Source organism: Haematospirillum sp. H4485 (assembly GCF_012102745.1).
Lineage (GTDB): Bacteria > Pseudomonadota > Alphaproteobacteria > Rhodospirillales > Rhodospirillaceae > Haematospirillum.
The window spans coordinates 287683-402518 of record NZ_JAAVSY010000001.1 but is presented as its reverse complement, the minus strand read 5'-3'; the positions used below and the strand labels follow the sequence as shown (position 1 = coordinate 402518).

Annotated in this window: 107 protein-coding genes and 6 tRNA genes (2 of these 113 only partly in view); 67 read left to right on the top strand and 46 right to left on the bottom strand. The window is 53.2% G+C overall.

What is annotated here, in order from left to right; translation table 11 throughout:
* The 5 genes from kdsA to HEQ61_RS01920 all read left to right on the top strand — a co-directional run.
* Positions 1-453, top strand: the 3' portion of a protein-coding gene (gene kdsA, locus HEQ61_RS01940; protein WP_168018968.1) for a 3-deoxy-8-phosphooctulonate synthase. Its footprint begins 408 nt before the window's first position; the window shows 453 of its 861 coding nt (coding positions 409-861); its start codon lies off the left edge, out of view; it ends in the stop codon at positions 451-453.
* Between the two features lie 15 nt (positions 454-468).
* Complete coding sequence (gene eno / locus HEQ61_RS01935) at positions 469-1746, top strand: phosphopyruvate hydratase (RefSeq protein WP_168018963.1); 1278 nt, start codon at positions 469-471, stop codon at positions 1744-1746.
* Between the two features lie 100 nt (positions 1747-1846).
* Entirely contained in the window at positions 1847-2212 is a 366-nt protein-coding gene (locus HEQ61_RS01930; RefSeq protein ID WP_168018961.1) for an FtsB family cell division protein, read from the top strand.
* Positions 2213-2502: 290 nt separating this feature from the next.
* On the top strand, positions 2503-4845 hold the full coding sequence (gene lon / locus HEQ61_RS01925; RefSeq protein ID WP_245183077.1) for an endopeptidase La: 2343 nt from the start codon (positions 2503-2505) through the stop codon (positions 4843-4845).
* Positions 4846-5110: 265 nt separating this feature from the next.
* Positions 5111-5383, top strand: coding sequence for an HU family DNA-binding protein (locus HEQ61_RS01920; RefSeq protein ID WP_066136840.1), 273 nt, complete (start codon positions 5111-5113; stop codon positions 5381-5383).
* A gap of 54 nt (positions 5384-5437) precedes the next feature.
* On the opposite strand, the gene HEQ61_RS01915 is transcribed toward HEQ61_RS01920, so the two are convergent.
* Together HEQ61_RS01915 and HEQ61_RS01910 are read right to left on the bottom strand one after the other, a co-directional pair.
* Positions 5438-6070, bottom strand: coding sequence for a uracil-DNA glycosylase (locus tag HEQ61_RS01915; RefSeq protein WP_209315581.1), 633 nt, complete (start codon positions 6068-6070; stop codon positions 5438-5440).
* The gene (locus tag HEQ61_RS01910; RefSeq protein ID WP_168018957.1) at positions 6057-6731 is read right to left on the bottom strand and encodes an NYN domain-containing protein; all 675 of its coding nucleotides are present in this window, start codon (positions 6729-6731) and stop codon (positions 6057-6059) included. Before HEQ61_RS01910 ends, HEQ61_RS01915 begins: the two co-directional genes overlap by 14 nt.
* A gap of 183 nt (positions 6732-6914) precedes the next feature.
* On the opposite strand from HEQ61_RS01910, the gene folK reads away from it, so the two are divergent.
* The 5 genes from folK to HEQ61_RS01885 all read left to right on the top strand — a co-directional run bounded on the left by folK (position 6915) and on the right by HEQ61_RS01885 (position 11749).
* Positions 6915-7421: a 2-amino-4-hydroxy-6-hydroxymethyldihydropteridine diphosphokinase gene (gene folK, locus HEQ61_RS01905; RefSeq protein ID WP_168018955.1), complete on the top strand. Its 507-nt coding sequence runs from the start codon at positions 6915-6917 to the stop codon at positions 7419-7421.
* Positions 7422-7513: 92 nt separating this feature from the next.
* Positions 7514-7918, top strand: a complete 405-nt coding sequence (rpoZ, locus tag HEQ61_RS11460; protein ID WP_168018953.1) for a DNA-directed RNA polymerase subunit omega — start codon at positions 7514-7516, stop codon at positions 7916-7918.
* A gap of 173 nt (positions 7919-8091) precedes the next feature.
* Positions 8092-10263: a RelA/SpoT family protein gene (locus tag HEQ61_RS01895; RefSeq protein WP_168018951.1), complete on the top strand. Its 2172-nt coding sequence runs from the start codon at positions 8092-8094 to the stop codon at positions 10261-10263.
* A 66-nt stretch (positions 10264-10329) separates the two neighbouring features.
* Positions 10330-10830, top strand: coding sequence for a hypothetical protein (locus tag HEQ61_RS01890; RefSeq protein ID WP_168018950.1), 501 nt, complete (start codon positions 10330-10332; stop codon positions 10828-10830).
* Between the two features lie 64 nt (positions 10831-10894).
* The gene (locus HEQ61_RS01885) at positions 10895-11749 is read left to right on the top strand and encodes an alpha/beta fold hydrolase (RefSeq protein WP_168018949.1); all 855 of its coding nucleotides are present in this window, start codon (positions 10895-10897) and stop codon (positions 11747-11749) included.
* A 13-nt stretch (positions 11750-11762) separates the two neighbouring features.
* Here HEQ61_RS01885 and HEQ61_RS01880 read toward each other — a convergent pair whose 3' ends face one another.
* Positions 11763-13766, bottom strand: coding sequence for a lytic transglycosylase domain-containing protein (locus tag HEQ61_RS01880; RefSeq protein WP_168018948.1), 2004 nt, complete (start codon positions 13764-13766; stop codon positions 11763-11765).
* A 232-nt stretch (positions 13767-13998) separates the two neighbouring features.
* Here HEQ61_RS01880 and dapA point away from each other — a divergent pair, with 232 nt between their 5' ends.
* Both dapA and smpB read left to right on the top strand, forming a co-directional pair.
* Positions 13999-14886, top strand: coding sequence for a 4-hydroxy-tetrahydrodipicolinate synthase (gene dapA, locus HEQ61_RS01875; RefSeq protein ID WP_168018947.1), 888 nt, complete (start codon positions 13999-14001; stop codon positions 14884-14886).
* Position 14887: 1 nt separating this feature from the next.
* The gene (smpB, locus tag HEQ61_RS01870) at positions 14888-15376 is read left to right on the top strand and encodes an SsrA-binding protein SmpB (protein WP_168018946.1); all 489 of its coding nucleotides are present in this window, start codon (positions 14888-14890) and stop codon (positions 15374-15376) included.
* Positions 15377-15419: 43 nt separating this feature from the next.
* On the opposite strand, the gene HEQ61_RS01865 is transcribed toward smpB, so the two are convergent.
* Positions 15420-16610 (bottom strand): trans-sulfuration enzyme family protein, encoded by a 1191-nt coding sequence (locus tag HEQ61_RS01865; RefSeq protein WP_168018945.1) that lies wholly within the window; start codon positions 16608-16610, stop codon positions 15420-15422.
* 22 nt (positions 16611-16632) lie between these two features.
* Positions 16633-17997, bottom strand: coding sequence for a cystathionine beta-synthase (locus HEQ61_RS01860; RefSeq protein WP_322099165.1), 1365 nt, complete (start codon positions 17995-17997; stop codon positions 16633-16635).
* Between the two features lie 171 nt (positions 17998-18168).
* On the opposite strand from HEQ61_RS01860, the gene HEQ61_RS01855 reads away from it, so the two are divergent.
* Positions 18169-18244: transfer RNA gene (locus HEQ61_RS01855), tRNA-Val, on the top strand.
* Between the two features lie 64 nt (positions 18245-18308).
* Here HEQ61_RS01855 and HEQ61_RS01850 read toward each other — a convergent pair.
* Genes HEQ61_RS01850 through HEQ61_RS01840 form a run of 3 tightly spaced genes read right to left on the bottom strand, consistent with a single transcriptional unit; the run spans position 18309 to position 19753 of the window.
* Positions 18309-18524 (bottom strand): SlyX family protein, encoded by a 216-nt coding sequence (locus tag HEQ61_RS01850; protein ID WP_168018944.1) that lies wholly within the window; start codon positions 18522-18524, stop codon positions 18309-18311.
* 7 nt (positions 18525-18531) lie between these two features.
* Positions 18532-19305: a rhodoquinone biosynthesis methyltransferase RquA gene (gene rquA / locus HEQ61_RS01845; RefSeq protein WP_168018943.1), complete on the bottom strand. Its 774-nt coding sequence runs from the start codon at positions 19303-19305 to the stop codon at positions 18532-18534.
* Positions 19298-19753 (bottom strand): type II toxin-antitoxin system RatA family toxin, encoded by a 456-nt coding sequence (locus HEQ61_RS01840; protein WP_168018941.1) that lies wholly within the window; start codon positions 19751-19753, stop codon positions 19298-19300. The genes rquA and HEQ61_RS01840 overlap by 8 nt, the downstream gene beginning before the upstream one ends.
* A gap of 557 nt (positions 19754-20310) precedes the next feature.
* On the opposite strand from HEQ61_RS01840, the gene HEQ61_RS01835 reads away from it, so the two are divergent.
* The 19 genes from HEQ61_RS01835 (at position 20311) to HEQ61_RS01745 (ending at position 38817) form a co-directional block, all read left to right on the top strand.
* A complete protein-coding gene (locus tag HEQ61_RS01835; protein WP_168018940.1) occupies positions 20311-20676 on the top strand; it encodes an NADH-quinone oxidoreductase subunit A in 366 nt (121 codons plus the stop codon).
* Positions 20667-21215, top strand: coding sequence for a NuoB/complex I 20 kDa subunit family protein (locus HEQ61_RS01830; RefSeq protein ID WP_245183049.1), 549 nt, complete (start codon positions 20667-20669; stop codon positions 21213-21215). The genes HEQ61_RS01835 and HEQ61_RS01830 overlap by 10 nt, the downstream gene beginning before the upstream one ends.
* Before the next feature lie 27 nt (positions 21216-21242).
* Positions 21243-21890, top strand: coding sequence for an NADH-quinone oxidoreductase subunit C (locus HEQ61_RS01825; protein WP_168018938.1), 648 nt, complete (start codon positions 21243-21245; stop codon positions 21888-21890).
* Position 21891: 1 nt separating this feature from the next.
* Positions 21892-23076, top strand: coding sequence for an NADH-quinone oxidoreductase subunit D (locus HEQ61_RS01820; RefSeq protein ID WP_066135696.1), 1185 nt, complete (start codon positions 21892-21894; stop codon positions 23074-23076).
* Positions 23073-23672 carry an NADH-quinone oxidoreductase subunit NuoE gene (nuoE, locus tag HEQ61_RS01815; RefSeq protein ID WP_168018937.1) on the top strand — a complete coding sequence of 200 codons (600 nt, stop codon included), beginning with the start codon at positions 23073-23075 and terminating at the stop codon, positions 23670-23672. Before HEQ61_RS01820 ends, nuoE begins: the two co-directional genes overlap by 4 nt.
* Position 23673: 1 nt before the next feature.
* The gene (gene nuoF, locus HEQ61_RS01810; RefSeq protein WP_168018936.1) at positions 23674-24951 is read left to right on the top strand and encodes an NADH-quinone oxidoreductase subunit NuoF; all 1278 of its coding nucleotides are present in this window, start codon (positions 23674-23676) and stop codon (positions 24949-24951) included.
* 15 nt (positions 24952-24966) lie between these two features.
* Positions 24967-27036, top strand: a complete 2070-nt coding sequence (gene nuoG / locus HEQ61_RS01805; protein ID WP_168018935.1) for an NADH-quinone oxidoreductase subunit NuoG — start codon at positions 24967-24969, stop codon at positions 27034-27036.
* Positions 27029-28045 carry an NADH-quinone oxidoreductase subunit NuoH gene (gene nuoH / locus HEQ61_RS01800; RefSeq protein WP_168018934.1) on the top strand — a complete coding sequence of 339 codons (1017 nt, stop codon included), beginning with the start codon at positions 27029-27031 and terminating at the stop codon, positions 28043-28045. The genes nuoG and nuoH overlap by 8 nt, the downstream gene beginning before the upstream one ends.
* A gap of 14 nt (positions 28046-28059) precedes the next feature.
* Positions 28060-28548 (top strand): NADH-quinone oxidoreductase subunit NuoI, encoded by a 489-nt coding sequence (gene nuoI / locus HEQ61_RS01795; protein WP_066135681.1) that lies wholly within the window; start codon positions 28060-28062, stop codon positions 28546-28548.
* A gap of 93 nt (positions 28549-28641) precedes the next feature.
* Complete coding sequence (locus HEQ61_RS01790) at positions 28642-29250, top strand: NADH-quinone oxidoreductase subunit J (RefSeq protein WP_168018933.1); 609 nt, start codon at positions 28642-28644, stop codon at positions 29248-29250.
* Complete coding sequence (gene nuoK, locus HEQ61_RS01785; RefSeq protein WP_066135676.1) at positions 29250-29561, top strand: NADH-quinone oxidoreductase subunit NuoK; 312 nt, start codon at positions 29250-29252, stop codon at positions 29559-29561. Before HEQ61_RS01790 ends, nuoK begins: the two co-directional genes overlap by 1 nt.
* An 8-nt stretch (positions 29562-29569) precedes the next feature.
* Positions 29570-31501 carry an NADH-quinone oxidoreductase subunit L gene (gene nuoL, locus HEQ61_RS01780; RefSeq protein ID WP_168018932.1) on the top strand — a complete coding sequence of 644 codons (1932 nt, stop codon included), beginning with the start codon at positions 29570-29572 and terminating at the stop codon, positions 31499-31501.
* 6 nt (positions 31502-31507) lie between these two features.
* A complete protein-coding gene (locus HEQ61_RS01775; RefSeq protein WP_168018931.1) occupies positions 31508-33025 on the top strand; it encodes an NADH-quinone oxidoreductase subunit M in 1518 nt (505 codons plus the stop codon).
* 29 nt (positions 33026-33054) lie between these two features.
* Complete coding sequence (gene nuoN, locus HEQ61_RS01770) at positions 33055-34491, top strand: NADH-quinone oxidoreductase subunit NuoN (protein WP_168018930.1); 1437 nt, start codon at positions 33055-33057, stop codon at positions 34489-34491.
* 16 nt (positions 34492-34507) lie between these two features.
* A complete protein-coding gene (locus HEQ61_RS01765; protein ID WP_245183076.1) occupies positions 34508-35266 on the top strand; it encodes a biotin--[acetyl-CoA-carboxylase] ligase in 759 nt (252 codons plus the stop codon).
* 40 nt (positions 35267-35306) lie between these two features.
* Positions 35307-36098: a type III pantothenate kinase gene (locus tag HEQ61_RS01760; protein ID WP_168018928.1), complete on the top strand. Its 792-nt coding sequence runs from the start codon at positions 35307-35309 to the stop codon at positions 36096-36098.
* Positions 36095-37792, top strand: coding sequence for a ribonuclease J (locus HEQ61_RS01755; RefSeq protein ID WP_168018927.1), 1698 nt, complete (start codon positions 36095-36097; stop codon positions 37790-37792). The genes HEQ61_RS01760 and HEQ61_RS01755 overlap by 4 nt, the downstream gene beginning before the upstream one ends.
* A gap of 37 nt (positions 37793-37829) precedes the next feature.
* The gene (gene mce, locus HEQ61_RS01750; protein ID WP_168018926.1) at positions 37830-38234 is read left to right on the top strand and encodes a methylmalonyl-CoA epimerase; all 405 of its coding nucleotides are present in this window, start codon (positions 37830-37832) and stop codon (positions 38232-38234) included.
* A 22-nt stretch (positions 38235-38256) separates the two neighbouring features.
* Entirely contained in the window at positions 38257-38817 is a 561-nt protein-coding gene (locus tag HEQ61_RS01745) for a DNA-3-methyladenine glycosylase I (RefSeq protein WP_168018925.1), read from the top strand.
* Here the strand turns inward: HEQ61_RS01745 and HEQ61_RS01740 are convergent.
* Entirely contained in the window at positions 38808-39110 is a 303-nt protein-coding gene (locus tag HEQ61_RS01740; RefSeq protein WP_168018924.1) for a (2Fe-2S) ferredoxin domain-containing protein, read from the bottom strand. The genes HEQ61_RS01745 and HEQ61_RS01740 overlap by 10 nt on opposite strands.
* A 27-nt stretch (positions 39111-39137) precedes the next feature.
* Positions 39138-41228: an ATP-dependent DNA helicase RecG gene (gene recG, locus HEQ61_RS01735; protein WP_168018923.1), complete on the bottom strand. Its 2091-nt coding sequence runs from the start codon at positions 41226-41228 to the stop codon at positions 39138-39140.
* Between the two features lie 133 nt (positions 41229-41361).
* Between recG and HEQ61_RS01730 the strand changes: the two genes are divergently transcribed.
* From HEQ61_RS01730 to HEQ61_RS01675, 12 genes are all read left to right on the top strand, one after another.
* Entirely contained in the window at positions 41362-41622 is a 261-nt protein-coding gene (locus HEQ61_RS01730) for a succinate dehydrogenase assembly factor 2 (RefSeq protein ID WP_168018922.1), read from the top strand.
* Between the two features lie 3 nt (positions 41623-41625).
* Entirely contained in the window at positions 41626-45156 is a 3531-nt protein-coding gene (mfd, locus tag HEQ61_RS01725; RefSeq protein WP_322099164.1) for a transcription-repair coupling factor, read from the top strand.
* Between the two features lie 341 nt (positions 45157-45497).
* Complete coding sequence (locus HEQ61_RS01720; RefSeq protein WP_168018921.1) at positions 45498-45926, top strand: hypothetical protein; 429 nt, start codon at positions 45498-45500, stop codon at positions 45924-45926.
* Between the two features lie 116 nt (positions 45927-46042).
* A tRNA-Pro gene (locus HEQ61_RS01715) sits at positions 46043-46119 on the top strand.
* Between the two features lie 448 nt (positions 46120-46567).
* Positions 46568-47689, top strand: coding sequence for an ABC transporter ATP-binding protein (locus HEQ61_RS01710; RefSeq protein WP_245183048.1), 1122 nt, complete (start codon positions 46568-46570; stop codon positions 47687-47689).
* Between the two features lie 108 nt (positions 47690-47797).
* Positions 47798-48070 (top strand): twin-arginine translocase TatA/TatE family subunit, encoded by a 273-nt coding sequence (locus HEQ61_RS01705; protein ID WP_168018920.1) that lies wholly within the window; start codon positions 47798-47800, stop codon positions 48068-48070.
* 13 nt (positions 48071-48083) lie between these two features.
* A complete protein-coding gene (gene tatB, locus HEQ61_RS01700) occupies positions 48084-48374 on the top strand; it encodes a Sec-independent protein translocase protein TatB (protein WP_168018919.1) in 291 nt (96 codons plus the stop codon).
* Between the two features lie 48 nt (positions 48375-48422).
* Entirely contained in the window at positions 48423-49235 is an 813-nt protein-coding gene (gene tatC, locus HEQ61_RS01695; RefSeq protein ID WP_168018918.1) for a twin-arginine translocase subunit TatC, read from the top strand.
* Positions 49236-49301: 66 nt separating this feature from the next.
* On the top strand, positions 49302-50579 hold the full coding sequence (serS, locus tag HEQ61_RS01690; protein ID WP_168018917.1) for a serine--tRNA ligase: 1278 nt from the start codon (positions 49302-49304) through the stop codon (positions 50577-50579).
* Positions 50572-51357: a 5'/3'-nucleotidase SurE gene (gene surE / locus HEQ61_RS01685; protein WP_168018916.1), complete on the top strand. Its 786-nt coding sequence runs from the start codon at positions 50572-50574 to the stop codon at positions 51355-51357. Before serS ends, surE begins: the two co-directional genes overlap by 8 nt.
* Positions 51354-52010 carry a protein-L-isoaspartate(D-aspartate) O-methyltransferase gene (locus tag HEQ61_RS01680; RefSeq protein WP_168018915.1) on the top strand — a complete coding sequence of 219 codons (657 nt, stop codon included), beginning with the start codon at positions 51354-51356 and terminating at the stop codon, positions 52008-52010. Before surE ends, HEQ61_RS01680 begins: the two co-directional genes overlap by 4 nt.
* A 38-nt stretch (positions 52011-52048) precedes the next feature.
* On the top strand, positions 52049-53059 hold the full coding sequence (locus HEQ61_RS01675; RefSeq protein ID WP_168018914.1) for a M23 family metallopeptidase: 1011 nt from the start codon (positions 52049-52051) through the stop codon (positions 53057-53059).
* 14 nt (positions 53060-53073) lie between these two features.
* Here HEQ61_RS01675 and uvrA read toward each other — a convergent pair whose 3' ends face one another.
* The gene (uvrA, locus tag HEQ61_RS01670; RefSeq protein ID WP_168018913.1) at positions 53074-55914 is read right to left on the bottom strand and encodes an excinuclease ABC subunit UvrA; all 2841 of its coding nucleotides are present in this window, start codon (positions 55912-55914) and stop codon (positions 53074-53076) included.
* A gap of 188 nt (positions 55915-56102) precedes the next feature.
* On the opposite strand from uvrA, the gene ssb reads away from it, so the two are divergent.
* The 5 genes from ssb (at position 56103) to HEQ61_RS01645 (ending at position 60889) form a co-directional block, all read left to right on the top strand.
* Complete coding sequence (gene ssb, locus HEQ61_RS01665) at positions 56103-56639, top strand: single-stranded DNA-binding protein (RefSeq protein WP_168018912.1); 537 nt, start codon at positions 56103-56105, stop codon at positions 56637-56639.
* A gap of 265 nt (positions 56640-56904) precedes the next feature.
* A complete protein-coding gene (gene gyrA / locus HEQ61_RS01660) occupies positions 56905-59592 on the top strand; it encodes a DNA gyrase subunit A (RefSeq protein ID WP_245183075.1) in 2688 nt (895 codons plus the stop codon).
* Between the two features lie 6 nt (positions 59593-59598).
* Positions 59599-60114: a pantetheine-phosphate adenylyltransferase gene (gene coaD / locus HEQ61_RS01655; protein ID WP_168018910.1), complete on the top strand. Its 516-nt coding sequence runs from the start codon at positions 59599-59601 to the stop codon at positions 60112-60114.
* Between the two features lie 71 nt (positions 60115-60185).
* The gene (locus tag HEQ61_RS01650; protein WP_245183047.1) at positions 60186-60698 is read left to right on the top strand and encodes a peptidylprolyl isomerase; all 513 of its coding nucleotides are present in this window, start codon (positions 60186-60188) and stop codon (positions 60696-60698) included.
* A 115-nt stretch (positions 60699-60813) separates the two neighbouring features.
* A tRNA-Lys gene (locus tag HEQ61_RS01645) sits at positions 60814-60889 on the top strand.
* Between the two features lie 70 nt (positions 60890-60959).
* On the opposite strand, the gene HEQ61_RS01640 is transcribed toward HEQ61_RS01645, so the two are convergent.
* The gene (locus HEQ61_RS01640) at positions 60960-61355 is read right to left on the bottom strand and encodes a DUF4170 domain-containing protein (RefSeq protein WP_168018908.1); all 396 of its coding nucleotides are present in this window, start codon (positions 61353-61355) and stop codon (positions 60960-60962) included.
* A gap of 90 nt (positions 61356-61445) precedes the next feature.
* On the opposite strand from HEQ61_RS01640, the gene mazG reads away from it, so the two are divergent.
* The 5 genes from mazG to HEQ61_RS01615 all read left to right on the top strand — a co-directional run bounded on the left by mazG (position 61446) and on the right by HEQ61_RS01615 (position 66636).
* A complete protein-coding gene (mazG, locus tag HEQ61_RS01635) occupies positions 61446-62336 on the top strand; it encodes a nucleoside triphosphate pyrophosphohydrolase (RefSeq protein WP_322099163.1) in 891 nt (296 codons plus the stop codon).
* A gap of 121 nt (positions 62337-62457) precedes the next feature.
* Positions 62458-63015: a hypothetical protein gene (locus HEQ61_RS01630; RefSeq protein ID WP_168018907.1), complete on the top strand. Its 558-nt coding sequence runs from the start codon at positions 62458-62460 to the stop codon at positions 63013-63015.
* A gap of 129 nt (positions 63016-63144) precedes the next feature.
* Entirely contained in the window at positions 63145-64425 is a 1281-nt protein-coding gene (locus tag HEQ61_RS01625) for a class I SAM-dependent RNA methyltransferase (protein WP_168018906.1), read from the top strand.
* 109 nt (positions 64426-64534) lie between these two features.
* Entirely contained in the window at positions 64535-65905 is a 1371-nt protein-coding gene (locus HEQ61_RS01620) for a diguanylate cyclase domain-containing protein (RefSeq protein ID WP_168018905.1), read from the top strand.
* Positions 65906-65928: 23 nt separating this feature from the next.
* Entirely contained in the window at positions 65929-66636 is a 708-nt protein-coding gene (locus HEQ61_RS01615; RefSeq protein ID WP_168018904.1) for a DsbA family oxidoreductase, read from the top strand.
* Here the strand turns inward: HEQ61_RS01615 and HEQ61_RS01610 are convergent.
* From HEQ61_RS01610 to HEQ61_RS01590, 5 genes are read right to left on the bottom strand one after another with little or no spacing between them, the layout of a single operon-like run.
* Positions 66620-67291: a site-2 protease family protein gene (locus tag HEQ61_RS01610; RefSeq protein WP_209315579.1), complete on the bottom strand. Its 672-nt coding sequence runs from the start codon at positions 67289-67291 to the stop codon at positions 66620-66622. The genes HEQ61_RS01615 and HEQ61_RS01610 overlap by 17 nt on opposite strands.
* Positions 67292-67299: 8 nt before the next feature.
* Positions 67300-68292: a beta-N-acetylhexosaminidase gene (nagZ, locus tag HEQ61_RS01605; RefSeq protein WP_168018903.1), complete on the bottom strand. Its 993-nt coding sequence runs from the start codon at positions 68290-68292 to the stop codon at positions 67300-67302.
* A 6-nt stretch (positions 68293-68298) separates the two neighbouring features.
* Positions 68299-69510, bottom strand: coding sequence for an SPOR domain-containing protein (locus tag HEQ61_RS01600; RefSeq protein ID WP_168018901.1), 1212 nt, complete (start codon positions 69508-69510; stop codon positions 68299-68301).
* A gap of 2 nt (positions 69511-69512) precedes the next feature.
* Positions 69513-71285 (bottom strand): arginine--tRNA ligase, encoded by a 1773-nt coding sequence (argS, locus tag HEQ61_RS01595; RefSeq protein ID WP_168018900.1) that lies wholly within the window; start codon positions 71283-71285, stop codon positions 69513-69515.
* The gene (locus HEQ61_RS01590; protein ID WP_168018899.1) at positions 71282-72484 is read right to left on the bottom strand and encodes a deoxyguanosinetriphosphate triphosphohydrolase; all 1203 of its coding nucleotides are present in this window, start codon (positions 72482-72484) and stop codon (positions 71282-71284) included. The genes argS and HEQ61_RS01590 overlap by 4 nt, the downstream gene beginning before the upstream one ends.
* 119 nt (positions 72485-72603) lie before the next feature.
* Between HEQ61_RS01590 and erpA the strand changes: the two genes are divergently transcribed.
* The 3 genes from erpA (at position 72604) to HEQ61_RS01575 (ending at position 75021) form a co-directional block, all read left to right on the top strand.
* Positions 72604-72954 carry an iron-sulfur cluster insertion protein ErpA gene (gene erpA, locus HEQ61_RS01585; RefSeq protein ID WP_168018898.1) on the top strand — a complete coding sequence of 117 codons (351 nt, stop codon included), beginning with the start codon at positions 72604-72606 and terminating at the stop codon, positions 72952-72954.
* 76 nt (positions 72955-73030) lie between these two features.
* Positions 73031-73819 (top strand): exodeoxyribonuclease III, encoded by a 789-nt coding sequence (locus HEQ61_RS01580; RefSeq protein ID WP_168018897.1) that lies wholly within the window; start codon positions 73031-73033, stop codon positions 73817-73819.
* A gap of 86 nt (positions 73820-73905) precedes the next feature.
* Positions 73906-75021, top strand: coding sequence for a DUF2336 domain-containing protein (locus tag HEQ61_RS01575; protein WP_168018896.1), 1116 nt, complete (start codon positions 73906-73908; stop codon positions 75019-75021).
* On the opposite strand, the gene HEQ61_RS01570 is transcribed toward HEQ61_RS01575, so the two are convergent.
* Positions 75004-75849, bottom strand: a complete 846-nt coding sequence (locus HEQ61_RS01570) for a phytoene/squalene synthase family protein (RefSeq protein ID WP_168018895.1) — start codon at positions 75847-75849, stop codon at positions 75004-75006. The genes HEQ61_RS01575 and HEQ61_RS01570 overlap by 18 nt on opposite strands.
* A 96-nt stretch (positions 75850-75945) precedes the next feature.
* Here HEQ61_RS01570 and HEQ61_RS01565 point away from each other — a divergent pair, with 96 nt between their 5' ends.
* The 3 genes from HEQ61_RS01565 (at position 75946) to HEQ61_RS01555 (ending at position 79484) form a co-directional block, all read left to right on the top strand.
* Positions 75946-77517 carry a squalene/phytoene synthase family protein gene (locus HEQ61_RS01565; protein ID WP_245183073.1) on the top strand — a complete coding sequence of 524 codons (1572 nt, stop codon included), beginning with the start codon at positions 75946-75948 and terminating at the stop codon, positions 77515-77517.
* On the top strand, positions 77514-78752 hold the full coding sequence (gene hpnE / locus HEQ61_RS01560; RefSeq protein ID WP_168018893.1) for a hydroxysqualene dehydroxylase HpnE: 1239 nt from the start codon (positions 77514-77516) through the stop codon (positions 78750-78752). The genes HEQ61_RS01565 and hpnE overlap by 4 nt, the downstream gene beginning before the upstream one ends.
* A 132-nt stretch (positions 78753-78884) precedes the next feature.
* Complete coding sequence (locus HEQ61_RS01555) at positions 78885-79484, top strand: superoxide dismutase (protein ID WP_168018892.1); 600 nt, start codon at positions 78885-78887, stop codon at positions 79482-79484.
* Positions 79485-79530: 46 nt separating this feature from the next.
* Here the strand turns inward: HEQ61_RS01555 and HEQ61_RS01550 are convergent, their stop codons facing one another.
* The 8 genes from HEQ61_RS01550 to HEQ61_RS01515 all read right to left on the bottom strand — a co-directional run bounded on the left by HEQ61_RS01550 (position 79531) and on the right by HEQ61_RS01515 (position 88153).
* A complete protein-coding gene (locus tag HEQ61_RS01550; protein ID WP_168018891.1) occupies positions 79531-80325 on the bottom strand; it encodes an MBL fold metallo-hydrolase in 795 nt (264 codons plus the stop codon).
* Positions 80326-80341: 16 nt separating this feature from the next.
* Complete coding sequence (locus tag HEQ61_RS01545; protein ID WP_168019247.1) at positions 80342-81130, bottom strand: TatD family hydrolase; 789 nt, start codon at positions 81128-81130, stop codon at positions 80342-80344.
* The gene (gene metG, locus HEQ61_RS01540; protein WP_168018889.1) at positions 81130-82689 is read right to left on the bottom strand and encodes a methionine--tRNA ligase; all 1560 of its coding nucleotides are present in this window, start codon (positions 82687-82689) and stop codon (positions 81130-81132) included. Before metG ends, HEQ61_RS01545 begins: the two co-directional genes overlap by 1 nt.
* Positions 82690-82715: 26 nt before the next feature.
* Positions 82716-83813, bottom strand: coding sequence for a DNA polymerase III subunit delta' (locus HEQ61_RS01535; protein WP_168018887.1), 1098 nt, complete (start codon positions 83811-83813; stop codon positions 82716-82718).
* Positions 83810-84439 carry a dTMP kinase gene (tmk, locus tag HEQ61_RS01530; protein ID WP_168018885.1) on the bottom strand — a complete coding sequence of 210 codons (630 nt, stop codon included), beginning with the start codon at positions 84437-84439 and terminating at the stop codon, positions 83810-83812. The genes HEQ61_RS01535 and tmk overlap by 4 nt, the downstream gene beginning before the upstream one ends.
* 7 nt (positions 84440-84446) lie before the next feature.
* Positions 84447-85655: a D-alanyl-D-alanine carboxypeptidase family protein gene (locus HEQ61_RS01525; protein ID WP_245183046.1), complete on the bottom strand. Its 1209-nt coding sequence runs from the start codon at positions 85653-85655 to the stop codon at positions 84447-84449.
* 135 nt (positions 85656-85790) lie between these two features.
* Positions 85791-86723, bottom strand: a complete 933-nt coding sequence (locus HEQ61_RS01520; RefSeq protein WP_168018884.1) for a septal ring lytic transglycosylase RlpA family protein — start codon at positions 86721-86723, stop codon at positions 85791-85793.
* Between the two features lie 137 nt (positions 86724-86860).
* Positions 86861-88153: a lytic murein transglycosylase gene (locus tag HEQ61_RS01515; RefSeq protein WP_168018883.1), complete on the bottom strand. Its 1293-nt coding sequence runs from the start codon at positions 88151-88153 to the stop codon at positions 86861-86863.
* A 233-nt stretch (positions 88154-88386) separates the two neighbouring features.
* Between HEQ61_RS01515 and HEQ61_RS01510 the strand changes: the two genes are divergently transcribed.
* A tRNA-Ser gene (locus tag HEQ61_RS01510) sits at positions 88387-88474 on the top strand.
* 202 nt (positions 88475-88676) lie between these two features.
* On the opposite strand, the gene HEQ61_RS01505 is transcribed toward HEQ61_RS01510, so the two are convergent.
* The 4 genes from HEQ61_RS01505 to HEQ61_RS01490 all read right to left on the bottom strand — a co-directional run bounded on the left by HEQ61_RS01505 (position 88677) and on the right by HEQ61_RS01490 (position 94550).
* The gene (locus HEQ61_RS01505) at positions 88677-91397 is read right to left on the bottom strand and encodes a valine--tRNA ligase (RefSeq protein ID WP_168018882.1); all 2721 of its coding nucleotides are present in this window, start codon (positions 91395-91397) and stop codon (positions 88677-88679) included.
* 108 nt (positions 91398-91505) lie between these two features.
* On the bottom strand, positions 91506-92087 hold the full coding sequence (locus HEQ61_RS01500) for a DUF2497 domain-containing protein (protein ID WP_245183045.1): 582 nt from the start codon (positions 92085-92087) through the stop codon (positions 91506-91508).
* A gap of 288 nt (positions 92088-92375) precedes the next feature.
* Entirely contained in the window at positions 92376-93731 is a 1356-nt protein-coding gene (locus HEQ61_RS01495; protein ID WP_168018881.1) for a TolC family outer membrane protein, read from the bottom strand.
* Between the two features lie 168 nt (positions 93732-93899).
* A complete protein-coding gene (locus HEQ61_RS01490; protein WP_168018880.1) occupies positions 93900-94550 on the bottom strand; it encodes a protein-L-isoaspartate O-methyltransferase family protein in 651 nt (216 codons plus the stop codon).
* A 238-nt stretch (positions 94551-94788) separates the two neighbouring features.
* Between HEQ61_RS01490 and HEQ61_RS01485 the strand changes: the two genes are divergently transcribed.
* The 4 genes from HEQ61_RS01485 (at position 94789) to HEQ61_RS01470 (ending at position 99018) form a co-directional block, all read left to right on the top strand.
* Positions 94789-94862, top strand: a tRNA-Cys gene (locus HEQ61_RS01485).
* A gap of 12 nt (positions 94863-94874) precedes the next feature.
* A tRNA-Asn gene (locus HEQ61_RS01480) sits at positions 94875-94949 on the top strand.
* A 148-nt stretch (positions 94950-95097) separates the two neighbouring features.
* The gene (locus tag HEQ61_RS01475) at positions 95098-97785 is read left to right on the top strand and encodes a bifunctional acetate--CoA ligase family protein/GNAT family N-acetyltransferase (protein WP_168018879.1); all 2688 of its coding nucleotides are present in this window, start codon (positions 95098-95100) and stop codon (positions 97783-97785) included.
* A gap of 48 nt (positions 97786-97833) precedes the next feature.
* Positions 97834-99018 (top strand): bifunctional 2-C-methyl-D-erythritol 4-phosphate cytidylyltransferase/2-C-methyl-D-erythritol 2,4-cyclodiphosphate synthase, encoded by a 1185-nt coding sequence (locus HEQ61_RS01470; protein ID WP_168018878.1) that lies wholly within the window; start codon positions 97834-97836, stop codon positions 99016-99018.
* Positions 99019-99027: 9 nt separating this feature from the next.
* On the opposite strand, the gene HEQ61_RS01465 is transcribed toward HEQ61_RS01470, so the two are convergent.
* From HEQ61_RS01465 to HEQ61_RS01450, 4 genes are all read right to left on the bottom strand, one after another.
* The gene (locus HEQ61_RS01465; RefSeq protein WP_245183044.1) at positions 99028-99402 is read right to left on the bottom strand and encodes an Mth938-like domain-containing protein; all 375 of its coding nucleotides are present in this window, start codon (positions 99400-99402) and stop codon (positions 99028-99030) included.
* A 27-nt stretch (positions 99403-99429) separates the two neighbouring features.
* Positions 99430-99795 (bottom strand): preprotein translocase subunit YajC, encoded by a 366-nt coding sequence (yajC, locus tag HEQ61_RS01460; RefSeq protein ID WP_168018876.1) that lies wholly within the window; start codon positions 99793-99795, stop codon positions 99430-99432.
* On the bottom strand, positions 99795-100283 hold the full coding sequence (locus HEQ61_RS01455) for a hypothetical protein (protein ID WP_168018875.1): 489 nt from the start codon (positions 100281-100283) through the stop codon (positions 99795-99797). Before HEQ61_RS01455 ends, yajC begins: the two co-directional genes overlap by 1 nt.
* Before the next feature lie 132 nt (positions 100284-100415).
* Entirely contained in the window at positions 100416-100589 is a 174-nt protein-coding gene (locus HEQ61_RS01450; protein ID WP_168018874.1) for a hypothetical protein, read from the bottom strand.
* On the opposite strand from HEQ61_RS01450, the gene HEQ61_RS11575 reads away from it, so the two are divergent.
* On the top strand, positions 100534-101157 hold the full coding sequence (locus HEQ61_RS11575; RefSeq protein WP_415877245.1) for a hypothetical protein: 624 nt from the start codon (positions 100534-100536) through the stop codon (positions 101155-101157). The genes HEQ61_RS01450 and HEQ61_RS11575 overlap by 56 nt on opposite strands.
* On the opposite strand, the gene HEQ61_RS01445 is transcribed toward HEQ61_RS11575, so the two are convergent.
* On the bottom strand, positions 101103-101315 hold the full coding sequence (locus HEQ61_RS01445; RefSeq protein WP_168018873.1) for a hypothetical protein: 213 nt from the start codon (positions 101313-101315) through the stop codon (positions 101103-101105). The genes HEQ61_RS11575 and HEQ61_RS01445 overlap by 55 nt on opposite strands.
* A 382-nt stretch (positions 101316-101697) precedes the next feature.
* On the opposite strand from HEQ61_RS01445, the gene trmFO reads away from it, so the two are divergent.
* Positions 101698-103071, top strand: coding sequence for a methylenetetrahydrofolate--tRNA-(uracil(54)-C(5))-methyltransferase (FADH(2)-oxidizing) TrmFO (trmFO, locus tag HEQ61_RS01440; protein WP_168018872.1), 1374 nt, complete (start codon positions 101698-101700; stop codon positions 103069-103071).
* Positions 103072-103076: 5 nt separating this feature from the next.
* On the opposite strand, the gene HEQ61_RS01435 is transcribed toward trmFO, so the two are convergent.
* The 11 genes from HEQ61_RS01435 to HEQ61_RS01385 all read right to left on the bottom strand — a co-directional run.
* On the bottom strand, positions 103077-103868 hold the full coding sequence (locus HEQ61_RS01435; RefSeq protein WP_168018871.1) for an inositol monophosphatase family protein: 792 nt from the start codon (positions 103866-103868) through the stop codon (positions 103077-103079).
* 64 nt (positions 103869-103932) lie between these two features.
* Positions 103933-105141, bottom strand: coding sequence for a GTPase HflX (hflX, locus tag HEQ61_RS01430; RefSeq protein ID WP_322099162.1), 1209 nt, complete (start codon positions 105139-105141; stop codon positions 103933-103935).
* A 104-nt stretch (positions 105142-105245) separates the two neighbouring features.
* Entirely contained in the window at positions 105246-105497 is a 252-nt protein-coding gene (gene hfq / locus HEQ61_RS01425; RefSeq protein ID WP_168019239.1) for an RNA chaperone Hfq, read from the bottom strand.
* A gap of 75 nt (positions 105498-105572) precedes the next feature.
* Positions 105573-106265 carry an HAD family hydrolase gene (locus tag HEQ61_RS01420; RefSeq protein WP_245183043.1) on the bottom strand — a complete coding sequence of 231 codons (693 nt, stop codon included), beginning with the start codon at positions 106263-106265 and terminating at the stop codon, positions 105573-105575.
* A gap of 33 nt (positions 106266-106298) precedes the next feature.
* Entirely contained in the window at positions 106299-107678 is a 1380-nt protein-coding gene (trkA, locus tag HEQ61_RS01415; protein WP_168018869.1) for a Trk system potassium transporter TrkA, read from the bottom strand.
* A 43-nt stretch (positions 107679-107721) separates the two neighbouring features.
* Entirely contained in the window at positions 107722-109125 is a 1404-nt protein-coding gene (locus tag HEQ61_RS01410) for a sigma-54-dependent transcriptional regulator (protein ID WP_168018868.1), read from the bottom strand.
* Positions 109126-109173: 48 nt separating this feature from the next.
* Entirely contained in the window at positions 109174-111396 is a 2223-nt protein-coding gene (locus HEQ61_RS01405) for a sensor histidine kinase NtrY-like (protein WP_168018867.1), read from the bottom strand.
* Positions 111393-111779, bottom strand: coding sequence for a helix-turn-helix domain-containing protein (locus HEQ61_RS01400; RefSeq protein WP_415877243.1), 387 nt, complete (start codon positions 111777-111779; stop codon positions 111393-111395). The genes HEQ61_RS01405 and HEQ61_RS01400 overlap by 4 nt, the downstream gene beginning before the upstream one ends.
* Before the next feature lie 78 nt (positions 111780-111857).
* On the bottom strand, positions 111858-112865 hold the full coding sequence (gene dusB, locus HEQ61_RS01395; RefSeq protein ID WP_168018866.1) for a tRNA dihydrouridine synthase DusB: 1008 nt from the start codon (positions 112863-112865) through the stop codon (positions 111858-111860).
* A gap of 56 nt (positions 112866-112921) precedes the next feature.
* Positions 112922-113740, bottom strand: a complete 819-nt coding sequence (gene ccsA, locus HEQ61_RS01390) for a cytochrome c biogenesis protein CcsA (RefSeq protein ID WP_168018865.1) — start codon at positions 113738-113740, stop codon at positions 112922-112924.
* Between the two features lie 57 nt (positions 113741-113797).
* Positions 113798-114836: the end of a response regulator gene (locus tag HEQ61_RS01385; RefSeq protein WP_168018864.1), read on the bottom strand. The gene runs 1472 nt beyond the window's last position; the window shows 1039 of its 2511 coding nt (coding positions 1473-2511); its start codon lies off the right edge, out of view; its stop codon occupies positions 113798-113800.

The following is a 114836-nucleotide window of genomic DNA, read 5'->3' as shown; positions in this document are numbered from 1 at the left end:
GGGCGTGTGGTCAATGTTAAGAAGGGACAGTTTCTGGCGCCCTGGGATATGAAAAATGTTGTCTCCAAACTGGATGAGGCCGGGAATTCCTCTGTGCTTTTGACGGAGCGTGGCGCGTCCTTTGGTTACAACACGTTGGTTGTAGACATGCGGGGCTTGCCCATTATGGCGCGTGATACGGGGTGCCCGGTTATTATTGATGCAACGCATGCCGTGCAGCAGCCAGGCGGACGTGGTTCTTCTTCTGGTGGACAGCGTGAGTTTGCTCCTGTTATTGCCCGTGCTGCCCTGTCTTTGGGGCTGGCCGGTGTGTTTATAGAGACGCATGAAGATCCGGACAGGGCACCTTCTGACGGCCCGAATATGATTCCCCTTCACCAGATGCCGGCTCTTTTGCGCGAACTTTCCGCATTTGATCGCTTGGCCAAACAGCATCCGGTACACCTTGCCTGAGGAGTTTGTTCTGCCATGACCGTTATTGTCGACGTGCACGCACGTGAGATCCTTGATTCACGTGGGAATCCGACCGTTGAGGTTGATGTTATCTTGGAAAGTGGTGCTTTTGGCCGTGCTGCGGTTCCTTCTGGGGCGTCAACAGGTGCCCACGAGGCTGTTGAACTGCGTGACGGAGACAAGGCCCGTTATTTGGGCAAGGGTGTTCTGAAAGCTGTTGACGCGGTCAATGAGGAAATTTTTCCAGTTTTGGCCGGTATGGATGCTGAAGAGCAGATTGACATTGACCAAGCCATGGTTGACCTCGATGGCACGCCAAACAAGGCTCGTCTGGGGGCCAATGCGGTTCTTGGTGTTTCCTTGGCTGTTGCCAAGGCTGCGGCTGATGAGGTCAGTCTGCCTTTTTATCGGTATGTTGGTGGCGTTTTCGCCCGGACCCTTCCGGTTCCGATGATGAATATCATTAATGGTGGTCAACATGCTGATAATCCAATTGATATTCAGGAATTCATGATTATGCCGGTTTCCGCCGACAGTATGGCGGATGCAGTACGTATGGGTGCAGAAGTTTTTCATGCGCTGAAAAAGCAGTTGAGCGACGCAGGTCACAACACCAATGTAGGTGACGAGGGTGGCTTTGCCCCCGGTCTGAAATCAGCGGATGAAGCGCTTGGTTTCATCGTAAAGGCTGTCGAGAAGGCCGGTTACAGACCGGGGGACGACATCGTTCTGGCGCTTGATGCAGCCTCGACAGAGTTTTTCCGTGATGGGCGTTATCATATGGAAGGTGAAGGCAAGGTGCTCGATGCGGGTCAGATGGTCCGCTATTATGAGGATCTTTGTGGTCGCTACCCGATCTTTTCCATTGAGGATGGATTGGCTGAGGATGACTGGGGGGGCTGGAAACTTCTTACGGATGCGCTGGGTAAGAAAGTTCAACTTGTTGGTGATGATCTTTTTGTGACCAACGCTGAGCGCCTTTCCCGTGGTTTGAGCGAAGGTGTTGCCAACTCTATTCTGGTTAAGGTCAACCAGATCGGCACGCTATCTGAAACTTTACAGGCCGTAGAGGTTGCGCATAGGGCAGGGTATACTTCTATTCTTTCCCACCGCTCTGGTGAAACAGAAGATAGCACCATTGCTGATATTGCTGTGGCGACCAATTGCGGGCAGATCAAGACGGGTTCGTTGAGCCGGTCGGATCGTATTGCCAAGTACAATCAGCTTATTCGGATTGAGGAGCTGTTGGGCGGTTCTGCTGCTTATGCCGGGCGCAGCATTCTGCGGGGTTAGTCTTTAGTGCATAGCAGGCGGTGCAGAGATGTTACTGCCTGCTGCGCTGTATGGCGTGGCACTATTGACCCACATGAGATTGCCGTGTTTGTTGTAAGACATGTCCATAGTTGAAGAAATACGTCGAAGGCTGAACAAGGCCATTGCTCCACTGTTGGGTATGGCTGCTGTCTTCTATTTCGCATTTCATGCCATCCAAGGTGACCGTGGCCTGTTCTCGTGGTGGCAAATTCGTCAAGAAATAGTGCGAGCAGAATCCGCCCTTCAGGCATTGCAGGCAAAGCGGGCCGATCTTGAAAATCGGGTCTCCTTACTCCGGCCAGAAGGGATAGATCCGGATCTTCTAGAGGAGCGGGCGCGTGTTATGTTCAATATGGGTCGTCCGGGTGAGCAGGTTATTCTCCTTCCGAAATTTTCTACCGAAGATAAGTCCTTGTTGCCTTCCGAGCCGCACCTTTTACAGTGAGAGTGCTGCTCTTCTTCTGCCTTACCTGCGTTCCTGGAAGCATATTTTTGCTGTCAGAGTCGATTTTTAACGCAATAACAGTGGCTGGCAGCTTGGTTTCTGCTTATATCCCATCTACACTTGGTGCTCAGGGCTGTTTTTCACGGCTCTTGCCTTGATTTTGAAGTCACAAAAGCGACTTGGTGCCTCTGAGAGGGCCGGTTGCTGGAAAGAAGAGGTTCATTGTGGAGACGGGCTCATTGCAAACTTTCCCTGTCCTGCCCTTGCGGGATATTGTCGTCTTCCCACACATGATTGTCCCACTGTTTGTGGGTCGTGAGAAGAGTGTCCGTGCACTTGAGGATGTTATGACGGATGACAAGCAGATCCTGCTTGTTGCCCAGAAAAACGCATCACAGGACGACCCGTCTCCGCAGGATATCTATGATGTTGGGACGCTTTCGACGGTTTTGCAGCTGCTGAAACTGCCTGACGGGACGGTCAAAGTTCTGGTGGAAGGTGGGCAACGTGCCCGTATTTCTGCTTATGGTCCGCGTGAAGAGTTTTATGAAGCAGGGGTCGTTCTGCTGGAAGAAGAAGAGGGTGACAGTCAGGAGCTTGAGGCTCTTGCCCGTTCTGTAACCAGCCGTTTCGAGCAATACATAAAGCTCAACAAGAAAATACCGCCTGAAGTTCTTGTCTCGATCAATCAAATTGAGGATTCTGCCAAGCTGGCAGATACCGTAGCCTCTCACCTTTCCCTGAAAATTTCCGAGAAGCAGGAACTTCTTGAACTCCAGACCATTACAGAGCGCCTGGAGCGGATCTTGGGGCATATGGAGTCCGAGATTGGTGTTTTGCAGGTTGAAAAGCGTATCAGTAACCGTGTCAAGCGGCAGATGGAGAAGACCCAGCGCGAGTATTATCTGAATGAGCGCATGAAGGCGATCCAGAAAGAGCTTGGTGAAGGTGAGGATGGCAAAGACGAAGTTGCCGAGCTTGAGGAGCGCATAAACAAGACCAAGCTTTCCAAGGAAGCCAAGGAAAAAGCTCTGGGCGAGCTGCGTAAGCTGAAGTCAATGAGCCCCATGTCGGCAGAAGCAACAGTTGTTCGCAATTATCTCGACTGGATGCTTTCTATTCCTTGGAAAAAACCCTCTAAAGTGCGCAATGACGTCAAGGCAGCGGGTAAAGTCCTTGATACGGATCACTATGGCCTTGAGAAGGTCAAGGAACGCATTCTGGAGTATCTTGCTGTTCAGCAGCGTACGCGCAAGCTGAAGGGGCCTATCCTGTGCTTGGTGGGGCCGCCCGGTGTCGGGAAGACGTCTCTCGGTCAATCCATCGCAAAATCGACAAATCGTAGCTTTGTTCGTGTCTCGCTTGGTGGGGTGCGTGATGAATCCGAAATACGGGGACATCGTCGCACCTACATAGGGTCGATGCCGGGCAAGGTTATTCAGGGCATGAAGAAGGCCAAGACATCCAACCCTCTGTTCCTTCTGGATGAGGTTGACAAGTTGGGGCAGGATTGGCGCGGTGATCCGTCCTCTGCCTTGCTGGAAGTGTTGGATCCCGAGCAGAATACCACGTTCCAGGATCATTATCTGGAGGTGGATTACGATCTTTCCGACGTGATGTTTGTGTGCACAGCTAATACGCTCAGGCTGCCGCAGCCTTTGCTTGACCGGATGGAAATTATACGGCTGTCCGGGTATACCGAGGATGAGAAAGTGGAGATCTGTCGGCGCCATTTGATACCCAAGCAAATGGAAGCCCATGGCCTGAAGAAAGATGAATGGTCTATTACGGATCAGGCTCTTCGTGACTTGGTTCGCTATTACACGCGGGAAGCCGGCGTTCGTAATCTGGAAAGAGAACTGGCAACCTTGACCCGCAAAGCAACCAAGGAAATTTTGTTGCGTGGTCTGAAAAAGGTCGCGGTTAGCCCAAAAAACCTGGAGAAATACGCTGGGGTCCGCAAGTACCGCTATGGAGAGGCGGAGCTGGAGGACTTGGTCGGCGTTGTAACAGGCTTGGCTTGGACAGAAGTTGGTGGCGATCTTTTATCGATTGAGGCGGTTACTGTTCCCGGGAAAGGCAAGTTTACCGTTACGGGTCAGCTGGGCGACGTCATGAAGGAGTCTATAGAAGCGGCTCGATCCTATGTCCGCTCACGGGCAACGACGTTTGGTCTGAAGCCCACCATTTTTGATCGAAAAGATATCCACGTTCATGTTCCCGAAGGGGCGACACCTAAAGACGGGCCTTCTGCCGGGGTTGCAATGTCGACAGCCATCGTGTCGACGCTAACGGGCATCAAAATCCGGGCTGACGTCGCGATGACCGGCGAAATAACTCTGCGGGGGCGGGTTCTGGCAATCGGCGGGCTGAAGGAAAAATTATTGGCGGCTTTGAGGGGCGGTATCAAAACTGTTCTGATTCCGCAGGAGAATGAGAAGGATCTGGCTGAAATCCCTGATAATGTCAGGAAAGGACTGCGGATCATTCCTGTTGCGACAGTTGATGAAGTCTTGGATCATGCCTTGGTTGAGCGTCCTGTGCCGATCGAATGGTCAGAGGATGAAGAAAACAAGGCTGCTGACATCGCACGTTCCCGTGACGATGATGTGACGGATATTCGACCTCATTGAGTGTTCCTACCTGTCTGAAACACGCGCCTGACGGGGTCCTTTCTGGACCCCGTTTTGTTATTGCATGCTGTTGATGTATGGATTTCTATTGGAAATATATCAATCCACAATTTAGGTAAGAGATGAAAAGAGAGAAATATACTCTTCCTCTATCAGTATGACGTTGACGGAATGCAGCGCTGATGATCTGATTTCTATTGTGCAGGTCCGGTTCTTCCGCAGATTCTGCCAGTTCTGTTTTTGTCATGACAGAAGGGAGCTTCACGTGAACAAAAGTGAATTGATTGCTGCCGTTGCCGAGACAAGCGGGTTGAGCAAGAATGATGCGGGGCGTGCTATTGACGGTATATTCTCCACAATCACCTCATCCCTCAAGAAAGGTGACGAGGTGCGGCTTGTGGGGTTTGGTACGTTCTCCATATCCCGGCGCGCAGCGACAGAAGGGCGCAACCCGCGTACAGGGGATGTCATAAAGATTCCGGCATCCAAGCAGCCAAAATTCCGGGCCGGCAAGGGCCTGAAAGAAGCCGTTCAATAAGAGGGAATTTCGTAAAGAATGCCGGGGCTTTTATCTCAAGGCCCCGGCACTTCTTTATGCGTCAAGTATTGGCAAAAGCGAGGCAATAACGCGCTCAAACATATCAAGCGTTAGACGCCCCGTATTCACGTTGTAGCGTGAGGTATGATAGGTGTTCACGACAATAGCCTTGCCTGGAATATGGTGTATGCGCCCATGGGAAAACGGCCACAGTGACTTTCTCTCATTCAGGACAGTCAACACAGAATCGTGTGCGATACGGCCCAATGCAAGAATGGCCCGCAAATCAGGCATGGCCGCAATATCGGCAGCAAGAAATTGACGGCATTGCCTCTGTTCTTCGGGTGTTGGTTTATTCTCGGGCGGAACGCACTTGACGGCATTGGTAACACGGGCTCCGGATAGCTCCAGCCCATCAGATGGGTCGGCCCGGAAGATACCTTGAGCCAAGCCATATTTTACCAATGTCGGATACAGGACCTCACCGGCGAAGTCACCAGTAAAAGGCCGTCCTGTGCGGTTGGCACCACGAAGACCGGGAGCGAGGCCAACGATAAGCAGCCGCGCATTCTTGTCGCCAAAAGGGTGCACAGGCCCATTGAACCAGCCCGGATTTGTCGTCCGGGCTTCTGCAATATAATGGTTCAGACGTGGGCACAAAGAGCAGTTGTGATCAGGAAGCAGCATTTTCGTCTTGCGTAACAGATACATCTTGTTGTGGTGCATTATGAGCTTGGTAATGCTGGCGTTCATCCTGACGAACAATACCGCTGCGGGAAATCAGGGGTTCGAGGTCCAGAAGTTCGAGGAAGTTGTCTGCTTGTCTGCGGAGGTCATCAGAGGCAATTGGCGATGAGGACTTGACCGTTGAAACAACTGTCACACGCAGCCCACGTTTCTGGACAGCTTCGACAAGTCGGCGCAGGTCGCCATCCCCGGAGAAAAGAACAATGTGATCCAGATGCTCGGACATTTCCATGACATCAACAGCCATTTCAATATCCATGCTTCCCCGTGCCTTGCGTCGGCCAGATGCGTCTACATATTCCTTTGTTGCAGGCTTTGTAACCATTGTGTAGCCGTTGTAGTCGAGCCAGTCGACAAGGGGCTTTATAGATGAATAGGGAGATTTGGTCTGTGGAACCGGTGAAGCCGGTGATTTAGCCGCGTAGTAATCTTGGTCTTCAATCAGTACGGTGTAGTAGAAGGCCCGGATAAGGCGTCCCTTGGTCGCAAACAAGTCCAGAAGCTTGCGGTAATCTATATCAAAGCCCAGTGCCCGGGCTGCCGCATACAGACTGGATCCATCAATAAACAGGGCAATGCGTTCAGCAGGGTAAAAAATCATGTCTTTTATTCCTTCAGTATGTTCGGTCAGGCATTGTGGTGCCGGAACGGTGGCAATACGTGCTGTCGTTAACTTCTGTGAAGGTTATAGTCCAGTGTTAAGAGAGGTCAACGGGGCTGCAAACAATTTTGCAGTATTCATCGCCAGTCTCGTTATGGGTATAGAGGGCAGGGAGCGTTTCTAGTGTCTGTTTTTGTTGCTTTTGGGGCAAATCTGGCAGGGCCTTGTGGTTCCCCTGCCCAAGCATTTGATGCAGCTGTTACATTGCTTGAGCGGCATAGTGTGCCTGTTACACAGCGTTCTTCACTGTGGGAGAGTGCTCCTGTGCCACGATCCGAACAGCCATGGTACGTTAATGCCGTTGTACAGGTTGATACAGATCTGGCGCCCCATGATCTTTTGGGTCTCCTGCATCGTATAGAGAGTGCAATGGGCAGGGTTCGTTCTGAGGCCAATGCTTCCAGGGCCATAGATCTTGATCTTTTAGCCTATCATGCTCAAGTCATTGGCCAGAAAGGTGGAGAGGGATTGATGTTGCCGCACCCACGACTGCATGAGAGGGCCTTTGTCCTGTTTCCCTTGCAGGAAATTGCTCCGAACTGGATTCACCCGGTTTCAGGAGCATGTATCCCCGATATGACGGCCGCCTTAGATCCTTCACAGGAAATCCGTTGCCTTGCCGCGCAGTAAGGATGGTTCTTGTCAGGGGGTGGACACTCGTTTATACAGGCAGACTTATCTGTCCTCCATTTTGTCCCTTGTTCTGTTTGCGGGAGAGCCCGATGGCCCGAGTTACCGTTGAGGATTGTGTTGTCAAGGTACCCAATCGTTTCGATCTGATTCTTGTATCTGCCCAAAGATCACGACAGATATCGTCCGGGGCTCCTGTGCTTGTCGAGCGTGATAACGACAAAAACCCCGTTGTTTCTCTTCGGGAAATCGCAGAAGACAAGGTTGATGTGAATAGCTTGCAGAGCGCTCTTGTCCAGGGGCTGCAGCGTCACGTCGAGGTCGATGAGCCTGAAGATGAAGACTTTGGCAGCCTCTCTGTTGAAGCGGTCGGAGAAATTGGTTCCATGATCATCTTGGATGATACGGATGACAGCTTGACCGTCCAGGATAGTGCGGAGACAAAGGGAGAAGGTGCCTTCGTCATGCAGGACAATGACTTTGATGAAGAAGGTTGATGGTCATATTTTGATATAAATCTCGGGTTAGTATTTGTGTTGCTGAAAGGGCTGTAATACCATGGTTATGGGTATGCAGCCCTTTCTTGTTCTGCCCTTGGCGTGTGTGTACCGGCCCCTTGTGTCAGACATGCTATTGGACTGATCTAGAAGAAAAAACAGGTGCTTGGCAAATGATGCGGCAGTATGAGCTTGTTGAGCGCGTCAAGGCCTATGATCCGACGGCGGACGAGGATGCCCTCAATCGTGCCTATGTTTTCGCTGTCCAAAGGCACGGATCGCAGTTGCGGGCGAGCGGGGACCCGTATTTCTCTCATCCTGTTGAGGTTGCTGGTATTCTTACCCGCTATCGCCTTGATACAGCGACTATTATTACGGCTCTTCTCCACGATACGATCGAGGATACGGATGTAACCCTTGATGAAGTTACACGCCTTTTTGGCGGTGATGTGGCGCGTCTTGTTGATGGTGTGACCAAACTGGCGCGCATAGAGCTTCAGTCAGACCAGACAAAGCAGGCAGAGAACTTCCGCAAGCTTCTTCTTGCTATGAGCGAAGATATCCGTGTTTTGCTCGTAAAGCTTGCGGATCGTGTGCACAACATGCGTACGCTGCACTACATCAAGAAGCCGGAAAAGCGTCGTCGTATTGCTCTGGAAACCATGGAAATATACGCTCCCTTGGCCGAGCGTATAGGCATGCAGGAGTTCAAGGTTGAACTTGAAGAAAGCGCTTTTGCAGAGCTGCATCCCGATGCGCATGCCTCGATTGTGGCACGCCTGCGCTATCTTGAAGAGCAGGGCGGAGATCTGGTTTCCCGCGTAATTGGTGAGCTTCGTGATACTTTGGCTCACGGGGGTGTGCAGGCAACATTATCAGGCAGGGAAAAAACGCCCTGCTCCATCTGGCGCAAGATGCAGCGCAAGGATGTCGCATTCGAGCAGCTATCAGACATTATGGCCTTCCGGGTTCTTGTTCCTTCGGTAGAAGACTGTTACCGGACGCTTGGGTTGCTTCATGCGGCCTATCCCATGGTTCCCGGGCGTTTCAAGGACTATATTTCAACGCCCAAGCCTAACGGTTATCAGTCTCTCCACACCGGTATTATCGGGCCACAGCGCCATCGGATTGAGATCCAGATCCGAACGCATGCCATGCATGATATCGCAGAGATGGGTGTTGCGGCGCACTGGAGCTACAAGCAGGTGGCGGTTCCTGCTGCTGGGACACTGACGGACGGGCGACAGTATCGCTGGGTGCGTGAGTTGTTGGAAATCTTGGATCACGCAACCAATCCAGAGGAATTTCTGGAACATACCAAGCTGGAGATGTTTCAGGACCAGGTTTTCTGCTTCACGCCCAAGGGAGATCTTATTGCCTTGCCGGGAGGCGCAACGCCGGTTGATTTTGCTTATGCGGTGCATACGCACGTTGGTGATACCTGTGTCGGGGCGAAGGTGAATGGCCGGATTGTTCCCTTGCGTTCCATTTTGTCCAATGGTGATCAAGTCGAGGTTATCACCAGCCCAAAGCAAACTCCCAATCCTGAATGGGAGCGTTTTGTTGCCTCCGGCAAGGCGCGCGCCCGGATTCGGCGCTATATCCGCAACCAGCAGAAAGACCAGCATACGGAGCTTGGGCGCAAAATCCTGTCCCAAGCCTTTCGTGATGAAGGGTACGAGATGACAGACAAGGCGCTGTCTGTCGTTCTGAAAAAATTCAAGGTTGATACAATCGATGATCTCTGTGCCCATGTGGGGGAGGGGATTCATACCGGGCGGGAAGTGGTTCTGGCCGTCTATCCGGGTCTCCGCATGGCCAAGCCTGTGGAAGAGACTCTGCCTCGGCCCCGGCATCTGGATGGTCGCCATCGAGAGAAGAATGGTAGCAGGAGGCATGCTGTTGCCATCAAGGGATTAATTCCGGGGATGGCGCTCCATTATGCAAAATGCTGCCACCCTCTTCCCGGGGATCGTATTGTTGGCATTGTAACAACTGGAAAGGGTGTTACAATCCATACTATTGATTGCGAACAATTGGGACCCTTTTCAGACCAGCCTGAGCGGTGGCTTGACTTGGCTTGGGATCAAGAAGGAACAGGGCAGAACTATATTGGTAGGGTTAATCTTGTTGTCTCTAATGAAACGGGCAGTCTTGGCGTTCTATCAACCATAATAGCCAAGAATATGGGCAATATAACAAACCTCAAGATAACTGGTCGAACTGCTGAGTTCTTTGATATGATTGTCGATATTGATGTTCGTGATGTGAAGCATCTTATTAATATAATAGCAGCCCTCAGAGCGACTCCTTCTGTCAGCTCGGTCGAGAGGGCAAGAAAGTAATTGTGCTTGTGATGGATAAGGCAATATGATGCCCTTTAATTGTAGAATCTTCTTCATGGTGGACGCGTGAGAGTTTCTTTTTTCTCGTTTGGCTTCTTTATTCTTTCTCTGTTGTCAGAGGGCGTTCTTGCTTCGTCTTGTCTCCACAAGGCCGATGATGAGGCGATTCGTGTTCGTCAACTTCATGTTGAGCTTATGGTTGCGGCTCTGAAATGCGGAAACGGTGGCTCTGGCCTTCGTGATAGCTATGGCCGTTATGTCCAAGCTCACAGCAGCGCGTTATCAAGTAATGCCAATGAGTTACGTGGCTACTTCAAGCGCTCTTATGGGAAGAACTCTGCCTATCATTTTGACCGCTTTATGACCCGCCTTGCCAATGACGCATCTATCCGCAGTCAGGGCATTACTTCATATTGTCAGGATGCGGCCAAGGTTCTTGATGCCGTCAATGCCTTGGAAACAGCCGAAGGCCTGAAGCGTTTTGCTGTATCTTCTATGCCCGCCCACGATGATAGCCTCCCACAGTGCAAGGTTTCAGGGCAGGAAGCCCGTACGGCAAGCCGCTAGCTCGCTGCTGCGTCCTGCTTCCCCGTAGTATATCAGCGCCACTCTCTGTTCAGGAGATGCCCAAATGCCTGAACCGCAGTCAGGAAGTACTTTGTGCCTGCGACCGGAGGGTTTTCGGCGTATGGCTTGGGTCGAGTGGGGACCGTCAGAGCATCCACTTGTTGTCTGCGCACATGGATTGACGCGCTCCGGGAGAGATTTCGATTTTCTGGCTCGCGCGTTGACACCCCGTTATCACGTTGTGTGTCCAGATATTCTGGGCCGAGGTCAATCCGACTGGCTGGCAGATTCTGCTGGTTATGCTTATCCGGGTTATCTGTCTGATATGACAACGTTGATATCCCGCTTTGGTTCTCCTCCTACCCTATGGATTGGAACATCCATGGGTGGGCTTATCGGTATGTTGTTGGCTGCCCTTTCCGGATCACCTGTTCAATACCTTGTCATGAATGATGTGGGGCCATTTATTTCCGATGCGTCATTAGAGAGTATCCGCAATTATGTAGGAGACACTCCCCTCTTTCCTGATTATTCTGACGCAAAAGCACAGATCCTTGATCGGTATGCAGATTTTGGTCCGATCCCGGAATCCCGCCAAGATCACTTTGTGCGATCTTCTCTCAAGTCGGATTCAGAGGGTGGGGGATTTCGTTTTCATTATGATCCGGCTATTGGGCTTCCATTGCGGGCTGCAGCCGGTCAGGATGTTGATTTATGGCCCGTATGGGAAAGCCTTACAATACCCGTGTTGGTTCTGCGAGGGGAACGATCCAGTCTTTTATCCCGTGAAACAGCGAACCGCATGGGCATGCGGCCCGGTACCAGCGTGATTGAAGTCAAAGAATGCGGCCATGCGCCATCTCTTATGGAGGAAGATCAGATCAGGCTTGTAACAAAATGGATTTTCTCAATACTGTGAATTACCACGGTCATCAGCTTCCTAAGTCACGGCCGATCCGGAAGGCGTCCTGAGTGTATCCCAGACGATAGCGATAAACAGCGACAGCTTCCATAACCCTTTGCACATAGTTACGCGTTTCAGGGAACGGAATGCGTTCGATCCAGTCAAGCATGTCAATTTCTCGGGTGCGGGGGTCTCCGTACTCACGGGCCCAGCGGGCAGGGCGTCCTGGACCTGCGTTATAGGCTGCAATGGCCATGGCATAGGACCCATCGAAGCGCCGTAAAAGCGTCGAGAGGTAATGTGACCCCAATGAGACGTTCAGATCCGGGTTCCGGTTCAGCACCTCGCTGCCTTTCATGGACACGCCGCGCTGCTTGGCCACAGCTTTGGCTGTGGCGGGCATTAACTGCATCAAACCGCGGGCACCGGCCGCACTGATTGCGCCGGTACCAAAGTTACTTTCTTGGCGAATAACAGCAAGAATCAAAGCCTTTTCCGGCCCATCAGGTAACGTAAAATCCGGCAGAGGATATGCCGTATTCAGGTCGTGATGCCCTTTTTGGGCTGCACGGCGCGCGATCGCAACGCCGGCCTCTGTCCCGGCTTCGCGTGCGATGTTCAGGGCAATGGCCCGCTCTCCTGGTGTTTTGGCATCTTCGATCAGGCGAATAAGGAACGGCATCATCTCTTGCTGCCGTCCTAGGGAGGCCAGGGCCAAGGCTGTAAGGGTCAGCGACCGTGCGCTGGCGGTTTCCTTCTCGTCGCCAGAAGCCCGTGGCGCGGGAGGCAGTGACGGTATGGTGCCCGTACGCTCGGCAGCTAGTTGACCGTAGAACGTTGTCGGTTCGTCGGCAGCCCGAAGATAGGCTTTCTTTGCTTCTGCGCTGTCACCAAGCGTTTCCAAGGTTCTCCCGATCCAGTAGTGAGCCCGGGCAACGCTGATAGGAAAGCTGACGGCAGACGCAACATTGCGAAAATGGGGCAGGGCCATTTTGGGGCGATCGAGAAAGCGCAGGGCAATCCACCCGGCCAGCCACTCTAGATCTGCGTAGACGGCTCCACCTTGAATGGCATGCCTACGAGCCATGTCATAGGCCCTGCGATAATTTCCCTTGTCGAGCATCGCTCTGGCCAGAACCAGTCTCTCTTTTGCCCATAGATCCGGTTTTCCCTTGTCCGCAGAGGGGTGACCAAGAAGTTCGGCAGCAGACTCTTCCAAGTTTTTCTGGCGTCGGAACACCATGCGGTCAAAGACAAAGCCCGGGTCGTCAGCGCGGTTGCGGGGAACGTTACGGACAAGCTTGTCTGCGGCACCAGAGCGTTCCTGCAGTGCGATGCGGGCCAAGGCAACCGTGCGGGTATCGGCATCGACCCGTTGCTCCTTCAAAAGGAAACGGGCATCGCCAAGATCCCCGGCCCACAGGCGCTCATCAAGACGTTTTCTGTGGTCCTGATTTCGAAGCCACTTCCCGAACCGGGCGAGCAGGCGGTTTTCATCGCTCCGTGCCAGTCCGTAACTGATCCATGTGTCACGGATTAACTCCTCGGCTTCGCCTTTCCTGCCTGTGGCCAGAAGGGCTTCGGCCATAAACATACGACCACGCCCTGTCCGTGGTGGCCAAGCTCGAAACCATTCGAGGAGATCTTCTGGGTCCTCATCGCCTGTCATTCGCTCCTCAGCCTTGCGCTGCAGGACCGACATCATGGGCCAGTCTGGATATTTTGCGATGAAGTCGCGGACATCGGAAAAGTTTGGGGCGCTGTCGTTATCAGTGAGCCAGCGCCACCTGAGATAGTTCACAAGCACCGGGTTGTCGGCAAGCTGTCCATTGCGCAGGGCATCATCCCATCGGTCAGAATCCGCATCCGACAAGGCCCGTGTATACAGAACCTGATCCTCAGCGTTCAACCCACTGAAATGAACGGATGCCAAGGCTGACGAGGTTGATACCTGCAACCCGGCAACAAAAGCCAGAACCGCGACGGAGTTCCGTATATCCCGCAAGATCAGCAACGCTCGGCTTGCCCCCAAGTTTGCAGGGTATGCCCTGCTTTCCGGAACAACTCTATACTTTTGGCTGTATAGCAGATAGGGCGTACTGTGGCATATGGAATTTGAATGACAGCAACATACTATATGTTTCTTGTTTTCGCAGAATTCATGGTCCAGGAATGCTTGCCCCTGGATTGATGGATCGTTATTGTCTTGCCTTGGCTTGGGGCCTTTGATGTGCCCGAACAAACCATGCCTGACGGAGCCAACCATGTACAGCGGGTCTTTTACAGCCCTGATTACGCCATTTTCTGCGGATGGGTCTGTTGACGAGCGGGCCTTCCAGGACTTTGTCGTGTGGCAAATCAACGAAGGTACCAATGGCCTTGTTCCTGCGGGAACAACGGGGGAGACGCCAGTACTCAGCCCAGATGAATACAAAAGACTTCTGAGATTGTGTGTCGAGGCGGCTTCTGGCCGTGCTGTCATCATGGCTGGATCGGGCACCAATTGTACCGCCGAATCCATAGAGCGCACACAGTACGCAGAACAGGTTGGTGCCAACGCAGTTATGGTTGTAACGCCCTACTATAACAAGCCCACACAGGAAGGACTGTACCAACACTACAAGGCCATACACGATTCCTGTAATCTGCCTGTGTTTATTTATAATATCCCCGGGCGGAGCGTTGTGGACATATCACTGGACACGATGAAGCGTCTTGCCGAGTTGCCGAGAATAGCTGGTATCAAGGATGCCACGGCTGACTTGTCGCGTCCGTCGCAGCTGCGTCTTGCCCTTGGTGACAGTTTTTGCCAGTTCTCCGGGGATGACCATACATCGGTTGCCTTTCTGGCCCAGGGTGGGCATGGCTGTATATCCGTAACTTCAAATATTGCTCCCCGCCTGTGTGCTGACTTGCACCGCGCTTGGGAAGAGGGAAGCATGGAAAAGGTGAGTACCTTGCGCGATCGTCTCGTCCCGTTACACAATGCTCTGTTTTGTGAAACCAATCCGGCCCCGGTCAAGTATGCTGCCAGCCTGATGGGGCATTGTTTGGACCGTGTTCGTCTTCCCTTGGTTCCAGCCAGTCAGAATGCCCGGGAACGTGTACGCGCCGCGATGACGGATGCCGGCCTTCTGGAGGCTGTTTCCTGATATGTCAAAGCCTTCCGGGAATGGCCTCATCAGCAAGGGGCCTGTTGCTCAGAACCGTCGTGCACGTTTTGATTATGCGATCAGTGATACCTTTGAAGCCGGCATTGTCTTGACCGGTACCGAGGTAAAATCCTTGCGACACGGGCATTGTAATATTACCGAGGCCTATGCAGGGCGTATGGGCGATGGGATCGATGTCTGGCTTTACAACGCCTATATCCCCGAATATCAGTCCAAGTCCCCCTTCTCGCATGAAACAAGGCGTCCCCGTAAGCTTCTTTTGCATCGCAAGGAGGCGCGGCGTCTTCTTGCAGCCTTGGCACGGCAAGGCATGTCTTTGGTCCCGATGTCCTTGTACTTCAATGATCGTGGCATTGCCAAACTTCAGCTTGGCTTGGGTAGCGGCAAGAAGAAGGGAGACAAGCGCGAAACGGTCAAGGAAAGAGACTGGAACCGCCAGAAGCAAAGGCTGATGCGCGACAAGGGGTAAGAGAAAAGGCTGCATCCGGAAGTCAGATGCAGCCTTCTTTGTTTCAGGCCGGATTGATGGTGGTCAATGCCTGTTCCAAGTCTGCGATCAGATCATCCGGATCTTCTACCCCGACCGACAGCCTGACAACGCTGTCTGTAATCCCCAATGTCTGCCTGCGCTCTTCCCCCAAGCTGGCATGAGTCATCAAGGCCGGATGATTGACCAAGCTTTCAACACCACCGAGGGATTCAGCCAAGGTAAAGACTTCCAGCGCTTCCAGGAAACGCTTGGTTCCAGCCAGATCTGTGTTCAGGCGGATGGAAATCATGCCCCCGAACCCGCCTGTCATTTGCCGTTGTGCAACGCTGTGTCCGGCATGTCCGGGAAGGCCGGGGTACCAGACGTGGTCAACAAGCTTGTGTCCTGACAGGAAGGTAGCCAAGGTCATAGCGCTGCGGCAGTGACGCTCCATCCGCAAGGGAAGCGTCTTCAAGCCCCTCAGGGCCAGGAAGCTGTCAAAGGGGGACAAAATAGCACCCGATGCATTTTGCAGAAATTCAAGCCGTTCTGAAAGTTCTGGTGCGTCCGACGAGGTTACAACGGCTCCCCCAACCATGTCAGAATGTCCGTTCAGGTACTTGGTGACAGAGTGCACAACTAGATCAAAGCCCAGTTCCAGCGGGCGCTGCAGGGCTGGTGAAGCAAACGTGTTGTCGGCAACAGTCAGGATACCATGCTTGCGCCCAAGGGTTCCAATGGCAGCCAGATCAGCGATTTTCATCAGGGGGTTGGTCGGTGTTTCAACCCAGATCATTCTGGTATCAGTCTGGATCGCATCCCGCAGGGCATCGATGTTATCAGCAGGAACATACGAAACCCCGATATGCTGCGTACGTTTGCGAACGCGCTCGAACAGGCGGTATGTTCCTCCATACAAATCATCAACAGCAATAATGTGTGCGCCGGGGTCAAGAAGGTCAAGAATGGCTGCTTCTGCCGCCAAGCCGGATGCAAAGGCAAAGCCGCGGGCACCGGATTCCAGACTGGCAAGGCAATCTTCAAAGGCACGCCGTGTCGGGTTGCCGGATCTTGAATATTCCCAACCGGTGTGTTGCCCCGGGCTGCTCTGGGCATAGGTGGAGGTAGCATAAATCGGGGTCATAACGGCCCCGGTCGAGGGGTCAGGGGCCTGTCCAGCGTGCACGGCACGTGTGGAAAAGCCCCTGGAATGTTTTGAAGAGTGGGAGGACATTGGGAAAGGCTCCGTCAGCGGATCAGGTGTCAAGCCGATTGCGCAGGTGTGTGATCAGGTCTATGCGGGTAATCAGGCCATGGAAGGTCCCATCAGACCCGACGATCAACGCAGCACGGTTATGGTTGAACAGGCGCACCAGATCCCTGAGGGTGGCAGAGGGCAGAACGGTTTCCGGATTTTTTGTCATCGCCGAGGATACAGTGTCGGCCAAAGTATCCGGATCATCCAAGGCTGCGAGAAGGATATCGGACTCATCCAGTACGCCAACAAGCCGGTCGCCTGACAAGACGGGCAATTGGGACACGTCGGCTTGCTTCATCCGGTTACAGCCTGTTTTCAACGTGTCATCCGGGCCAACGGTGATGGTTTCTCCACGTTGGTGACTGCGACTGATCAAGTCACGCAGGTCACCGTGCTTCAAGCGGTCCAGGAAGCCGTGTTCATCCATCCATTGGTCATTGAACATTTTTGACAGGTACTTGTTGCCGCTGTCACACACAAAGGTGACAACACGCTGCGGCGTGTCCTGCTCCTGAATGTAACGTAATGCGGCAGCCAGAAGGACGCCGCAGGAGGATCCCCCCAGTATTCCTTCATGCCGAAGCAGGGAGCGTGCGGTTTCAAAGGCCTCCCGGTCACCGATCGTATAGGCATGTGAAACGTTTGAGAGGTCGGCAATGGGGGGGAGGAAATCTTCGCCTATTCCTTCGACCAGCCAGCTTCCGGCCTGTCCGATCTTGCCGCTCCGGATGTACTCTGCCAGAATACTGCCGCGTGGGTCAGCCAGTACAATACGCGTCTTGGGACTAACTCGTTTGAAAAAACGTGACAGTCCGGTCAGGGTGCCGCCCGAGCCAACACCACACACAACAGCATCAACATTGTGCTCCATCTGTTCCCAGATTTCAGGACCGGTTGTTTCCTCGTGAACCGCTGGGTTGGCCGGATTGGCAAACTGGTTCACATAGACAGCGCCCGGGATGCTGGCAGCAAGGCGTTCGGCCTTTTCTTGGTAATAATCCGGGTGTCCCTTTTCCACATCAGAGCGTGTCATAACAATTTCTGCACCCATGGCTTTCAGGTGCTGTACTTTTTCTTTGCTCATTTTGTCGGGAATGACCAAGATCAACCGGTATCCACGGGTTGCCGCCACCAGGGCTAATCCAAGCCCGGTATTTCCGGCTGTAGCCTCCACCAAAGTGCCGCCAGGTTTAAGAGCCCCTGTTTTTTCAAAGGATCGAACCATGCTCAGGCCGATACGATCCTTGATGGATCCTCCGGGATTATGGTTCTCCAGCTTGGCAAAAAGACGTGATCCTTTTGTATCAAAAGACATCAGTTCAATCAGGGGGGTGTTGCCAATCAGGTCCAGACAGGTCTTCACAAAGTCGCTCCTGAAATATATAGCCAAAAGGGCAGGGCGATAGATAGCACAGGTCAATCGAGAGAAAACGATAATAACGGCAGAATACCTTTGTTTTTCGCCCGGAAGGCCGAAATCTTTTCTTGCAAACAAGAAGCGGGTGGGCTATTTACTCCCCCGCATCCACAGGTGGGGCGGTTAGCTCAGTTGGTAGAGCGTCGTCTTTACACGGCGAATGTCGGGAGTTCGAAACTCTCACCGCCCACCATGTACCGGGTTGAAAGTCAGCCGGACAGATGCCTGCCGAAATCGCGATTCATAGTCTTTGCTCCTCAGTAATGAGGAGGCTTGCGTGATTCATGGGATGGCTCCAGTGTTTCCAGAGCGTGGCGCAGGGCGTTTACCGTTTTGGCAAGATGCGTGACAGCGTCCCATTGACGGGTCATAACGTCACTCAATTCCTGCTGCGTCTTTTCAAGATGCGCCACGTGGATTTCCAGCTCATCAATACGGTGAAGCAGCTCATGTTCTGTTGTCATGGATGGCATCAGCTTTTCATTTGGATATTTCGTTTTCGGTATCAAGGGGTGCGCTTTCTTTCATTATGTCTTGCGGGGTGAGTTGGCGTCGCTGTGCTATTGTTTTCTGATACAGCCCGCCAAAGCATGTTTCCTTCTTCCATAACCAGCCTTCCATCCCTGCGCATATGTGGGAAATTTCATGTGCGACCATGCTGCTGGCATAGGGTTCCAGGTAATGAAAAACAGCCGACAGAACGGGGCGCAATGGATGCCATCGGGCAGGGCGATGGTAATCTATAAAAATGCAACGCCCTGACGGCGTGAGGCTCTCGAGAAGGTTTCTGACAATGGAAGGCCTGTCCTGCTCCGGAACTTCATGCAGAAGAAAAAAGCATACTACCGAATCATAGCGCTTTTTGGAAGGCTGGCGGGCATCGTGCTGATAAACATGCGCATGCGTGATGTCCTGCATTTTATGCGTTGTAAGTCGTACCTGGACAGGTGCGATATCACGTATATCAAGCAGACCGGTCGGGCCAACAGCGTCTGCCAGCTTACGCGAGAAATTACCGTAGACAGCCGCTGGCTGCATGATGCGGCTACCGGGCTGTATTTCCTTGCAGGCCCACGCGCACAGGCGCGACGCATTGCCCCATAAGATCGTGTTGACGATAGCCTGGCGATCAAAGAAGCGTGTGCCAAACGGTGAAAGATAGGCCCATGCATAGGTTTCCCTGAGATAGGTCGGCACAAGTGCTTCATTAGCTTCTGGCGCGACGCGTACGGGGCCCCCATTTCCATCAGGCATGTGTATTCGCCTCGGTCTTTGCATAGAGCGCATCAGCTCTTTTCTCGAAGGCATCAACAATACGCTGGATTGATGACTCGGAAAAAAGGCCGGAGAGCGTGTTCAAGGTTCCGGAGCGGAAGTCAAAATCCACGTGAAGCGTTACCAGGCATTTTTCGTGTGGCTCAGGCACAAAGGTCCAGTCGAGAAACATGAAGCGAAACGGTGTATCCTGACTTCGCACGGAGATTGACGATGGATAGTCCAGAAAAGTGTCTGTGTGGAAACTATAGCGCAAAGGACCGGCCCTTAGTATCTGTTCGGCCTTGTAGTGTTTATCTGTTGAGCTTTTTACACGAACCGCCTGCCAGAAAGGAACAAATTCAGGGTAACGGGCAACATCTGCAACCAGGGTAAACATCTGGGCTGTTTTATAGGGAACCTTCTTGCCAACAGTCAGGGATGTCATTGTCGTGCCCTCTTGGTTTTTACGGGGCATGTCAGCCCAGCGAGGTTTGCAGGCGTATGGTATGTTTCCGACAGACATATATGATCCAGAACTTGGTGTGTAATACTCCTGCCTACCCTCCTTGTGACGAGATGAAAACACCCCTGTCAATACGCATGTTTTCTTGACTTGGGACAATCACCCAGATTACATCACGCCGTTTCCGTATGGGCCCGTTTTTGCCGGGTTTTTCATCAAGCTTTGTCTCAGGGCATGCTTTATGTGTCTGGGGGGAAGTTTGTAACAGATCAATGACCTGTCCGTTGGATCAGGTCGGGTGTCTGGGTTAATATGGCGACGTTCCAGCGCAAGCTGGGCCCGTGCGGCATTTTGGAGAGAAGCACGCGGGTGGTTGTGTGTTGTACAGGAGAGGTGTGGATACTTCGGGCAGGAATCTATGGTTCTGCCTCCGGTTTCGTTTGATGCAGGCTGTTTGGTCTGTGTGGAATCCGTTGTATCCTCCAGTGTCTTTATCCTGATGCCACACTATCCGCTGTAGCAGGAGGTTGGAGCCACTCATGGAGGATCTGCTCCGCGAATACCTGCCGATTCTGATTTTCCTCGGAATCGCAGTCGCTATTTCAGGGATTGCCATCTTGGCATCCCGTATTGTTGCTTCCCAGCGACCTGATCCTGAGAAGGATTCGGCCTACGAGTGTGGCTTTGAGGCATTTGACGATGCGCGGGCCCGTTTTGACGTTCGCTACTACTTGGTCGCTATCCTTTTCATCATTTTTGACTTGGAAGTTGCCTTCCTGTTCCCGTGGGCTGTCAGCTTCGGAGACATTGGTTTGCTGGGATTTTGGTCGATGATGATCTTCCTTGGCGTGCTGACCATCGGCTTTATTTATGAATGGAAGAAAGGGGCTCTCGAATGGGAGTGAGCGGACAATCCGGCGCCGGTGTTCCGGTTGCGCCTTCCGGTCAGGGCGATTCCTTTGTCCAGACAGTCAATGATGCTTTGCAGGAACGTGGTTTCCTGCTGTCCTCCGTGGACAGTCTTGTCAACTGGGCACGTACTGGCTCCCTGTGGCCAATGACGTTCGGACTTGCATGCTGTGCCGTGGAGATGATTCACGCCTACATGCCCCGTTATGACCTGGACCGTCTGGGCGTGGTACCCCGGCCCAGTCCGCGCCAGTCGGATGTCATGATTGTTGCCGGTACATTGACCAACAAAATGGCGCCTGCCTTGCGCAAGGTGTATGACCAGATGGCTGAGCCACGCTGGGTTATTTCCATGGGCTCCTGTGCCAACGGTGGCGGGTATTACCATTACTCTTACTCTGTTGTGCGTGGATGTGACCGGATTGTGCCTGTTGATATCTATGTTCCCGGTTGTCCACCAACGGCTGAGGCCCTGGTATACGGGATTATGCAGTTGCAGAAGAAAATCCGCCGTACGGGCGGCCTTCACCGCTGATACGTGAAAGACAGTCGGAACAAGACGATGAAGCTGACCGAAGAGCAGGTACAAGCCCTGAAAGATCTGGGAGCGCATATCGCGGCCATGTTGCCCGATGATGTCGTCTCTGTTGCTGTGGTAAGGCAGGAGCTGGTGGTAACCATCAATCCTACCAGTGTCATCAGGGTGATGATGGCCTTGCGTGACGATGCGACCTGCAAATTCACGCAAATGGTCGAGCTTACCGCTGTCGACTATCCCGAAAGGGAAAACAGGTTCGAGATCGTATACTGCTTGCTGTCCATGACGCATAACCAGCGGGTTCGGGTCAAGTGTATGGTTGACGGAGAGATGCCCGTGCCGTCCATTACGTCAGTGTTCTCGGCTGCAAACTGGTTTGAGCGCGAAGTCTGGGACATGTACGGAATCTTTTTTGCTGAACATCCGGACCTGCGGCGTATTCTGACTGACTATGGTTTTCAGGGGCACCCCCTGCGCAAGGACTTCCCTCTGACAGGGTACGTCGAGATGCGCTATGACGAAGACCAGAAACGCGTGATTTACGAACCTGTCAAGTTGGCGCAGGATTTCCGCACTTTTGACTTCCTGAGCCCGTGGGAAAACATGACCACTCGCTGGCTGCCCGGTGATGAAAAAGCCGGCGTTGAACCGCCAAAAGCCGGGGAAAAGTAATATGGCAGAACAGCAGATCAAAAACCTGAACATTAACTTTGGTCCGCAGCACCCGGCAGCCCACGGTGTGCTTCGCCTGGTTCTGGAGCTTGATGGTGAGATTGTAGACCGTGCAGACCCTCACATCGGCCTTCTGCACCGGGGTACCGAAAAGCTGATCGAACACAAGACCTACGTACAGGCCTTGCCCTATTTTGACCGTCTGGATTATTGCTCCCCGATCAATATGGAGCATTCCTACGTCTTGGCCGTCGAGAAGCTTCTGGGCATCGAGGTGCCGGAGCGTGCGAAGCTTATCCGCACGCTTTTTGCCGAATTGGTGCGTATTGCCAACCATCTGCTCAACGTGCCTTCCTATGCCATGGACGTTGGCGCAATGACACCAATGCTTTGGGCCTTTGAGGAACGGGAAAAGCTTTTTGAGTATTGTGAAGCTGTTTGTGGCGCACGCATGCACATGGCCTATTTCCGGCCGGGCGGCGTTTCACAGGATATGCCGGCGGATCTTCCCGGTCGTATCCGGCAGTGGGCACATGAGTTTCCTGCGTACGTTCGTGATATGGAAACGATGATTACCAACAACCGCATCTTCAAACAAAGAACGGTTGATATTGCGGTGGTCACGCCTGAGCAAGCCTTGGACTGGGCCTTTACCGGCCCTAACTTGCGTGCATCGGGGATTGCCTGGGATCTGCGTAAGGCGCAGCCCTATGACTCCTACGAAGACATGGACTTCGATATTCCGATTGGCCAGACAGGCGATTGCTATGATCGTTATCTGGTTCGCGTTGAAGAAATGCACCAGTCCCTGCGCATTGTACACCAGTGCCTGGACCGGCTGGAAAAAGTGCGGGGTCCGGTCAAAACGGATGACAGGAAAGCGACACCCCCACGTCGTGGTGAGATGAAAGCATCGATGGAAGCCTTGATCCATCACTTCAAGCTGTTCACCGAGGGCTTTCGTGTTCCGGAGGGTGAGACCTATGCTGCAACCGAAGCCCCGAAGGGTGAGTTTGGGGTCTACCTTGTGTCCGATGGCACAAACCGCCCTTATAAATGCAAGATCCGTTCCCCCGGATATGTGCATCTTCAGGCGATGGACATGATGTCAAAAGGCCACATGCTGGCTGACATTCCTGCCATTATTGGTTCCATTGACGTTGTTTTCGGCGAGATTGACCGATGAGTTCGCACTATCCAGATCCCAACGTACCCCAGCCGGATACGTTTGCCTTCACGCCGGACATGCTGGCCAAGGCCAAGGTGTTTATTTCCAAATATCCAGCTGGACGTCAGCGTAGTGCTGTTATGCCTCTTCTGGATCTGGCACAACGGCAAAATGGGTGGCTTTCACGTGCAGCCATGGACTACATCGCCGGTATGTTGGAGCTACCGCCCATCAAAGTGTATGAGGTTGCGACCTTTTACACCATGTATCGGTTACGCCCGGTCGGTAAACACCATGTTCAGCTTTGCACAAACATTTCGTGTTGGCTGCGCGGTTCCGATGATGTGAAGCGCGCCGCAGAAGAGGTATTTGGTATTGCGTTTGGTCAGTCCTGTGCCGAAGCAACCCTGGAAGAGGTTGAGTGCGCCGGTGCATGTGTCAATGCGCCGGTTGCCCAGATTGGTGATGACTACTTCGAGGATCTGACCTACGAAAATGCCAAATCCCTGTTTCAGTCACTGAAAGATGGAAAGCCGGTCAAGGTTGGTTCACAGACTGGTCGTCGAACCTCCTGCCCCGAAGGTGGGCCGACCACACTGAAGGGAGGTGCCTGACATGTTGAAAGACAGTGATCGTATCTTCACCAACCTTTACGGGTTCAAGGATCCGTTCCTTGCCGGTGCCCGTGCCCGTGGTGATTGGGACAATACCAAGGCTATTCTTGAGAAAGGTCGCGACTGGATCATCGAGCAGATGAAGCAATCCGGTCTGCGTGGTCGTGGTGGTGCCGGTTTCCCCACTGGAGTCAAGTGGTCGTTCATGCCAAAAGAAGTTGGTGAACGGCCGCACTACTTGGTTGTCAATGCCGACGAAGGTGAACCGGGAACTTGCAAGGATCGTGACATTATGCGTCATGATCCTCACAAGCTTGTTGAAGGATGTTTGATCGCGTCTTTTGCAATGCGGGCCCACGCTGCCTATATCTACATCCGTGGGGAGTTTTATCGCGAGGCCGAGGCTCTCCAGAAGGCTATAGACGAAGCCTATGCCGCCGGGCTTATCGGCAAGAATGCCTGTGGCTCCGGGTGGGATTTTGACCTGTATATCCACCGTGGAATGGGTGCGTACGTCTGTGGTGAAGAAACGGCCCTTATAAACTCCCTTGAGGGGAAAAAGGGTCAGCCACGCCTGAAGCCTCCGTTTCCGGCTGGCGTTGGCGTGTTCGGATGTCCGACGACGGTCAACAATGTGGAATCTATTGCGGTTGCGCCGACTATCCTGCGCCGTGGCGGGGAATGGTTCGCGGGGTTGGGTCGTCCAAACAATACGGGGACCAAGCTGTTCTGTATTTCCGGCCACGTCAACAAGCCGTGTAACGTCGAAGAGGAAATGGGCATCCCGCTCAAGGAGCTGATAGAGAAGCACTGTGGCGGTGTTCGCGGCGGTTGGGATAACCTGCTGGCTGTGATTCCCGGGGGCTCCTCGGTTCCGGTTTTGCCGAAGCATATCTGTGATGACGTGTTGATGGATTTTGACAGCCTGCGTGCCGTTCAGTCGGGGCTTGGTACTGCTGCTGTTATTGTGATGGACAAGTCTACAGACGTCATTCGCGCTATTACCCGCCTTGCAAAGTTCTATATGCATGAGAGCTGCGGGCAGTGTACGCCATGCCGCGAGGGATCCGGGTGGATGTGGCGTGTCATGGAGCGTATTGCCAAGGGTAATGCCGATGTTGGGGAAATTGACATGCTGTTTGATGTTTCGAAGCAGATTGAGGGGCACACCATTTGTGCCCTTGGAGATGCGGCAGCATGGCCAATCCAGGGGTTGATCCGTCATTTCCGGCCGGAGATCGAGGCTCGCCTCGGTCGTCGGGCCGTCGCTGCTGAATAGGGAGTGCAGAGGGTTATGCCCAAGCTGACGATTGACGGCATCGAAGTTGAAGTACCAGCCGGTACAACAATTTTGCAGGCAGCGGAGCAAATCGGAATCGAGATTCCCCGTTTTTGCTACCACGAGCGCCTGTCCATTGCCGGAAACTGCCGTATGTGCCTGGTTGAAGTGCAGCCAGGCCCACCAAAGCCCGCAGCATCCTGTGCAATGCCTGTTGCTGATGGCATGGTGGTGAAGACCAACAGCCCGATGGCCGTGAAGGCCCGCAAGGGTGTGATGGAGTTTCTGCTGATCAACCATCCGCTGGATTGCCCGATCTGTGACCAGGGTGGGGAATGTGATCTGCAAGATCAAGCTGTTGCCTTTGGCTATGATCGTTCTCGTTATCGGGAAGGCAAGCGGGCGGTCAAGGACAAGTATATGGGGCCCTTGGTGGCCACAGAGATGACCCGCTGCATACAGTGCACCCGGTGTGTACGCTTTGCGCAGGAAGTTGCCGGTGTTCCTGACCTTGGTGGGGTTAATCGCGGGGAACACATGGAGATTGGCACCTATGTGGAAAAAGCCATCGGTTCCGAGCTGTCCGGCAATTTGGTTGATCTGTGCCCGGTTGGTGCACTGACCTCCAAGCCGTATGCATTCAATGCCCGTCCCTGGGAACTCAAGAAAACTGAAAGCATCGACGTGTTTGATGCGGTCGGTGCCAATATTCGTATTGATGCGCGTGGCAATGAGGTATTGCGGGTTCTGCCTCGCCTGAATGAATCGGTTAATGAAGAGTGGCTTGGTGACAAAAGCCGTCATGCCATTGATGGTTTGCGCCGCCAGCGTCTTGATACACCCTACGTTCGCAGGGACGGAAAACTGGTCCCCGCAACGTGGCAGGAGGCATTCTCTGCCATAGCCGCCAAGATCCGGGGTATGAGCGGTAACCGCATGGCCGCCATTGCGGGTGATATGGCCGATGCCGAGGCCATGATCATGCTCAAGGACCTGATGTCGGCTCTGGGAAGCCGTAGCTTGGAGTGCCGCCAGGACGGTGCTGCCCTTGATCCCGATAATCGCTTGTCGTGGCAGTTTAACTCCGGGATTGCGGGTATTGATGAAGCAGACGCCATCCTTTTGGTTGGAACCAATCCGCGGTGGGAAGCCCCCGTCCTTAACGCTCGCATTCGCAAGCGTTATCTGACTGGGCAGGTGAAGGTCGTTGCTGTTGGCCCGCAGATTGACCTGACCTATCGCTGTCAGCATCTGGGGACTGGGCCAGAGAGCCTGCAAGCCCTTCTTGATGGGCGCCATGATTTTCTGGGTGTTCTCAAGTCGGCCAAGAAGCCAATGCTGATCCTTGGGATGGGGGCACTGACCCGTAAAGACAGTAAAGCTGTACTTTCCTTGGTTTCAAAGCTGGTCGAAAGCACAGGCATGGTTCGTGCGGACTGGAATGGCTTCAATGTTCTGCACACTGCGGCTGCACGCGTTGGTGGATTGGAGCTAGGTTTTGTTCCCGGACCGAACGGGCGTGACCTGGAAGGCATCTTGTCTGGTGCCGAGAAGGGAGAGATCGAGTTTGTGTATCTCTTGGGCGCAGATGAACTGCCAATGACACGTCTTGGCAAAGCTTTTGTCGTTTACCAAGGCAGCCATGGTGATTCTGGCGCCATGCGTGCCGACGTCATTTTGCCCGGAGCCGCCTATACGGAAAAAAGTGCGACCTACCTGAATACAGAGGGTGTTGTGCAACGTACGGCCCGGGCTGTTTTCCCTCCCGGTCAGGCGCGAGAAGACTGGACTGTTATCAGAGCGTTGTCTGAAGTCATCGGGCGTAAGCTTCCACAAGATACGCTTGCGCAGGTTCGCGACCGGATGGCAGCTGTCAGTCCCGTATTTGACGATGATGCGGCTCCCCCATCTGTAACGTGGAGTTCTTTGGGCCAAAGTGGAGCGGTTGAGGCTGCTCCCTTTGCAAGCCCGATCAAGAATTATTACATGACAGATCCTGTCAGCCGTGCGTCGGCCACAATGGCTGAATGTACGGAGGTGTACGTAAACGGCAACCAACAGCGGAAGACCGGGACCCATGGATGAACTCTGGCAAGGATACGTCTGGCCTGGCGTTATAATTGTCGCCCAGTGCTTGGCTATTATTGTGCCGCTGCTGCTTGCCGTGGCCTATTTGACCCTGCTTGAACGCAAGGTTATCGGGGCGATGCAGATGCGTCGTGGTCCAAACGTGGTTGGTCCTTTTGGCTTGCTGCAACCGATAGCCGATGGCGTAAAGCTTTTCCTGAAGGAAACCGTCATTCCAACCGGTGCCAGCCGTGCTGTCTTTATTATGGCACCGATGGTCACATTCTTTCTGGCTGTTGTGGCTTGGGCGGTTATTCCCGTCAATGACGGGTGGGTTCTCGCCAATCTCAATGTCGGGATTTTGTATCTTTTCGCAATTTCCTCGCTGGGTGTGTACGGCATTATTATGGCGGGTTGGGCGTCCAATTCTCGCTATGCCTTTCTTGGGGCGATGCGCTCGGCAGCGCAGATGGTGTCCTATGAAGTGGCAATGGGCCTGATCATGATTTCTGTTCTTCTGACGGTTGGTTCACTCAACCTGACAGATATTGTCATGGCACAGAAGAACAGCGTCTGGTTCATTGTCCTGCATCTGCCTATGGCCGTTGTTTTCTTCATATCGACACTCGCTGAAACAAACCGCCATCCTTTTGATTTGCCCGAAGCCGAGGCAGAGCTTGTATCCGGTTATAACGTCGAATACTCGGCCATGACGTTTGCCCTGTTTTTCCTGGGCGAGTATGCCAACATGATCCTGATGAGCGGGATGACGGTCACTCTGTTTCTGGGAGGATGGTTGCCGCCGGCTAATCTACCGATCTTTACCTGGATACCTAGGCCAATCTGGTTCTTTATCAAGGTGGTGTTGCTTCTTTATGTATTTATCTGGGCTCGTGCGGCGTTTCCGCGGTATCGCTATGACCAGCTTATGCGTCTGGGGTGGAAGGTCTTTCTTCCCTTCTCGCTGATCTGGCTGGTTCTGACAGCTGCGGTGCTGAAAATGACCGGCTGGTCGCCGCTGGCCTGAGTAGGAGAGGGACAATGGCTTTTATTGACCGTACTGTCCGGTCTTTCCTGCTGACGGAGATTCTGCAGGGTATGGGACTGACCTTGAAGTATTTCTTCAAGCCCAAGGTCACCATTAATTATCCGATGGAAAAGGGGCCGCTAAGCCCGCGTTTCCGTGGCGAGCATGCTTTGCGCCGTTACCCAAACGGCGAGGAGCGCTGTATTGCCTGTAAACTGTGTGAGGCTATCTGCCCGGCCCAAGCCATTACGATTGAAGCTGAGCCGCGGGACGATGGAAGCCGTCGTACCACGCGTTATGACATTGATATGACAAAGTGTATCTACTGTGGGTTTTGCCAGGAGGCGTGTCCGGTTGATGCCATTGTCGAGGGGCCGAACTTCGAGTTTGCCACGGAAACACGCGAAGAGCTGCTCTACAACAAGGACAAGCTGCTTGCCAATGGTGACCGCTGGGAAAAAGAACTGGCAAAGCGGATTGAACTTGATGCCCCGTATCGCTGATTCAGAAGACCCGCTCTATGTGGGATATCTTCTCAAGGTTTGGAAAATGCACTGTCTGATTTATGTACCCGGCGTATTCGGGAAGGGGGACCGATGATCCTGCAGGGCTTGGCATTTTATCTTTTTACTGTAGTGGCTATTTTCAGCGCCGCCATGGTAATCACGGCCCGTAGTCCGGTTCATTCCGTGCTTTGGTTGATACTGACGTTTTTCAATGCTGCGGGTTTGTTCATCCTCCTCGGTGCCGAGTTTCTGGCGATGTTGCTGGTTGTTGTCTACGTCGGTGCGGTTGCGGTGCTGTTCCTGTTTGTCGTGATGATGCTGGATCTCAATACCCTGCGTCTGCGCGAGGGAATGGCCGAATACATGCCGGTCGGGGTTGCAATTGGTGCCATTCTTTTGGCGGAGATTGTGGCAGTAACGGGTGGCTGGGCCTTGTCGCCTGATGTTCAGTCGGTGCGCGAAGCTCCTATTCCTCCGCTCTCGGAGGTTCATAACACAGCGGCTTTGGGTAACCTGATCTATACGGATTACATCTATCTGTTCCAAGCCGCAGGTCTTGTGCTTCTTGTGGCCATGATTGGCTCCATCATGTTGACGCATCGCGTGCGTCCGGGCGTGAGAAAACAGCACATTACCCGCCAGCTTGATCGTGGGCGTACGGTAGAGCTGAAAAAAGTTCCGACCAGGGGAGGGATCTGATGCTACAGATTGGTCTGTCGCATTATCTGACAGTCGGCGCGATACTCTTCGTGCTGGGTGTGGTCGGGATTTTCCTGAACCGCAAGAATGTCGTGATTATCATGATGTCGATCGAGCTGATGCTTTTGGCCGTCAATGTCAACATGGTGGCTTTTTCCTCCTTTCTGGGGGATCTGGTCGGTCAGGTGTTTACCTTGTTCATTTTGACAGTTGCTGCTGCTGAAGCCGCTATTGGTCTTGCAATCCTGGTTGTGTTCTTCCGTAACCGGGGTTCAATCGCTGTTGAAGACATCAACCAGATGAAGGGCTGAGAAAGCAGATGTACGTCGCAGCCATATTTCTGCCTCTGCTGGCAGCCGTAATCGCCGGGTTCTTCCGTCACTGGTTGAAAGATACCGGTGCCCAGGTGGTCACCACATCCGCTGTTCTTTTATCAGCAGCGCTGTCAGTTGCTATTTTCTTTGAAGCTGCCATGGGGCAAAAGCCGGTTACGGTTGAACTCCTGAAATGGATTTCATCGGGCGACTTTCAGGTGTCATGGGCTCTGCGTTTCGATACCCTGACGGCGGTTATGCTGATTGTCGTCAATGGTGTTTCGTCGATGGTGCATGTCTACTCATGCGGATATATGCACCATGATAAATCAGTTCCCCGGTTTATGGCTTATCTGTCGCTGTTTACCTTCATGATGTTGATGCTGGTCACGGCTGATAATCTTGTTCAGCTGTTTTTCGGCTGGGAAGGCGTTGGTTTGGCGTCCTATCTTTTGATCGGTTTCTGGTACGAGAAACAGTCGGCCTGCGCCGCCGCCATGAAGGCCTTCATCGTCAACCGTGTTGGCGACTTTGGTTTTGCCCTTGGTATTTTTGGCGTCTACTTCCTGTTTGGATCAGTGGAGTTCAACGCGATTTTTGCTGCTGCACCAGATCATGCCCACAGTATGGTTCGTTTCTTTGGAACGGAATGGCACGCCCTGACCATCATTGGCTTCCTGTTGTTTATTGGTGCCATGGGCAAATCGGCCCAGTTGGGTCTGCATACATGGCTCCCTGATGCCATGGAAGGTCCAACACCAGTTTCGGCCCTGATCCATGCGGCAACGATGGTGACGGCGGGTGTCTTTATGGTCAGCCGTATGTCACCCCTGTTCGAACTGGCTCCTGATGCCTTGGCTATCATTGCTGTCGTTGGTGCAACAACCGCATTCTTTGCGGCGACTGTCGGGTGTGTTCAGAACGATATCAAACGGGTTATTGCCTATTCGACGTGTTCCCAGCTGGGATATATGTTCTTCGCGATTGGTGTTTCCGCTTATCAGGCTGCTATTTTTCACCTGATGACACACGCTTTCTTCAAGGCGCTTCTGTTCTTGGGGGCTGGGTCCGTTATCCATGCCATGTCTGACGAGCAGGACATCCGCAAGATGGGGGGAATCTGGAAGCATATCCCCGTCACGTACGCGATGATGTGGATTGGCTCTCTCGCCTTGGCCGGGATACCGTTCTTTGCCGGCTTCTATTCCAAGGACATGATCCTGGAAACGGCTTTTGCGGCTCACAGTGCCGTTGGTACCTACGCCTTCTGGATGGGGATTGCTGCTGCAGGAATGACCGCTTTCTATTCCTGGCGCTTGCTCATCCTAACGTTCCACGGAAAGCCGCGTGCTGATGACTATGTCATGAGCCATGTTCATGAAAGCCCGGCGATCATGGTGATCCCCCTTCTGGTTCTTTCTGTCGGGGCCGTGTTCTCTGGCTGGATTGGCTATGATCTTTTTGTCGGGGATGCACGTTCCAGCTTCTGGGGGAGTGCCATTCTGGTTTTGGAGGGGCATGATACTGTCGGTGCAGCTCACCACGTTCCTTCTTGGGTCAAGCTGATGCCCCTGTATATGAGTGGCGGTGGTATCGTGTTGGCCTACATCCTTTACATGTTTGCTCCCAAGGTACCCGGTGTCATCGCCAAAGCCCTGCGCCCACTGTACCTTTTCCTTCTGAACAAATGGTACTTTGACGAGCTGTTTGACCGCATCTTTGTGCGTCCGGCCTTTGTTCTGGGCCGTGGGTTCTGGAAAGGTGGTGACGGAGCCTTGATCGACGGTGTTGGTCCTGATGGGCTTGCTGCTGCAACACGCAGTATAGCGGCCCGGTTTTCACGGATGCAGTCCGGTTATTTGTATCATTACGCCTTTGCCATGATTCTTGGCGTAGCGGTGTTTGTAACCTGGTATATCATCAGACATGCAGGATAAGCGCCAATGACCGACCTTCCTCTTCTGTCAATCGTCACGTTTCTTCCGCTGGTCGGCGCTGCGTTTGTCTTGTTCGTGCGCGGCAGCGAAAAAGCCGTTGCGCGTAACGCACGTAATGTAGCCCTGCTGACCTCTGTTGCAACCTTTCTGATCTCCCTTGGCTTGTGGGAGGGATTCAACCCGGCCACAGCAGAATTCCAGTTTGTCGAGAAGGTGGAATGGCTGCCCGTATGGGGCATAAGCTACCACATGGGGCTGGATGGTATTTCTCTGTTCTTTGTCTTGCTGTCGACGTTCCTGACCCCTCTTTGCATCCTGTCGGCTTGGGAAGCTGTCGAGAAGCGGGTCAGAGAGTACATGTTGGCCTTCTTGGTTCTGGAAACCCTGATGGTTGGCATGTTCTGTGCCCTTGATTATGTCCTGTTCTACATCTTCTTCGAAGCTGTCCTGATCCCCATGTACATCATGATCGGTGTTTGGGGCGGTCCGCGTCGGGTTTATGCTGCTTTCAAGTTTTTCTTGTACACCTTGGCTGGTTCTGTCCTGATGCTGGTGGCGATTGTCGCCATGCTTTTGGTTGCCGGAACAACCGATATCCCTACCCTTATGGAAACGCATTTTTCGCGGGATATGCAGCTCTGGCTGTGGCTTGCAATGTTTGCCTCCTTTGCGGTCAAGGTGCCGATGTGGCCATTCCACACATGGCTTCCTGATGCGCACGTTGAGGCCCCGACTGCAGGTTCGGTAATTCTTGCCGGTGTCTTGCTGAAGATGGGTGGGTACGGCTTCCTGCGTTTTTCTATCCCGATGCTGCCAGAAGCAACGCAGTATTTCGCACCATTGATGTTCACGCTGTCAGTTGCAGCCATTATTTACACATCATTGGTGGCCTTGGTGCAGGAGGATATGAAGAAGCTGATTGCCTATTCTTCTGTAGCGCATATGGGTTTTGTGACCGTTGGTACCTTTGCGCTGAATCAGCAGGCAATTGAGGGGGCGATCATCCAGATGCTTTCGCATGGGGTTGTCTCCGGTGCTCTCTTTCTGTGTGTTGGCGTTGTTTATGACCGTCTCCATACGCGTGAGATGGCCCGTTATGGTGGCGTGTCTGATGTCATGCCCAAGTATGCGCTGGTTTTCATGTTCTTTACCATGGCGTCTGTCGGCCTGCCGGGTACATCCGGTTTTGTCGGGGAGTTCATGATTCTTCTGGGTGTTTTCCAAACCAGCAGCTGGGTTGGGCTATTTACTGCGACAGGATTGATCCTGGGTGCCACATATGCCTTGCTTCTGTATCGCAGGATTTGCTTTGGAAAGCTCGACAAGGATGACGTGAAGGCCATGTTGGACATGAACCCGCGTGAAGTGGCGATTTTTGTTCCCTTGATCCTTGTTGTGCTGTGGATGGGCATTTATCCATCTTCATTCCTGGAGCCCATGCACGCTTCTGTAATCCACCTTGTTGAAAATTATCATGCTGCCTTGGCAGATGCCGGTTCGGGCACTGCTGTGGCATTTCGCTGAGGCCGGCGACTGGAGAGGTAACTGACACCATGACTGTGATCGCAAACCTTGGGGTCGCCGCCCCTGAACTGATCCTGGCTTGTTCCGGCCTTGCCCTTCTGATGATTGGTGTGTTCCGCCGCGGGGATGCGACAGCGGCAGTGGGCTGGATAGCTGTTCTGGCTCTTTTGGTCACTATGGCGGTTGTATTTGCTGGTGAACCCAGAGTAATGAGTACCTTTAATGGCATGTTTGTCTCTGATGGTTTTTCACGCTACGCAAAGCTTGTGACACTGTTTGCTGCCGCCTTGACGCTAATCCTGACGTTGTCATGGATGGCACGTGAGCAAATGGAGAGATTTGAGGTTCCTGTTGTCATGCTGTTTGCCACGCTTGGCATGCTGATGATGATCTCGGCTAATAATCTGATGTCCCTGTACTTGGGGCTGGAGCTGATGAGCCTTGCATCCTATGTTCTTGCTGCGTTGCGGCGGGATACAGTCAAGTCAACCGAGGCCGGGCTGAAGTACTTTGTGCTGGGCTCTGTGGCTTCGGGCATGTTGCTGTACGGGATGTCGATGGTTTATGGCTTCTCCGGAACAACGTCTTTTGATGTCTTGGCAAAGGTCTTGGGAGAGCATGCTCCGACCGGGGCGATTGTTGGCTTGGTTTTCATGCTGTGTGGCATGGCATTCAAGGTCTCTGCCGTTCCTTTCCATATGTGGACACCCGATGTGTACGAGGGGGCACCAACCCCGGTAACAGCTTTTTTTGCAGCGGCACCCAAAGTTGCCGCAATTGCCTTGTTTATCCGCCTTTTGGTCGGGCCGTTTGCTGACTTGGCTGGTGCTTGGCAGCAAGTGTTGTGGCTTGTGTCTGCCGGTTCGATGATTGTTGGCGCATTTGGTGCTGTAGCCCAGACCAATATAAAAAGGCTGATGGCTTATTCTTCGATTGGCCATATGGGTTATGTGCTGGTGGGTTTGGTAACAGGGACCGAAGTTGGTGTCAGTGCGGCTCTGCTGTATATGGCTCTGTATGTCTTTATGAGTGTTGGCAGTTTTGCGGTTATTCTCTCCATGCGTTCCGGTGGGCAGGCGCTGGAAAAAATAAGCGATCTGTCGGGGCTGCACAAAGCATCACCGGGCTTGGCCGCAGCCTTGGCGATCTTTTTATTCTCTATGGCAGGCATTCCGTTTTTTGCCGGCTTTGTTGCCAAGCTGGGGCTCTTTATCGCAGCCTTGGACGGAGGTCAGTTGGCTTTGGCCATCATTCTGGCGCTGTCCAGTGTCGTTGCGGCCTTCTACTACATACGGGTTATCAAGGTGATGTACTTTGATGAGCCATCGGAGACGTTTGATCCGGTGCCATCATCAAATACGCTGATTCTTTCCGGAACTGCTTTTGTCACGACCTTCTTCCTGGCTTGGCCCGCCCCATTGATTGCCCAGGCTGATCTGGCTGCCAAAGCACTGTTCCCGGGATAATCTGCTGTTGATTTCCATGCCGAATATGATCCGGACACACAGGGACGAGGCGCTACCTAAAGGGTGGCGCCTTGTGTTCCTGCGTGAAACGGATAGTACAAACGAGGAAATAAAGCGCCGACGTAACAGTGATCCAGGAGAGGGGTTTGTCATCGTTGCCGGTTCCCAGACTGCTGGGCGTGGCCGACGTGGCCGTTCATGGGAAAGCCCGGAAGGAAATCTGTTTCTGTCCATCCGCTTACGGCAGTCTGCGCAAGGGGTGGCTGATAGCGCATCATTATCCTTTATTGCAGCATTGGCTCTTTTGGACGCTTTTTCCAGTATGGCCCCAGCACTGGATGTTGCCCTGAAATGGCCAAATGATGTGCTTGTTTCCGGGGCGAAGGTGTCGGGTATCCTTCTGGAAACAGATACGCCATGGATTATTGTGGGGGTTGGGGTGAACGTGTTGCATCGACCGCAGGTTACTCCCACAAACTACCCTGTCACGAGTCTTGCCGAACAAGGCATCTCTTTTTCTGCTCTTGATGTTGCTTCTTTTTTCTGCCATGCCCTGTACGGCAGACTTCGGCAATGGAGAGAGGAAGGGTTTGTTCCCATCCGCCAGGCATGGAAATCCAAGGCATGTGGCTTGGGCGGTAGTATGGTAGCAAATCTTCCGGATGGCTCATCAGTTTGCGGTATTTTTTCTGATCTCGATGCAGACGGTGCCCTTGTGCTGCATAATGAGGCAGGACAGCATCGTATTTTGGCTGCTGATGTCTTCTTCGGTTGATATCTGGCGCAGAATTCTTTGAATTTGGGATCTGTACGGAATGCTTCTGGTTATCGACTCCGGCAATACCAACATTGTTTTTGCTGTTTATGACGGTGAGAAAGCCATGGGAGAATGGCGCTCTTCTACCCGCTCTGACTGTACAGCCGATGAGTACGGGGTCTGGTTGACCCAGCTTATGCAACTGAAGGGGTTAAAGCCCCAAGATATTTCTGCCGCTGTTATGGCATCGGTTGTTCCAGCAAATGTCTTTGCACTGAAGACGCTGTGTCGTACCTATTTCCATACAGAGCCTTTAGTTGTTGGCGAACCCGGGGTCCAGCTTGATCTGCAAATCCTGCTCGATCGACCGGAAGAAGTGGGGGCAGACCGTCTGGTCAATGCCGTGGCGGCGCACACCAGATACAGTGGATCCCTTGTTGTCATTGACTTTGGAACAGCAACCACCTTTGATGTTGTCGATCGCCAGGGAAACTATCACGGCGGCTGTATTTGCCCAGGTATCAACCTGTCTCTGGAAGCATTGCACATGGCGGCCGCCCAACTCCCGCGAGTGGCTGTTGGCCGCCCCTTGTCTGTTATTGGCAAGGCAACTGTTCCTGCCATGAAGTCAGGAGTATACTGGGGCTACATAGGCTTGATCGAAGGCTTGGTCAGCAGGATATCCAAGGAATTTGGCGAACCAATGACGGTTGTTGCGACTGGTGGGCTTGCTCCCCTGTTCGCAGAAGCGACCGATGTTATTCATCATCTTGACAGTGATTTAACCCTGCGAGGGCTTGTCGAGATTTATCGACACAACATTACGGAAGAAAAATTGAAACGCGCATGACTGCTGTTGATACTGCAACGCTGCCCCGCCTTACAAAAGCCCCGAAAGATCGGCTTGTCTTCGTTCCTTTGGGGGGAACCGGTGAAATAGGTATGAATCTGAATGTCTACGGCTGCCAAGGGCGGTGGTTGGCCGTAGACATGGGCGTTACTTTTGGCGACGACCAAATACCCGGTGTCGATGTTGTCATGCCGGATCATTCTTTTTTGGAAGAGAATGCCGCTGATCTTGCCGGTATCGTGATCACCCATGCACACGAAGATCACATAGGCGCAGTTGCCTATTTGTGGCCCGATTTGCGGTGCCCGGTTTATGCAACGCCGTTTGCTGCGGAATTTCTCAGGCATAAACTGAAGGAAGAGGGCTTGGATGGCGAAGTGCCGGTTCACGTTGTACCCCTTGGCGGGCGGGTAGACATTGGCCCGTTCAATGTTGAGTTTGTGTCGTTTACCCACTCCATTCCTGAACCGAATGGCCTTGTCATTCGTACGGTGCATGGCAATATCTACCATACCGGGGACTGGAAGATGGACCCCGAGCCAATGGTTGGCGGTACGGTTGATTATGAACGGCTTCAGGCCATTGGTGATGAGGGTATTACAGCCTGTATCAGCGACAGCACCAATATTCTGAACAAGGGTCGCTCAGGCTCGGAAGGAGATGTTCGTCGCAGTCTTGTTGATATGCTGGGGCGTTTTGACGGGCGTGTGGCCGTGTGCTGCTTTGCCTCCAACATTGCCCGCGTTGAAAGTATCGTGAAGGCAGCCCGTGCTAACGGACGGCAGGTGTGCCTTGTGGGGCGTTCCCTGTGGCGCATGGTGGATACAGCCCGTTCCACAGGCTATATCGGCGATATTGGCCCGCTTCTTGAGGCTGATGATGCAGCGGATCTGCCGGCACGCCAGGTCTTGTATCTCTGCACAGGATCCCAAGGTGAATCCCGGGCCGCTATGGCGCGTATTGCCTGGGGTCATCATCCTCACGTTACATTGGGACGGGGTGATGTAGTTCTGTTCTCATCTCGGGTTATTCCCGGCAACGAGAAAGCTATTTTCCGTCTACAGAACCGCCTTGTACGCTCCGGGGTCGATGTTCTGACGGATCGGGACGCCTTTATTCATGTGTCCGGCCACCCATCCCAGGATGAGGTCGGTGAACTTTACCGTCTGCTTCGGCCAACGGTTGTTGTGCCCGTTCACGGGGAGCGTCGCCACCTTCAGGTTCATGCGGATTTTGCCCTTGATCATGGGGCACGGAAGGCTGTTGTCCTCGATAATGGACAGGTTCTTGATCTGACATCGTCAGATAATCCTCATGTTTTTGCTTCGGTGCCTGTGGGGCGTCTTACCTTGGAGGGGGATCGCATTGTTCCCATGGACAGCCCGGTGTTGCGGGACCGCAAGAAAATGATGGTCAATGGGGCCGCTGTCATTACTTTGGTCCTTGATCACAAGGGGCAGGTTCTGGCACCACCGCTTGTCACAACGCATGGCCTGTTTACTCCCGATGACGATGACGAGCCACAGGGGATCGGTCTTGCCGATGCGGTAACGGATGCTGTTGGTGACCTCGATCCGCGTGATCGCAGAAATGATGACACGGTTAGGGAAGCGGTCCGACGGGCTGTGCGCCGTGTCATGAATCAAGATCAAGGGCGGAAACCTTTGACTGACGTGCATCTCGTCAGGCTCTAGGATCTGTGCAAGCGGAAGCGGGGGGAGGAGAGATGGCATGATCGGGCGCCTTAACCATGTTGCTCTTGTCGTGCCGGATCTGGAAAAAGCCTCTCGCTTTTATCAGGATACAATGGGTGCCCCTGTTTCTGCGCCGCTTCATTTGCCTGACCACGGGGTGAGTGTTATTTTTGTCGAACTTCCCAATACCCGGGTCGAGCTTTTGCACCCTTTGGGGGATGACAGCCCTATCAGAAGCTTTTTGACTGACCATCCCGGGGGAGGCATGCACCATATGTGTTATGAAGTCCGGGACCTGTTGGCGGCAAGCAGGCATCTGAAAGCACAGGGGATGCGTATTCTTGGAAGTGGTGAACCAAAAACAGGCGCTCACGGGAAGCCGGTTTTGTTTCTCCACCCCAAGGATGCATTTGGTACCTTGATCGAGCTTGAACAGGCCTGATTTCGACGGAGAACAGGACACGGTGAGCTGGTACTGCGACTTGGCTCCGGAGCATCCGGTGCATCACGCTTATCACGAAAGCGAATATGGATTCCCCTTGCGGGATGATAAAGCGTTGCTGGAGCGATTGTCCTTGGAGATCTTTCAGGCTGGCTTGTCATGGGAGTTGATCCTCAAACGCCGCACATCCCTGAGGGAAGCATTTGCCGGTTTTGATCCGCACATCTTGGCCGGCTGGAATGACGAAGCTGTGCCATTTCTTCTTCAAAATCCCGGCATTATACGCAACAGACGGAAAGTAGAGGCTATACTTGGGAATGCTCGCATTCTGATGCGTTTAAAAGCCGAATATGGCAGCTTTGCCAATTGGATAGATGCTCACCACCCCTTGGTTCATAAGGATTGGGTCCGGGTTTTTCGACGAACATTCCGCTTTACCGGGCCGGAAATCGTCAAGGAGTTTCTGATGTCAACGGGGTGGCTCCCTGGCGCACACCACGTGCAATGTCCCGTTTATACTCGCATTCTTGCTGCGAACCCCCCATGGAGAAAAGCCATGGAACATGGATTTTCTTACGACTGATGCCCGCCGAGAGTCCGCAACGCGGCCATAATCTCTCCCAGATCACCGGGAGAAACCTCGCTCCACATATTATGGCCGACAATGCGGACATTAGGTCCGTAGACACAGCGCCCCATACAAGGAGAGCCATTTACCTCTACACAGTCAACAAGAACAGGGTCATTCTCAATGGCGTCTTTCAGGGCAGAGAGGACAAGCTCCGCACCACTTGCTGAACAGCTTTTCTGCATTTCTCCGTAACGGCGGTTCAGGCATACCAGTACTTCTATTGTGGTTGGATCCTCATCATTCATGGTGACGGTATCTCCCTCCTGCCACAGTTATCCAGACTGCAATGTCCTTACGGCGGCATCCCTTTCAAAAAGATACAGCAAGATACGAAGGGCCTCACCACGTGGCGTTGCCAGCTCCGGGTCCATTTCCATGACATGACGGGCATCATCGCGGGCTGTAGCCAGAAGTTCACCGTGTACAGCAAGGTCTGCAGTACGAAATTCCGGCATTCCGCTTTGGCGAAGACCCAGGATTTCTCCACCGCCCCGCAAGCGGAGGTCTTCTTCGGCAATAACAAATCCGTCTTCGGTGGAACGCATAGTCTCAAGGCGCATGCGTGCTGTTTCCGACAAGGGATGGCCATACAACAACAGGCAGACCGATGCCCTGTCCCCCCGTCCGATCCGTCCCCGGAGCTGGTGCAACTGTGCAAGACCAAAGCGTTCTGCTTGCTCGATAATCATTAGTGTGGCAGTGGGAACATTGACACCGACCTCTATCACCGTGGTTGCAACCAGAATGTCATGGCGATCAGAGGCAAATCCCTCCATGACAGCATCCTTGTCCGGGCCCTTCATGCGCCCATGCACCATGGCAACCCTGTGCCCGAAATGCTCTTGCAGCTGTGCATAGCGTTCTTCTGCCGCAGACAGATCCGAGGTTTCGGATTCTTCCACCAGCGGACACACCCAATAAGCCTTGGCGCCTGTATTCAACACACGCTCAAGCCCGGCAATCACCTCCTCCAGACGGTTTCGTCCTATAATACGTGTGTCGACGGGCTTCCGCCCCGGCGGTTTTCCCTCCAGCCGGGAGACATCCATGTCTCCATAAAGGGTCAGCGTCAGAGTGCGTGGAATGGGGGTAGCCGTCATGACAAGTACATCAGCGGCTTTTCCTTTTCCCGTCAACATCAGGCGCTGTTGCACGCCAAAGCGATGCTGTTCATCAATCACGGCGAGGCCAAGATCGCGGAACACAACATCATCCTGAAACAGGGCGTGGGTGCCGATAATGATATCAATGGCACCATCCTTGAGATCCTGCAGCAGAGCTTCACGCGGTTTTCCCTTGTCGCGGCCTGTCAGGAGGGCAACCCGTATGCCACAGGCCTTGGCCAAGGGAGCCAGGGTTTCAAGATGCTGGCGGGCCAGAATCTCGGTCGGGGCCATCAAGGCAGCCTGAGTGCCACACTCCACGGCATTCAGCATGGCCATAAGGCCGACAACTGTCTTTCCACTTCCGACATCGCCTTGAAGCAACCTCAACATACGATCCGGCGCCTGCATGTCGGCAAATATCTCATCCAAAGCGCATTGCTGGGCCTGGGTCAGCGAAAAGGGCAGGGCGGCTGCAACAGCCCGGCGCAAGCTTCCGTTTCCATGCAGGACACGCCCGGTCCGCTTGCGATTGGCGCGGCGTACAAGCAACAGAGCCAGCTGGTTTGCCAGAAGCTCATCATAAGCAAGCCTCTGTCGCGCCGGTCCGATGGCCGACAGGTCGTCCTCTGTTTGCGGGTGGTGGACAGTGCCCAGCGCATCCTTCCAGTGCGGCCATCCCTTCTGGCTGATCAGGTGGGGATTGATCCACTCCGGCAGTTCTGGCGTACGCTCCAGTGCCGTTCGGGCAACTTTGGTGGCTGTCTTGTTCACAATTCCGGCAGAGAGAGGATACACCGGCTCTACAATGCGGATGCTGTCTGCCTGTGACGGAGGCACCACATGATCCGGGTGGGCCATCTGGCGCTCATCATGAAATACATCCACTTTCCCCGATACGACAACGCGCTGCCCGACGGGGAAGGATTTCTCCAGCCATTCCTTGCGGGGATGAAACCAGGTGATGGATATATAGCCACTCTGGTCCCGACAGCGTATGCGCCAAGGGGCACGGCTTCCCCTTGCCGGTGGAATGTGACTGTCAACAATGAGATCAAGGGTCGCAATGCTGCCGTTGGTCGCCTGCATGATCGTTGGTGATGCCCGGCGGTCAATAATACCGGTCGGGAAATGCCACAGGGCGTCAACAAGGTGCCCGCCACCACCGGTCAATCGATCATAAAGCGGGGCCAGCCGCTTTCCCAGGCCGGGCAGAGAGTCCAGGGGGCAGAACAGGGGATTGAGGATCGACGGGCGCATAGGGGACCGTTATTCTCCGTGTAGCAGAAAATGTTCTTGTTCTGTCCGCAGAATGTCTTTGCGCAACAGGGGAAAGGATCTATACCAGATCCCCTGTTCTTTTCTCATAAAATGCGGGGAAGGTGCACCTATCATGGATGAGCGTCGCAGGAAAATCCTTTACAGGGCTTCCCACCGAGGCATGAAAGAGGCTGATCTTATGATTGGTGGCTTTGTTGCCGCTCGCATCAGTGAGCTGGATGCGCCCCAGCTCGATCGGCTTGAAAGCCTGTTGGATGAGCTGGATATGGACATCATGGACTGGGTGATTGGCCGCAAGCCAGTTCCTTCACAGCATGATCATGATGTTTTCCATATGCTAACCGCCTTCAAACCCTATGACGGATTCGTGTAGACAGTGACTGATTTCTCCTTTGCCCTTCAACGGATAGAAACCCTTGGTACCGGTCATCAGGTAACAGTCCACGGTCTGCCCGAGGGATACGATGCCCTTTTTCTGTCAAACCTTGCACGCGGCAACGCATACAGCGATGTCTTGCACATTTGCCGCGATGATGTGAGGTTGGCAACCCTTGCCGCCGAGGTTCGTTTTTTCGCCCCCGATCTTGATGTTCTGGTCTTCCCGGCCTGGGATTGCGTGCCATATGACCGCGTTTCACCCAGCGCAGACCTTGCCGCACAACGCACGGACACCTTGACCCGCCTGGCCGGGCCACATCCGGGCAAACCGCGTCTGGTTATCACAACCGTTGCTGCCGTCACCCAGCGCGTGCCGGGCAAGCGTGTTTTTAATGGTGCAGTCTTCCGTATTCTGGCCGGTAAACGGCTGAATGTCGATGCCCTGATGGGGTATCTGGCACGCAATGGGTACACCCGCTCCGGACAGGTCATGGAGCCCAGGGAATATGCTGTACGGGGTGGTATTATTGACCTTTACCCTTCCGGCACAGGGGAACCCCTGCGTCTTGATCTGTTCGGGGACGATGTTGATACCATCAGAACTTTTGATCCCCTGACACAGCGCAGTACGGGCAATCTGGATGAGGTTCTCCTCAAGCCCATGTCCGAGGTTATCCTGACCGAAGACAGCATTGCCCGCTTCCGGACCCGGTACCGGGAATTGTTTGGAGCGCCGGGCAAGGATGACCTGTTGTACGAGGCTGTTTCAGCTGGGCGGACCATGCAGGGAATAGAGCATTGGATGCCCCTGTTTCACGATGGGTTGGACACTCTTTTTGCCTATCTCCCCCAAGCTCTCGTGACCTGCGATCACCAGTTTGAACAGGCATGGGAAGCAAGGACTACACTGATCCGGGAATATTTTGAAGCACGCATCAGCCTGAACAACCTGTCAAACAGCGGGAACGGAACAGTCTATCACCCGATACAGCCAGAATGGCTGTTTATGGAACCGGACGAGTTTCCGCGACTGCTGAAAACAGTGCCGTCGCTTTTGTTCTCACCCTTTGCCGCACCAGATATCGGAAGTGACTGTGTGGATGCTGGCGGACGACCGGGGCGTGATTTTGCCGATGTTCGTGCCCGTCATGGCGAAAATGTCTATGACGCCGTACGAGCACATATTGACCTGGAGCAAGGAAAAGAGAGACGCGTTGTTATTGCCGCCCTGTCCCATGGATCACGAGACCGTCTGTCAGGTGTTTTACGTGATCACGGTGTCAAGAATCTGTCATGTCCTGATGACTGGAAAACAGCCTGTAAACAGACTGTTTCCTCTGTTCCGGTCATTGTCCTAGGCCTTGAGCACGGTTTTTTTGGTCCCGGTTTTGTCTTGGTAGCCGAGCAGGATATTCTGGGTGATCGTCTGGCGCGTCCCTCAACCCGCAAGCGACATGGGAAGGCCGATGCCTTTATACGGGATGCTTCAGCCCTGGCAGAGGGGGATCTGGTTGTCCATGCCGAGCACGGCATTGGACGTTACACAGGACTGGAAAATCTGGATATTGGTGGCGCTGCGCACGACTGTCTTTGCCTGGTTTATGATGGTGGTGACAAGCTTTTTGTACCGGTAGAGAACATTGATGTCCTGACCCGCTATGGGTCAGAGCAGGGTGGCGTTTCCTTGGACCGGTTGGGAAGTCCGGCGTGGCAGTCCCGTAAGGCACAGCTGAAACAGCGTATCCGTGACATGGCGGATCAGCTGATACAGGTTGCAGCCCAGCGTCAGCTACGTGACGCTGATGTTCTGACTGTGCCCGAGGGTCTTTTTGACGAATTCTGCGCCCGGTTCCCATACGCAGAAACGGACGACCAGCTAAAAGCCATAGCCGATACCTTGGATGATATGGCCAAGGGACGGCCCATGGACCGTCTGGTGTGTGGTGATGTTGGTTTCGGTAAAACCGAGGTTGCGCTTCGGGCAGCGTTTGTTGCAGCCATGAGCGGTACGCAGGTTGCCGTTGTTGTGCCAACAACACTTCTGGCGCGCCAGCATTACCAGAATTTTATAGAGCGTTTCCGGGACATGCCTGTGCGTATTGCCCAGCTATCGCGTCTTGTTTCAGCAAAGGATGCGGCCCGTGTACGGGAAGAGCTGGAGAAGGGTACACTTGATATCGTAATCGGCACGCATGCCGTTGTTTCCAAGTCTGTCAAGTTCCAGCGCCTTGGCCTCCTTATTGTCGATGAGGAACAGCATTTTGGCGTTGCCCACAAGGAACAGCTGAAGCAGCTCAAGGCCGACGTGCACGTTCTGACCCTGTCTGCAACGCCTATTCCCCGGACATTGCAGCTGGCACTGACAGGCGTTCGTGAGTTGTCGCTGATTGCCACACCACCGGTTGATCGATTGACTGTCCGTACTTTTGTCATGCCGTTTGATGGCGTTGTGATCCGCGAGGCAATCCTGCGTGAACGCTACAGGGGAGGGCAGAGTTTCTTTGTCTGTCCCCGCTTGGCTGACATTGACAGGGCTGTCGAGCACTTAAATGTTCTTGTCCCTGAGGTGCGGACTGTTGTTGCCCATGGGCAGATGTCAGCCAGCCGCCTAGAAGAGGTTATGAAATCTTTTGCTGACGGTGATTATGATGTCCTTGTAGCAACCAATATTATTGAAAGCGGGCTTGATATGCCCCGGGTCAATACCATTATTATTCATCGTGCTGACATGTTCGGACTTTCACAGTTGTATCAGCTGCGCGGTCGCGTGGGGCGCGGAAAGCAGCGTGGTTATGCTTATCTGACCCTGCCGCCTGGCCGCATACTGGCGCCAGCAGCAGAAAAGAGGCTGACCGTCATGCAGACCCTAGATACCCTGGGGGCTGGTTTCTCCCTAGCCTCACATGACATGGATATCCGTGGTGCAGGTAACCTGCTGGGTGACGAGCAATCGGGGCACATCAAGGAAGTTGGGATCGAACTCTACCAGAGTCTTTTGCAGGAAGCTGTGGCTACGGCCAGAAAAGGAGGAGGAAGCCCTGGAGAAGAAAGTTGCGATAGCGGGTGGTCCCCACAAATCAGCCTTGGCATCCCTGTTCTGCTTCCAGAGACCTATATCAAGGATTTGTCGGTACGACTTGGGTTATATCGTCGTATTGGTGAACTACAGACACCGGATGAGATTGAAAACCTGATATCAGAGCTGGTGGACCGTTTCGGTCCCCTGCCATCTGAGGCACGTAATCTCTTGTCTGTCGTCGGCATCCGACAACTTTGCCTGCGTGCTCATATCGAGAAAGTTGATGCAGGTCCAAAGGGCGCTGTGTTGACGCTGCGTGGCAACACCTTCCCCAACCCTGAAGGCTTGGTGCGCTTCATCAGCCAGAATATTGCCTTGGTCAAGGTCAGACCTGATCACAAGATTGTCTACATGCGCCACTGGCCGATACCAGAGGATCGCATGGCCGGTCTTTATCAGCTTATGGAAAACTTGGCCAAGGTGGCCGAAGAGGCCACGGCCTGTTTATAGGCTAAAACAAAACAGACCAAGGCACACATTCTTTGCCTTGGTCTTTATTTTGCTTTACCCGCCGCAAACATTTGACTTGCGTAACGCGCATTCCGGAATTTCCCGGTGTTTCTCCCTAAACTTGGGCCGTCCCGCGAAACAGGACGTCCCTTGCACGCAGAAAGATATGCGCTTGCGGTAGAGTTGTCACGTGTAAAACGCATGGCTATAAAGAAAAGTATGCATTTTTCCGGGATAAAAACGGCTTTTCCTGCTACTATTTTAGCTAGTTTGCGTAACAATAAGATTGTGAAAGATCAGGTATAATGTGGCGTACGGTTTTATATGGTGGTTGCTCACTTATGGTCGCAAGCCTTCTTGCGGCCGCCTCAGCAAAGGAAGTACGTCGATCTTGGACGCTGGATGTTGACCCCGCAGCCTGCCGTTTACAGGCCGACTTATCCTCCGGGGGCAGTGCCAATTATGTTGCAGGTGTTGATGTGCATGGGCAACCCGTCGTTACAGTCGACGGTGATGAAGCACAAACTCTAAATCCTGATCTGACCGGGAAGTATATTGCTATTGAACTGGAAACAAGCCTTGCGCGTCGTCTCTCGCTTACCCCTCTTGCTGAGGCAAAGGGTTATATTGGGACGATAACCATAAAGAACCAAACCATTCTTCTGAATGGAGAGCCATTAAGTTATGGGGGCAAAGATGCTCTTCGTGAGGCGTGTCAGTATAATGAACATCTGTACCACGGGGCATCATCACCTAAGCCGGCCCGTTAAGTATGGAATAACCTGAAAAAATGACTGCGCTCATCATTCTGTGATTGCGTTTGTGATAAAGGGCCGATATATTCCGCCTCCCGTACTGATGTTGTTTCGGTACGGGTGTTTGGCTTCGGAGCGTAGCGCAGCTTGGTAGCGCACTTGACTGGGGGTCAAGGGGTCGTGGGTTCGAATCCCGCCGCTCCGACCATGAAGCCAAAAGTAATACAGCGTGCTTTGGTGATTGCGCGCACATTCTCTGAAAAATAAAATATGCGCACTGTTGCACATTTACAAATGTGTGTGCCACTTCACGTAATTCCATCTTTTCTTTGGTTCATTGCGGTCCTATAATCAATACGCTCCGTTAACGTCATTGTTTCGGATGCGTTTGGCAGCGCTTTGTTGCAGTGGGGTCGCGTGATTGAGTTTCTAATTTTTGCCCTTGTGCTTACGGTGCCCTTCGATCTAGTCAGGCGTCGCACAGTCCGCCAGCAGCGTCGCTTGGAGGCCGCTTTTCTGCGCGCCCGATCCATGGAGCCGCCGTATGGCCGGTTCTATTGGTTGTGCTGTCACTGAAGGCGCGCTCTCCTCTTTGTTCCAGCCCAGCTCCGAAGCATCAGAAATGCCGGCGAGGTAGCTTTTACACCAAGGTCGTAATGCGTATCGAACCTGTCCGTCCCGTTCGCTTCCGTCAATCTCCGTCAAGGGATAATGCACGTTTAGCTATGGCTGGTGTTTGCCATGCCTTTGATGACAGCTTGGTGCTTGACGGTTTGTCCTTGAGCATTGGAGCGGGTGAGGTTATGTGCCTGCTTGGCGCAAGCGGTTGTGGCAAAACAACAACCCTACGCATTGCTGCAGGTCTCGAGAAACCATCAAGTGGAGAGGTTTGGATTAATGGGCACACTATGCTGTCCCGTGAGGGACGCATGATCCCACCAGAAAAAAGGGGCGTTGGGTTTTTGTTCCAAGACTATGCCCTGTTTCCTCATCTCAAGGTTCTCGATAACGTTACCTTTGGGCTTCGTCATATCTCCGAACCCGATAGAACACGGTGCGCTCATGAAGCCTTGGAGCACGTGGGCATGGCGTCTTATGCCAGTTCTTGGCCGCATACGTTATCAGGGGGACAGCAACAGCGCATTGCCCTTGCCCGTGCTCTTGCCCCCAATCCGGCCCTTTTATTGCTAGATGAGCCATTTTCGGGCTTGGACCGCTACCTGCGTGACCAAATCCGTGTCGAAACGCTGACGATTCTGAAAGATCGCGGTATTTCGGCTCTGATGGTCACACATGATCCGGAGGAGGCCATGTTTATGGCTGATGTACTCGCCTTGATGGATAAGGGACGGATTATACAGTCAGGGACCCCGGCAGAGCTTTATAGTCACCCATCTTCTGCCTTTGTTGCCCGCTTCTTCTGCGACTTTAATCTTGTAAAAGGGCATGTTTTACGGGGTTCTGTTGAAACTCCGTTCGGTCTGGTTGACGCCCCGTACGGGGTAGAGGAGGGCTCCTCTGTCGAGGTATTGATTCGCCCGGAAGCTATCAGGCTTACGTCGGTTGCCGATGGCGAGTACCCCGCTTTCGTTGCCACTGTAACAGATAGCCGGATGCTTGGCAGAACCAGTTTGGTGTATATAAAGGCAGGGCCAGCCGCTTCTGCCAAACGGATAGCTGCGCATGTGCGTACCCCGGGCTCTTTTCTGCCACCGGCAGGGGAGGTGCTGTCCATATCCCTTGATCGATCCCAGACTTTTGTGTTTCCCTCCGTCTGATCATGGCCAAATCAGGGATGTTTCATTGCGGTACCGCAGGCTTTCTGCGATGATCCGCCATGTTGTATTGCCCGATGGTGGGCGCGTGTCTCCTGGAGAGTGGTAGTTATGGGTACTTTCAGTATCTGGCACTGGCTGGTTGTGCTGGCCATTGTTGTCGTTTTATTTGGTGGTTCGGGTAAGATTTCACGTTTAATGGGTGACTTTGCCAAGGGAATCAATGCATTCAAGAAGGGACTGGAAGAAGGCAAGTCCGTTCCCGCAGCAGATATGCAGGATGCGACAAGCTCGGATTCAATGCAGATCCAGAAGACTGAAGGGGAGTCAGTTTCACAGGCCGGACATGTCAATCGAGAGAAAAACCATTCTAGTAGCATGTAGTGGGTAAATACTCATGTTTGATCTAGCTTGGTCAGAGATCCTTCTTGTCGGAGTTGTCGCAGCGCTTGTTCTTGGGCCAAGGGAAATCCCTGGTGCCATGCGTGCTTTTGCTCATCTCATGAAAAAATTCCGAGCGGTCAGCCGTGACGTTCGTCGCCACGTAGACGACATGATATACAATGCCGAAATTGCTGACATGCAGGAGAAGGCAAGACAGATGCGTCGGCAGGTTCTTGATCCGGAAGAAAAAAACAGTACATCACCCGGAAAGAAAAGTACTCCTTCCGGGGAAGCAGAGACATAAGATACGCAGGACACGATGTACTCTTCTCCTTCACCAGATGAGTTTCGCATGCCCCTATTAGGGCATCTGATTGAACTGCGGCGCCGTATTTTACTGTGTGGTGCTGTTTTTATCCTGTCTTTTGCCACATGTTACAGCATTGCAGATAACATATATGGCTTCTTGATCCGCCCGTTGGCCGCAGTCATGGCTGAACTGGGAGGCTCGCAACGCATGATCTACACGGCCCTGACAGAAGCGTTTTTTACATACATAAAAGTCGCAATGTTTGGTGCTGTCGTTCTCTCGTTTCCCTTCACCGCTTTTCAGCTTTGGCGCTTTGTTGCTCCGGGTCTTTATCGCCGTGAGAAACGAGCGTTTTTGCCCAGCCTGATTGCTTCGCCTCTACTTTTTGCAGGCGGTGCAGCCCTTGTTTACTATTTTGTCATGCCCGTTGCTTGGCGCTTCCTGCTTGGTTTCCAGACCAGTGTAGAGCAAACCGTGCTGCCGGTGCAGCTTGAGGCCAAGATTGGAGAGTACCTGGATCTGGTCATGAAGCTGATTCTGGCGTTTGGCTTCTGCTTCCAACTTCCCGTTGTTCTTACGCTTTTGGCAAGGGCCGGAATAGTCTCGTCATCAGCTCTGGTCGCAAAAAGGCGTTATGCCATTGTGGCTGTTTTTGTTGTTGCCGGTATTGTTACACCACCCGATGTAATCAGTCAGATTGGCTTGGCCTTGCCCTTGCTGCTGCTTTACGAATGTTCGATCTGGTCAGCGCGCTTGGTTGAAAGGAATGCCGTGAATGACGATGAAAGTGATCCTGATCATTCGGATGCCATGCCAACCGGGAAGGGACCTGATGAGACCGATTTTAATGGCTGAAGTAGCTTAATTCCTGTATCTCTGCCAATTATTCGATACTGAAAACCATGCCTTGAGGTGTGCTGTATGCTTGACCTGAAATGGATCCGCGAAAATCCCGATGATTTTGACCGAGGGTTGCTCCGTCGCGGCAAAGTTACCTTGTCGTCCGATATTCTGGAGGCAGACAGGCAGCTGCGTTCCCTCATGACATCGTTACAGGCTTTGCAGGCACGTCGGAATGAAGCTTCCCGCGAAATAGGAACCATCCGCAAGGCTGGTGGCGATGCGGCGGCTCTCAGCGATGAGGTCGCTGATATCAAGAAGCGCATGACCGATATGGAAGCTGAGCAGCAATCTCTGCAGGCTACCCTTGATGATCTTCTGTACAGCCTGCCTAACCTGCCGGATCCAGATGTGCCCGATGGGCGTGATGAAAATGATAATGTCGAGGTGCGTCGCTGGGGTACGCCTCGTAGCATGGACTTCACACCTCTGGAACACGATGCCGTGGGAACATCTCTCGGGTTGATGGATTTCGAGTCTGCAGCCCGACTGTCTGGTGCTCGTTTCGTCGTACTGAAGGGTGCCTTGTCGCGTTTGTCCCGTGCGCTGGCCCAGTTCATGCTGGATACACATACCACTGAGCATGGCTATACCGAACTGAATACGCCCGTCATGGTTCTGGATAATGCCCTGTATGGAACAGGTCAGCTTCCCAAGTTTGCCGAAGATTTGTTCCGTACAGAACAAGGGCACTGGCTTATTCCGACGGCTGAAGTCACCTTGACCAACATGGTTGCTGATCAGATTGTCGATCCGGCTACGCTGCCCCGAAGAATGACGGCACACACACTGTGCTTCCGTTCCGAGGCTGGTGCAGCCGGCAAGGACACGCGGGGAATGATCCGCCAGCACCAGTTTGAAAAGGTTGAAATGGTGTCCATTACCCGGCCCGAGGATTCAGCTGATGAATTGGAACGGATGACCGGCTGTGCAGAGAAAATTCTTCAGCGCCTTGGCTTGCCGTACCGGGTTGTTCTGCTCTGTGCCGGGGACATGGGGGCGGCCGCCCGCAAAACATATGACCTTGAGGTCTGGCTGCCAGGGCAGGGCCGTTACCGCGAAATCTCTTCGTGCTCGAATGTAGGGGATTTCCAGGCACGACGCATGAAGGCCCGCTATAAGCCGTCTGGTGACAAGGGTACGGAGTTTCTCCACACCCTGAATGGGTCGGGCTTGGCTGTTGGACGCACACTGGTTGCCGTTCTTGAAAACTATCAACAGGCAGACGGGAGTGTTATCGTCCCGGAAGCCTTGCGTCCTTATATGGGCGGCTTGGAGGTTATTTCCACTCATGCATGATTCTGTTTTTGATCTTTGCGGGAAGCGCATTCTTGTTTCAAACGATGATGGTATTCATGGCCTTGGCCTTCAGGTTCTGATCCGCATTGCGCGCTCTTTGTCCGATGATGTCTGGGTGGTTGTTCCTGATCAGGAACAAAGCGGTTCAGCCCATAGTCTGACATTGCACCATCCACTGCGCATCCAGTCTGTATCGACCAATGTATGGACTGTGAATGGAACGCCAACAGATTGTGTGCTGCTTGCCGTTAATCATTTGATGAAGGACAGGATGCCCGACTTGGTTCTGTCTGGCGTAAACCGGGGAGCCAATCTGGGCGAGGATGTGACATATTCAGGAACTGTCGCCGCTGCAATGGAAGGAACACTTCTTGGTATCCCCTCCATAGCTCTGTCACAGGTCTTCAAGGACCCAGAGAATATTCATTGGGCAACGGCCGAAGCGTTTGGCCCCGGAATCATTGGACGTTTGATGGCAAAGGGATGGCCGAAGAATGTCCTGATGAATGTAAACTTTCCTGATACTTCCCCTGCCGGGGTAACGGGTGTCGAAGCCGTACGACAAGGAATACATAAGCTGGGAGATGATCTGGTTGAACGCCTTGATCCACGAGGAAGGCCCTATGTTTGGGTAGGCGCCCAAAGACCTGTCGATCAGCCCGTACCCGGAACAGATGTGGAAGCCATCAGTCGTGGCGCCATAACGGTATCACCGCTGCGTGTTGATTTTACAGATTATCATACACTTGAAGAACTGAGTGCACAGGTTCTCTCATGAGGGATGCGCGTGCTGCCCGTTTGATCATGGATCTTCGGCAGGCTGGTATTACGGATACCCGCCTGCTGAAAGCTATCGAACTGGTACCGCGTAACCTTTTTGTTGATAACGCCTTGGAAACAGAGGCATGGGAAGACCGGGCACTTCCTATCGGCTGTGGGCAAACCATTAGTCAGCCCCTTGTGGTTGCGGCAATGACCCAAGCCCTTGATACAAAAGAAGGGCATAAAGTCTTGGAAATCGGGACAGGTTCCGGGTATCAAGCTGCTGTTCTTGCCCGCCTGTGCCGGCGTGTTTATAGCTTGGAGCGGCACAGGGACCTTTATCTGGCCGCTGAAAAGCGGTTTGTATCTCTTGGGCTTTCAAACGTAACACCTCGTATAGGGGATGGTTGGCGCGGGTGGCCCGAACAAGCTCCTTTTGATCGTATCATTGTGACAGCAGCAGCAGCGGAGGTCCCCAGTGTCTTGGCTGAACAGCTCGCTCCATCGGGAATTCTTGTCATTCCTGTTGGCCCAGAGTTTGGTATCCAGCAACTGTGGCGTTACATGAAAGATCCTGTTACGGGTTGCTTGAGTGGAGAGATTTTGTTCCCTGTTCGTTTCGTCCCCATGCTCCAGGGAATTGGTAATCCTGGCCGCGTTCAAGCTTGACGGTGCCAAAAGGCATTTCTTTAGATTGTCGTGGAGGCATGAGTAGGCGTATTGTTCCTTTTATGAAACGCCCCGGTTCATTGCAAGCATTTTACATTATCTTGCTTCTGCTGCTTCCTGCCATGACAGGCTGCGGCGGTGCCGAGCGTTTCAAGGCACCTTGGGTGTCATCTTCAAGTAAAGAGACAACAGGCCGCCTTGGTCGTACAGATACAGACAAGACGGTTATTGTCTTGCGTGGGGATACCTTGTATTCGCTTTCTCGACGTCACAAGATCCCCGTTCGTGTTCTAATTACTGAAAATGATCTTAAGCCACCTTATGCCCTTATCACCGGACAAAAGCTGCACGTACCAGCCTCCCGGTGGTATACTGTTGCTCCCGGCGAAACCTTGAGCGCAATTGCAAACCGCTATCACGTTGGCGTAGATGATGTGGCGCAGAAAAATAACCTTTCCCCGCCATACATCATTCGCACCGGGCAGGTTCTTGTCCTTCCACCTGATGTGAAATCCCGGAAATCCACACCGATTCAGGTAGAGAAAGCAGCAGAGCATACACCCAATAGTTCACCTCAGCCCACAAAAAAAGCAGCTATACGCCCTGCTTCTGCAGAGAAAGGTATGTCGCCAGACACAAAAGCATCTTCCCATGGCAAACAAGCTTTTGTATGGCCTGTTCAAGGCAGGATAGTTGGTAGTTTTGGACCTGCGGGCAAGGGCTTCAGGAATGATGGTATCAATATTGCCGCCCCGGCAGGCACGCCTGTTCGTGCTGCAAACAAAGGGACTGTTGCTTATGCCGGAAATGGCATCAAAGGGTTTGGCAATCTTATTCTTGTAAAACACGAGGGAGGCTGGATGACAGCCTACGCTCATAGTTCTGATATTCTGGTACGTCGTGGCGATATTGTGCAGCGGGGGCAGGCCATCGCCCGCATCGGGTCTACAGGCAATGTAAAACATCCGCAGCTGCACTTTGAAATCCGGAGGGGGTCTCAAGCACTCGACCCCCAAGTCTACCTCCCAAAAATGGTCGCAGTCCGATAAGCAGGGACAACTTATTACTTCATCTTACCTTTGATGAGATACGGAGCAAGATATTGCCCTGTATAGCTTTTTCTTGTTTCTGCTATCTTTTCTGGTGTTCCTGCTGCAACGACATGGCCTCCTCCTGAACCGCCCTCTGGACCCATATCGATAATCCAGTCCGCAGTTTTGATGACTTCGAGATTATGTTCGATTACAACAACCGTATTGCCTTGGTTCACCAGTTCCTGCAGAACATGAAGAAGCTTCCTTACATCCTCAAAATGCAGACCTGTTGTTGGTTCATCCAGGATATACAGCGTTCGTCCGGTCGCGCGACGGGAAAGCTCCTTTGACAGCTTGACGCGTTGGGCTTCACCACCGGACAGCGTGGTTGCCTGTTGCCCAATATGGATATACCCCAGCCCAACCCGGGACAGGAGTTTCATTTTGTCACGGATGGATGGAACGGCCTGAAAAAAGTCAACAGCCTCCTCAACAGTCATCTCAAGAACATCTGCTATTGACTTGTTCTTGTAGGTTACTTCCAAGGTCTCACGGTTGTATCGCTTTCCTTTGCATACATCACACGTGACATAGACATCGGGCAGAAAATGCATCTCTATCTTGATCAACCCGTCTCCTTGGCATGCCTCGCATCGTCCCCCCTTGACGTTGAAGCTGAAACGGCCGGGCTTATAGCCACGAGCTTTTGCCTCGGGAAGGTTGGCGAACCAATCGCGAATAGGCGTAAAGGCGCCGGTGTATGTAGCAGGGTTTGATCGGGGAGTTCTTCCAATTGGGGACTGGTCTATATCAACAATCTTATCAATATGAGCTATCCCGTCGATGCTCTCATGAGGGCCGGGTATCTCCCGCGATCCATGAAGAGAACGGGCCAGTGCCTTGTAAAGCGTTTCAATGACAAGAGATGACTTACCTCCTCCGGAAACACCGGTGACGCACGTAAATGTCCCTAGTGGGATTGTTACGTCAATGTTCTGAAGATTGTGGGTTCTAGCCCCTATGATTGTCAGTGCGTTTCCATTGCCGGGGCGACGTGTATCCGGGATCGCGATGGATCTGGTTCCGGAAAGATAGTGCCCTGTCAAACTATCGGGGTGTCTCATTACCTCATCCGGCGTACCGGCAGCAACAACCATTCCGCCGTTCACTCCCGCTCCCGGACCCATATCGACCAGGTAGTCAGCGGTTCGTATGGCATCCTCGTCATGTTCCACGACCAAGACGGTATTACCCAGATCCCTCAGTCGGCGCAGGGTTTCTAGAAGGCGATCATTATCTCTCTGATGAAGACCAATTGATGGTTCATCCAGAACATACAAGACACCAGTCAAGCCTGAACCAATCTGGGAAGCCAATCGAATACGCTGGCTCTCGCCACCGGATAGAGTTCCCGACATCCTGGACAAGGTCAAATACCCAAGCCCAACATTCCCTAGAAATGTGAGACGCTCGACAATTTCCTTCAGGATACGTGCGGCAATCTCCCGGTCCTTTGCCGTCAAGTGCTGATCAAGGCCAGAGAACCAGGCCAGCGATTCAGCAATAGAAAGATCGCTGATAGCAGCAATATCAGACCCATGGACCCGCACAGCCAAGGCTTCAGGCTTAAGGCGGCGTCCACCACATGTTTCGCAAGGAGATGACGCCTGATAACGAGACAGATCATCACGGACCTGCTGGCTCTCTGTTTCCCGCCACCGCCGCTCTATGCTTGGCACAATGCCCTCAAACGGACGCTCCACGCTATAGCGCCGTCGTCCGTCATGATAGGTCATGGCGACAGATGTACGACCGGACCCATACAAAAGCACAGCCCGTGCTGTTTCAGGGATTTTTTGCCAAGGTGTTTTCATGTCTGTGCCACAATGGGCAGCGACACTTTCAAGTGCCTGGGCATAGTAAGGTGATGGCTCTCCGCCAGCGGACCAAGGGACAACAGCTCCTTCTGCCAAGGACAGCAGGGGGTCCGGAACAATCAGCTCGGGATCAAAGTAGAGCTTGATTCCCAAGCCATCACACGCCGGGCAGGCACCAAACGGATTGTTGAAAGAAAAAAGCCTTGGCTCGATCTCATCAATTGTAAAGCCGGAAACCGGGCAGGCAAATTTTGCAGAAAACGTCACTCTCTCGGCACTTTCTGCATCTTCGACCCATACAAGACCGTCTGACAACTGGAGGGCCTGCTCCAGCGAGTCCGCAAGGCGTGTCTCTATCCCTTCGCGGATAACCAGCCGGTCAATGACAACATCGATGTCATGCTTGATTTTCTTGTTCAGGGAAGGGGCTTCATCAATCAGGTACAGGGATCCATCAATTTTTACCCGCTGGTACCCCTTTTTCTGAAGCTCCAGAAGCTCTTTTTTGTACTCGCCCTTGCGTCCTCGTACAATTGGCGCCAGAAGCAGGATCTTCTGTCCTTGGGGCATAGCCAAGATACGATCGACCATTTGGCTGACAGTCTGGGATTCAATTGGCAGACCTGTGGCTGGTGACCAAGGAACGCCGATGCGCGCCCATAAAAGGCGCATATAATCATAGATCTCGGTTACGGTCCCCACTGTTGAACGTGGATTGCGCGAAGTTGTCTTCTGTTCGATAGAGATGGCAGGCGACAAACCTTCAATGGAATCGACATCCGGTTTCTGCATCAATTCAAGGAACTGCCGGGCGTAGGCAGACAGGGATTCCACGTAGCGCCGTTGTCCTTCAGCATAAATCGTATCAAAAGCCAACGATGACTTCCCCGATCCGGACAGCCCGGTGATCACAACAAGCTTGTCACGGGGCAGGGTTACATCAAGATTCTTCAGATTGTGTTCACGGGCTCCGCGGATGCGTATTTCATGCATGATATCAAGAACCTGACAGTCAACCGGGGGATGTTTCTGGACGAAAAAACATTCTTTGTTTCGCATATTTTGTACGGCTGTCAAAAACAAAAAGCGAACATCGGGCCGTCTTTGGGTAAAAGCAGTCTTTTCCTTCTGGTCAGGGGGGGGTAGAGTTCGGCCACGTTACAAACAGGAGTACCCTTGCCATGGCAGGCAGTGTCAACAAAGTGATTCTGGTCGGCAACCTTGGTCGTGACCCCGAGGTTCGGAGCACACAAAACGGCCAGAAGATCGTCAACATGACTGTTGCAACGTCCGAAAGCTGGAAAGATCGCCAGACCGGAGAGCGACGGGAAAAGACAGAATGGCACCGCGTTGTGATTTTTAACCCGAATCTGGGTGAAATTGCAGAGCGTTATCTGCGAAAAGGGTCCAAGGTATACTTGGAGGGGCAGCTGCAAACCCGCAAGTGGACAGACCAGAATGGTCAGGAGCGTTATTCCACAGAGATTGTCCTGCAGGCCTACAGGGGTGAGCTCACCCTGCTCGACAGTCGTTCCGGCGGTGGACAGGGTGGCGATATGCCTGTCATGGAAACAGCAGGCTTTGCCGGGGCCGACAGCGCGCCGACATACGGGGCATCGCCCAGGTTTGGTGGAAGCCCCGAGTCTGGAGGCCGGTCCGGGGGTGGTGGTTGGGATGCGGCACCCCGCAATGATCTGGATGATGAAATTCCGTTCTGATCTTTTGGCACCCCTTCCTGGCTGGTTGATGATATCCGTCGGTGCCTTTTGTGCCGGCCCCGGTTGTCGGTCGGGAGCACCCTGTGCTACAGTCCCCTTCCTGTAGTTTCAGTTCATTGTCCCAATCTGCGGAACGGTAACTTTTGCCCCCTGTAGGGCCGGAACTATTTACCCGTTCGCTGTCTATCGAGTTTGTGCCTTGACCGAAAACGCCATCCCGACACCGTTTGATCGTGACATTGCGCCTGTAACTATCGAAGACGAGATGAAACGCTCGTATCTCGATTATGCAATGAGCGTGATTGTATCCCGTGCCCTGCCAGATGTTCGGGACGGCTTGAAGCCAGTGCACCGTCGTATTCTCTTCGCCATGAAAGAAGGCGGATACGACTATAATCGCCCTTACAAGAAGTCGGCCCGCATCGTCGGGGATGTTATGGGTAAATATCACCCACACGGTGACAGCGCCATCTATGATGCCATGGTGCGTATGGCCCAAGACTTTTCCATGCGTCTTCCCTTGGTCGATGGTCAGGGAAACTTTGGATCGATGGACGGGGATCCCCCGGCTGCCATGCGCTATACCGAGGCACGCATGGCTCGTTCCGCACACTCCCTGCTGGATGACATTGACAAGGAAACTGTCGATTTTCATCCTAACTATGACGAAAGCACATCAGAGCCTTCCGTTCTTCCTGCCCGCTTCCCCAATCTGTTGGTCAACGGAGCCGGGGGCATCGCGGTTGGTATGGCAACCAATATCCCCCCTCATAATCTTGGGGAAATCCTGGATGCCTGCATTGCTCTGATCGATACGCCCGACCTTCCGGACGATGCCATCCTGGATATCGTACCCGGCCCGGATTTTCCGACTGGCGGAAGTATTCTTGGTCGTTCGGGCATCCGTTCCGCCTACATGACCGGGCGTGGCTCGATCGTCATGCGGGCAAAATGCGCGATAGAAGAAACACGGAATGGTCGTGAAGCCATTGTTGTGACCGAGATCCCCTATCAGGTTAACAAAGCCTCGATGATCGAGAAAATGGCCGAGCTGGTCCGTGACAAGAAGATCGAGGGCATTTCGGATCTGCGTGATGAGTCCGACCACCAAGGGGTTCGCGTTGTCATCGAAGTCAAGCGTGATGCCGTTGCTGAAATTGTCCTGAACCAGCTGTACCGGTTTACTCCCCTTCAGACATCGTTCGGGGCCAACATGTTGGCCATCAACGGCGGCCGTCCTGAACTGATGGGTATTCGTGAGATTCTGACGGCCTTTGTCAGGTTCCGGGAAGAAGTTGTGCGTCGTCGTACAATGTTCGAGCTTGGAAAGGCGCGGGACAGGGCGCATGTGTTGGTTGGACTGGGAATAGCCGTTGCCAACCTTGACCCTGTGATCAAGCTGATTCGGGCGGCCTCTGACCCGCAGGTTGCCAAACAAGAGCTGATGTCACGCGACTGGGATGCTGCGGATGTTGCTCCCCTTATTGAACTGATCGCCGATCCTGAGCATGTTGTTGTGGATGGTCGGTACAGGCTTTCCGAAGTTCAGGCAAAATCCATTCTGGACCTTAGACTGCATCGCCTGACTGGGCTGGAGCGTGACAAGATCCACGGAGAGCTGCGGGAAATAGGCGGCCAGATTGAAGAGTATTTATCCATTCTGGGTAGCCGCGAGAGGCTGTACACTATCATCCGGGAGGAACTGGTAGATATTCGTGCGGCTTACGCTACGCCTCGTCGGACAGTTATAGAGGAATCTGAGTTTGAGCATGATATCGAAGACCTGATCCAGAAAGAGGACATGGTCGTCACTATCACCAATACAGGCTATATCAAGCGTGTACCGCTTTCGACCTACCGTGCACAGCGTCGTGGTGGGAAGGGGCGCTCCGGAATGGCAACCAAAGAAGAAGATTTTGTGACCAATCTGTTTGTTGCCAATACCCATACGCCGGTCCTGTTCTTCTCGACCTCGGGCATGGCGTACAAGATGAAAGTGTATCGTCTCCCCGAAGGTAGCCCACAAAGCAAGGGCAAGGCTCTGGTCAATCTTCTGCCCATACAGGAAGGAGAGCGTATTGCTACGGTTATGCCTCTTCCCGAAGATGAGAACCAATGGTCTGATCTGACAGTTATGTTTGCCACGTCAACCGGGAACGTACGCCGTAACAGCTTGTCTGACTTCACCAATGTCAAGTCCAACGGCAAGATAGCCATGAAGCTGGAAGAGGGCGGGGAACGCTTGGTTTCGGTTGTCCCGTGTACAGAACAGCAGGATATTCTTCTGTCCACCCGTCTTGGCAAATGCATTCGCTTCCATGTCGGTGATGTCCGCGTGTTCAGTGGCCGGACCTCGACAGGGGTGCGTGGTATACGCCTTGCCACACAAGACAAAGTCATGTCGATGACAGTCTTGCAGCATGTTGACTTTGAAACAGCTGAGCGTGATGCATACTTGAGAATGGCAGCCCAGATCCGGCGGTCATCCGGAGAAGGTGACGAGGAAGAGTATGTCGTATCCGAGGGTGATGACACGACCATGACTCCGGACAACTTCCAGAGACTGCAGGATGCCGAAGAGTTCATCTTGACCATTACCGAGAATGGGTTTGGAAAGAGAACGTCTGCATATGAATATCGCGTGACAGGCCGGGGCGGACAGGGATTTGCCAATATTGAAATGAAAGAGCGTAACGGGGCTGTCGTTGCCTCGTTCCCAATTGGTACTGATGATCAGATCATGCTTATTTCCGATGGGGGACAGCTGATCCGTATGCCTGTTCACGATGTGCGAATCGCGGGGCGTAAAACGCAAGGCGTTACGCTCTTCCGTACAGCCGCAGAAGAAAAAGTGGTTTCTGTTGCACGGCTGCCGGATGTCGGTGAAGGAAATGGTGATGGAGCACAGGATCAGGACAGTGATGGCATAGCGTCTCTTCCAGATGAGGGATGATCCCTGATGGAAAAGTACAGAACCGGCGTTTATCCCGGAACATTCGATCCTGTCACTAATGGACACTTGGACATTATCAGCCGGGCTGCCAAGGTTCTGGACCGGTTGATTGTCGGCGTAGCCCAGAATGTTGGAAAAGGGCCCCTTTTTACGCTGGAACAACGCGTCGAGTTGACACGGGAAGCTGTGGACGCTCTAAACCTTGAAGGTACTATCATAGAGATCAGGCCTTTTAACGGTCTTCTCATGAATTTTGCTTTACAGCAGGGGGCGTCAGTTATTGTTCGTGGACTCCGGGCTGTTTCAGATTTTGAATATGAGTTCCAGATGGCGGGCATGAATGCCCGCCTGGATTCACGCGTTGAAACCATCTTTCTGATGGCTTCAGAGGGAAGCCAGTTTATCTCTTCTCGGTTTGTGAAAGAGATCAGCTTCTTGGAAGGAAAGATCGATAGTTTTGTGCCCGCTGTTGTACGCAAAGCCCTGAAACAACGTTTTGCCGAGGGCGAGCGTCCATGGTAGCCCCGCTAGCTTGGAGGAACCCTGTGCTGATCCGCTCATTTATACTTTTTCTTGCTGGAGTAATGTTTCTTATGACTGTCAATACGGTAGATGCCCGGGAAACGGCCACGGATCCGGAAAATATCCTGTATATGGATCTGGACTACGGTCGGGTTGTCATCAAGATGCGCCCTGATCTGGCACCAAATCATGTTACAAGAATCAAGGAATTGGTGCGGCAGGGTTACTACGACGGCACCCCCTTTCATCGGGTTATCGACGGCTTCATGGCTCAAGGTGGTGACCCCACGGGAACAGGAACAGGCGGTTCCGGGCAGAACATAAAGGCCGAATTCTCCAAGGAACCTCATGTAAGAGGAACCGTCTCCATGGCTCGTGCAGCAAGCCCGAATTCAGCTGACAGCCAATTCTTCATTTGTTTTGATAGGTCTTCATTCTTGGACAAGAAGTACACGATCTGGGGGCAGGTTGTTGATGGCATGGAGCATGTTGACCAAATCAAGAAGGGGGACCAAGCCCTGAACGGTAAGGTTGCCTACCCTGACCGCATTGTAACGATGAAGCTGGCTGCTGACGTTGATTGAAATCGACTTTTTGCAAAAAATACCCGATTTCTCCATTTTAGGTGTTGACCACACAGAGGCATACGAATATGTTGCGGGCCTCGTCACTTGTGGCGGTGAAAAAACAACACTTTAAGTGCCCGTAGCTCAGTCGGTAGAGCATTCGACTTTTAATCGAATGGCCGAAGGTTCGAATCCTTCCGGGCACACCAAAACAGAAAATCCAGCGCCATTTTTATAGGGTGCTGGATTTTTAGTTGCGAGAGATAACCCTATGAAAATCTAACGGCGCGGGTCCTCGTGAGAAATATCGTACCTGTGCAAGCAGCTATCGATGGTCTGGCTTGTAATTGTTCGCCAAAAGTCTTGTGCCTGCTGCTGCGTAAAGGGACCATATACTTCCAAGGAATGCCCCGATGCTATCGTTGCAAAGGTTGTGTCAGCATATTCCCCCCCGACGACGTAGTAGCTCTTATCATCTAGCTGGGAGTGATTTTCCTCCACGACATAGCGGACCATCGCATTGTCAACCGTACGCCCCGTTATATCGCGCCAGAAAGCATGAGCCTCAGCCTCGGTGTACGGCCCATATTTTTCCAAGCTCTTGCCTGCAGCGATTTTCGAGAATGCGCTATCGGAATACTCTCCCCCGATGACATAAAATCTTTTTTCGGACATAGCTTTCCGTCTTTTGCTAAAAGTGCAGATCCCGTGCCCTGTTATACGCTTCTGTTATAAGGAAGTGAACTCTTCGACAGGTGGCACGAGATGTTTGTTTCTGATATCACACACTTGGCCTTGCTGCATTTGGAGTCTTTAATGTCAAAAACTGCTTCCCAAGGCCCAGTGAAGGACGATCTTACACCTATTGACAGGCTTCTTGCTATCATGCAACGCCTGAGGGATCCGGGGCAGGGCTGCCCTTGGGATCTGGAGCAAAACTGGGAGTCCCTGACACGCTATACTCTGGAAGAGGCCTATGAAGTTGTTGATGCGGTAGAGCGTAAAGACGCTGCATCTTTGCGGGATGAGCTTGGAGATCTTCTTCTACAGGTTGTATTCTACAGCCAAATTGCCGCAGAAAATAAAGTTTTCTGCTTCGATGATGTTGCAACAGGATGCGCTGACAAGATGTTGCGACGCCATCCTCATGTTTTTTCGTCGGATAGTCGGATTTCTTCAGCAGCTGAGCAGATGGGCGTATGGGAAGATATAAAAGCAAAGGAGCGCGCGCGCTTGCAGTCTGATAAGGTCGAAGAGAGTGCTTTGGACGGTATTTCTCGGGCACTTCCTGCTGTTACTAAGGCCCTTAAGCTGCAGGGTAGGGCTGCACGGGAGGGTTTTGACTGGACCGATATTCACGATGTGCTTGATAAGATTATGGAAGAAATTGGAGAGGTGAGGGATGAGCTTGATACATCTCCTATGATCCATAGTCGTTTGTCTGATGAAATAGGCGATTTACTCTTTTCTGTTATTAATTTGGCCCGTAAGGTCGATGTTGATCCAGAAACAGCCTTGCGTCAGGCTAATGCAAAATTTGACAGGCGATTCCGACATATGGAGGCTTTGCTTCGCAATGCAGGGAAAACGCCGGAAAATTCAGAGCTTGAGGTGATGGAAGCATTCTGGGCGCAGGTAAAAAGTCAGGAAAAGTAGACACCTTGCAATGATTAGATCTTTTTTCAGTGCAATGTTTCGTTTTGTCCGTCCACCTGTGTGGGCGGCCATCCTTGCTTTTCCTCTTGTATCAAGCTGTTATGTCCCAGATGACTTCCTTATGGAAATTCGCGTCGGAAAGAACGGTGATTACGGAATAATCTATCGAGGTCTTCTTATATGGGCGCCTCTATTCAAGGAGATGAAAGAGGCCAAGTTGAAACCAGAAGATATAGCAGCCAAAGAGCTTGCCATTAAAGAAGATCTAGGCCGTGATACCGGGTTCTCGGAAATAACCTCTGTGGGACTGGGGCGGTTCAGAGTCGTCTATGAAAAGACAGGACGCCTGAGCGGCACGTCCCAAATTAGCTTCCCGAGAAGAGGCGCCGACATTGTTCGTCTTGAAGTTCGTACCAGTGGCATTTTGTATGTTGCATCGGCTCCAACAGCAAAGCCAGGGGCAAAAGAACAGCTGGAAGCTTTAGGCTTAAGGCCAAGCGGGAAGATTCGTGTTATCACAAATTCTGCCGTTATTAAACATAATGCCCAGCACATATCGCATGGCTTTGATGATGGGAGCTTTCGTGACTGGAGCGTATATGACTGGAGTGTAAACGGACCCAACCAACCCGCACCATCAATGCAAATTCAGTTCATGGCACCAACCAAAAAGCCGTGAAGAGCGGCATGGCTTTGTCGCATAATGTTTCATATGCTAATAATGTATTCATAATGAAAATTATGCGACAATTTGGCCCGCACAAAATCCATATCTTTTCCTCTCTTCTGTTCTGTATAGAAAATTACAATGCCTGCAACCAAAAAACTGTCATCCGCATCCTCAGAATTCTTGCTGGAGTTTCTTGTTAAGCGTCTTGGGCGGCATGGCGACGGTGTTGCGCTCTATAATGGCAAGAACATCTTTATTGACGGTGCATTACCAGGCGAAAGAGTGCTAGCTCAAGTCGAAGGTGAGCGAGGATATGTTCACCGTATCCTGAGCCCTTCTCCAGAGCGCATTCAACCTCCCTGCCCTGTTGCGTCTTCGTGTGGTGGATGCTCCTTGCAACATGCCTCGGTAACTGCCGAACTAACTTGGAAACGGGATCTGGTTGCTGAAGCTCTGGCCAAATCCGGTATAGCCACAAGCGTGGTAGAGCCTGTTGTATCTATTCCATACGGAACACGGCGTAGAGCAACGTTCTCTTGGAATAAATCAAAATCGCAATTTGTGATGGGGTATAATGCTCGCAGAACCCACTACATTGTTACAACACACGAATGCATGCTGTTGACTAAGGCAATATCTGATGCCCTAGCCGTATTACATGAATCCATAAAAGATTTGGTCCCGCTTGGTAAAGGATCTATTTCTATCTGTGATAGCGATTCCGGCATTGATGTTGTGCTCGACTGGATTGGAATGCCTGACCTTCAAGCCTTGGAGGTTCTTGCCGCCTTGGTCCATGAACATGACTGGGCGCGTTTGTCTCTTAGGATTGGAACCGTTATCGAACCGATAGCGGTACAACGTGAGCCCATCATCTATATGGGTGAAAACCCTGTTCGCTTGCCGCCGGGGGCATTCCTGCAGCCAAGCCGTGAGGGGCAAAAATTATTGGTTGATCTGGTGCTGAAAGAGTTAAATGCGTTAAGCGGCCCCGTATTGGATCTTTTTTGTGGCTTGGGAACATTTGCGCTTCCCCTTGCAGCCAACCTTTACCATCCTGTTACGGCTATCGACTCGGATCAGAAATCCGTGGAATGCTTGGCGGCAACAGGTATGGTTAAAGCTCTTGCCAGAGACTTGTTCCGTAATCCCCTTCTGCCAAACGAACTGGAAGGCTATGAGGCTGTTGTTCTCGATCCCCCTCGCGCCGGAGGGGCCGCACAGGTTCTACAGATAACGCAATGTGCTCCAAAGAAAGGGCCAAAAAAGATTGTTATGGTATCCTGCAACCCCTTCACATGTGCCAGAGATGCGCGCACACTGACTAATGCTGGATTTGTCATTGAGAAAATAATCCCCGTTAATCAGTTCCATCGCAGCATGCACGTTGAATTAGTGGCGGTATTCTCGCGGGTCTGAACGGACACGAGATGCACTGCCTGCTTGTTCAGTAAAAATAAGGACCTTACTGTGGAGGGGGAAAGCTAGCCAGATTGGGCAGCATGATGTGTGACAGGGGCAATGGGAGATGATCCATCTGGCCACAGCAGTAGTTGCTGTCCGTGACCCACAAGATGCGGCGTCCCTTGAGAGACATCTCATGGCTGACAGCTACGACTGCCAGCACGTGGTGGCCCCAGCCGATCTTATCGGGGTTCTGAAGAAATTCCAGCCTGACGTTCTGGTTCTTGATTCCGCATTTTGCGGCGGAAATCCGGAACAAATTGTCCGAACTGTGCGGGCAGACCCTTCTTTTGTCCATCTTTCCATTTTTTATCTGACATCAGCTCCCGTCGCAGAGCAGATCGATGTACTCCTGAAGTCAGGCATAGACGACGCTGTTCATTGGCCAACAAGCCCTGAACTCATTCAGTCGCATATTCGGCCCATGATACGCGTCTCGACCATGCGAGCTGAGTTGCTGCATCGGATACACGTTCTGGAGCATATCGGCAAACGTGCCGTCAATGCCTCGCTGTTTGCGCCAGAGGATATTTCTGTGTCTGCGCCCTCCATCCTTCTGACCGGGGCGGATGATACGCGTGAGAAAATCTTGTCAGCCTTTCCAGATGCGGAAATTCTTGTTGCCAAAGACCTTGCAACAGCCACTCGTATTCTTGAGGATCGCTTCCTTGATGCAATGGTGATGGCGCCATCAGACACAGTGCAGCCTTGGCTTGATCTATGTCTTCAAATGCGAAGAAATGTACGATTGTTCAATCTGCCTGTTCTTTTCATAAACCGCACACCCCATCCTGTAGATCCGCAAACACCTCTTTCCATGGGTGCCAGCAGGGTTATTGATGGTGTCCCTATTATCCAGGACTTACGATTCTCGCTGCACGTCTTAATTCGTCGGCAAAGAATGCGATGGGCATTACGGCGCAGTCTGGGAGAAACTCTGACGACAGGCAGTGATGCCGACAGCAACATGCCGGAAGTATACAGCCGTAGCTTCTTGATGCAGTCATTGGAATCGAGAATCAAAGAAGCTGCAGCATCCAGTCTGCGCAATCGCAGTCATCGTTTTTCCCTTGTTACTTTTGCTTTTGCCGGTTTGGATGCCATGCGGCATGATTTTGGTGAGAAAGCCGAGCATGATTTGCTGAGGCAAATTGGGCAGTGGCTTACTCTTCTTGTCAGAGCCGAAGATATGGTTGCCCGTCTAACGCCCGTTAATTTTGCTGTCATATTGGCTGACACGCCGTTGGATGAAGCCGATGTCGTCATGCAACGTATAGCAGGCGTTATCGGCAACACGGAATTTGCCGTTGAGGACGTGTTCCGCCCTGTCTCGGTATCCCCTTTTGTTGGTGCCTCTGAAGTCCAGAGCGGTGATACTGTGCAATCATTAATGGAACGCGCACGCCCTGTCTTTGACGAAAGGTCTATAATCTGATTCGGTGCTGTGGGGACCTCCATATGATTGTCGAGATTATTTTTGATACGGTATGTCCATGGTGTTACATAGGAAGCCGTCGTCTCTCGAAAGCATTGTCCAACCGTACAGCAACCGACGTCAGGGTGCGGTGGCGTCCCTTTATTCTCAATCCAGAGATCGCAAAGACAGGCATGCTGCGTTCTGCTTACCTGGAACGCAAGTTTGGGAGCCTGGCCCGCGCAAACAGGATCTTGGCTGGGCAGGTTGAGGCCGGCGCAAGAGAAGGTATCCATTTCAATTTCGCTTCTATTGAAACAGCACCCAACTCCACAGCATCTCATCAACTTATGCTGCTGGCAGGATCACACGGAGTTGCCAGTGACTTTCTTGAAGTGATTTTTTCGGCTTATTTCGAAAAAGGCCTTGATATAGGAAATAATGACACTCTTTATGAGCTTGCTACACAGTTCGGTTTGGCATCCGATGATGTGCTGCACAGCTTGCAGGATGAGACCTCACTTGCCACTGTCATGGCAGAAAATGCCGCGACACATCGCATGAATATTACCGGAGTTCCCTGTTTCATATTCAATCATGATTACGCCATCGCCGGAGCGCAGGAGTCAGAAATTCTGGCCCGCATGCTTGACATTGCATCAGAGGGATCCGTTGCTGAGCCCATGACCATGCCAGCCCAGAAAGAGACAGAGACAGATCCCAACCATTTTCTTGTCAGTCGGCCATCATAAAAAAGATCTCGGCAACAGCACGGACGATACGCGTGACAAGAGACGAAAGAAAGTTCAGATCTACGCCAATCTTCTGACCAATCAAGGGAAGAATGATCAGGAGTCCAATCAGGACTCCAAAGCCAATCCGTTCCATTCTCATGAATCGTATTGCCAGGGCTTCGGGCAGAATACCGACAACAACCCTGCCCCCATCAAGGGGCAGGAGGGGAAGCATGTTGAAAACAGCCAGTACAATATTGAAGTAGAAAGAGTTCCAGAGCATCGAAGACCACCACCCTGAACCATCAATAAACCACAGCAACATAAACGATACAAAAGCCAAGACAACATTCATGGCAGGTCCGGCAAGAGCCACCAAGGCCATACCTTGTCGTGGACGGGAAAAATTACCGGCATTAACAGGCACAGGACGCGCCCAGCCGAACAGGAATGGAGATGAGAAAGCAAGCAAAAGCCCGGGCAGAATAACTGTTCCAACAGGATCAATGTGCTTGACGGGATTCAGGGTCAACCGCCCTGCCAAACGGGCTGTGCGGTCACCAAGGGCATCAGCCATCAAACCATGGGCAAGTTCATGAAGAACAACAGCGGACAGAACGGGAATAACCCACACAGATGCCGCGTGGAGGATATTGGCAATCAAGGAAAACATATACTCTTTTATATTTCAGTGACAGCAGGCGTAACGCTGGACATAACCGGAGCAGCAAGTGCCGCCTGCCAACGCAACAAGCTCTCGGGACGTAGCAAAGAGCTTCCCTTAACTACGGCACGCATCTCTTCCATATCGCCGTTGCAGTGAAGAATGGTATCACATCCCGCATTCAAAGAGCGATAGGCTCGGTTCTCATAAGAACCACTCAAGGCATTCATGGAAATGTCATCCGACAGAAGGACGCCTTTAAATCCAATGCCCTCCCTTATGGTCGAAAAAGATTTCCCGGAGAGAGTCGCCGGGTTCTCGGAGTCAATGGCGGTATAAACAATATGCGCCACCATCCCGACCGGAGCACTTGCCACAGCTTGGAAAGGAGCAAAATCAAAGGACTCAAGGGTTTTGAGATCCGAATCAACAACCGGGAGATCAAAATGGGAATCAACCCGGGCACGACCGTGACCGGGAAGATGTTTTACAACGGGCACAACCCCGTTTCTGATAAAAGCGCCGACAGCAACCGAAGCAAGACGGGATACAACATCACATTCCGTGCTAAAGGCACGCAAACCAATGACACCTGATGCATCAGGCTGGGGTATATCCAGAACAGGGGCGCAATTTACGTTGATGCCAACATTAACAAGATCGCGCGACATGCGTGCAATTGTGTCCTGCAACATCCTTTCTGCCCCGGCAGGGTCCGATTGCCATGCATCACCAAATGTCCGCATTGCCGGATAAGCCGGCCAGTGCGGCGGCCCCATACGTTGCACTCTCCCTCCCTCCTGATCAATCAAGATAGGAGCATCAGGACGACCAACACAGCGGCGAAGAGCATCTGTCAGTGCGCATACTTGGTCTGGATCCCCAATATTGCGGGCAAACAGAATAAAGCCGACAGGATTGACAGAGGCAAAGAAGTCCTCCTCCTCAGGGGTTAGAACTAACCCTGAACATCCGAATATAACGGCACGGCATGCCTCTGAAACGCCCATAGCACATCACTTTCCTACAAAGAGACAACCCACCTTGTGCTTTGACAACTCTGCACACAGCCGGCGTGCATCAGCTTCACTCGATAGTCCCGTTGCACGCAAACGGTAATAAATACCCTTCTGCCCCAGATCAGCTCGCTCTATGGACATGGACAACGAGGCCAGCTGTTGGGGATGCTTCGCTTTCAAATTTTCCCACGTTTTACGAACAGATGCTTCATCCCGTAACGCGGCAAGCTGCACAGCGTAAGATCCCCCGGTTACCCCCGGGCGGACAGGTGCTGATTTATCCATAAGCTCACGATCGTTTGACGGGGCAACGAGCTTCTTCTCTACAGGAGCCTTCTCACCCATAACAGGCGCGCTCACAGTGGCCGGGGGTGTTTCCACGACAGGCGCTTGCTGTACGGGCGGAACCGGCGTGGGCACATCAGCAACAATTTTTCCTGCCGGAACATCGGGAAGCGGTATCAACTGCTTTGTATTTGCTGCATTCGACTTAATCGCTGACGGAGGTGAGATATCAGGTGTTGTTGCAGGAACAGACGAGCTGTTATTGGCACCGCCAAGAATTGAAGGCATGCGCTCCACCTGTGACGGAGACACAGGCTCAACAGGTTCTGGCAATAGCCTCTCCACACCAGACGAGCGTACCGTACCAGAAGAAAGGCGATCGTAGACAAGCTTGTCCTGGTTTGGAACCTGCAAGCCCCCTGGGTCGGCAGGACGCACCTTATAGGGATTTGTTTCCGCCAAGATGGTCGGCGCCGTTATCCGGCCATCGGTTCCGGATGTATTGCTACGCGCCATATACACTCCGGCAGATCCGACAATCGCAATACCGATAAGAAAAGCCGCCAACAGCAGTCCACGGCCACGCCTTGAATCATCGGTATCCTTTGTAACACCTGTACCAGCAATACGATCCGGCACAACAGAGAAGTAGTCATGCGGCTCACCACGCTGACCAGCAACACGCCCTGCTGCCAGCTTGGCTGCTGCGGCAACGCGTGCAGCATCAACCGGAGGCGCAAGATCAAAATCCTCTGCCGATGAGCCATGACCAGAAGATGGCGTACTATCTCGCTCGAATGTACGGGCGAACATCTCATCAAGAGCGATATCATCTCCTGAAGGATGGCCTCCCCCTCCTGCGGCACGGTGCGGACCAACATTGCGGTCTCCGCCTCTGGGGCCATAGCCTCTGGGATCGGCCATAGCTACATCTCCTCTGCCGGTTCAACACCAATAACAGCTAAACCAGACGCTAACACTGTCATTACACCTTGCACAAGGGCAAGGCGTGCCACAGACAGAGGCTGATTATCCGGATCAAGAAATCTGAGATGTGTGTGTTCACGTCCTTTATTCCACAAGGCGTGAAAGCCTGCGGCGACATCGCCCAGGAAATAGGTAATACGATGCGGCTCTCCGGCCTCGGCCGCACTTTCCACCACGCGAGGCCAACCGCCGATCAAGCGAATAACAGCCATTTCATCAGGATCGGAAAGCTGTGAAAGGTCTGCCTCAGCCAGTGCAGTAGCAGACACGTCAACACCGGAAAAGACCGTTGCAAAGTGGCGCCTGACAGAGCTTGCCCGTGCATGCGCATATTGCACATAGAAAACCGGATTGTCGCGTGATTGTTCCGTCACTTTGGCATAGTCAAAATCCAGCGGCACATCGTTTTTGCGTGACAGCATGATAAAGCGCACAACATCTTTTCCAACACGCTCTATCAGATCACGCAAAGTTACAAAGGTTCCTGCCCGCTTTGACATTTTGACAGGTTCCCCTTTGTCCATCAGCTTGACCAACTGGCAAATCTTGACGTCAAGGGATGCTTTCCCGTCCGACATGGCGTGCACAGCGGCCTGCATTCTCTTGACATACCCGCCGTGATCCGCCCCGAAAACGTCAATCATTTTCAGGAAACCACGCTGATACTTGTCATAGTGATAGGCAATGTCACCAGCGAAATACGTCCATGATCCATCGCTCTTTTTCAGCGGCCTGTCGACATCATCGCCATAGGTTGTCGAACGGAAGAGTGTCTGCGGGCGGGGTTCCCAGTCATCAGGAGTTTTCCCTTTCGGGGGTTCCAAAACGCCAACGTAAACAAGATCGCGAGCTGCCAAGTCCTTCTCCGCAGCCTCGACACGCCGGGCTTCGACAATGGTCTTCTCGGAAGAAAAGACATCGGGATGAACACCAAGCGCCGCCAAATCACCGCGGATCATCTGCATCATGGATTCGATGCCAAAATCCCGCAGGACAGGCCGCCACTCTGTCTCGGGAACATCGACCCACCGTGTTCCGTCCCGCTCCTTGAGAGCCTGCGCCGTTTCTATCAGATACCCACCACCATACTGTATTTCCTTGGTAGCAAGACGCTGGTCAAACTCCGCCTGATCAACGGCACCGCAAGCAACCAGGTAGCGCCAGTACAACGCAGTCGCCAGAACATCAATCTGGGCACCGGCGTCATTGACATAATATTCCTTGGCAACATTGTAGCCAGCCTTCTTCAACAGATTGGCCAAGGCATCACCAACGCAAGCGCCACGGGCATGTCCGACATGCATGGGACCTGTGGGATTGGCCGAAACATATTCAACGTTAACAGCATGACCACCGCCAATCCGGGAGTCTCCAAAAGCAGTCCCTTCTCGCAGGGCACACCGCAAAACATCGTGCCACAGCGCTGGTTCAATACGGATATTGATGAAGCCGGGACCAGCAATCGATACATGCCCGACAGCTTCTACAGCAGAAAGCCTGTCGGCAATGACAGCAGCCAAATCCAGAGGCTTCATACCGGCCGCTTTAGCCAAAACCATTGCCGCATTGGTGGACACATCACCATGCGATGGATCACGTGGAGGTTCGGCTGTGACAGCATTAAACGACACACCACCAGGAAGCGTACCCTCTGCAGTCAACTTATCAAGAACAGAGACGATACGGTCCCTGAAAACACTGAACACATTCATGGTTTCACCGTAGGATCAAGAAGGCGGCTATGCTCGTCCAGAGCAAATCGGTCAGTCATTCCGGCAATATAGTCAGCAACGCGCCGCGCCGTACGGGGGGTGCTGGCTCCATCACAGCCATACTGCCAGTCCGGGGGCAGAAGCCCCGGTTCATGTACAAGAACATCGAATAAATCGTGCACCACCTGACGCGCTTTTGACGTCATGCGGTTGACACGAAAATGACGATACATATTAGGAAAAAGAAACCCTTTCAGGGCGCTGTCATGTGCCTGCATCTCTGCAGAAAATGAAATCAGGGAAGCCTTGGCCAAGCGGATATCCTGAACCGCTTTCGGCTTTGCTTCGGCCAAGCGTTGGCGGCTTTCTTGCAAAAGATCCAGAACCATGGAAGTTATCAACCGTCGGCCGGACTCATAAATCAGACGCACAGGCTCCAGATCCGGATACTGGTTTGATGTTGCCGCCAGAATGGGGCCAATCAAAGGTACATCCTGCAAGTCCTGCGGCGTAAAGAGACCGGCCCGCAGTCCATCATCAATATCATGGGCGTTATAGGCAATGTCGTCTGACAAGGCCGCAACCTGAGCCTCGGGGCCGGCAAAAGAATCAAGCTCGAGATCGTGAAGGGCAGCATACTCAAAAATTGCAGCAGGCAACTCCCGCCCCTCACCTCTCCGTTCCGCTTTTGATCCAACAAGAGGACCGTTATGCTTGACGAGCCCTTCCAAAGTCTCCCAGGTCAGATTCAACCCGTCCCAGCGGGGGTAACGCCGCTCCAGCTTTGTCAGGATTCTGAGGGACTGGGCATTGTGATCAAAACCATCCCAAGGCTCCATACAGGCTTTCAGGGCATCCTCACCGGCATGGCCGAATGGCGTATGCCCAAGATCATGGGCTAAAGCCAGAGCCTCTGCCAAATCTTCGTTCAAGCACAACGATCGGGCGATTGATCTGGCGATTTGGGCAACCTCAAGGCTATGCGTCAGGCGGGTCCGGTAGTTTTCCCCCTCATGATAGACAAAGACTTGAGTTTTATACTGCAGACGGCGAAAAGCCCCACAGTGAATAATCCGGTCGCGGTCGCGCTGAAAGGCGTCGCGCTCAACCGCCTGTTCGCCTTCATCGTACAGGCGACCGCGGGAACGCAACGGGTCCGAGGCATAAGGTGCAAGATCAACTGGTTGGAACAAAGTCATGGGGCGAACAGTAACGCGCCGCAAAAGGCAAGGCAACCGGGAACACCCCTTGCGAAGCATATATTCTTCAGCATACATTAAAATGATCCGATGAAGCATGTAAGCAAGGACGGTACATCATGAGTTCGCGTGCGCTGGACCCAGCCGATCTTTCGCTGTCACAGGCCGCTGTGGCGCGTGTTCGTGCGCTTGTCGAAGCAGAAGGCAAACCCGGGCTGATGCTTCGCGTGTCCGTCTCCGGCGGTGGATGTTCCGGATTCCAGTACGGCTTTGATCTGGATGCCGAAACAAGCAGTGATGACCTGGTTCTGGACCAAGATGGTGTCGTGCTGGTTGTTGACGAGGCGTCGCTTGATATCCTCAAGGGGTCCCGTATTGATTTCACCGAAACACTGATGGCCTCGGCCTTTGTGGTGAACAACCCCAACGCAAGCTCTACCTGCGGCTGCGGCACCTCCTTTTCCCTCTGATAGCCGGGAAAGACCGTGCTATACCCGGGCGCTCTGCGGGACAGCCCGGATACTTCAAGGAATAAGGACGTTACCTGTGAAAATTGCCACCTGGAATGTCAATTCTGTCAGGGCTCGCCTTGATAACATCACGGCTTGGCTGAAAGAGCGGGCACCTGACGTTGTTTTTCTGCAGGAAATCAAATGCCAGACAGATGACTTTCCGGGGCATGCATTTACCGAGCTTGGCTACACATCCCTTGTGTGGGGACAGAAAGCCTATAATGGTGTTGCCATTCTCTCCCGCCTGCCCGTCTCCCACGTTTGCAGCGGCCTGCCCGGGGATGATACAGACCAGCAGGCACGCTACATTGAGGCTGACATAAGCGGGAAAGTCCGCGTTGCCAGCCTGTATCTCCCCAATGGAAACCCTGCTCCCGGAGACAAATACGCGTACAAACTGCAGTGGATGGATCGCCTGTATAAACGGGCCGAGTCCCTGCTTGGGCTTGGCTGTCCGGTTGTGCTGGGCGGGGACTATAACATCTGCCCTACAGATGATGATGTCTATGCACCTGAAAAATGGGCAGAGGACGCGCTGTGCCGACCAGAAAGCCGGGCACGCTTCAGAAGCTTGCTTCACCTTGGCTACAGGGATGCGTTCAGGGTGGTAAACCATGAACCCCATCGCTACACATTCTGGGATTATCAGGCCGGTGCATGGCCCAAGGACCATGGCCTGCGTATTGACCACTTTCTGCTGTCTCCACAGGCAACGGATGCCTTGCTTTCCGTTGAAATTGACCGCGCCCCCAGGGGCTGCGAAAAGGCATCAGACCACACGCCTGTCATGTGCGCGTTCGGATTCGGCAATCACGAGTTATAATTGTACACATCTTGCCTTCTGCCATGACCTGACTGTGCAGATATGCTATCATCCACGGTATAGACCTCTGTATGGAGAGGAATGCCGTGAATCAATCACGCTGGACACGACTGATCCGGTTTGCCGAGCCCGGCGTTCCCATAGATCGGGGCGAGCTTGCAGATGCTGTCTCCTCTCTCTGTACGGAAGGGGATGATGCCCTCAGCCCATCGGAAATTGCGATGGCCTATGAAATCTTGGGGCGCCTCTACCCCAGGATAGAATTGGCTGTTCGCCGTCGCTTGGCTGGAACCATTGCCGGGCGGGCCGATGTTCCCGGAAATCTGGCAACACTCATGGCCAGCGATGCAATCGAAATTGCGCACCCCGTGCTTTTGTCCAGCCCTGTTCTGGACGATGAGGGTCTTGAAAACATCATCACCAACCAAAGCAACGCCCATCGCCTGGCCATATGCCAGCGCCCCGAAGTGTCGGTCCGGATCAGCGATGTTCTGCTGACGTTTGACGACGATACAATCTGCTTGGCCCTGGTTCGAAATCCCGGGGCTCGTTTTTCCGAAAACGGGGCATTGAAGCTTCTGGAGCGGGCAGAGCACTTGGCCGCGCTGCGTCTGCCGCTTGTATCCCGACATATCCTGCCTGCCCGCTTGATCGCAGTCATGGTGCACTGGGCTGATGATGCCGTACGGTCTGCCTTGGCAGAAACCTATGGCGACGAACTTCCCCCGGATGTCAAAGATGCCCTGAAGCAAGCCGTGCGGGACGTACGCAAGGAGACAGAAGCATCAGAGACACATACCATCGAGGCATTCCTGTCAAGCGGCGTTGAGGCAATGGTCAGCGCTGTCCGTAATGGCAGGATGCCGCAGGCTGAAGCCGAGGTCGCACGCCTGTCACGCCTGCCTGCCTTTGCCGTTTCGCGGGTCCTGTACGGAGCTGATGGGGAGGGACTGGCTGTCCTGTGTCGCTCCCACGGTGTTTCCATGCCCCTTTTCAAGGAACTGTATTCGCGCCTCAATGGAATCGTTCCTTTCGGACATTGCCAACCCTCCAGGCTTTTCTCGTCGGCCCTGGATTTCTTTTCTCGCCTGTCTGCCAAGGAGGCTGATGCCATTCTTGACCGGTGGCGTCGCAATCCCGAGCATGTTCGCACATCCCAGCCCGGTCCGTGCCGGCAGCAAGGATTACCACCGGCCTCGTAGGACGCGCCATGTCATCCCCAGAGCCCGGTTATCCGGACGGTGCAGGTCTGGATCGATCAGATTGCCACCATTTCTCTCCAGTATCGAGAACGTGCGCTCGGCGATCATGGCCTCCAGAAAAACCGCCAACACATCGCGTTGCGGACGCGGGGCATTATGCCGGGCTGCACCAAGTATGGCACGCCCCATCCGGCACAAATCCAAGCTCCATGGGGCAAGCTTTGCCACAGCATCGGGATCACTAAGCTGTCCCGGATCAAGCCTCAAGGCATCCAGAACACAGGACGGAACGGGGCAATGCCCCGCAGCAAGAGAAGCCGGAACCCGAAGCATGGTTCGGGCAACAACAGCGGCCTGCCCAACCTGACGAGCCGCACTGACAACAACCTCGTCATGAACGCCACCAATCCTGCATACGGCTTCTGCCAAAGCACCACCATAGCCGTCACAATACTGTTCCAGGGCGTGTTCCGTTTCGAAAGGAAGGCTCTCTACTTCTGCAGATCGGGCATCCACAATATGGCATAACAAAGAAACGGGAACATTATACGTATGGACCAAGGGTGCTAGGTCTTGCACAACAGGAGACTTGGCAACAACACCGGCCTCCAGATTCCCCAATGTGTCACGCCACCATTGAAAGCGAATCTGCCCAAGAATCTGTTCCGTAACAGCATCCCGTATACGTCCCAGCTCGGCATTAAAGGCATACAAAGCCCAAAAGGCCGGACGGACCCTGTCCGGTACAAACAGGGTTGTCAGGAAACGGACAGGATCATGACGCTTCACATCCTTGGCCACCTGGGAAAACGGCTGATGAATATCCATGTGGGGATGACATCCATAAAGAAGAGCTGATATGTCGCCAGCCGCCGGGTATATAAAAGGAAAGACTGCAAAAAGGAACATTTCCCTGTGACACGGATGGTGACATATGCTGCAAAAACACCATCGGACGAGAATTTTCCGGTCGCCCGCTTTCTTGACTCCTCCTTACGTCGGCGTGTGCTGACCTTTTATCATTATGTACGGAAAGCTGACGATATCGCTGATAACCCTGTCCTGTCGACAAAAGACAAGATCGCCAAGCTTATGGCCTTGGAGGACAACCTGCCAAGGGAAGTCAAAGCTCCGCAGGACCAGGCTCATGCCCGGACGATGATGAAGGCTTTTCTACAGGATGCAAGGGGAACCCATATTGAAACCTTCGATAACCTGATCCGGTACTGCACATATTCAGCGGTTCCTGTTGGTCATTTCCTGCTGGATATACACGAAGAATCGTACCACGACAGACGCCCGGCTGACGCCCTGTGCTGTGCACACCAAATCTTGAATCATGTGCAGGATATACGCCATGACATTCTTGTCCTGCAACGTGTCTACATGCCCGCAACATGGTTGCGTGAGGCTGGACTGAATCCGGCCGATCTTTCCGGTTCGCTTGAGTCTTCGCGCATGCAAAGTGTTCTGGAACGCTGTCTGCAACAGGTGGAAAGCCTGCTCGAGATTGCATCTTTTCTTCCCGCATCAATTCGAAACAGACGTCTGCGATACCAAGCTTCTGTAGCCTTGGGCATGGCAGAAATCCTGCTCCGCAGGTTGCAAAAGGTATCTCCGCGCCTGAAAATGAACCAAGGAAAGCTTAGCCTGTTTACCGTGCTGTCTGCATGCCTGCTGGCTTTTTTTCCCAACAGATCAGCCCGCAAAGTTCTGCAAGAAAGGTTGTTACAAACTGGCAGCAGCTTCCGGTTTGTCATCAGGCTTCTTCCATCTCGGAAACGGGATCTTATGACAATATTTTATCTGTTCTGCAGGGCTGTTGATGACTGCGCAGACAGCGATCAGCCACGGGCATACAGACAAGCAGAGCTTGATGACTGGGGGCACTTTCTGTGTAATCCTGGCAATTTCCCGTGCCCTGATCCTGTTCTTGCCATTCCACTTGCAGAATCATTGCTCCGTGGCGATCTACCCCGACATGAACTGCAAGCTGTCTTGGCAGGATGCTGCATGGACCTTGATCCAGCGTTCTATCCTCCTCCGGATCAGGCCAGCCTGGACCACTATTGCCAGTGTGTTGCCGGTGCTGTCGGACGGGTTATTCTTTTCATCCTTGGCATGGGCAATACCCCTCTGGTTCGAAGCTTTGCAGATCAGGCCGGAAGAGCCTTGCAATATACAAATATCCTGCGGGATCTGGATGAAGACACCAGCCGGGGGCGTTTTTATCTTCCCTCCAGTCTTCTGGATGCAGCACGTGAACAGCCGGACCCGGTTGCTTTCTCCAGGCAAGCTTTTGCTCACGCTACAGAACAGCAGTTCGACCGTGCCGGGGAAGCCCTTGAGAAACTGCCCTGGACCACTCGTATACGTATGTGGCCTGCCCTTCTGATGTTGGCAACATATTGGGGCTTGTTCTGTCATATAACAGGGCGGGTACATCCTTCCCGTTTTGCCCGGATCAAGGGAATTCTGGCCGGGTGCTTCCGATGAAAGAATGGCCGACAGTCCATATTATAGGGGGAGGACTGGCCGGCCTGTCTGCGGCACTGGAAGTGTGCAGAAACAATGCGCGACCCATTGTATACGAGGCCACCTCACAACTTGGTGGGCGCTGCCGGTCTTTTAACGATCCTGACCTAGGACAGGATATTGACTGTGGGACGCACCTTGTTCTGTCCGCGAATCAAGCTTTACGAACACTGATCACACAGTGTAACGCCCAAGACCAATGGATCCAGCATCCTGCCCGCTTTGATTTCTTTGACCTCGCTTCCAACAAAGCATGGTGCCTTCAACCTAATCGCGGATGGTTTCCTTGGTGGTTATGTCACCCGGGACGCCGCGTTGCCGGGGCTTCTTTTCTCGAGCATATAAGGCTTTTGCACCTGCTGAACCGCAGTCTGAATCCGGAGCAGATGGAACACCACATTGGGCACCCTATCTACACGCATCTTGTGCAGCCTCTGGCACTTGCTGTCACCAATACGCCGGTTCCTGTTGTATCCTGGAACCCTCTCAGGGATGTTCTCCGCAAAACATTTTTCCGTGGTGCGCAGGCCATGGAGCCACTGGTGCCCCGAACAGGTTACACCCGTGACCTGATCCTTCCCCTGATACATACGATTGAAGCGCAAGGTGGCCGGTTCTGCCTTGAAAGCCCGGTTCAGCAGGTATCTCTGTCTGGTTCCATAATGACAGGCTTTCGGGCCAGGAATGGCACGCTGACAATTCAAGAATCTGACAAAATCATTCTCGCCGTACCGGCCCGCGCAGCACACAGGTTACTGCCAAACATTCCGGAACTTCCCATGAGCCCGATCATCACAGCCCATTTCCGTATCCCCGAGCATCGGGATCATCAGTTGGTCGGCGTTATCGGTGGGCTGTGCGATTGGATACAGACCAAGGGTTCCCTTGTCAGCGCCAATATTGGCGTATCCCGGATGCTGCTCTCGATCAGTGCGGAGCGTCTTTTATCCCTGCTGTGGGAAGAGGTTAAAGATGTTCTGAGCTTGGCAGGCCATATCCCCCCTGCCCGCCTGATCAAAGAACGCGCCGCAACCCTTATGCTGACACAGGAAACGGACCTCCTGCGTCCGCCAACACAAACCTGTTGGAATAACGTGTGGCTTGCCGGAGACTGGACGGCAACCGGACTCCCCTGTACCTTGGAAGGTGCGGCGGTGTCAGGTATAGCAGCGGCACAAGCAGCGCTGTCGCGTTAGTATATGCCACATCAGGCACATTCCCTTCTTGCTGGGGGCTTTTCTTTTTTTCATGGCCTTCTTATGTTCTGCGCAGGGAAAGTTTGCCCTGCACCGGATACAGTCCGCACCATCATGTTCGAGAGGACCGTTATGACCTTTGAACTTCCGCCCCTGCCCTATGACAAGACCGCGCTGGAGCCACACATGTCGGTCCAGACGTTTGACTTTCACTATGGCAAGCACCACAACGCCTATGTTGTAAACCTGAATAATCTCCTGAAAGACTCACCACTGTCAGGTAAAGCTCTGGAGGAGATTGTCCTGGAATCCTGGAAGACGGGTAATACGCCTGTTTTCAACAATGCCGCCCAGGTCTGGAATCACACATTCTTCTGGCATTGTATGAAGCCCAACGGGGGCGGTGCACCTGTTGGCATCATTGCAGAGAAGATTACCGCCACATTCGGATCTTACGAAAAGTTCCGTGAAGACTTCAAGGCGGCCGCTGTCGGACAGTTTGGTTCGGGCTGGGCTTGGCTGGTTCTGGACAATGGCACCCTGAAGATCGTCAAGACACCAAATGCAGAAACACCGATGGTGCACGGCCAGAATGCACTGCTGACGGTGGATGTCTGGGAGCATGCCTACTACCTCGACTTCCAGAACCGTCGCCCTGATTTTGTTGACACCTTCCTGAACCACTTGGTCAACTGGGAATTTGTCAACGCCAACCTTGCTCGTTCGTGCTGAGAAACACTGCGCAGTGAACCTGCAGATTCATGAAACAGGCGCCGCCTTACCCAAAAGGTGGCGCTTTTTCATTGTCCGGGATATCCAGAACCATACCATCCCACGCCGGCTCCACACCCGCTGGCAATGAGTTCTTAAGAACATCATAGTCCAGTCTGTTGCCCATATGCGTAAACACAGCGCGCCGGGGACGGACGCGTTCAATCCAGCTTAGGGCAAGATCAACATGGGCATGCGTTGGATGCGCCTGATCTGAGAAAACACCGACAATCCAGGTATCAACACCCTCAAGGATAGAAAATGCTTGATCAGAAAGGCGCACAACATCAGTAGAGTAGGCAAAGGATCCAATCCGTACGCCTTGGCTCAGGCTATAGCCATGATCCTGCACAAAGCTGCGAACCAACAGCGGGCCAGCCATAAATTGGTCCTGTAACGGATGACGCTGCAACCAAGGGCGAAAGATCGGTTGCCCTGGTGGAATGCCTTCAAAGGCATAAGCAAAACAAGACTGGATATGCGTAAAGGTTGCATCATCCGCCCATGTGGGAAGCGGCCCACCAATATTTCTGTTAATGCCCCTCAGGTCATCAATACCATGCGTATGGTCCGCATGGGCATGAGTATAGAGTACCCCGTCCAAGCGGGTAACGCCTGCATCCAGAAGCTGACAACGCAAATCAGGCGACGTATCGACCAGAAGGCGGTATCCCTTCTCTTCGATCAAGATAGATGCCCGTGAACGACGGTTACGGGGATGAGTGGGGTCACAAGCTCCCCACCCGGATTCCAGGGAAGGAACACCACTTGAAACACCGCATCCCAGAACTGTTACTTTCACAGCCTATCCCTTTATATCAAACAGATCCCGGACGCTTTACCTTTGAAAAAAGACGGAAAAAATTTTCTGTTGTGATCCGGGCAACCTCATCTTCTGAAATCCCCTTGATCTCGGCCAGTTTGCGCGCCGTCAGGACCGTAAAGGATGGCTCATTGCACTGACCACGCATGGGAACCGGGGCAAGGTAAGGAGAATCCGTTTCAACCAGCATACGATCCAGCGGCAGCGCACGAACTGCTTCCCTCAATACGTCAGCCTTGCGGAACGTAATAATACCCGACAGGGAAATATAGAGACCCAGATCAACCGCTATCTTTCCCAATTCATAGGATGAACTGAAGCAATGCAGAACACCCGGGAATGGCCCGGCGTCCATTTCCTGCCGCAAAAGCGTTGCAGTATCCTCTTCAGCATCACGGGTATGAATAATGACAGGCAGCCCGGACTGCCGCGCGGCCTTCATATGCAGGCGAAAGGTCCTTTTCTGGTCCTCGCGCGGGCTATGCTCGTAATGATAGTCAAGCCCGGTCTCCCCGAAAGCCACAACCTTGGGATGATCGGCAAGACGCAACAACGTTTCTGCATCCTCAAGGCGTTCATGGCCGGCCTCGTGCGGGTGAATGCCCACACTGCACCACACAGAATCAAAACGCTCTGCAACAGCCAGCACACCGTCAAAGCGTGAAAGATGCGTACAAATCGTCAACAGGGTTGAGACGCCAGCAGAACGAGCACGCGAAACAACGTCGGGCAAGGTATCCGAAAAGTCCGGGAAATCAAGATGGCAGTGACTGTCAACAAGCATCACGAACGCACAACCTCTTCCTCGACATAGCGGGGGAAGATACCCTGCGGCGCAGGCAATTCCGATCCTGTAACAAGGGCAAACCGGGGACCAAATGTGTCAAAGCTACGCTGCTCCTGCCCCAGACCCAACTGATCCAGAATCCGCCCGGCTCCATCCGGAACAAACGCCTGCATCAGCAAGGCAACCTGACGAATTGATTCTGCCAACACCCAGAGAACGGTTTCCATCCGCTTGAGATCCGTCTTGCGCAAGGACCACGGCGCCTGGTGATCAACATAGGCGTTGGCGGCCCGCACAACAACCCAGATACTCTCCAAAGCCTCATGGAACGCCTGACGATCCAGCTGCTCCCTCAAGACATCCAGCAGGCCATAAGCGGAATCCAGCATGTGGCGGTCGCTGTCTTCCAGAACACCAACCTCCGGGACCTTGCCGCCACAGTTCTTGGCAATCATGGACAGGGTCCTCTGGACCAGGTTCCCAAGGTCATTGGCCAGTTCAGTATTCATCCGCCGGACAAAGGCCTGACGCGAAAAAACACCGTCATTGCCGAAAGGAACTTCCCTCAGCAAAAAGTAGCGGGTCTGATCAAGACCGAACGTTCCAACCAGTTCGTAGGGGTCAATGACATTGCCCAGCGACTTGGAAATCTTTTGTCCTTCATTCGTCCACCAGCCATGAGCAAAGATCCTCTTTGGCAGAGGCAAATCGGCTGCCATCAGGAAGGCTGGCCAGTAAACAGCATGAAAGCGCAGGATATCCTTGCCAACCATATGCAGATTTGCGGGCCAGAACGCCTTGTATCGTTCATGCCCCGTATCTGGATAACCTGTCGCCGTCAGATAATTGGTCAGGGCATCCAGCCAGACGTACATGATATGCTCGCTGTCGCCCGGAACGGGAACCCCCCACCGGAACGTGGTGCGGGATACCGACAAATCCTGCAATCCACCTTCAACGAAACTGATCACCTCATTCCGGCGACTTTCCGGCGCAATAAAGTCAGGATGCTCGTCATAAAACTGCAGCAGCTTGTCCTGCCAAGCCGAAAGACGGAAAAAGTAGCTTGGCTCTTCCACCCACTCCACAGGAGCACCTGTTGGAGCCATGCGCGTGCCGTCGGGCGCCGTTTGCAACTCACTTTCTGCATAAAATGCTTCATCACGTACGGCATACCAGCCTGCATATTTTCCAGCATAAATATCGCCCCTGTCGACAAGCCGCTTCCACAACGCAGCACAAGCAGCCTTGTGACGCGGCTCGGTCGTACGAATAAAGTCGTCATGGCTGTATTTCATGACCGACGCAAGATCCCGGAAATTGCGGGAAACCTCATCCGTAAAGGCCTGAGGATCTATCCCTTTTGCATGAGCCGATTTCTCAACCTTTTGCCCGTGTTCATCGGTTCCGGTCAGAAACATCACCCGATACCCGTCCAGCCGCTTGAAGCGGGCCAGCACATCGCATGCCAAGGTGGTATAGGCATGACCGATATGCGGCCGGTCATTCACATAATAAATCGGGGTTGTAACGTAATAAGACCTTGACCCGGTCATCACGGGTATCTCCTGAAAATAGGCCGTCAGCGAACAGAAGAAGCTGTTTGCGGAACGGAACGGACCAGCGCCTGAAGAGACAGTACGGCACTGATAAAAACCTGTTTTCTATCAAGATGCACAGCCTCGGCTCGCTCGAACAAAGCCCTGATCTTTTCCCATACTTCGATCAGTTGATCAAGGGGAGCTGCCGCAAGAACTATCCTTGCAAGAGAGGCATCATCCTGAACAATCACCGGGCATTCCATCTCACGCCCGGCATAGCGGATCGCGCGTCCCAACCACCACAGCATCAAATCAGTTGCGAGGCGAAAGACATCCTCTGTTCGGCTGACCGTATCAGCAAAGGTATACAATGCAGGTAGATCAGGGGGGCCTTCCAATACATTGCGCAGAATCCCCATCAAGGACTGATAATGTTCTACCCCCCCTTGGCTGGCAAGATCGAGGGCTTGGCCAATACTGCCCTCGCCCAGCTGCACAAGGATGCGACGGGACACAACATCCAGAGAGGAGGCCGCATAACGCTCCATCAATTCCTGACACTGCGCTTCAGGAAGCGGACGCATGGGAACATGACGGCAGCGGCTGCGCAACGTCGGCAGTAAACGCCCCGGGCAATGCGACAGCACCAGGAACAGGGTCCGCTGCGGCGGTTCCTCCAGAATTTTCAGCAGCGCATTGGCGCTGTTCCTGTTCATGTCATCGGCTGTATCGATCAGTACAACGCGCCATCCGCCGCGAGAGGATGTCATCGACAACCACTCGCCGAGGGATCGTATGTCATCGACAGGGATATCGCCCTTCAAACGCTTGCGCTTTTCGTCCCACGTCCGCTCCAGAACACGAAAATCACCGTGCGTGTCTTGGGCGATGTGGGAGCAAACCGGATCATCTTCTGAAACAGCAAGGGTGGTTTTCCCGACTACGGCACGATCAGAAAGTACAAACCGGGCAATCCGCATGGCAAGCGTTGCCTTGCCAATGCCGCGCATTCCTGAAAAAAGCCAGGCATGGTGCACGCGCCCCTGGTTCCAAGCTTGTAGAAAAGCCTGCTCGGCATCGCTGTGTCCCACAAAGGCTGTATGCTGACGCGGCGGCAAGAACGGAAGCAACGCAGTCATAGCGTAAAAGCCTCACCAAGAACCTTGGTAATATCCTGATGAACCTGATCAACAGGACGTGTGGCATCAATAACGCGGAAACGCTCCTGATCCTTGGCTGCAAGGGACAGAAATCCTTCGCGCAATCGCACATGAAAAGACAGATCCATGGACTCAAAGCGGTTTTCCGCATCACCACGACGTTCAGCCCTGTTCAGACCGATGGAGGGATCGATATCCAGCAGAAAGGTCAGATCAGGCCGTGTGTCCTCGACAGACACCTGGAACAGGATGTCAAGAAATGCAGGATCCAAACCATGACCCACTCCCTGATAGGCCAGCGTTGAATCATTGAAACGATCACACAAGACCCACTGCCCAGCCATCAAGGCCGGACGTATGGTTTGCAGAACATGATTCCGACGTGCTGCATACAATAAAAGTGTTTCAGACACAGGATCCCAGCGGCTGGCTTCCCCGCGAACCAGGAGAGATCTTATCTCCTCGGCCCCGGGCGCCCCGCCGGGTTCCCGGGTCATGGCAACACCAATCCCCCTCTGGCGCAGAAAATCCGCAAGCAGGCGAATTTGGGTAGACTTTCCGGATCCTTCTCCGCCCTCAAAGGTAATAAACTGTGCAGATGTCATTGCCCGCTCAGCTTCTGACAGAAACAGTCAGCACCGTCTCTCCATCATCTTTATGAGCAGAACCAAACAGCATATGATTGATTGCAGCCCCTATACGACCAAAGAGCCCCAGCTTTTGCACATCAGCGGCTGCGACCAGTGGAATCTCGATCGCCTGCGCCATATCCGTGCCGCTGATACGCAACGTTCCGATAGACTGCCCCTTCTGGACCGGAGCCGGCACCGGACCTGTGAAAACAGCTTTCATCTCCAGGTTTCGTGACGCGCGGCGAGGAAGTGTCAGGCGGACATCCTGGGCAACAGCCAAGGGCACAACCTCTTGCTCGCCCAGCCAGACATCGGCCGATGAAACGGCATCTCCAGCAACAAACAAGGTTCTGTTCTCGAAGTTGGCAAAGCCCCAATCCATCAGGCGATTGGCCTCATCAGCCCGCTCCTGCATACTTTTCAAGCCATTGATAACCAAGATCAACCGGCGATCGCCCCGCTGTGCAGAAGCAGTCAGACCATATCCCGCAGCAGATGTATGGCCTGTTTTCAGGCCATCCGCGCCCGTCATGGTATACAGAAGGGGATTGCGGTTCTGCTGCCTGATCTTGTTATGTGTAAATTCCTTCTCCGCATACATTGAATAGTATTCAGGAAAATACCGGATAAGGTACTTGGCCAGAACAGCCAAATCGCGAGGGGTCATCACATGTCCCTCGTCGGGCAGCCCTGTCGAGTTCATGAAATAACTGCCCGTAAGGCCAATTTCCTTTGCCTTTTTGTTCATGGCGCTGGCAAAGGCTTCCTCAGTCCCCATCAGGTTCTCGGCAAGTGCTATGCAGGCATCATTGCCAGACTGAATAATCACGCCCCTCAGCAGATCCTCTACCCTTACTTCGGAATTGGGGGCCAGGAACATTGTCGATCCACCGGACGCCGCACCACCCTTGCGCCAAGCGGTCTGGGAAACCCGGAACACATCATCAAAGGAGAGTGACCCTTCCTTCAGCCGCTCAAAAACCATGGCTGTCGTCATCAGCTTGCTCATTGACGAGGGAGGCATCGGAACGTCGCCATTCTTGTCGTACAAAACCGTCCCGGTTTCATAGTCGACGAGGTAGGCCTCGCGTGCCCTGGTATCCACAGGAAAGGCAAAAGCCGAGGGCGCTACAGCGGCAAAACCTGCAACAAGCGCAAGACGAAATGCCAGTCTGTAAACAGATGACAACAAATTCCCTGCTTTCATATTACGCGCAACGCACATAGCTTTTCCCAGATAGTCTGCATTCAGGACAAGGAAACGAAATAAGCAGGTAATGCGGCCACATCAAGGTTAAAGCTTGGCCGGATCACAATACTGTCTCTACTCTGTTAACAGACGCGGTTTGTCAACACCAAGCTTCTTCAGGCGGGGAAGAACTTTTCGAGCCTCATCCTGGCTTGCAAAAGGTCCAAGACGAACCCTGAACATGGTGCGCCCCTTGGACTTCACAGAGCTGATTTCGCCACTATGAACAGAACCCAAACGCTTGCGCAGGGATTCCGCACTGCTGCGGCTTGAGAAAGCCCCCACCTGCACCCACGTTTTGCCGGTTGCAGCCACCTTCGCTGGCTTCTCCGCAGGAACCGGTTTTTTCCTTGCGTCCTGCACAGGAACCATTCCATGCGGCTTTACCGGAGGCGGGACATCACGCTGCAGCTGATGCCCCGTATCGGCAGGAGAATCAAGAAGTTCCGCCTTGACCACATGCGGCCGGGGGACGGCTGCCACCTCGGGCATGGAATCACCGCCACCCGCAATGGCCTTGGCTTTCAGGATACGGCTTTCTTTCTCCAGAATTTCAACTCGTACCCGGGCCATACCTGCATCCTTGAAACCAAGAAGCTGCGCACCCCGGCGTGACATGTCAATCAGCCGATCTCCCACAAACGGCCCACGGTCATTGATACGCACGACAAGGGCCCGGCCATTTTCAAGATTGGTTACTCTTACCAAGGTGGGGAGAGGCAGCGTCTTGTGTGCCGCTGTCAAGGCATTGGGATCAAAAACTTCCCCGTTGGCCGTTTCACGCCCGCCAAATTCCCCTCCATACCACGAGGCGACACCCTCTTGACGGTAACTCCAGTCTTCCGCCGGATAGTACCACTGCCCATTAATCTGGTACGGCTTGCCGATTTTCCAAGCTCCGACGCGCTGCCCCTTGCCAAAGTCTGTTGCAAGACGCGTTTCAGCACACCCCGTAACAAGGCTTGCCCCCATCAGAAGAAAAAATACCCGGACAACAAAGAAGCGCATGCCGCTACGGATCCGTTCCCAAAGGGGCGCCAGACGGTTTTCCTCGAAGGATCGCCGCAGCTTTTTCCCACTATAATAACAATGCTAAAAACCGAGAGGTAGGGTAAAGGGATTGCAACAAAGGCGCAATACATGCCTTATGGATCGCTCGGAATATGTCCCGCTGTATTGCCAGCCCGCAAGGCATCAAGCACAGGCCGTCCGGGATAAGCATCGGGCACCAGCCCGGTCTTGTTCTGGAACGCCCTGACCGCGTTGCGTGTCTTGTATCCCGGCACTCCATCCGGCATTCCTGCATCGTAACCGGCCTTGTTCAGCAAGTTCTGCATATCCGCTATATCAGCGCGCGACAAAGGAGGAGCCAATACCTTGCCCAGCAAGAAAGGCTGTGCACCGACCAAACGGTCTGCAAGGTGGCCAACAGCCACTGCATAAAGAACAGAACGATTCCAGTCCATTATACTGCGGAAATTATCGTATACCAGAAATGCCGGGCCGTTAGCTCCTTCCGGTACAATCACACTGCCCTGCATGCCGCCAAGCCCTTTTGGCAAAGGCTGGCCACCGATCTGGGTTACCCCCAGACGTGACCACTCATGCAACGATTTGCTGACAGAGAAATCGGCAAGGTTGAAATTGAATGACTTCGGGAGAGTGACCTGACGGCCCCACGTTTGCCCCCTCTTCCATCCGGTCGCAGCAAGGTAGCGAGCAGCAGAGGCAAAAGCATCCGGCTGGCTTCTCCAGATATCAATACGTCCATCACGATCATGATCGACAGCATGCGCACGGAATGTAGAAGGCATAAACTGAAAATGCCCCATGGCACCGGCCCACGACCCATACATCTGCGCTGGCTCTATGTGGCCCTCTTCCAAGATGGACAGTGCCTGTAAAAGCTGGGCTTTGAAGAAATCTGGCCTCCGCTGGTCCCAAGCCAAGGTTGCCAGTGCCTCAGGGACAAAGAACCCCCCAAAATTCTGCCCGTAATGAGTCTCCATTCCCCAGAACGCAACAATAAACCTAGGCTGAACACCATACGCTTGTTCAATCTGAGCCAAAAGGCGTGCATGTTTTTTCAGAAGCGCTTGGCCTTCCATAACACGCTTCTTGTCAACGGCACTTCCGACGTAGGATCGCAGTGTTCGCACAAATTCCGGCTGCCGACGATCAAGATCCAGAACACTGGCATTTGGCTGCACATTTCGCAAGGAATCCAAAGAACGTCTGCTCAGTCCCCCTGCCTCGGCCTCTGCCACAAAAGAGTCAAGCCACCGTGAAAAATCCTCTTTCTCCTGTGTAGAAAGAGACAGCACCGACGGCGCACCCTTTACCCCAGTATCCTGTTTCTGACTGGCCGCACAGCCGACAAGCACCAAGGCAAACGCAGTAACAAGAACCGCACAACGGGATGAAAGAGGATTGGTCATGCCTGTCTCCAACGACCACCTGACACAGAAACACTTATCTGAGGCAGTTGTTGTCTCATGGAGCATGTAGAACGAGCAATATGGCAAAGAAGCGGTCTGTAAAACAAAATAGAGTCTGGACGAAATGGATAAGGTCGGATAGTTACTGTGCCCTGCTTGCTGAAGGGTCCGATTGTGGGCCCTGAAATGGTAACAGAGACAAAACTACGCCAATTTTTTTGGCGTATTGAGCAGGAAGGGTGGCCGAGCGGTTTAAGGCACCGGTCTTGAAAACCGGCGTGCGGAAACGCACCGTGGGTTCGAATCCCACCCCTTCCGCCATATTCGTTCTCTAACGCATTGATTTATAAGAAGTTTACAGAGCGCCTGTTGCGTTTGACCACACTTTGACCACACTTCTGCCGATAATAATCGGCGCTCTCTGTCAAAAACCAATGGTCCTCACCTCTCGTCGGTCAGCCATCTTTGCATAATAAAAAAGAGCCCCATCAAGAAAACAGACGAGGCTCTTTATTCAGGCATCTCAGGCCAGTAAACAGCCCAGAGCCTCCTGCATTTTTGCCTTGGTGGTTTGCAAGTCCCTGATCCGGGCCTTTTGCTCATCAACAACTTCTACCGGCGCCTTGGCAACAAATGCCTGATTATCCAACCGGCCTGCCAGCTTCCTGATTTCAAGGTCCAGCTTGTCCAGCTCCTTTGTCAGACGGGCCTTTTCCGCAGAAAGGTCGATGATACCTTCCAGCGGAATAATGACGGTTATCTCACCAATAACGACCCGTGCTGCTCCGGAGACATCATCTCGGTCCACCAGTTTCACATCCTCAAGACGGGCGAGAGCCTGGATTAATGCCTGATGCGTCTTCAGGCGTTCTTGCGTGGCAAGAGAGGCATCCTTGACGAAGATTGGCAATCTGGCAGAGGGGGGCACGTTCATTTCAGAGCGAACAGACCGTATGGCGGAAATGCAATCCACAACCCAGTCCATTTCCTCACGGGCATCCTGTTGGTCCAAGCCACTCAGACCGGACCATTGGGCCAAGGCCAGCATGCCTGATCGCTCGGCTGTTTCAGCCCACAGGGTTTCTGTAATGAAGGGCATAAAGGGATGGAGAATGACCAAAATCTGGTCCAGAACCCACGCTGTAACCGCACGAATTTCTGCTTGGGTAGCCGGGTCATCCCCATTGAAAATAGGCTTGGCAAACTCCAGATACCAGTCACAGAACGTACCCCACGTGAACTGGTAAGCCGCATTGGCGGCGTCATTGAAACGGTAGGCAGACAAGGCCGCAGAAACTTTTTCCGACGTTTCGGCCAGTTTGCCGACGATCCAGCGTGCCAACGTATGCTTGACGGTGGATGGATCAAAGCCTTCAACGCCATGACATGCGTTCATTTGACAGAAACGTGCGGCGTTCCACAGCTTGGTTGCAAAGTTGCGATATCCTGCTATGCGCTGTTCGCTCATCTTGATATCGCGCCCCTGAGCCGCCATGGCAGCCAAGGTAAAGCGCAGGGCATCCGTTCCATACCGGTCAATCAGGTCCAGGGGGTCCATAACGTTCCCCTTGGACTTGGACATCTTCTGCCCTTTTTCATCACGCACAAGGGCATGGATATAAACGTCACGGAAAGGCACGTCGTCCATGATGTACATGCCGAACATCATCATCCGGGCAACCCAGAAGAAGATGATGTCAAACCCTGTGACCAACACATCACCGGGATAGTACCGAGCCAGTTCAGGGGTCTTTTCGGGCCAGCCCAACGTGGAAAACGGCCACAGGGCTGAACTGAACCACGTGTCAAGAACATCAGGATCGCGCACCAGCTCAACAGGGTGGCCGTAATGATTTTCTGCAGCTGAACGCGCTTCTTCTTCACTCATTTCAACAAAAGGCGTGCCATCCGGACCAAACCAGGCCGGGATCTGGTGGCCCCACCACAGCTGCCTGGACACGCACCATGGCTGAATATTGCGCATCCACTCAAAGAACGTATTTTCCCACTGGCGGGGGGCAAAAACAGTGCGCCCCGTTTCCACAGCCTCAATGGGGCCCTTGGCCAGCTTGGGTGCATCAACAAACCACTGGTCCGTCAACCATGGCTCAATCACAACACCGGATCGGTCACCATACGGGACCGTCATTGGATTTTCCTCGACACGCTCCAGGAGTCCTTGTGCCTCAAGGATCTCAAGAATTTTATCGCGCGCCACAAAACGATCCAACCCATGGAATGCGGCAGGCAAAGTGACCAAAACAGGTGAGTCATCAGGATTCAAGACGGCCTGCGCCTGTCCGTTGACAAAGTGCAAAAGCGGTGTTGGCTCTGCCAGTATACGGGCATCCCGATCAAAAACATTGACGAGGTCCAAGGAGGACCGCTTGCCGACATCAAAGTCGTTGAAATCATGGGCCGGTGTTATCTTGACCGCGCCGGTTCCCTTTTCCGGATCAGCATGCTCATCGGCAATGATGGGGATAAGACGCCCGGTTACCGGCAGACGTATCTGCTTGCCTATCAGATGGGCGTAACGCGTGTCGTCGGGATGAACCGCCACACCGGTATCGCCGAGCATTGTCTCCGGCCTGGTAGTGGCGACCGTGATGAACGTACCATCCATGCCATCAACAGGATAGCGCAGGTACCACATCTTCCCTTTGATCTCGCGCTGCTCTACCTCAAGATCCGAGATGGCTGTATGGAGCTTTGGATCCCAGTTGACCAAGCGCTTGGCACGGTAGATCAAACCATCTTTGTGCAGCTTGACGAAAATGGTGCGTACAGCCTCTGAAAGGCCGGCATCCATGGTAAAGCGCTCACGACTCCAGTCAGGCGAAGCACCAAGGCGGCGCAGCTGTCGTACGATTGTACCGCCGGACTGTTCCTTCCATTCCCAGACTTTCTCCAGAAATCCCTGCCGCCCCAGATCGTGCCGGGAAATACCCTCCTTCTCCAGATTACGCTCGACAACCATCTGTGTAGCAATGCCCGCATGGTCGGTTCCCGGCTGCCAAAGGACATCACGTCCGGTCATCCGATGGTAACGGGTCAGGATGTCTTGAAGGGTAAAGGTCAGGGCATGCCCGATATGCAGGCTTCCTGTCACATTGGGGGGGGGCATCATGATGGTATAGGGCACCCGGCCCGACCCGACATGTGCGCGAAATACTCCGCCCTCTTCCCACTGCTTGTAAAGTTTCTCCTCAACACCAGCCGGATTATAGGTTTTGTCGAGCATATCTCTATTGTTCCACTTCACGTAGTAACACCCGGATGCCCCTAAAACGGGGACGCGCCAACCCTCTTACAGGGGCTGACGCGCACATCCCTTCGATCAAATCGCTTTTTATTGCTTTTCGGTCCCGGAAACCAGCTTTTCAATTTCCTTGCGTACAAGACGCTCGACCATATCGGGCAAATGCTGATCCAGCCAGCTTGCCAACATGGGCTTCAGCATGTCACGCACCATCCCCTCCAGCGTGACGTCACTGTGACCCATACCAATAGCCCTAACCCGGGCAATGGTCGCAAGCTCGGAAAAAGCCGCAGCCGATTGAGCCGCGGCAGGTGGAGACAGCAAGGCACTGCCATCATCAGCTGTCATTGTCGGGGGGGGAGAAACTCTCACGGGCTCTGGTTCCAGTTCACCTTCATCTTCCTCGACAGCCCAAGGTTCCTGCGATGGTGGCAGAGGGGGCGGCTCAGGCGCTGCCCCCAAGACCAAGGGCTCCTCACCATCCTCAACCATGGCAGGAGTCAACTCAAGAACATCGTCACCATCAGCCTCCGGAGCAGATGCCGGCTCGGAAGGTTGAACCGGAGCCGGCTGGGGCGGCTGCTGCATCTCTGCCTCTTCGTCCTCCGACAGGATTTTCCTGATGGAGGCGAGGATATCCTCCATCGATGGTTCCTGACCTTTGCCGTCCATGACGATCTCCAAGCCCCTAACGCGCTTTCCTGCCCGTACGCCCACCGTCCGGGGAACCGATATATCATTGCCGCCTAAGATTTTGCAAACAACAGGATATCGCTGTTTCTATCTGATTGCGGCAAAAAAAATGCTGCCACGACGCGAGCGACAAGGCAACCCTTGGAGCAGAAACAGGAAATCGGGCCAAGAACGCCTTTTTCTGCCATTCCAAGCAGGGCAGCCCTAGCTTGGCTGCGGTATCCCAAGATTGGTCCTGTCAGCCAAAACAGGGGCATCACAGCCTTGTCAGGACCCGAACCATGCTCCTTCCACATCATTATAATGCTCGACGGGGTCATAAATACCAACATCCAGACCAAGAGTTTTGGCATCCAGACGCCCCACAGCAGAGAGGAGAGAATGCGCTGCAACCCGTTCATCCCGCTGGGCCGTAACAAGGCTGACCCTTGCGTTCAGCAGCTCCTGTTCAGCATCCAGAACATCCAGAACAGTTCTTGATCCGACCTGAGCCTCCCTCTGCACACCTTCCAGTGCAACAGTAGCAGCCTCTATCTGAGCTTGGATTGATTCAATCTGCGCCCTTGAGGCAACAAGACTTTCCCAAGCCCGGACAGCAAGCTCACGCGATTTGTCCCTTGCATCATCAACCTGAAGTCGTGCCTGTCCGGCTTTCTGCTTGGCTTCCCTCAAACGGGACCAAGTTCCGCCTGCCTCGTACAGGGGAACATCGACAACAGCCATAACCCTATATCCTTTGGTCCGGGCACCATCAATTGACTGGTCATAGGTTTTGGTCTGATCGGCCTGGAGCTTCACCGCAGGCATCAACTCACCACCCGTGGCATCAACCGTATTCTGGGCCGCCTCCGCAGAAAACTTCGCAGCCAGAACATTGGGATGCATGGCCTGTGACGCTTCCACCGCTTCATCGAGTGAAACAGGCAAGTGTGGAGGTTCGGACGGATACCGCATGTCGTCTGCAGGAAGACCAACCAACCGTTCAAAATTGGCACAGCTTGCTTTAAGCCGGGCTTCAGCATTAATACGATCCGCCGTTGCCTTGGCCAAACGCGCTTCGGATTGACTGACATCAGTACGTGTCAATTCGCCAACCCGGAACCGGTCTTGCGTGGCCTCAAGCTGACGGGCCAGCACTTGTTCATTATTCCGGTTCAGATCGACAACCGCCTGATCCCGCACAACATTAAGATAAGCCTCGGCAACAGATTGCAGAACGGTCTGTTCTGTAAAAGCCAGCTGGGCCCTGGCCGCCCTCACGGTATTCTCAGCCGCTTTTGTGTTGTTGATGGTCCTGAAGCCAGAAAAAATCTCCTGCTCAAGTTTTACCCCAACCGTGCGTGGGTTCGAGCTTTGGTATCCATCGCGGCTTTGACGGGTGCTGGATTGGTCGCGCGCATAACCAGACGTTCCGGAAAGCTGGACACGTGGCCTCCATCCGGACAAAGCCTGCGGCACCTTTTCATCGACAGCACGAACCCGTGCCCGATCGGCCTGCAGCTCCGGATTACCGGCATACGCAGCAGCCAGTGCATCTTCCAGCGACATAGCTTGCGTACAAACGGGAAAAACAAGACTGGGAAAGAATGCGGCAGCAGCAAAAACTGAAAGCGTTTTTTTCATCCGTCGTGTCCACCCGCAACGTCCCGCCAAATACGGGAGCAACAAAACCACCGTGCCCGTAATTTAGACCGGACACGCAAAAATACATAAAGCGGGTAAGACTATAGAGTGTTGGAAGCGTAACGCAACCCACGACTGCTGGCTACGCTACCAAATCTGCAACAGAAACTAGAACTGGAAGCGTCGCGGCGCACGAAACCCGGGGAGCAACGGGATATTCGCATCAAAAAGACGCCGGTGGCCAACAGCATTCCCGGAACGGGTGTACAGCACGGCGGTTCCCTGCCCGCCCTTGTCAAGAACAGCAACCAGACGGCCACCCGGGGCAATCTGTTCCAGCAGGGCATCCGGAATAAACTCAACCGCCCCATTCACCAATATCACGTTATAGGGTGCCTGGGCCGGATACCCGCTGACCAAGGGAGCGGATACAATAGCGGCGTTATCGACACCCAGCGAGGTCAAGGTCGTACTTGCTCCCTTGACCAGCTCAAGGTCGGATTCAACGGAAACCACTGTCGATACCATACGCGACAGAACAGCGGTCGCATAACCACTGCCGGTGCCAATCTCAAGGGCCACATCGGACGGATCAATTTCGGCGGCCTGCAACAGACGGGCCAGAACCATGGGTTCCATGAGAATGCGGCCATTCCCTATTTCCAGATCATCGTCAGCATAGGCAACAGAACGCAGATGGCGCGGGGCAAAAGCCTCGCGGGGGACCGCGGCCATTGCCTCGATGACAGCCGGATCGGTCACCCCGTTGGGACGAATCTGGCCTTCGACCATGTTGTGGCGGGCAATGGCGTAATCCATGCGGCAACCCCTTGCAAACGTGATGCTTCAATGTGGACAGGTTGTGTGCAGACACAACACTCCCTGTTTATAGCCTTCTGTCGTAGCCTTGACAATGGACACACTCGGATTGGTCCGATCCCGGAAATAATTGGTGCTTCGGGGCTATTTTCTCTGTTGACCGGATGATAGGTCATCGATATAAACCGCTTCCTCGGTTGCAGTTCTGCTTTTTGTACGGGTTTGCAGCGAGTCGCGAGGCTGGGTGGCAGAGTGGTGATGCAGAGGACTGCAAATCCTTGTATACCGGTTCGATTCCGGTCCCGGCCTCCAACGTTTTTGTGTTCCGGCGTAGCTCAGCGGTAGAGCCCCCGACTGTTAATCGGGTTGTCGTAGGTTCGAATCCTACCGCCGGAGCCATCTTTCCAAAACATACCCCCCTGAAATATGCCGCCTGATCGTCAGACACACGGGTCTTTGTGATGTGTGCAGAAATGCGCCATGTGGTGTATCCTTGCCGGTGCAATTTTTGTTCTTGTTGACCTGCTCTTCCCGAAGGTCGGAAACCATGGGCGTACGCCATCTTGAAAAATTACTGCGTCCAAGTTCACTGGCAGTCATCGGTGCATCCCATGCACAGGGCAGCGTCGGTACCGTTGTTATGCGGAATCTTCTGCACGGGGCTTTCAAGGGACCCGTCTTACCGGTCAATCCAAAGTACACGTCGGTTCAGGGCGTACTGGCCTATCCTGATATTGCATCCATTCCCATTGTGCCGGACCTTGCGATTCTAGCTGTCCCGCCGGAGGAATCCGTTGTCGCACTTGAAAGCCTTGGGCAACGAGGAACCAAGGCAGCGATATCCGTTACGTCCGGACTGGGGCGCGTCTCCGACAACCCGGCACTGACCGGACAGCTGCTGAATATAGCCCTGCGCTACGACATCCGCCTTCTTGGACCCAACAGCCTTGGTCTCCAGGTACCCGCCCTTGGCCTGAATGCCAGCATGGCCCCTCAGGCCGCACATCCGGGAAAAATTGCCTTCGTCTCGCAATCCGGAGCCCTGTGCACAGCCGTTCTGGACTGGGCCTGGCCACGCGGCATTGGCTTCTCTCACTTTATTTCGCTTGGCGGCATGATGAATACAGGATTCGGCGATATCCTGGATTACTTGGGCGGTGATCCCGACACGCGCGCCATCCTCTTGTACATGGAAAGCATTCCCGAACGCCGCAACTTCATGTCCGCCGCCCGCTCGGCCGCGCGCAACAAACCTGTTCTGGTCATAAAAGCAGGGCGTCACCCTGCAGTACAAAGCGCCACGGTCAGCCATACCGGTGCCCTGGCCGGCAATGATGACGTGTATGAAGCGGCCATACGGCGCGCGGGCATGTTGAGGGTTTACGACATCGAGGAACTTTTTTCAGCAACCGAAACGCTTGCCATCATCAACCGCCCGAAAGGACCACGCCTTGCCATTCTGACAAATGGTGGGGGCATAGGCATACTTGCAGTCGATGATCTTCTGGATGAAGGCGGAACGCTGGCAGAGCTATCGGACGAAACCCTGGAAAGCCTGTCAAAAGCGTTGAATGCCACGTGGTCGCATGGCAATCCGGTGCAAATCCACGGCGACTCAGACGGAGCCAGGTACGCTGCGGCACTTGGTGCCTTGGCGCAAGCCCGTGAGGTGGATGGCATCCTCGTCATGCACGCCCCCACCTGTCAAAGCGACCCATTGGAAGTCGCCGAAAAGATTGTTGCCACAGCCCGTCAGAACAAGCGCACAAGCGTCATGGCCTGCTGGGTTGGGGACGATCGCGTGGAGAAAGCAAGAGCCCTGTTCCATCAGTCCGGAATACCAAATTTCCAGACCCCGCACCAGGCTGTCAGGGCTTTTTTGCATATGATCAAATACAGGCAGGTCCAGGATCTGCTGATGGAAACCCCGGCAAGCCTGCCAACAGAATTCACGGCCAATACAAAAATGGCACGTCGGATTATCTCTGAAGCCCTGGAAGCTGGACACAGCACCCTCTCCGAACCCGAAGCAAAAGCCCTTTTATCGGCATATGGCATTCCTGTTGTGGAAACACGGGTAGCCCATTCGCCCGAGGAAGTTCGTAGCATCGCGGAAGAAATGGCTGGCCCCTTGGCTCTGAAAATCCTGTCACCGGACATTCACCACAAGAGCGACAAGGGTGGTGTTCGTCTCGGCCTCTTCGGGGCTGATGATACAGAAACAGCTGCCCGGCGTATGCTCTCCCGTATCAAAGATAATTTTCCCGATGCTGAAATACGTGGTTTCACCGTTCAGCGGATGGAAAAAAGGCAAAATGCGCACGAAATTATTATTGGTCTGCACGTTGATCCTGTCTTTGGCCCGGTCATCCTTTTTGGTCATGGCGGAACGGCAACAGAAATTATCAATGATCACGCAATTGCCCTGCCACCCTTGAACATGACCCTGGCACGGGATCTGGTAGAGAGAACCAGGGTATCTCGCCTTCTGCAAGGGTTCCGGCATCAGGAGCCAGCCGACATGGAAGCCTTGTGCCTGGCATTGGTGCAGGTTGCCCAGATGGCCATAGATCTTCCGGAGATACAGTGGCTTGATATAAACCCCCTGTTCTGCAACCACCAAGGTGTTATTGCCTTGGATGCCAAGGTGGAGATCGCACCATGGAGAGGCGGATCCCTTGTCGACCGCTTGGCGATCAGGCCATACCCCAAGGAGCTGGAAGAGGTTTATACCATGCGCACCGGGCAGGATGTCATCCTGCGTCCCATTCGTCCGGAGGATGAGCCAAATCATCACGTTTTTGTATCAAGGCTTGATCCGGAAGATATCCGCTTCCGCTTCTTTGGCGTGATCCAGGAATTGCCACGCAGCCAGATGGCGCGGATGACCCAGATCGACTACGATCGTGAGATGGCGTTCATTGCCGTAGGATACGACGCAGAGGGTCAGAGCGAGACACTGGGCGTGGTTCGGGTTGTCAATGACCCAGACCATGAAGAGGCTGAGTTCTCGATCGTCGTGCGCTCCGACCTGAAGGGAACCGGCTTGGGGAACGCCTTGATGCACAAAATGATCCGTTACTGTCGCAGTACGGAGGTGCGAAAGATGACCGGGCAGATCCTTATAGAAAACAAAAGGATGCTGGCTTTTGTTGAACAACTTGGTTTCCGGCGTGTACGTAATGTTGATGTTGACGTTGCCGAGGTTGAACTGGATCTTCTGGAAACGCATTGAACTCTTTTATAACGTCCCCCTGATATCCCGTGCCGGAGCCTTCTGTTCATGGTGTTTCCTTCTGTGCCTACCCCCAAAAAAGTCTATGCTGTCATTGTTGCCGCAGGGCGCAGCAACCGCTTTGGCAGCTCTGTTCCCAAGCAATATGCCATGGTCAATGGTCAACCCGTTATTCGGCAATCTGTATGTTCCTTTCTGAATCATCCCGATATTGCTGGCATACAGGTTGTTATTCACCCCGATGATGAAGCCCTGTACCAAGAAGCTGTTGGTGATCTTCCCTTGTGTACGCCTGTTTTTGGTGGGCAAGAGCGACAGGACAGTGTCCGGAACGGCTTGGAGGCCCTCTGCAAACATGCTCCTGATTTTGTCCTGATCCACGATGCAGCACGCCCCTTTGCAGGGCGGAATGTGATTGACGCTGTTCTGCAAGCCCTACAGTCCGCTCCCGCTGCAATACCGGGGACGGAGGTTGCAGACACGCTCAAAAGCGTTAATAGCGATTGCGTCGTCCTCCACTCTGTCAGTCGGAAAGGGTTGTGGCGCGCACAAACACCCCAAGGATTTTGCTTCAAGACAATCCTCGACGCACACAGACAGTGTGCCGGTATGTCACTGACAGATGATGCTGCCCTTCTGGAGCACTTGGGCAAAGGCCCGGTACAAATGGTCGCCGGGTCAGCTGAAAACTATAAAATTACCTGGTCAGATGATTTGGACAAAAGCAATCCGCCACCTCGCGTCAACATGGAAACGCGAACGGGTATTGGTTTTGATGTTCATGCCTTCACGACAGGAAACACCCTGACCCTCTGTGGCATCAGCATTCCCTTTTCCAGAAAGCTATCTGGTCATTCTGATGCCGATGTTGCCATGCACGCTCTAACCGATGCCCTGTATGGCTGCATCGGAGCTGGCGACATCGGTGTGCATTTTCCCCCCGGAAACGCACGCTGGAAAGACGCACCGTCACGAATCTTTCTGGAACACGCCTGTAACCTGATCCTCCAACGTGCTGGCCGCATTATCCACATCGACGTTACCATAATCTGTGAAGAGCCAAAGCTCAGTCCCTATCGTCGGGACATGGTCCTGTCCCTTGCACAGATTATGAATATCCCGGAGTCCCGTATCAGCATCAAAGCGACGACGACAGAACGTCTTGGATTTACAGGACGGAAAGAGGGCATAGCCGTACAGGCTATTGCAACCGTGTCCTTGCCCGCGGAATAATACTATTTCTCAAACAGGGAAAAGGGCCGCCGCGACACGGCGGTCCTCGGCCAGCAGCACATTAAAAGTACGGCAAGCAGCCCCGGTATCCATAATGTCGCAGGACGCAAACATCTCGCATAGCATTTGACGCAGAGAATTTGGAAGGAAGGGAGAGCTCCGCCCTCCCCCAATCAGTACAATCTCAATACCGGGCTTATACTCCTGCACGGGCTGGAAGGACTCTACGGTCAAACTTTCCGGTGATGAAACATCCCACAAGCACGAAAAAGTCGGAAACACAAGAACAGGAGAGCTCCAGACAGTACCGGCAATACGAAAGTTACCGTCGCCATAGGCAGATATAATCTGCCTACCTGCGGGAACGACCGGCGTAATGTCCATTGCGCTCTCCATCATCACGCGATCAGACTAGACACTTTCCTTGGTGTCTTCCTTTTCCTTTGCAGGCTTGGACGGTTCGGTCTTTGCATTAACAGAAGCCAGCATTTCACGGGCAACCTTGACCTTTACCCCTTCTGCAATCTCAACCTGAAGCTCGGCATCCATAACCTTTGTAACGGTACCAATAATCCCGCCCGACGTCACGACGACATCACCACGGCGCACGTTGGTCAGCATTTCGCGATGAGCCTTCATGCGTTTCTGCTGGGGGCGAATCAGCAAAAAGTAAAAAACAACAAAAATCAGTGCCAGTGGCAAAAGCTGCAGAAGACCAGACTGCATGCCTCCGGCCGCAGCATCAACAGCCTGGGCATGGGCGGGGGAAATCAACATCAGCAATTCTCCTGAAGAACGGGCATCGGATAACATTCCGGGCGGCGAATATACTGCTGCATAACCCCATTGCAAATGCAATCCGTAGCACAAAGGGGAAATTTCATACCTGACAAACGACGGTCACAAACACAATCGCACCATGGCTTCAAAGCTTCATCGCCCATGAAACGAGAGCTGAGGATACAGGCATCCGAAGACAGGTCAATCTCTTGAGATACATAAGAATATTTGGAAGAAAGTTGTTCTATAACAAGGACCTGACCAAGACTTTCAGATGATACACCATAACCTTGGAACGGATTCGCATACAACACGATATCCGTAGAAAAAGACGAAAAAACCACTTCCAACTTTTTGCGAAAGGCGCGCAGGTCCTTACACTTCTTATATAATAAGCCATACCTGAAATGACGGCGCATATTCAGGGAACCCGCCCAAAGCCACCTTGGCCTTAACCCGGTCTTAAGGAACATGACTCCAGCCACTTCCCTTCCCCTTGAACACGTTTTCATCAGAAGAGTGGATATGAGGGAAAAATACCTCAAAAGTCAAACGGAAACTTCCGTGATGACAGGCGCGGCTCCATAAGGGATATTTCACGCTCCGGTTCGTTAGAATCAGGCCAATGCCATGACCAGTAAAAGCATCGTGGCCAGGGCGATGCTCCTGGCTTCTGAACGAGGAATCAAGTCACAGCGGGCCCTGTGCCTTGCCGCAGGACTAAAGCCTGACTTCTTGAGGGATATCAGGTCAGGACGCACAAAATCACCACGCGCTGATAACCTGGCCAAGCTTGGTGAATTTCTTGGCGTTTCGTCCGATTGGCTTCTTCACGGCGAAGTCCCGGGTTGCAATGAGGGAAATAACTCTCATAAATCCAGTACCCTTCCCTCACAAGTCATTGTTCGAGGAGAAGTTTGTCCGGGGAAGTGGGTGAATTTTCCCGAATGGCCACCAGAAAAACACCGGACCTGCCCCCTGCCCCCCGGGAACCCTTGGCCAACTGCATACGGGTTACAGGTTGGTTCGGGGGGCATATACGATATCTTCCAGGCAGGCAGCGTTCTCATATGCGTTCCTGTTGCAGATGTCCCTGTCTCTGTAACAGATGGTATGTGGGTGATTGTACGACGCTTCATGCCGTCCCCAGATCGGTACGAATTGACAGCAAGGCGTCTCAAGGTTCAGAAAGATGGCTCGCACGTACTAACGGTGCCATCACCAGACCCAATATTACCGCCCATTCCCTGGCCTGCTCCTGATGCACCTCATGCATCTGTAATTGCCATTGTTATTGGTGCTTATCAGGCACTGCTGCCCTTGGGATCCTCTACCCCCCCTGCTTTCCATTCGGGATAATCGTCAGGCGTTGGCAGCAGACGAAGTATTCCGTACTTCCAGAGGATAGAGCTGCGCCAGATCGGCGCTCCGAAATAATTATTCTGATCGAACCCGGTATCTGAAACAGACTTTCCATCACAACCCCGGCTTTTTTCGCACATAGAAAAACACCCCATGTTATGCCGTCTCCTGTCCATGCGCATGGACCGGGCGGCGGCAGGTCAATCCTGGCCAGTTTGATTTGCCGGGGGGTGTGCAAGACCCTCTGGGCACCGGGTTACAGCCCGGTGGCCTCTCCGCCCGCCAGCCACATGCTGAAGGCGAAGAACCAGGATCATATTCGCCTCTATTGATGAGATCAAGAACGTCGAAATACATAATTATCTCTATCTATCAAATAGATAGATGGAAAAAACACGCATAGATCTATATACTGCAAGCAACAGATCCTAAAATCCATGCTGCGCGCATCTATAGAAAATTGCCGCTTGAGGTTTTTGTACCACCGGGATAGGAGAGCATCCTCTGGAACAGTGCAGGAAAAGGGATGCTATTTCCATGGCTACACATAACAACACAGCCCGGCACGTTCATATTATCGGCGGTGGACTGGCTGGATGCGAAGCCGCCTGGCAGCTGGCCAATGCCGGTGTTTCAGTTGTTATCCATGAAATGCGTCCACAAACTACAACCAACGCTCACCAAACAGATCAGCTTGCCGAGCTGGTCTGCTCGAACTCTTTTCGCTCTGATGATGCCCTGTACAATGCCGTAGGTCTTTTGCACGAAGAAATGCGGCGCTGCTCATCCCTGATCATGGAAGCAGCAGATCACACAAAAGTACCAGCTGGTGGCGCCTTGGCTGTCGACAGGGAAGCCTTCTCCACATTCATTACCAAACGTGTACAGGCTCATCCGGATATACGTGTCGAGCGTACCGAACTACGTACACTTCCTCCGGAAACGTGGGGCCAAACAATCATTGCAACAGGCCCCCTGACCTCATCACCCTTGGCAGAAGCAATTCGCACCGCCACGGGTGAGGAATCCTTGTCCTTCTTTGATGCCATTGCTCCAATTGTGCATAAGGATTCTATTGATCTATCAAAGGCATGGTTCCAGTCACGCTATGACAAGGGCACCGGAACAGATTATATAAACTGCCCCATGACGCGCGAAGAATATGAAGCATTTCTGGATGCTCTTCTGGCAGCCGAAAAAACAGAATTCAAGTATTGGGAAAAAGACACACCGTATTTTGAAGGCTGCCTGCCCATTGAAGTTATGGCTGAACGTGGACGACAAACGCTTCTTTACGGCCCTATGAAACCCGTTGGACTGACCAACCCCCACACACCCGGACAGAAGCCTTACGCTGTTGTGCAGCTGAGGCAAGATAATGCCTTGGGCACAATCTACAACATCGTCGGTTTCCAGACCAAACTGAAGTACGGAGAACAAAGCCGTGTCTTCAGGATGATACCCGGGCTTGAAAACGCCGAATTCGCACGGCTGGGCGGCATTCATCGAAACACATTCTTGAACAGCCCCCGCCTTCTGGACCATAAACTGCGCCTGAGAAATAGGCCGGACATCCGCTTTGCCGGACAAATTACAGGCTGCGAAGGCTATGTCGAGAGCGCTGCTGTTGGGCTAATGGCAGGGCTTTTTGCCGCTGCCGATGCCTTGGGCAAACACCTTGACTCCCCCCCCATCACAACCGCGATGGGGTCCATGCTTGCCCATATCACCGGGGGCGCTGTTTCAGATACCTATCAGCCCATGAATATCAACTTCGGTCTTTTCCCGGAGCTGACCGATGATCGCGATGCGAGAGGCAAGAAAATCAAGGGACGGGAACGCAAGCCCCTGTATGCACAACGCGCACTGGCCGATCTTGACGCATGGCGGAAAGGTGACCTCTTTTCATAAAGTCTCTACGGCGTCGCAGAGCGAAAAGCTTCGGCAATTTCGTTCCAGAGCATACGGCTCTGGGCTGCTATCAGGAACCCCTGATGGATACTCGGACTATACGGACTGCCATCCATGAACCTGCTAATACCCCCAGCCTCTTCATACAGCAGAACCCCGGCTGCATGATCCCATGGGGCAAGCCTTCGGAAAGCAGCAAACTCTATACGCCCCGAGATCAGCGCCATATAATCATGGGCGGCACTTCCATGACGAATGTTATGAGCAAAGCGCCCCTGAAGGGACTTGGGCGTATTGGCCCCCGGTGATCCCGTGCGTTCCAACAAGGGACGATCATGCGGCTCTAACCGAACCCTGACGCCATTACGGATCACGCCATTGCCACGATACCCACACAGGATGACATCGTTAACAGGATCGTGCAGCCATCCCGCCATGGTTACACCATCACGGACCAAGGCAACAACCGTTGCAAAAACAGGATTTCCACTAACAAAATTGGCCGTACCATCCAAAGGGTCAACAACCCACACAAGCGGTGCCGTTCCAATAGCCCGTATCAAATCGGGATCGGCATGACAGCCTTCCTCACCAACAACCATAGATTCCGGCATAATTTCCGTCAGCAAGACCGAGAGCCTCTGCTCGGCCAAGATATCAGCTTCCGTTACCAGATCATTAGCTGATGTCTTGCTTTGCACCTGATTTGCGGACAGCGCACGGAAACGGGGCAGGATTTCTGTCTTAGCAGTGTCCCGGATAATATCTGATACGAGGGCCAGAAAAGCATCGTCCATTTCATAGGTATACCCCATAGATCAAGGAGTAACCAGCACAATGGGACCTGCCCGGATGCCCATGTCAATCGGGAAGACTTGTTGTCCTGGTCGCCAAACGTCCAGCATCAGCAGGATCAAGCCGTACGATAAGACGCACTCCCTCTTCATGGTCTTCGCGGCTCAGAACCTCTCCCCTTCGATAGATCCACGCTAGTATTTTTCCATCAGAAGGCGGAACAACAAGCTCTACAGCCACACGTGCCAAGGCAAGACAATCGTCAATACGGCGCAGAACATTGTCCACACCATCCCCGGACAAGGCTGACAAAAGAAGTGCGCCTGTGTCCGGATCAATGGAGGATTCCACAAGAAGATCCGCCTTGTTAAGAACCTCAACAACGCTATCCCCGACAGCGGGATCCAGACCCAGTTCATCACGCAGAACCTTCTCAACATCCAGTTTCTGGGATTCACTGTCTGGATGCGCATAATCGCGGACATGCAGGATCAGGTCAGCCTCAAGAACCTCTTCCAGCGTGGCATGGAACGCAGCGACCAACTCATGCGGAAGATCAGAGACAAAACCAACTGTGTCCGACAAAATCACTGTCCGCCCAGATGGCAACTGCAAAGCCCGCATGGTTGGATCCAGCGTTGCAAACAGCTGGTTTTCTGCCATAACGGCAGCATGGGTCATCTGGTTAAAAAGCGTGGACTTTCCCGCATTTGTATACCCGACAAGGGCAATGATGGGAAAAGGTGTCCTCTTCCGCGCTTTACGATGAAGAGCCCGGGTCCTCTTGACAGACTCAAGATCTTTCTTCAGGCGGACAATACGGTCGCCGATAAGACGACGATCAATCTCGATCTGACTTTCCCCCGGCCCCCCCATAAAACCAAAGCCGCCCCTTTGCCGCTCCAGGTGCGTCCAAGAACGGACAAGGCGCGATTTCTGATACTCCAGATGGGCCAGCTCAACCTGTAACTGACCTTCACGAGTTCGTGCACGGGCACCAAAGATCTCCAGAATAAGTCCAGTACGATCAATGACCTTGGTTCCCCACGCCTTCTCAAGATTTCGCTGCTGAACAGGAGACAGACGCGCATCAACAATGACGATATCCACGTCCAGATCAGCGAGGACAGGGGCAAGACGCTCGACCAATCCCCCCCCTATATAGGTGGCTGGCCTGATGGCACTGACCAAGGCGACCTCGGACAGGACAATATCCAGATCAATAGCCTTGGCGAGGCCAACAGCCTCGGCCAGCCGGGCCTCTGGAGTGCGCACACCACTCGCTGTCTTTTTTAAAAACGGACACAGAACAGCTGATTTACTACGCCAGGAAACAGCAGGATGATCAGAATCCATAGCGTACGAAGCGCAAGACTGGCTCACTCTTGTTCATCTTCAGGCTTAGGCTCGAAAAGCTGCACGGGACCACCCGGCATTACGGTGGAAACAGCGTGCTTGTATATCAGCTGGGTATGGCCATCCCGGCGAAGCAGAAGGCAGAAATTGTCAAAGCAGCTTACAATACCTTGCAACTTCACTCCGTTAACGAGGTAAACAGTAACCGGAACTTTTGCCTTGCGGATATGGTTCAGGAAAACATCCTGTATATTCTGGGATTTTTCGCTGGGCATGACAGTCATGACCTTTCCACTTTTTGTTGCCCCTTCATCAGGGGGGACCGTCCTTCGGTCGGGTCTCCTTCGTTATCATCTATTTTCGTTGCTGGGAACAGCAAGAGTACGCAAGGCATCAAGAAATTCCCCGCAGCTACCATAAATGCCCTGCGGTGCCCACGACAAAAGGTCACCAACCAAAGGTCCGTGGTGGTGAAGAAGAAAGGGCGTACAGCCTGATTCCCTGGCACATTGCATATCGATAGCATGATCACCAACAAACCAGATATCCTGTCCGGGTTTCAGGCCCGATCCCTGCAGGGCATGCAAAATGTGTTCAATATTAGGCTTGTCGGCTTTTGCATCACCCGCCCCGGCCACCTGATGGAACAAGCCCCCCCATCCCAAATGCTCTACCTCGATCCGTAACAGATCCCCAGTCTTGTTACTGACAATACCAACCCATACTCCCATGCCGCATATATGTCGCACCAAGGCTTCCGCATGGGGAAGAGGCGTCAGCATATCCAAATGGCATGACCGGAAAGATTCATAAAAGACACTTTCGGCCTCCCTCCATCGCTTTCCAAAAAGGCCGGGGAAACTTTCGCGCAGCGAACGGGAAATGCGTGTCATACCCTCTTCACGGGTCCAAGCATCGTGCTCCATATGGACCAAGGTCATATTCATGGCCTTCAGGATGCACGGCCACGTATCAACCAACGTGTTATCCCAGTCAAAGAGTACAGCCCGCGGCGGGGATACAACAGGCAAAGGATCCATCATGACCTTCATCTCATGGCACAGAGCTGCGAATACTCAGAAATATTCCAAGCGAACAGAGAACATCTTCTCAACCTTCTTGACGGCATCCGCAACAGCAAACAGCACCACCCTGTCACCACCCTGAACAACGGTATTGCCACGGGGCATGATAACCTGTTCTCCTCGTACGACAGCCCCGAGCATAACCCCTGGAGGCAGCTTGAAATCGCGCAAGGATTTGCCCACCAAGGGGGATGTATCGACGGCAACAGCTTCAATGACCTCTCCAAACCCTTCCTGAAGGGAATGGACGGCATGGATCCGCCCCCGACGGACATGAAGCAGAATGCTTGAAACCGTAATACCACGCGGATTGACAACAACATCAACACCCAAAGGCCCCGCCAAACCGCCGTATGTCGTTTTATTGAGCAGAGCGATGGTTCTCTCCGCGCCATAGCGCTTGGCAAGCATAGCCGAAAGAATATTTGTTTCATCATCGTTGGTCAGCGCAATAACGGTTTCAACGCGACTGACACCGGCTTCTTTCAGAATTTCAGGATCCAGGACATCCCCATTGATAACGGTTGCCCGGCTCAGGGTTCTGGCAATGTATTCCGCCCTGTCCTTGTGCAATTCAACCATACGCAAGGATATGTCCGGGTGATCCTGCTCAATCTGCTGGGCCAGAAACAGGGCAATATTCCCGCCACCCAGTATCAGAATGCGGCGGGCCTGCGGTGCTTCTTGGCCAAAGGCGGCCAAGGCGCGACCCACATGCTCGGTCGCCACGACAAAATAGACAATATCCCCTTCAAGCATTTGATCTTCTGCAGAAGGTACAATCGGGCGATCATTGCGGATGATGCCAACAATAACCAGATGCAAATCCGGGAACAGTGCCGAAAGCTGGCGCAAGGGCGTATGCAGAACCGGGGTATCCGGTGTACAACGCACCCCCAGAAGCTGAACCTTGTTGTCAACAAGCGGGATAATGTCTGTCGTTCCCGGCACCTGCAACCGACGGGCAATCGCACGGGCGACCTCAATCTCCGGGCTGATAATCACATCGATAGGCAAATCATTGTGATTAAACAAATTGCCCCACATGGGATCCAGATAGGACTGGCTCCGTACACGGGCAATCTTGGTCGGAACAGAAAACAGGGAATGCGCAACCTGGCAAGCAACCATGTTCACTTCATCAACAGCCGTTACCGCAATCAGCAGACTGGCATCACGGGCACCCGCCTGTTCGAGGATCTCGGGATAAGAGGCGTGACCAACCACGGCCTTTACGTCCAGTGTGTCCTGTATTTTGCGTATCAATTCCGGTCGCTGGTCAACAACGGTAATATCGTTGTCCTTCTCGGCAGCCAGATAATGCGCAATGTTGTGACCCACTTGGCCAGCGCCGCAAATAATAACCTTCATGGTCAACAGTCTCCGCCGTCCTGGACAAGCCAACTGATAAGGGCTACAGGGCCCTTACCTTCTCCTCGCTGGACACCCCGAGATTCTTCAACTTCCGATGAAGAGCAGAACGTTCCATGCCAACGAATTCAGCCGTTCGCGAGATATTGCCGTTAAAACGGGTAACCTGGGCCAGCAGGTACTCCCGCTCAAACATCTCACGGGCGTCACGCAGAGGCAATGACATGATTTCAGCCGATCCTTCAAGCCGTAACAAGACCTCCGGCACAATCAGGCTAATTTCAGCCGGCAACATATCAGCACGAATCACCTCCTCGTTATCTCCGGGAGCCATGATCAACAGCCAATCAATCACATTGCGCAGTTGCCTGACATTGCCTGGCCAATCATAGGATTGCAGCACAGCCATGGCATCATCACCGATACACCTAGGTAGAGCACCAGTGCTACGGGCAGCCTGCTCCATGATAACACGTGACAGAACCGGAATGTCCTCCCGCCTGTCCTGCAGGGCTGGAACATGTATTGGCACAACACTCAGACGATAATACAGATCTTCACGGAATTCGCCTTGCGCAATGGACAGGCGCAAATCACGGGTGGTCGTGGCAATAACCCGAACATCGACCGCTACCTTCTTGGTTCCACCCACGCGTTCGAATGTCTGCTCTTGCAAAACACGGACAATCTTTCCCTGTGTTTCCAATGGCATGTCACCAATCTCATCCAGAAGCAGGGTGCCCCCGTCTGCCTGCTCGAACACGCCAATCTTTCGGGATGCTTGCTCTCCCTCATACCCTCTTTCGGTCCCGAAAAGCTCTATCTCCATTCGGTCCGGGTGCATGGTGGCACAGTTTACGCAGACAAATGGAGCATCTGCACGGCGGGAATGAGCATGTATCAGCCGGGCCACCACTTCCTTGCCGGATCCAGCTTGTCCAACGATCAGAACCCTTGACCCCGATGGAGCAACGCGGGCAATCGCCTGTCGAACATGCATAATAGCCATCGACGTCCCATGCAAATCAGATGGAACAGAAATAGCACTCTTCAGCTGCTGATTTTCCATCCGCAGGCGGGCAGCCTCAAAGGCCCGCTCGACAACCAGCAAAAGCCGGTCTGTCTTGAATGGTTTCTCGATAAAGTCATAGGCACCGTTACGAATGGCAGAAACAGCTGTTTCTATTGTCCCGTGGCCTGAAATCATAACAACGGGAACCAAAGGATAATCACGGCGCAGAACATCAAGAAGCTGGAGACCATCCATTCCGGAGCCTTCCAGCCATATATCGAGGATAATCAACCCCGGAGCCTTATCGGCCACAGACAGCAGAGCTTCGTCGGTGCTGCCGGCACCTCGGGTCACATACCCCTCATCCTCCAGAATTCCTGACAGAACTGTCCGAATATCAGCTTCATCATCAACGATCAGGATATCACGTGCCATGAAACCAACGTGCTGCCTTATGCCTGAAAATCTGAAATGTGCTCCGGATCAAACAGAAACACCATCCTGTACTACAGCAGACTGCACTGCAAACAGCATCGAAATCTGTGCTCCTCCGTCAGAAGCATCTTCAAGTAACAGATCACCACCGTGATCTTCCAGAATTTTTTTGACAATAGCCAAACCAAGCCCCGTTCCTTTGGATCGCGTCGTGACATAGGGCTCAACCAAACGCTCCCGGTTGGCCTTGGGCAACCCACGCCCATTGTCTGTAACCGATGCCCTGATGACGCCACCCTGCTCCCGAAGAGAGACGATTATACAGCCAGGATCCGTTGGATTATCCCGTGATTCAATAGCTTCAACCGCATTCTTTATAATATTTGTCAATGCTTGCCCAACCTGACGCGTGTCACACAAAACAACAACCTCTTCTTCCGGAATATCCAGCACAAAACGAATAGAAGGATAAGCCGTTTGTTGGAGAAAACTATACTGCCTTATGATTTCACAAAGATTTTCATCCTTCATAACAGGATGAGGCATCCGTGCAAAGGCCGAGAATTCATCAACCATCTGTCCTATATCACCCACATGGCGAATAATGGTATCTGTGCACTGCACAAAGACATCCTGCCCCTCTTCTATCTGTTTGAGATAACGCCGTTTCAGGCGCTCTGCAGAGAGCTGTATAGGAGTCAGGGGATTTTTGATTTCATGCGCTATACGACGAGCAATATCCGCCCAGGCTGCAGTCCGCTGTGCCGCTTGCAAAAGCGTAATGTCATCAAAGGTAATGACATTACCAATAACCCTGGAATCAACATACTCGGCGCTGACCCTGACCAAAAAGGTCAAATCCTTTCCCCCACGGCTCAGAACCATTTCGCGCTGGATTGACTGCCCCTCGCACAGAATCTCCTTTTCGGGAAGAAGAGGAGAAAACTCAGGAATAACAATAGAAATATGCTGGCCTTCCAACGAAGAAACAGCCGGAAGATCCAGAAGAGTCTGCGCCGAACGATTGACCAGAGTCACGAAACCATCGGGAGACGTTGATATAACGCCGGCTGAAACCCCCTCCAGAACAGTCTCGGTAAACCGTTTCCGCTCATCCAGGGTTCTGTTCGCCTCCAGAAGTTCTTTCTGCTGGGCTGTGATACGAGCGGTCATCCTGTTAAAGGCACGGGACAAGGCCGCAACTTCATCAGAAGCATCAATCTCCGAAACACGTACGGCCATATCACCAACAGATACACGCTCGCTGGCATTAATCAGTTCCACTATGGGCATGGCCCACCGATTGGCCAAGTTCAAGCCAACCCAAACGGCAGCCAACAGGAGCAAAAGTGATACCACGATGAAAACCAAGGAAAAACGCAACTCAAGCTCAGCCCGACCGGACTGCATCCGTTGGTACTGCTGCACGGCATTGTCTGTATTGTCGATGTGCCGAATGACATCGGTATCAACAAAACGACCAACGTACAGAAATATCTCGGGCAGGGTATCAAGACGCACCAAGGCACGAACCCTGTCTTCATTCTCACCTGTCAGGACCGCAACTTCACCCTGATCTGCTTTCTCCAGCGCCCAGAGGGGAACATCCTCGAACTGAAGGGAAAACGTATACCCCGCCCGCGCACCAACTTTACCGCTGCGCTCAAACAAGACAGCCTCTGTCAATCCACGCACATAAACCTGGGTCTGCAGATAGCGCGACTGGTCATCGGGATTTTGTAGAAGCCTTTCCCAGTTGCGCTGGATATCACCAGCAACAACCAATGCCTGACCAGCTATGGCTTGGCGATGCTCGTCCAGATAAGCCTGCGCAACAGCCTGGCTCTCGGACAGGACCGTCTGAACCCGTTCCCCAAACCAGAACTGAACCCCAAGGTTAAAAAACAGGGCTGAAAAGACAGCGACCAGAATTGTCGGGGTAATCGCTACGGCACCAAAAAGCCCAACCAGACGCAGATGAAGTCTTGATCCTGCTCCTCCGGTTCGGCGTGCAAGCCATAACGCAACGATGCTGCGAATAACCAGCGCTGACAGCACCAGAAGAAGAATAAGGTCAAGATTCAACAAGACGGATAAGGCGTGCCCCCCATCTGGAACCGGTTCCCAGAATCCGGCAAGAACAGCCCATGTTGCCGCACCAAAGACCAAGGCTGCCGCACCAAGAAGAACGGCAAGCCTTCTTGCCACACCCCCCTGGCGCAACCAAGCATAAAAACGCATGACGGAACCATCTTGTACAGGCTGATTCATACAGATCCCCTGACTGGACTGATGGACAAGGCCCTGATTTTCTTGCGCAGTGTATTGCGATTCAGCCCCAGCAAGGCAGCAGCCCGGATTTGGTTACCACCTGTGACATCCAGAGCAAGCGTCAACAAGGGACGCTCGAACTCAGAGAGCAAGCGGTTGTATAAACCGGCTGGGGGCAACCCGTCCTTATGCACGGCAAAGTAGGCTGCCAAACTCCGCTGTACGGCTTCGGCCAGTCCTTCAACCTGAACAGCAGCACGCTCTTCCGCCCCATGGCAGGAAGGCAAGACCGAAGCGCTTTCTTCAGAAGAATCCCTATTGGGCATACCGCTTGCAGCGTCGGACGAAGACAATCCATCTACAGGGCAAGCACGTGAAACCACCGAGATACTATCCTCTCATATCAAGAGACCAACGGAATAAACTTTCTACACCTTCCGGATACGGGCAAGGCTCGGATATCAAGCTGCCAATGGCGCTTTGTCAATAACCTGCTCAAAAAAGAGCGATATGGACAGCAAAGCTTCCCGAACCTCTGTCAAAGCATTAAAGGACTCCCGGAAGGCAGAAGCACCGGGAAGGCCTGCCACCCCCCACGCGACGTGCTTGCGGGCAATACGCAAGCCAACATCCAGACCATAATGGGCAATAATATCGCTATAGTGCTCAAGCAAAAGATCCCGACGCTCGGAAAGAGAAGGGGAAACAACCGGACTCCCGCCCTGTAAGGCACGTGCCAGCTCCCCTGGTAGCCATGGCCTGCCCTGCGCCCCTCGCCCAACCATAATGGCCGCAGCGCCCGATTGAGCCAAAGCGGCCTGTGCAGTGCCCAAGTCAATAATGTCACCATTCACCACGACGGGTAGATCTACTGCCTCGACCACAGGACGAATGGCAGACCAATCAGCCTTTCCCGTGTACATCTGACACCGGGTTCGTCCATGCACTGTGATCATCGCAATACCGCTTTCGCGCGCTATCTGCGCCATACGAACCACGTTCTGCGTCCCGGAATCCCAGCCAAGGCGCATTTTAACCGACACCGGCGTCGCAACTGCGCGGACAACAGCCTCCATGATAGCCCCAGCCAAGGCTTCATCACGCATCAGGGCAGACCCCGCGTGCCCTTTGACAACCTTCTTCACCGGGCACCCCATGTTGATGTCAATCAGGGCAGCCCCCCTGTCTTCGTTCATTCTGGCAGCCTCTGCCATAACCGCAGGCTCATTTCCTGCAAGTTGCACAGCCATAGGGTGCTCACCCTGACAGGCCGTGCTCATACGCAAGGTATCCCGATGAGCACGGATCATCTGGGCGCTGGCAATCATCTCCGAAAAAACAAGGCCAGCCCCGTACCGTTTGACCAGACGCCTGAAAGGCTGATCAGTTACCCCTGACATAGGGGCAAGAAGAACCGGCGACACCGCATCAAGACGGCCAATCCGCAAAGGATCGAGGGTATTGTTCATGAATTCAGGCTTTTTCCGTATTGCCCTGTAATGTACCGACAAGACCCGGCCCAAGATCAGAGCAAAGCTTGGGACACAAACTTGACCCCAGGCCAGGCCAAAGTCAAAAAAAGCCACGCCAACAACACAAGACGCGCAGCGACCCGCCCTCTTGTACCACTGACAAAACGGGCCACAATCAGGGTCATAACCGTTACAAACGTCAGGATACTCAAGATGCTCTTGTGATTGAAATCAAGCAGCGTCCTGTGTCCAAGCCAATTTACAGCAAGTCCTGAACATAAGCCAAGGCCAAGAACAAGCCCACCCTGAAGCAGCATGGCCAAGGACAGCGACTCGCTCTCGGCAACGGAAGGCAGCTTCCGGGTCAACATGTTTGGTGACTTATGCTTTAGTGCCCGCTCCTGCAAAAAGGCCGACAAGGCCGCAACCGCCGCAAATGTAAGAAGAGCGTAAGATAGAATGCCAACAAATACATGCAGAAAAAACCATGCCCCTTCGCCATCCGTCGCAGACACAACAGGAAAGGAAACATGTTTTTCCCCAAACAGAAGGTGGAACAAGGTTGCCGCCCCACCCAGCAATAGAAGGTAGGGGGCCAGAAGAAACAGCAAGCGCCACCCTTGCCGCAAGACCAAGGCCCCAAAAATAAACAAGACCAAGGTCGCCGTAATTGTCACCCAGAGGGAGAAAGAAAATCCCTCGCCAAGGCCATACTGATAAAATTCAACGGCCTGGGCACCTGACCCAAATACAGCAAGCCCTAAAGCTCCCCAGAATGCAGAATCACGCCCTCCCCCATGCCGGAAGACCAGAAGAGCGGCAGGGACAAGGGTAAAAAGAGCCGGAAGTCCATAGAGAGGTATTGCTGACATGGCCGTGATCATACCTGCTTCAGTGCAGAACTCAATCCCGGCAACACGGATAAAGATCTAAAGGAACGTTGACAACTCCTGGCGATGGTCCAGAAGGTTGCGCGCACTCAGCCAAAGATCAAGAGCCCTGCTGGCTTCAACCCACAGCGCCTCTCCTTCTGCAGCCATTGCACGCGCCTGCGCAACATCACCACCCAAGGCAAGATCTTCTATATCCCGCCCCAGTTTCATAAGCCTGGAAAAACCGAAGTTGCTGGCGGCCCCGGCAAGCTTGTGCCCTGAACGCGCAAGCAGATCTGGATCGGACACCCCCAAAGCAACAGAAAGCTCGGATACCGCATTATCCATACTCCGTCGCCCCAGCCCCAGAATAGCCTTGAAGCTTTCCGTACCCAAGGCAGACAGCCTGTCTGCAATGAATCCTTCATCCAGGGAAGGCGAAGCCGTGGATGAAAAAACTCCCCCGGCAGAAACAGTGTCATCTGTGGAACCCGATGACTGTATGGAGCACAACGCCTGTCGGAATGATTCTATGCGTATAGGCTTGGCTACAACACCATTCATGCCAGCAGCCCTGTAGCGCTTCACATCATCTTCAAAGACGTTTGCCGTCAACGCCAGGACAGGAATTTGCGCCCGCACGGGATCATCAAGGGCACGAATGCGACGTACAGCCTCAACGCCATCAATATCAGGAAGACGAATGTCCATGAGCACAAGGTCGAAGCATCCCTGCGATACGGCATCAACGCCATCCTTACCTGTAGAAGCAACGGATACGCGGTGGCCTTCACGCTCCAGAAACATAACCGCAACCCTTTGGTTTACCTCGACATCCTCAACCAAAAGAATATCAAGAGGCTCCCCTCGCCCCGGTTGGGGGGCCATTGTATCCGGACCAGCTGATACATCCATACTGCCCATGACATAGGTTTCCCGTTCTGTAGGCTTCCCTGCCGTCATAAAAGACAAGGGTGCGATACTTTGCTCGTATAACCGGCGAGCTATACCAGTTTCACGGACAATGGTACCGTCTGCGGCGCGTTCACGAACCAGTGAGAGTTCGATTGTGGCCACCCTGACATCATCAATCTGA

Coding starts and splice junctions, on each gene's coding strand:
- eno (WP_168018963.1), top strand. CDS start 469: ATGACCGTTATTGTCGACGTGCACGCACGTGAGATCCTTGATTCACGT.
- HEQ61_RS01930 (WP_168018961.1), top strand. CDS start 1,847: ATGTCCATAGTTGAAGAAATACGTCGAAGGCTGAACAAGGCCATTGCT.
- lon (WP_245183077.1), top strand. CDS start 2,503: ATGATTGTCCCACTGTTTGTGGGTCGTGAGAAGAGTGTCCGTGCACTT.
- HEQ61_RS01915 (WP_209315581.1), bottom strand. CDS start 6,070: ATGCTGCTTCCTGATCACAACTGCTCTTTGTGCCCACGTCTGAACCAT.
- HEQ61_RS01910 (WP_168018957.1), bottom strand. CDS start 6,731: ATGATTTTTTACCCTGCTGAACGCATTGCCCTGTTTATTGATGGATCC.
- rpoZ (WP_168018953.1), top strand. CDS start 7,514: ATGGCCCGAGTTACCGTTGAGGATTGTGTTGTCAAGGTACCCAATCGT.
- HEQ61_RS01895 (WP_168018951.1), top strand. CDS start 8,092: ATGATGCGGCAGTATGAGCTTGTTGAGCGCGTCAAGGCCTATGATCCG.
- HEQ61_RS01885 (WP_168018949.1), top strand. CDS start 10,895: ATGCCTGAACCGCAGTCAGGAAGTACTTTGTGCCTGCGACCGGAGGGT.
- dapA (WP_168018947.1), top strand. CDS start 13,999: ATGTACAGCGGGTCTTTTACAGCCCTGATTACGCCATTTTCTGCGGAT.
- smpB (WP_168018946.1), top strand. CDS start 14,888: ATGTCAAAGCCTTCCGGGAATGGCCTCATCAGCAAGGGGCCTGTTGCT.
- HEQ61_RS01865 (WP_168018945.1), bottom strand. CDS start 16,610: ATGTCCTCCCACTCTTCAAAACATTCCAGGGGCTTTTCCACACGTGCC.
- HEQ61_RS01850 (WP_168018944.1), bottom strand. CDS start 18,524: ATGCCATCCATGACAACAGAACATGAGCTGCTTCACCGTATTGATGAG.
- rquA (WP_168018943.1), bottom strand. CDS start 19,305: ATGCCTGATGGAAATGGGGGCCCCGTACGCGTCGCGCCAGAAGCTAAT.
- HEQ61_RS01840 (WP_168018941.1), bottom strand. CDS start 19,753: ATGACATCCCTGACTGTTGGCAAGAAGGTTCCCTATAAAACAGCCCAG.
- HEQ61_RS01835 (WP_168018940.1), top strand. CDS start 20,311: ATGGAGGATCTGCTCCGCGAATACCTGCCGATTCTGATTTTCCTCGGA.
- HEQ61_RS01830 (WP_245183049.1), top strand. CDS start 20,667: ATGGGAGTGAGCGGACAATCCGGCGCCGGTGTTCCGGTTGCGCCTTCC.
- HEQ61_RS01825 (WP_168018938.1), top strand. CDS start 21,243: ATGAAGCTGACCGAAGAGCAGGTACAAGCCCTGAAAGATCTGGGAGCG.
- HEQ61_RS01820 (WP_066135696.1), top strand. CDS start 21,892: ATGGCAGAACAGCAGATCAAAAACCTGAACATTAACTTTGGTCCGCAG.
- nuoE (WP_168018937.1), top strand. CDS start 23,073: ATGAGTTCGCACTATCCAGATCCCAACGTACCCCAGCCGGATACGTTT.
- nuoF (WP_168018936.1), top strand. CDS start 23,674: ATGTTGAAAGACAGTGATCGTATCTTCACCAACCTTTACGGGTTCAAG.
- nuoG (WP_168018935.1), top strand. CDS start 24,967: ATGCCCAAGCTGACGATTGACGGCATCGAAGTTGAAGTACCAGCCGGT.
- nuoH (WP_168018934.1), top strand. CDS start 27,029: ATGGATGAACTCTGGCAAGGATACGTCTGGCCTGGCGTTATAATTGTC.
- nuoI (WP_066135681.1), top strand. CDS start 28,060: ATGGCTTTTATTGACCGTACTGTCCGGTCTTTCCTGCTGACGGAGATT.
- HEQ61_RS01790 (WP_168018933.1), top strand. CDS start 28,642: ATGATCCTGCAGGGCTTGGCATTTTATCTTTTTACTGTAGTGGCTATT.
- nuoK (WP_066135676.1), top strand. CDS start 29,250: ATGCTACAGATTGGTCTGTCGCATTATCTGACAGTCGGCGCGATACTC.
- nuoL (WP_168018932.1), top strand. CDS start 29,570: ATGTACGTCGCAGCCATATTTCTGCCTCTGCTGGCAGCCGTAATCGCC.
- HEQ61_RS01775 (WP_168018931.1), top strand. CDS start 31,508: ATGACCGACCTTCCTCTTCTGTCAATCGTCACGTTTCTTCCGCTGGTC.
- nuoN (WP_168018930.1), top strand. CDS start 33,055: ATGACTGTGATCGCAAACCTTGGGGTCGCCGCCCCTGAACTGATCCTG.
- HEQ61_RS01765 (WP_245183076.1), top strand. CDS start 34,508: ATGCCGAATATGATCCGGACACACAGGGACGAGGCGCTACCTAAAGGG.
- HEQ61_RS01760 (WP_168018928.1), top strand. CDS start 35,307: ATGCTTCTGGTTATCGACTCCGGCAATACCAACATTGTTTTTGCTGTT.
- HEQ61_RS01755 (WP_168018927.1), top strand. CDS start 36,095: ATGACTGCTGTTGATACTGCAACGCTGCCCCGCCTTACAAAAGCCCCG.
- mce (WP_168018926.1), top strand. CDS start 37,830: ATGATCGGGCGCCTTAACCATGTTGCTCTTGTCGTGCCGGATCTGGAA.
- HEQ61_RS01740 (WP_168018924.1), bottom strand. CDS start 39,110: ATGAATGATGAGGATCCAACCACAATAGAAGTACTGGTATGCCTGAAC.
- recG (WP_168018923.1), bottom strand. CDS start 41,228: ATGCGCCCGTCGATCCTCAATCCCCTGTTCTGCCCCCTGGACTCTCTG.
- HEQ61_RS01730 (WP_168018922.1), top strand. CDS start 41,362: ATGGATGAGCGTCGCAGGAAAATCCTTTACAGGGCTTCCCACCGAGGC.
- HEQ61_RS01720 (WP_168018921.1), top strand. CDS start 45,498: ATGGTCGCAAGCCTTCTTGCGGCCGCCTCAGCAAAGGAAGTACGTCGA.
- HEQ61_RS01710 (WP_245183048.1), top strand. CDS start 46,568: ATGCGTATCGAACCTGTCCGTCCCGTTCGCTTCCGTCAATCTCCGTCA.
- HEQ61_RS01705 (WP_168018920.1), top strand. CDS start 47,798: ATGGGTACTTTCAGTATCTGGCACTGGCTGGTTGTGCTGGCCATTGTT.
- tatB (WP_168018919.1), top strand. CDS start 48,084: ATGTTTGATCTAGCTTGGTCAGAGATCCTTCTTGTCGGAGTTGTCGCA.
- tatC (WP_168018918.1), top strand. CDS start 48,423: ATGCCCCTATTAGGGCATCTGATTGAACTGCGGCGCCGTATTTTACTG.
- serS (WP_168018917.1), top strand. CDS start 49,302: ATGCTTGACCTGAAATGGATCCGCGAAAATCCCGATGATTTTGACCGA.
- surE (WP_168018916.1), top strand. CDS start 50,572: ATGCATGATTCTGTTTTTGATCTTTGCGGGAAGCGCATTCTTGTTTCA.
- HEQ61_RS01680 (WP_168018915.1), top strand. CDS start 51,354: ATGAGGGATGCGCGTGCTGCCCGTTTGATCATGGATCTTCGGCAGGCT.
- HEQ61_RS01675 (WP_168018914.1), top strand. CDS start 52,049: ATGAGTAGGCGTATTGTTCCTTTTATGAAACGCCCCGGTTCATTGCAA.
- uvrA (WP_168018913.1), bottom strand. CDS start 55,914: ATGCATGAAATACGCATCCGCGGAGCCCGTGAACACAATCTGAAGAAT.
- ssb (WP_168018912.1), top strand. CDS start 56,103: ATGGCAGGCAGTGTCAACAAAGTGATTCTGGTCGGCAACCTTGGTCGT.
- gyrA (WP_245183075.1), top strand. CDS start 56,905: ATGAAACGCTCGTATCTCGATTATGCAATGAGCGTGATTGTATCCCGT.
- coaD (WP_168018910.1), top strand. CDS start 59,599: ATGGAAAAGTACAGAACCGGCGTTTATCCCGGAACATTCGATCCTGTC.
- HEQ61_RS01650 (WP_245183047.1), top strand. CDS start 60,186: ATGACTGTCAATACGGTAGATGCCCGGGAAACGGCCACGGATCCGGAA.
- HEQ61_RS01640 (WP_168018908.1), bottom strand. CDS start 61,355: ATGTCCGAAAAAAGATTTTATGTCATCGGGGGAGAGTATTCCGATAGC.
- mazG (WP_322099163.1), top strand. CDS start 61,446: ATGTTTGTTTCTGATATCACACACTTGGCCTTGCTGCATTTGGAGTCT.
- HEQ61_RS01630 (WP_168018907.1), top strand. CDS start 62,458: ATGGAAATTCGCGTCGGAAAGAACGGTGATTACGGAATAATCTATCGA.
- HEQ61_RS01625 (WP_168018906.1), top strand. CDS start 63,145: ATGCCTGCAACCAAAAAACTGTCATCCGCATCCTCAGAATTCTTGCTG.
- HEQ61_RS01620 (WP_168018905.1), top strand. CDS start 64,535: ATGATCCATCTGGCCACAGCAGTAGTTGCTGTCCGTGACCCACAAGAT.
- HEQ61_RS01615 (WP_168018904.1), top strand. CDS start 65,929: ATGATTGTCGAGATTATTTTTGATACGGTATGTCCATGGTGTTACATA.
- HEQ61_RS01610 (WP_209315579.1), bottom strand. CDS start 67,291: ATGTTTTCCTTGATTGCCAATATCCTCCACGCGGCATCTGTGTGGGTT.
- nagZ (WP_168018903.1), bottom strand. CDS start 68,292: ATGGGCGTTTCAGAGGCATGCCGTGCCGTTATATTCGGATGTTCAGGG.
- HEQ61_RS01600 (WP_168018901.1), bottom strand. CDS start 69,510: ATGGCCGATCCCAGAGGCTATGGCCCCAGAGGCGGAGACCGCAATGTT.
- argS (WP_168018900.1), bottom strand. CDS start 71,285: ATGAATGTGTTCAGTGTTTTCAGGGACCGTATCGTCTCTGTTCTTGAT.
- HEQ61_RS01590 (WP_168018899.1), bottom strand. CDS start 72,484: ATGACTTTGTTCCAACCAGTTGATCTTGCACCTTATGCCTCGGACCCG.
- erpA (WP_168018898.1), top strand. CDS start 72,604: ATGAGTTCGCGTGCGCTGGACCCAGCCGATCTTTCGCTGTCACAGGCC.
- HEQ61_RS01570 (WP_168018895.1), bottom strand. CDS start 75,849: ATGGATATTCATCAGCCGTTTTCCCAGGTGGCCAAGGATGTGAAGCGT.
- HEQ61_RS01565 (WP_245183073.1), top strand. CDS start 75,946: ATGGTGACATATGCTGCAAAAACACCATCGGACGAGAATTTTCCGGTC.
- hpnE (WP_168018893.1), top strand. CDS start 77,514: ATGAAAGAATGGCCGACAGTCCATATTATAGGGGGAGGACTGGCCGGC.
- HEQ61_RS01555 (WP_168018892.1), top strand. CDS start 78,885: ATGACCTTTGAACTTCCGCCCCTGCCCTATGACAAGACCGCGCTGGAG.
- HEQ61_RS01545 (WP_168019247.1), bottom strand. CDS start 81,130: ATGCTTGTTGACAGTCACTGCCATCTTGATTTCCCGGACTTTTCGGAT.
- metG (WP_168018889.1), bottom strand. CDS start 82,689: ATGACCGGGTCAAGGTCTTATTACGTTACAACCCCGATTTATTATGTG.
- HEQ61_RS01535 (WP_168018887.1), bottom strand. CDS start 83,813: ATGACTGCGTTGCTTCCGTTCTTGCCGCCGCGTCAGCATACAGCCTTT.
- tmk (WP_168018885.1), bottom strand. CDS start 84,439: ATGACATCTGCACAGTTTATTACCTTTGAGGGCGGAGAAGGATCCGGA.
- HEQ61_RS01520 (WP_168018884.1), bottom strand. CDS start 86,723: ATGCGCTTCTTTGTTGTCCGGGTATTTTTTCTTCTGATGGGGGCAAGC.
- HEQ61_RS01515 (WP_168018883.1), bottom strand. CDS start 88,153: ATGACCAATCCTCTTTCATCCCGTTGTGCGGTTCTTGTTACTGCGTTT.
- HEQ61_RS01505 (WP_168018882.1), bottom strand. CDS start 91,397: ATGCTCGACAAAACCTATAATCCGGCTGGTGTTGAGGAGAAACTTTAC.
- HEQ61_RS01500 (WP_245183045.1), bottom strand. CDS start 92,087: ATGGACGGCAAAGGTCAGGAACCATCGATGGAGGATATCCTCGCCTCC.
- HEQ61_RS01495 (WP_168018881.1), bottom strand. CDS start 93,731: ATGAAAAAAACGCTTTCAGTTTTTGCTGCTGCCGCATTCTTTCCCAGT.
- HEQ61_RS01490 (WP_168018880.1), bottom strand. CDS start 94,550: ATGGATTACGCCATTGCCCGCCACAACATGGTCGAAGGCCAGATTCGT.
- HEQ61_RS01475 (WP_168018879.1), top strand. CDS start 95,098: ATGGGCGTACGCCATCTTGAAAAATTACTGCGTCCAAGTTCACTGGCA.
- HEQ61_RS01470 (WP_168018878.1), top strand. CDS start 97,834: ATGGTGTTTCCTTCTGTGCCTACCCCCAAAAAAGTCTATGCTGTCATT.
- HEQ61_RS01465 (WP_245183044.1), bottom strand. CDS start 99,402: ATGGACATTACGCCGGTCGTTCCCGCAGGTAGGCAGATTATATCTGCC.
- yajC (WP_168018876.1), bottom strand. CDS start 99,795: ATGTTGATTTCCCCCGCCCATGCCCAGGCTGTTGATGCTGCGGCCGGA.
- HEQ61_RS01445 (WP_168018873.1), bottom strand. CDS start 101,315: ATGGGGTGTTTTTCTATGTGCGAAAAAAGCCGGGGTTGTGATGGAAAG.
- trmFO (WP_168018872.1), top strand. CDS start 101,698: ATGGCTACACATAACAACACAGCCCGGCACGTTCATATTATCGGCGGT.
- HEQ61_RS01435 (WP_168018871.1), bottom strand. CDS start 103,868: ATGGACGATGCTTTTCTGGCCCTCGTATCAGATATTATCCGGGACACT.
- hfq (WP_168019239.1), bottom strand. CDS start 105,497: ATGCCCAGCGAAAAATCCCAGAATATACAGGATGTTTTCCTGAACCAT.
- HEQ61_RS01420 (WP_245183043.1), bottom strand. CDS start 106,265: ATGATGGATCCTTTGCCTGTTGTATCCCCGCCGCGGGCTGTACTCTTT.
- trkA (WP_168018869.1), bottom strand. CDS start 107,678: ATGAAGGTTATTATTTGCGGCGCTGGCCAAGTGGGTCACAACATTGCG.
- HEQ61_RS01410 (WP_168018868.1), bottom strand. CDS start 109,125: ATGGCACGTGATATCCTGATCGTTGATGATGAAGCTGATATTCGGACA.
- HEQ61_RS01405 (WP_168018867.1), bottom strand. CDS start 111,396: ATGAATCAGCCTGTACAAGATGGTTCCGTCATGCGTTTTTATGCTTGG.
- dusB (WP_168018866.1), bottom strand. CDS start 112,865: ATGAACAATACCCTCGATCCTTTGCGGATTGGCCGTCTTGATGCGGTG.
- ccsA (WP_168018865.1), bottom strand. CDS start 113,740: ATGTCAGCAATACCTCTCTATGGACTTCCGGCTCTTTTTACCCTTGTC.